Source organism: Photobacterium panuliri (assembly GCF_059920555.1).
On record NZ_CP197193.1, the window covers coordinates 518,365 to 633,707 of the forward strand.

Annotated in this window: 98 protein-coding genes and 1 pseudogene (1 of these 99 running past the window's edge); 48 read left to right on the forward strand and 51 right to left on the reverse strand. The window is 46.3% G+C overall.

Annotation, left to right across the window (positions count from 1 at the left end; genetic code table 11):
• Positions 1-93 precede the first annotated feature (93 nt).
• A complete protein-coding gene (locus ACSF8X_RS18555) occupies positions 94-1,215 on the reverse strand; it encodes a homogentisate 1,2-dioxygenase (RefSeq protein ID WP_500851953.1) in 1,122 nt (373 codons plus the stop codon).
• A gap of 375 nt (positions 1,216-1,590) precedes the next feature.
• Here ACSF8X_RS18555 and phhA point away from each other — a divergent pair, with 375 nt between their 5' ends.
• The 5 genes from phhA to ACSF8X_RS18580 all read left to right on the forward strand — a co-directional run bounded on the left by phhA (position 1,591) and on the right by ACSF8X_RS18580 (position 6,662).
• Positions 1,591-2,451 carry a phenylalanine 4-monooxygenase gene (gene phhA, locus ACSF8X_RS18560; RefSeq protein ID WP_500851954.1) on the forward strand — a complete coding sequence of 287 codons (861 nt, stop codon included), beginning with the start codon at positions 1,591-1,593 and terminating at the stop codon, positions 2,449-2,451.
• Positions 2,444-2,785, forward strand: coding sequence for a 4a-hydroxytetrahydrobiopterin dehydratase (locus tag ACSF8X_RS18565; RefSeq protein WP_500851955.1), 342 nt, complete (start codon positions 2,444-2,446; stop codon positions 2,783-2,785). Before phhA ends, ACSF8X_RS18565 begins: the two co-directional genes overlap by 8 nt.
• Positions 2,786-3,101: 316 nt before the next feature.
• Complete coding sequence (locus tag ACSF8X_RS18570; protein ID WP_500851956.1) at positions 3,102-4,427, forward strand: PqiA/YebS family transporter subunit; 1,326 nt, start codon at positions 3,102-3,104, stop codon at positions 4,425-4,427.
• Positions 4,420-6,066: an intermembrane transport protein PqiB gene (gene pqiB / locus ACSF8X_RS18575; RefSeq protein WP_047879135.1), complete on the forward strand. Its 1,647-nt coding sequence runs from the start codon at positions 4,420-4,422 to the stop codon at positions 6,064-6,066. The genes ACSF8X_RS18570 and pqiB overlap by 8 nt, the downstream gene beginning before the upstream one ends.
• The gene (locus ACSF8X_RS18580; protein ID WP_047879134.1) at positions 6,066-6,662 is read left to right on the forward strand and encodes a PqiC family protein; all 597 of its coding nucleotides are present in this window, start codon (positions 6,066-6,068) and stop codon (positions 6,660-6,662) included. The genes pqiB and ACSF8X_RS18580 overlap by 1 nt, the downstream gene beginning before the upstream one ends.
• Positions 6,663-6,735: 73 nt before the next feature.
• Here the strand turns inward: ACSF8X_RS18580 and ACSF8X_RS18585 are convergent, their stop codons facing one another.
• Positions 6,736-6,948, reverse strand: coding sequence for a hypothetical protein (locus ACSF8X_RS18585; protein WP_047879133.1), 213 nt, complete (start codon positions 6,946-6,948; stop codon positions 6,736-6,738).
• A 140-nt stretch (positions 6,949-7,088) separates the two neighbouring features.
• Here ACSF8X_RS18585 and ACSF8X_RS18590 point away from each other — a divergent pair, with 140 nt between their 5' ends.
• Together ACSF8X_RS18590 and ACSF8X_RS18595 are read left to right on the forward strand one after the other, a co-directional pair.
• The gene (locus ACSF8X_RS18590) at positions 7,089-8,015 is read left to right on the forward strand and encodes an ROK family protein (RefSeq protein WP_500851957.1); all 927 of its coding nucleotides are present in this window, start codon (positions 7,089-7,091) and stop codon (positions 8,013-8,015) included.
• Positions 8,016-8,439: 424 nt separating this feature from the next.
• Positions 8,440-9,633, forward strand: coding sequence for a NupC/NupG family nucleoside CNT transporter (locus tag ACSF8X_RS18595; protein ID WP_047879131.1), 1,194 nt, complete (start codon positions 8,440-8,442; stop codon positions 9,631-9,633).
• A gap of 79 nt (positions 9,634-9,712) precedes the next feature.
• Here the strand turns inward: ACSF8X_RS18595 and ACSF8X_RS18600 are convergent, their stop codons facing one another.
• Both ACSF8X_RS18600 and ACSF8X_RS18605 read right to left on the reverse strand, forming a co-directional pair.
• Positions 9,713-10,765, reverse strand: a complete 1,053-nt coding sequence (locus ACSF8X_RS18600; protein WP_500851958.1) for a porin — start codon at positions 10,763-10,765, stop codon at positions 9,713-9,715.
• 4 nt (positions 10,766-10,769) lie between these two features.
• Positions 10,770-11,258, reverse strand: coding sequence for a hypothetical protein (locus tag ACSF8X_RS18605; RefSeq protein ID WP_047879129.1), 489 nt, complete (start codon positions 11,256-11,258; stop codon positions 10,770-10,772).
• A gap of 98 nt (positions 11,259-11,356) precedes the next feature.
• Here ACSF8X_RS18605 and ACSF8X_RS18610 point away from each other — a divergent pair, with 98 nt between their 5' ends.
• Both ACSF8X_RS18610 and ACSF8X_RS18615 read left to right on the forward strand, forming a co-directional pair.
• A complete protein-coding gene (locus tag ACSF8X_RS18610) occupies positions 11,357-14,005 on the forward strand; it encodes a hybrid sensor histidine kinase/response regulator (RefSeq protein ID WP_500851959.1) in 2,649 nt (882 codons plus the stop codon).
• Positions 14,006-14,215: 210 nt separating this feature from the next.
• On the forward strand, positions 14,216-15,790 hold the full coding sequence (locus ACSF8X_RS18615) for a methyl-accepting chemotaxis protein (protein WP_157037838.1): 1,575 nt from the start codon (positions 14,216-14,218) through the stop codon (positions 15,788-15,790).
• 147 nt (positions 15,791-15,937) lie between these two features.
• Here ACSF8X_RS18615 and ACSF8X_RS18620 read toward each other — a convergent pair.
• A pseudogene (locus tag ACSF8X_RS18620) lies at positions 15,938-17,586 on the reverse strand (P-loop domain-containing protein).
• A 184-nt stretch (positions 17,587-17,770) separates the two neighbouring features.
• Here ACSF8X_RS18620 and ACSF8X_RS18625 point away from each other — a divergent pair.
• The gene (locus tag ACSF8X_RS18625; protein ID WP_053062467.1) at positions 17,771-18,010 is read left to right on the forward strand and encodes a hypothetical protein; all 240 of its coding nucleotides are present in this window, start codon (positions 17,771-17,773) and stop codon (positions 18,008-18,010) included.
• Positions 18,011-18,149: 139 nt separating this feature from the next.
• Here the strand turns inward: ACSF8X_RS18625 and ACSF8X_RS18630 are convergent, their stop codons facing one another.
• From ACSF8X_RS18630 to ACSF8X_RS18640, 3 genes are read right to left on the reverse strand one after another with little or no spacing between them, the layout of a single operon-like run.
• On the reverse strand, positions 18,150-19,487 hold the full coding sequence (locus ACSF8X_RS18630) for an ATP-binding protein (protein ID WP_500851960.1): 1,338 nt from the start codon (positions 19,485-19,487) through the stop codon (positions 18,150-18,152).
• Positions 19,477-20,136 (reverse strand): response regulator transcription factor, encoded by a 660-nt coding sequence (locus tag ACSF8X_RS18635; RefSeq protein ID WP_047879125.1) that lies wholly within the window; start codon positions 20,134-20,136, stop codon positions 19,477-19,479. Before ACSF8X_RS18635 ends, ACSF8X_RS18630 begins: the two co-directional genes overlap by 11 nt.
• Positions 20,133-20,477: a PepSY domain-containing protein gene (locus tag ACSF8X_RS18640; protein ID WP_047879124.1), complete on the reverse strand. Its 345-nt coding sequence runs from the start codon at positions 20,475-20,477 to the stop codon at positions 20,133-20,135. Before ACSF8X_RS18640 ends, ACSF8X_RS18635 begins: the two co-directional genes overlap by 4 nt.
• A gap of 155 nt (positions 20,478-20,632) precedes the next feature.
• On the opposite strand from ACSF8X_RS18640, the gene ACSF8X_RS18645 reads away from it, so the two are divergent.
• Positions 20,633-22,519, forward strand: a complete 1,887-nt coding sequence (locus ACSF8X_RS18645) for a methyl-accepting chemotaxis protein (RefSeq protein ID WP_500851961.1) — start codon at positions 20,633-20,635, stop codon at positions 22,517-22,519.
• A 326-nt stretch (positions 22,520-22,845) separates the two neighbouring features.
• Positions 22,846-23,115, forward strand: coding sequence for a hypothetical protein (locus tag ACSF8X_RS18650; RefSeq protein WP_500851962.1), 270 nt, complete (start codon positions 22,846-22,848; stop codon positions 23,113-23,115).
• An 88-nt stretch (positions 23,116-23,203) separates the two neighbouring features.
• Here ACSF8X_RS18650 and ACSF8X_RS18655 read toward each other — a convergent pair whose 3' ends face one another.
• Both ACSF8X_RS18655 and ACSF8X_RS18660 read right to left on the reverse strand, forming a co-directional pair.
• A complete protein-coding gene (locus ACSF8X_RS18655) occupies positions 23,204-23,968 on the reverse strand; it encodes a DNA ligase (RefSeq protein WP_169753906.1) in 765 nt (254 codons plus the stop codon).
• 353 nt (positions 23,969-24,321) lie between these two features.
• Complete coding sequence (locus tag ACSF8X_RS18660) at positions 24,322-25,089, reverse strand: MaoC family dehydratase (protein WP_047879121.1); 768 nt, start codon at positions 25,087-25,089, stop codon at positions 24,322-24,324.
• Between the two features lie 522 nt (positions 25,090-25,611).
• Between ACSF8X_RS18660 and ACSF8X_RS18665 the strand changes: the two genes are divergently transcribed.
• Together ACSF8X_RS18665 and ACSF8X_RS18670 are read left to right on the forward strand one after the other, a co-directional pair.
• Positions 25,612-26,733 carry a serine hydrolase domain-containing protein gene (locus ACSF8X_RS18665; RefSeq protein ID WP_500851963.1) on the forward strand — a complete coding sequence of 374 codons (1,122 nt, stop codon included), beginning with the start codon at positions 25,612-25,614 and terminating at the stop codon, positions 26,731-26,733.
• Positions 26,734-26,806: 73 nt separating this feature from the next.
• On the forward strand, positions 26,807-26,992 hold the full coding sequence (locus tag ACSF8X_RS18670; protein WP_500852120.1) for an alternative ribosome-rescue factor A: 186 nt from the start codon (positions 26,807-26,809) through the stop codon (positions 26,990-26,992).
• Positions 26,993-27,040: 48 nt separating this feature from the next.
• Here ACSF8X_RS18670 and ACSF8X_RS18675 read toward each other — a convergent pair whose 3' ends face one another.
• From ACSF8X_RS18675 to msrP, 7 genes are all read right to left on the reverse strand, one after another.
• Entirely contained in the window at positions 27,041-27,484 is a 444-nt protein-coding gene (locus ACSF8X_RS18675; RefSeq protein ID WP_047879120.1) for a DUF2753 family protein, read from the reverse strand.
• A gap of 19 nt (positions 27,485-27,503) precedes the next feature.
• Positions 27,504-28,118, reverse strand: coding sequence for a superoxide dismutase (locus ACSF8X_RS18680; RefSeq protein WP_047879119.1), 615 nt, complete (start codon positions 28,116-28,118; stop codon positions 27,504-27,506).
• Positions 28,119-28,256: 138 nt separating this feature from the next.
• Positions 28,257-29,663 (reverse strand): amidohydrolase, encoded by a 1,407-nt coding sequence (locus ACSF8X_RS18685; protein ID WP_500851964.1) that lies wholly within the window; start codon positions 29,661-29,663, stop codon positions 28,257-28,259.
• Positions 29,664-29,866: 203 nt separating this feature from the next.
• On the reverse strand, positions 29,867-31,279 hold the full coding sequence (locus tag ACSF8X_RS18690; protein ID WP_500851965.1) for an MATE family efflux transporter: 1,413 nt from the start codon (positions 31,277-31,279) through the stop codon (positions 29,867-29,869).
• A 10-nt stretch (positions 31,280-31,289) separates the two neighbouring features.
• On the reverse strand, positions 31,290-31,931 hold the full coding sequence (locus ACSF8X_RS18695; protein WP_500851966.1) for a hypothetical protein: 642 nt from the start codon (positions 31,929-31,931) through the stop codon (positions 31,290-31,292).
• A 144-nt stretch (positions 31,932-32,075) separates the two neighbouring features.
• Positions 32,076-32,762: a protein-methionine-sulfoxide reductase heme-binding subunit MsrQ gene (msrQ, locus tag ACSF8X_RS18700; protein WP_500851967.1), complete on the reverse strand. Its 687-nt coding sequence runs from the start codon at positions 32,760-32,762 to the stop codon at positions 32,076-32,078.
• Positions 32,762-33,772 carry a protein-methionine-sulfoxide reductase catalytic subunit MsrP gene (gene msrP / locus ACSF8X_RS18705; protein WP_500851968.1) on the reverse strand — a complete coding sequence of 337 codons (1,011 nt, stop codon included), beginning with the start codon at positions 33,770-33,772 and terminating at the stop codon, positions 32,762-32,764. Before msrP ends, msrQ begins: the two co-directional genes overlap by 1 nt.
• Positions 33,773-33,973: 201 nt before the next feature.
• On the opposite strand from msrP, the gene ACSF8X_RS18710 reads away from it, so the two are divergent.
• The 4 genes from ACSF8X_RS18710 (at position 33,974) to ACSF8X_RS18725 (ending at position 38,120) form a co-directional block, all read left to right on the forward strand.
• Complete coding sequence (locus tag ACSF8X_RS18710) at positions 33,974-34,495, forward strand: hypothetical protein (RefSeq protein WP_500851969.1); 522 nt, start codon at positions 33,974-33,976, stop codon at positions 34,493-34,495.
• A 119-nt stretch (positions 34,496-34,614) separates the two neighbouring features.
• Entirely contained in the window at positions 34,615-35,127 is a 513-nt protein-coding gene (locus tag ACSF8X_RS18715; RefSeq protein ID WP_500851971.1) for a hypothetical protein, read from the forward strand.
• A 138-nt stretch (positions 35,128-35,265) separates the two neighbouring features.
• Positions 35,266-36,102: a patatin-like phospholipase family protein gene (locus tag ACSF8X_RS18720; protein WP_500851972.1), complete on the forward strand. Its 837-nt coding sequence runs from the start codon at positions 35,266-35,268 to the stop codon at positions 36,100-36,102.
• A 443-nt stretch (positions 36,103-36,545) separates the two neighbouring features.
• The gene (locus tag ACSF8X_RS18725) at positions 36,546-38,120 is read left to right on the forward strand and encodes a BCCT family transporter (RefSeq protein ID WP_047879114.1); all 1,575 of its coding nucleotides are present in this window, start codon (positions 36,546-36,548) and stop codon (positions 38,118-38,120) included.
• Positions 38,121-38,202: 82 nt separating this feature from the next.
• Here ACSF8X_RS18725 and ACSF8X_RS18730 read toward each other — a convergent pair whose 3' ends face one another.
• The 3 genes from ACSF8X_RS18730 to ACSF8X_RS18740 all read right to left on the reverse strand — a co-directional run bounded on the left by ACSF8X_RS18730 (position 38,203) and on the right by ACSF8X_RS18740 (position 43,160).
• Positions 38,203-39,867 (reverse strand): BCCT family transporter, encoded by a 1,665-nt coding sequence (locus ACSF8X_RS18730; RefSeq protein ID WP_047879113.1) that lies wholly within the window; start codon positions 39,865-39,867, stop codon positions 38,203-38,205.
• 672 nt (positions 39,868-40,539) lie between these two features.
• Positions 40,540-41,286 carry a 3'-5' exonuclease gene (locus ACSF8X_RS18735; protein ID WP_205626077.1) on the reverse strand — a complete coding sequence of 249 codons (747 nt, stop codon included), beginning with the start codon at positions 41,284-41,286 and terminating at the stop codon, positions 40,540-40,542.
• A complete protein-coding gene (locus ACSF8X_RS18740) occupies positions 41,283-43,160 on the reverse strand; it encodes a DUF294 nucleotidyltransferase-like domain-containing protein (protein WP_047879112.1) in 1,878 nt (625 codons plus the stop codon). Before ACSF8X_RS18740 ends, ACSF8X_RS18735 begins: the two co-directional genes overlap by 4 nt.
• A 431-nt stretch (positions 43,161-43,591) precedes the next feature.
• On the opposite strand from ACSF8X_RS18740, the gene ACSF8X_RS18745 reads away from it, so the two are divergent.
• Positions 43,592-44,350, forward strand: coding sequence for a metal-dependent hydrolase (locus tag ACSF8X_RS18745; protein ID WP_047879111.1), 759 nt, complete (start codon positions 43,592-43,594; stop codon positions 44,348-44,350).
• A 182-nt stretch (positions 44,351-44,532) separates the two neighbouring features.
• Here the strand turns inward: ACSF8X_RS18745 and ACSF8X_RS18750 are convergent, their stop codons facing one another.
• On the reverse strand, positions 44,533-44,709 hold the full coding sequence (locus tag ACSF8X_RS18750) for a hypothetical protein (protein WP_157037835.1): 177 nt from the start codon (positions 44,707-44,709) through the stop codon (positions 44,533-44,535).
• 163 nt (positions 44,710-44,872) lie between these two features.
• Complete coding sequence (locus ACSF8X_RS18755; RefSeq protein ID WP_500851973.1) at positions 44,873-45,991, reverse strand: hypothetical protein; 1,119 nt, start codon at positions 45,989-45,991, stop codon at positions 44,873-44,875.
• A gap of 315 nt (positions 45,992-46,306) precedes the next feature.
• Between ACSF8X_RS18755 and ACSF8X_RS18760 the strand changes: the two genes are divergently transcribed.
• Positions 46,307-46,579 (forward strand): hypothetical protein, encoded by a 273-nt coding sequence (locus ACSF8X_RS18760; RefSeq protein ID WP_047879109.1) that lies wholly within the window; start codon positions 46,307-46,309, stop codon positions 46,577-46,579.
• A 1-nt stretch (position 46,580) separates the two neighbouring features.
• Here the strand turns inward: ACSF8X_RS18760 and ACSF8X_RS18765 are convergent, their stop codons facing one another.
• Genes ACSF8X_RS18765 through ACSF8X_RS18785 form a run of 5 tightly spaced genes read right to left on the reverse strand, consistent with a single transcriptional unit; the run spans position 46,581 to position 51,579 of the window.
• The gene (locus ACSF8X_RS18765; protein ID WP_500851974.1) at positions 46,581-47,522 is read right to left on the reverse strand and encodes a hydroxymethylglutaryl-CoA lyase; all 942 of its coding nucleotides are present in this window, start codon (positions 47,520-47,522) and stop codon (positions 46,581-46,583) included.
• Positions 47,519-48,352 carry an enoyl-CoA hydratase-related protein gene (locus ACSF8X_RS18770; protein WP_500851975.1) on the reverse strand — a complete coding sequence of 278 codons (834 nt, stop codon included), beginning with the start codon at positions 48,350-48,352 and terminating at the stop codon, positions 47,519-47,521. Before ACSF8X_RS18770 ends, ACSF8X_RS18765 begins: the two co-directional genes overlap by 4 nt.
• A gap of 12 nt (positions 48,353-48,364) precedes the next feature.
• Entirely contained in the window at positions 48,365-49,969 is a 1,605-nt protein-coding gene (locus tag ACSF8X_RS18775) for a carboxyl transferase domain-containing protein (RefSeq protein WP_500851976.1), read from the reverse strand.
• 10 nt (positions 49,970-49,979) lie between these two features.
• Positions 49,980-51,152 carry an isovaleryl-CoA dehydrogenase gene (locus ACSF8X_RS18780; RefSeq protein ID WP_500851977.1) on the reverse strand — a complete coding sequence of 391 codons (1,173 nt, stop codon included), beginning with the start codon at positions 51,150-51,152 and terminating at the stop codon, positions 49,980-49,982.
• 46 nt (positions 51,153-51,198) lie between these two features.
• Positions 51,199-51,579: a MerR family transcriptional regulator gene (locus ACSF8X_RS18785; RefSeq protein ID WP_047879104.1), complete on the reverse strand. Its 381-nt coding sequence runs from the start codon at positions 51,577-51,579 to the stop codon at positions 51,199-51,201.
• A 155-nt stretch (positions 51,580-51,734) separates the two neighbouring features.
• On the opposite strand from ACSF8X_RS18785, the gene ACSF8X_RS18790 reads away from it, so the two are divergent.
• The 7 genes from ACSF8X_RS18790 to ACSF8X_RS18820 are packed head-to-tail and all read left to right on the forward strand — an operon-like array spanning position 51,735 to position 59,455.
• Positions 51,735-52,925 (forward strand): thiolase family protein, encoded by a 1,191-nt coding sequence (locus ACSF8X_RS18790; RefSeq protein WP_500851978.1) that lies wholly within the window; start codon positions 51,735-51,737, stop codon positions 52,923-52,925.
• A 35-nt stretch (positions 52,926-52,960) separates the two neighbouring features.
• The gene (locus tag ACSF8X_RS18795) at positions 52,961-54,469 is read left to right on the forward strand and encodes a CoA-acylating methylmalonate-semialdehyde dehydrogenase (protein WP_500851979.1); all 1,509 of its coding nucleotides are present in this window, start codon (positions 52,961-52,963) and stop codon (positions 54,467-54,469) included.
• 54 nt (positions 54,470-54,523) lie between these two features.
• On the forward strand, positions 54,524-55,678 hold the full coding sequence (locus tag ACSF8X_RS18800; protein ID WP_500851980.1) for an acyl-CoA dehydrogenase family protein: 1,155 nt from the start codon (positions 54,524-54,526) through the stop codon (positions 55,676-55,678).
• Between the two features lie 26 nt (positions 55,679-55,704).
• On the forward strand, positions 55,705-56,487 hold the full coding sequence (locus ACSF8X_RS18805) for an enoyl-CoA hydratase (RefSeq protein ID WP_500851981.1): 783 nt from the start codon (positions 55,705-55,707) through the stop codon (positions 56,485-56,487).
• A gap of 28 nt (positions 56,488-56,515) precedes the next feature.
• On the forward strand, positions 56,516-57,721 hold the full coding sequence (locus tag ACSF8X_RS18810; RefSeq protein ID WP_500851982.1) for an enoyl-CoA hydratase/isomerase family protein: 1,206 nt from the start codon (positions 56,516-56,518) through the stop codon (positions 57,719-57,721).
• 30 nt (positions 57,722-57,751) lie between these two features.
• On the forward strand, positions 57,752-58,669 hold the full coding sequence (mmsB, locus tag ACSF8X_RS18815; protein ID WP_500852121.1) for a 3-hydroxyisobutyrate dehydrogenase: 918 nt from the start codon (positions 57,752-57,754) through the stop codon (positions 58,667-58,669).
• 27 nt (positions 58,670-58,696) lie between these two features.
• Complete coding sequence (locus tag ACSF8X_RS18820) at positions 58,697-59,455, forward strand: SDR family oxidoreductase (RefSeq protein WP_500851983.1); 759 nt, start codon at positions 58,697-58,699, stop codon at positions 59,453-59,455.
• A gap of 56 nt (positions 59,456-59,511) precedes the next feature.
• On the opposite strand, the gene ACSF8X_RS18825 is transcribed toward ACSF8X_RS18820, so the two are convergent.
• The 3 genes from ACSF8X_RS18825 to ACSF8X_RS18835 all read right to left on the reverse strand — a co-directional run bounded on the left by ACSF8X_RS18825 (position 59,512) and on the right by ACSF8X_RS18835 (position 61,300).
• Entirely contained in the window at positions 59,512-59,619 is a 108-nt protein-coding gene (locus tag ACSF8X_RS18825) for a hypothetical protein (RefSeq protein ID WP_047879096.1), read from the reverse strand.
• A 38-nt stretch (positions 59,620-59,657) separates the two neighbouring features.
• Positions 59,658-60,173, reverse strand: coding sequence for an NUDIX hydrolase (locus tag ACSF8X_RS18830; RefSeq protein ID WP_047879095.1), 516 nt, complete (start codon positions 60,171-60,173; stop codon positions 59,658-59,660).
• Between the two features lie 77 nt (positions 60,174-60,250).
• Positions 60,251-61,300 carry a GGDEF domain-containing protein gene (locus ACSF8X_RS18835; RefSeq protein ID WP_047879162.1) on the reverse strand — a complete coding sequence of 350 codons (1,050 nt, stop codon included), beginning with the start codon at positions 61,298-61,300 and terminating at the stop codon, positions 60,251-60,253.
• 307 nt (positions 61,301-61,607) lie between these two features.
• Between ACSF8X_RS18835 and galE the strand changes: the two genes are divergently transcribed.
• Positions 61,608-62,624 carry a UDP-glucose 4-epimerase GalE gene (gene galE / locus ACSF8X_RS18840; protein WP_500851984.1) on the forward strand — a complete coding sequence of 339 codons (1,017 nt, stop codon included), beginning with the start codon at positions 61,608-61,610 and terminating at the stop codon, positions 62,622-62,624.
• A 61-nt stretch (positions 62,625-62,685) separates the two neighbouring features.
• Here galE and ACSF8X_RS18845 read toward each other — a convergent pair whose 3' ends face one another.
• Both ACSF8X_RS18845 and ACSF8X_RS18850 read right to left on the reverse strand, forming a co-directional pair.
• Entirely contained in the window at positions 62,686-63,297 is a 612-nt protein-coding gene (locus tag ACSF8X_RS18845) for a PH domain-containing protein (RefSeq protein WP_500851985.1), read from the reverse strand.
• Positions 63,298-63,544: 247 nt separating this feature from the next.
• A complete protein-coding gene (locus tag ACSF8X_RS18850) occupies positions 63,545-64,150 on the reverse strand; it encodes a DUF2238 domain-containing protein (protein ID WP_500851986.1) in 606 nt (201 codons plus the stop codon).
• 384 nt (positions 64,151-64,534) lie between these two features.
• Here ACSF8X_RS18850 and ACSF8X_RS18855 point away from each other — a divergent pair, with 384 nt between their 5' ends.
• Positions 64,535-65,878 (forward strand): DEAD/DEAH box helicase, encoded by a 1,344-nt coding sequence (locus ACSF8X_RS18855; RefSeq protein ID WP_500852122.1) that lies wholly within the window; start codon positions 64,535-64,537, stop codon positions 65,876-65,878.
• 90 nt (positions 65,879-65,968) lie between these two features.
• Here the strand turns inward: ACSF8X_RS18855 and ACSF8X_RS18860 are convergent, their stop codons facing one another.
• The 3 genes from ACSF8X_RS18860 to pdhA are packed head-to-tail and all read right to left on the reverse strand — an operon-like array spanning position 65,969 to position 69,196.
• Positions 65,969-67,135, reverse strand: coding sequence for a dihydrolipoamide acetyltransferase family protein (locus tag ACSF8X_RS18860; protein WP_500851987.1), 1,167 nt, complete (start codon positions 67,133-67,135; stop codon positions 65,969-65,971).
• A complete protein-coding gene (locus ACSF8X_RS18865; RefSeq protein ID WP_047879090.1) occupies positions 67,132-68,115 on the reverse strand; it encodes an alpha-ketoacid dehydrogenase subunit beta in 984 nt (327 codons plus the stop codon). Before ACSF8X_RS18865 ends, ACSF8X_RS18860 begins: the two co-directional genes overlap by 4 nt.
• On the reverse strand, positions 68,108-69,196 hold the full coding sequence (gene pdhA, locus ACSF8X_RS18870) for a pyruvate dehydrogenase (acetyl-transferring) E1 component subunit alpha (RefSeq protein WP_500851988.1): 1,089 nt from the start codon (positions 69,194-69,196) through the stop codon (positions 68,108-68,110). The genes ACSF8X_RS18865 and pdhA overlap by 8 nt, the downstream gene beginning before the upstream one ends.
• Before the next feature lie 340 nt (positions 69,197-69,536).
• Between pdhA and ACSF8X_RS18875 the strand changes: the two genes are divergently transcribed.
• The 5 genes from ACSF8X_RS18875 (at position 69,537) to yidD (ending at position 72,961) form a co-directional block, all read left to right on the forward strand.
• The gene (locus tag ACSF8X_RS18875; RefSeq protein WP_047879088.1) at positions 69,537-69,995 is read left to right on the forward strand and encodes a hypothetical protein; all 459 of its coding nucleotides are present in this window, start codon (positions 69,537-69,539) and stop codon (positions 69,993-69,995) included.
• A 138-nt stretch (positions 69,996-70,133) separates the two neighbouring features.
• Complete coding sequence (locus tag ACSF8X_RS18880) at positions 70,134-70,571, forward strand: DUF6568 family protein (RefSeq protein WP_047879087.1); 438 nt, start codon at positions 70,134-70,136, stop codon at positions 70,569-70,571.
• Between the two features lie 163 nt (positions 70,572-70,734).
• A complete protein-coding gene (locus ACSF8X_RS18885; RefSeq protein WP_047879086.1) occupies positions 70,735-71,649 on the forward strand; it encodes a cation diffusion facilitator family transporter in 915 nt (304 codons plus the stop codon).
• 377 nt (positions 71,650-72,026) lie between these two features.
• The gene (locus tag ACSF8X_RS18890; protein ID WP_500851989.1) at positions 72,027-72,512 is read left to right on the forward strand and encodes a metal-dependent hydrolase; all 486 of its coding nucleotides are present in this window, start codon (positions 72,027-72,029) and stop codon (positions 72,510-72,512) included.
• A gap of 71 nt (positions 72,513-72,583) precedes the next feature.
• On the forward strand, positions 72,584-72,961 hold the full coding sequence (yidD, locus tag ACSF8X_RS18895) for a membrane protein insertion efficiency factor YidD (protein ID WP_084722232.1): 378 nt from the start codon (positions 72,584-72,586) through the stop codon (positions 72,959-72,961).
• Positions 72,962-73,019: 58 nt separating this feature from the next.
• Here yidD and ACSF8X_RS18900 read toward each other — a convergent pair whose 3' ends face one another.
• Positions 73,020-73,712, reverse strand: a complete 693-nt coding sequence (locus ACSF8X_RS18900) for a tRNA (adenine(22)-N(1))-methyltransferase (protein ID WP_500851990.1) — start codon at positions 73,710-73,712, stop codon at positions 73,020-73,022.
• A 174-nt stretch (positions 73,713-73,886) separates the two neighbouring features.
• Between ACSF8X_RS18900 and ACSF8X_RS18905 the strand changes: the two genes are divergently transcribed.
• Complete coding sequence (locus tag ACSF8X_RS18905; protein WP_500851991.1) at positions 73,887-74,291, forward strand: VOC family protein; 405 nt, start codon at positions 73,887-73,889, stop codon at positions 74,289-74,291.
• Between the two features lie 780 nt (positions 74,292-75,071).
• The gene (locus tag ACSF8X_RS18910) at positions 75,072-76,667 is read left to right on the forward strand and encodes an EAL domain-containing protein (protein ID WP_500851992.1); all 1,596 of its coding nucleotides are present in this window, start codon (positions 75,072-75,074) and stop codon (positions 76,665-76,667) included.
• Between the two features lie 37 nt (positions 76,668-76,704).
• On the opposite strand, the gene ACSF8X_RS18915 is transcribed toward ACSF8X_RS18910, so the two are convergent.
• A complete protein-coding gene (locus tag ACSF8X_RS18915) occupies positions 76,705-78,240 on the reverse strand; it encodes a GNAT family N-acetyltransferase (protein ID WP_500851993.1) in 1,536 nt (511 codons plus the stop codon).
• A gap of 196 nt (positions 78,241-78,436) precedes the next feature.
• A complete protein-coding gene (gene nagZ, locus ACSF8X_RS18920) occupies positions 78,437-79,441 on the reverse strand; it encodes a beta-N-acetylhexosaminidase (RefSeq protein ID WP_047879081.1) in 1,005 nt (334 codons plus the stop codon).
• Between the two features lie 291 nt (positions 79,442-79,732).
• Here nagZ and ACSF8X_RS18925 point away from each other — a divergent pair, with 291 nt between their 5' ends.
• The gene (locus tag ACSF8X_RS18925; RefSeq protein ID WP_047879080.1) at positions 79,733-80,212 is read left to right on the forward strand and encodes a DUF1097 domain-containing protein; all 480 of its coding nucleotides are present in this window, start codon (positions 79,733-79,735) and stop codon (positions 80,210-80,212) included.
• Between the two features lie 57 nt (positions 80,213-80,269).
• Here ACSF8X_RS18925 and ACSF8X_RS18930 read toward each other — a convergent pair whose 3' ends face one another.
• Positions 80,270-81,220, reverse strand: a complete 951-nt coding sequence (locus tag ACSF8X_RS18930; protein ID WP_500851994.1) for a precorrin-2 dehydrogenase/sirohydrochlorin ferrochelatase family protein — start codon at positions 81,218-81,220, stop codon at positions 80,270-80,272.
• 309 nt (positions 81,221-81,529) lie between these two features.
• Here ACSF8X_RS18930 and ACSF8X_RS18935 point away from each other — a divergent pair, with 309 nt between their 5' ends.
• Both ACSF8X_RS18935 and ACSF8X_RS18940 read left to right on the forward strand, forming a co-directional pair.
• Complete coding sequence (locus ACSF8X_RS18935; protein WP_500851995.1) at positions 81,530-82,651, forward strand: efflux RND transporter periplasmic adaptor subunit; 1,122 nt, start codon at positions 81,530-81,532, stop codon at positions 82,649-82,651.
• Positions 82,652-82,653: 2 nt separating this feature from the next.
• A complete protein-coding gene (locus ACSF8X_RS18940) occupies positions 82,654-85,830 on the forward strand; it encodes an efflux RND transporter permease subunit (RefSeq protein WP_500851996.1) in 3,177 nt (1,058 codons plus the stop codon).
• 64 nt (positions 85,831-85,894) lie between these two features.
• On the opposite strand, the gene ACSF8X_RS18945 is transcribed toward ACSF8X_RS18940, so the two are convergent.
• Positions 85,895-86,971, reverse strand: coding sequence for a S1 family peptidase (locus ACSF8X_RS18945; RefSeq protein ID WP_500851997.1), 1,077 nt, complete (start codon positions 86,969-86,971; stop codon positions 85,895-85,897).
• A 325-nt stretch (positions 86,972-87,296) separates the two neighbouring features.
• Here ACSF8X_RS18945 and ACSF8X_RS18950 point away from each other — a divergent pair, with 325 nt between their 5' ends.
• The gene (locus ACSF8X_RS18950) at positions 87,297-88,121 is read left to right on the forward strand and encodes a DUF5718 family protein (protein WP_500851998.1); all 825 of its coding nucleotides are present in this window, start codon (positions 87,297-87,299) and stop codon (positions 88,119-88,121) included.
• Between the two features lie 42 nt (positions 88,122-88,163).
• On the opposite strand, the gene ACSF8X_RS18955 is transcribed toward ACSF8X_RS18950, so the two are convergent.
• Complete coding sequence (locus ACSF8X_RS18955) at positions 88,164-89,156, reverse strand: lipid A deacylase LpxR family protein (protein ID WP_047879075.1); 993 nt, start codon at positions 89,154-89,156, stop codon at positions 88,164-88,166.
• A gap of 125 nt (positions 89,157-89,281) precedes the next feature.
• On the opposite strand from ACSF8X_RS18955, the gene ACSF8X_RS18960 reads away from it, so the two are divergent.
• Positions 89,282-90,130 (forward strand): sulfurtransferase, encoded by an 849-nt coding sequence (locus ACSF8X_RS18960; RefSeq protein ID WP_500851999.1) that lies wholly within the window; start codon positions 89,282-89,284, stop codon positions 90,128-90,130.
• A 69-nt stretch (positions 90,131-90,199) separates the two neighbouring features.
• Here ACSF8X_RS18960 and ACSF8X_RS18965 read toward each other — a convergent pair whose 3' ends face one another.
• On the reverse strand, positions 90,200-91,066 hold the full coding sequence (locus ACSF8X_RS18965; RefSeq protein WP_047879073.1) for a GGDEF domain-containing protein: 867 nt from the start codon (positions 91,064-91,066) through the stop codon (positions 90,200-90,202).
• A gap of 522 nt (positions 91,067-91,588) precedes the next feature.
• On the opposite strand from ACSF8X_RS18965, the gene ACSF8X_RS18970 reads away from it, so the two are divergent.
• Both ACSF8X_RS18970 and viaA read left to right on the forward strand, forming a co-directional pair.
• Entirely contained in the window at positions 91,589-93,244 is a 1,656-nt protein-coding gene (locus ACSF8X_RS18970; protein ID WP_500852000.1) for an ATPase RavA domain-containing protein, read from the forward strand.
• A 13-nt stretch (positions 93,245-93,257) separates the two neighbouring features.
• Complete coding sequence (viaA, locus tag ACSF8X_RS18975; RefSeq protein ID WP_047879071.1) at positions 93,258-94,706, forward strand: ATPase RavA stimulator ViaA; 1,449 nt, start codon at positions 93,258-93,260, stop codon at positions 94,704-94,706.
• 146 nt (positions 94,707-94,852) lie between these two features.
• Here the strand turns inward: viaA and ACSF8X_RS18980 are convergent, their stop codons facing one another.
• The gene (locus ACSF8X_RS18980; protein ID WP_500852001.1) at positions 94,853-95,983 is read right to left on the reverse strand and encodes a transporter substrate-binding domain-containing protein; all 1,131 of its coding nucleotides are present in this window, start codon (positions 95,981-95,983) and stop codon (positions 94,853-94,855) included.
• Positions 95,984-96,268: 285 nt separating this feature from the next.
• Here ACSF8X_RS18980 and ACSF8X_RS18985 point away from each other — a divergent pair, with 285 nt between their 5' ends.
• Positions 96,269-97,693, forward strand: a complete 1,425-nt coding sequence (locus ACSF8X_RS18985; RefSeq protein ID WP_500852002.1) for an NfeD family protein — start codon at positions 96,269-96,271, stop codon at positions 97,691-97,693.
• A 4-nt stretch (positions 97,694-97,697) separates the two neighbouring features.
• A complete protein-coding gene (locus ACSF8X_RS18990) occupies positions 97,698-98,495 on the forward strand; it encodes a slipin family protein (RefSeq protein WP_500852003.1) in 798 nt (265 codons plus the stop codon).
• A 105-nt stretch (positions 98,496-98,600) separates the two neighbouring features.
• On the opposite strand, the gene pelG is transcribed toward ACSF8X_RS18990, so the two are convergent.
• The 7 genes from pelG to ACSF8X_RS19025 are packed head-to-tail and all read right to left on the reverse strand — an operon-like array spanning position 98,601 to position 110,664.
• A complete protein-coding gene (gene pelG, locus ACSF8X_RS18995) occupies positions 98,601-99,974 on the reverse strand; it encodes an exopolysaccharide Pel transporter PelG (protein ID WP_500852004.1) in 1,374 nt (457 codons plus the stop codon).
• A complete protein-coding gene (pelF, locus tag ACSF8X_RS19000; RefSeq protein WP_500852005.1) occupies positions 99,955-101,535 on the reverse strand; it encodes a GT4 family glycosyltransferase PelF in 1,581 nt (526 codons plus the stop codon). The genes pelG and pelF overlap by 20 nt, the downstream gene beginning before the upstream one ends.
• Entirely contained in the window at positions 101,532-102,500 is a 969-nt protein-coding gene (locus ACSF8X_RS19005; RefSeq protein WP_053062462.1) for a HEAT repeat domain-containing protein, read from the reverse strand. The genes pelF and ACSF8X_RS19005 overlap by 4 nt, the downstream gene beginning before the upstream one ends.
• Positions 102,463-103,809: a PelD GGDEF domain-containing protein gene (locus tag ACSF8X_RS19010; protein WP_047879067.1), complete on the reverse strand. Its 1,347-nt coding sequence runs from the start codon at positions 103,807-103,809 to the stop codon at positions 102,463-102,465. Before ACSF8X_RS19010 ends, ACSF8X_RS19005 begins: the two co-directional genes overlap by 38 nt.
• A gap of 32 nt (positions 103,810-103,841) precedes the next feature.
• The gene (locus ACSF8X_RS19015; protein ID WP_500852006.1) at positions 103,842-104,366 is read right to left on the reverse strand and encodes a hypothetical protein; all 525 of its coding nucleotides are present in this window, start codon (positions 104,364-104,366) and stop codon (positions 103,842-103,844) included.
• Between the two features lie 14 nt (positions 104,367-104,380).
• Positions 104,381-107,899 carry a tetratricopeptide repeat protein gene (locus tag ACSF8X_RS19020; protein ID WP_500852007.1) on the reverse strand — a complete coding sequence of 1,173 codons (3,519 nt, stop codon included), beginning with the start codon at positions 107,897-107,899 and terminating at the stop codon, positions 104,381-104,383.
• A gap of 20 nt (positions 107,900-107,919) precedes the next feature.
• Positions 107,920-110,664 (reverse strand): endo alpha-1,4 polygalactosaminidase, encoded by a 2,745-nt coding sequence (locus ACSF8X_RS19025; RefSeq protein WP_500852008.1) that lies wholly within the window; start codon positions 110,662-110,664, stop codon positions 107,920-107,922.
• A gap of 370 nt (positions 110,665-111,034) precedes the next feature.
• Here ACSF8X_RS19025 and rlmF point away from each other — a divergent pair, with 370 nt between their 5' ends.
• A complete protein-coding gene (rlmF, locus tag ACSF8X_RS19030; RefSeq protein WP_500852010.1) occupies positions 111,035-112,090 on the forward strand; it encodes a 23S rRNA (adenine(1618)-N(6))-methyltransferase RlmF in 1,056 nt (351 codons plus the stop codon).
• Positions 112,091-112,147: 57 nt separating this feature from the next.
• Here rlmF and ACSF8X_RS19035 read toward each other — a convergent pair whose 3' ends face one another.
• Positions 112,148-113,806: an electron transfer flavoprotein-ubiquinone oxidoreductase gene (locus tag ACSF8X_RS19035; RefSeq protein WP_500852011.1), complete on the reverse strand. Its 1,659-nt coding sequence runs from the start codon at positions 113,804-113,806 to the stop codon at positions 112,148-112,150.
• 125 nt (positions 113,807-113,931) lie between these two features.
• Between ACSF8X_RS19035 and ACSF8X_RS19040 the strand changes: the two genes are divergently transcribed.
• Positions 113,932-114,681: an electron transfer flavoprotein subunit beta/FixA family protein gene (locus tag ACSF8X_RS19040; protein WP_500852012.1), complete on the forward strand. Its 750-nt coding sequence runs from the start codon at positions 113,932-113,934 to the stop codon at positions 114,679-114,681.
• Positions 114,681-115,343, forward strand: the 5' portion of a protein-coding gene (locus ACSF8X_RS19045) for an electron transfer flavoprotein subunit alpha/FixB family protein (protein ID WP_500852013.1). 291 nt of this gene lie beyond the right edge of the window; 663 of the gene's 954 nt are visible here — the first part of the coding sequence; its start codon is at positions 114,681-114,683; the stop codon falls past the right edge of the window. Before ACSF8X_RS19040 ends, ACSF8X_RS19045 begins: the two co-directional genes overlap by 1 nt.

A 115,343-nucleotide genomic window follows, 5' to 3' on the forward strand; every position in this document is an offset into this window, starting at 1 on the left:
ATTCGACTCCTTGTTTACATTGTAAATTCAAGGCAAGAACCTAACGTAGTGAGCGGCGGATTTATTCAGCTTGCGTTGCTGCCAAGTACACTGTTATTTCCAAGAATAGACATAGTCGGTATTTTCTGCCCCGTCGGGTAGTGAGGCGACTTCCAATGGCCAGCGGGTATCTATCATGACGGCTACCTCATCGGTTTCTGTTTTCGGCTTGCTTTGGCTGGTTGCCAGTGCTTTGGGGTGTGGGCCGTGAGAAAAGCCGCACGGGTGATGGGTGATCATGCCGGCTTCGATGTTATCGCGACTGAAAAAATTGCCTCGGTGGTAGAACAGAACTTCGTCATAGTCATCATTGTTGTGAAAGAAAGGGACTTTGAGTGCACCGGGATCCGATTCGATGGGGCGGGGGACAAAGGTGCAAATAATAAATCCATCGGCAACAAAAGTCGTATGGGCCGAAGGCGGAAGATGGCAACGGTGGCTCATCAGGGGGCGGATATCTCGCCAGTTGAGTTTGAAGGCGGTTAGGTGCCCCTTCCAGCCCTGTGCGCCAAGGGGATTGAAAGGGTAGGTGATGGTGTTGATATGGTGGCGAGCCTTTAGCTTGACTTGCCAATGCTGGCTATCGTTTTGTTGCTCGAGGAAAGCGTCATTGATTCGCGCATACTCAAGTACCCCCGTATCGTATACCGCGTGCTGGCCTACGATGCCGCGTTTGGCCATCTGGTAACTACTGTTAGTGGCTTCGATACACAGCAAAGTAACGGGGCTTGTGGGAGTGATTCGCCAGCTTGTGGCTCGGGGAATCACCAGATAATCGCCGTCAGTAAAGTGCAAATGGCCGTAGTCACAAAATAGATCGCCGCTTCCTTGGTGCACAAAAAGTATTTCGTCGCCGTCACCATTGCGGGCAAGGTGGCTCATGGGTTGTGTGCAGTGCCAGATCCGCAATTTTATATTGTTGTTGTACAGAATTAGCGGACCATCCCACGGGGAATGACCAGTGTCAGTAATTTTGTTGGTATCAATGGCTCTTGGCCGAAGTGGGCCTTCCCATGATATCCAGCCTGTTGGCGGGTGGCTGTGGTACATGTGGCTGGCCGGGCCAAAAAATCCCTCTTTACCGCATTCTCTCTCATAGGTTCCTTCTGGGAGATCGCAGTGAGCTTGCCGAGACGTAATCCCTTCTTGAATCGGAAATTGAAACCATTGGCGCATGGTTATCCCTCCGTATCTTTTTTCAGTGAGCCATGCTTTTGTCGCAAACATGTCCTTGGATGTTACTGGTGTATTGATAACTCTGGTTGAGGGCAGGGATCCCAGCAACTTTTTGGGGTTGGATAATCAATGCTTATTGTGCGTATTTCTTTACATGAGAAAAGTTGTTGGGTGCGAGCATTCTCAATATGGGGTCATGGTTGCACTGAATGTATGTAAAATAAATGTTACATTGTTGGCGATTCTTATCCGTAATAATGCCATGCCAACCCAAGCGAATAACTAATAATTAAATGACAGGGCTTTGCCCGAAGGATCAAAACAATAGTGTAGTTAGAGGGCCAGGGTGAGGCAGAACAGAGTGGAAGTCATATTATGGGTAAGCAAAAGTATGTGTCTAAGAAGCCCGATCCGCAGGGGCATATCATTTGGGAGAGTGAAGAAGATGGCATCTGGCGTGATTTGGTGACTCGGCAGTTGGCATGTATTCAGGGGCGAGCGTGTCAGGCTTATATTGATGGTTTGGCAATGCTAACGTTGCCTACGCAGCGGGTTCCCCAGTTGCATGAGATTAATCAGGTACTGAAAAAGGCGACGGGCTGGGAGTGCGTAGCGGTGCCGGCCCTGATCAATTTTGACCGTTTTTTCTCACTGCTTTCCCGTAAGCAGTTTCCGGTGGCGACGTTTTTGCGTACCCGGGCTGAGTTTGATTATTTACAGGAGCCGGATTTCTTCCATGAGGTCTTTGGGCATTGCGCGATGCTGACTAACCCGGCTTTTGCTGCCTTTACCCAGAAATACGGCCAATTGGGCTATCAGGCTAGCGCGTCGGAAAGGGTCTATTTGGCTCGTCTGTACTGGTTCAGCGTTGAATTTGGTTTGCTTAAGCAACCTGATGGGTTGAGGATTTATGGCGGCGGTATTTTGTCCTCACCGGGGGAGACGCTGTATGCGCTCGGGGGGCGGTCGTTATTGTCTGGTGATACGGCGGAAAGTATTTTGTTGTCTGGCTCGCCGAGGTATAAGCCGTTCGATCCAGTGGATATGATGCGAACGCCTTACCGTATTGATGTTATGCAGCCGGTCTATTTTATTCTTGATGATATCTCCCAACTCTATGAGTTGGCACAGCAAGATATGATGAGCATGGTAAGCAAGGCGCGAGCGGCAGGTTTGCATGTTCCGCTCCACCCACCTAGAAATAAGGATCAACAACAAGCGGGGAACTATGTCTGATTTACATCAACTTAAATGTGAAGCATGCCAGGTTGGCGCACCTGCAGTAACCAGCAGCGAAGCTGAGGTGTTGCTTGCTGATTTACCTCTTTGGCAAATGGAACGCAGGGACGGAATCGATCAGCTGGAGAAATGTTACCGATTCAAAAATTTCAAGCAGGCATGGGCGTTTGCCGATCAGGTTGCAGAATTGGCCGAGGCTGAATTTCACCATCCTACTATTACGTTGGAATGGGGCAAGGTGACGGTTTGCTGGTGGACCCATGCGATTGGAGGCTTGCATCGAAATGACTTTATCTGTGCAGCTAAAACCGAAAAATTGCTATCTGACTGATAGTAGAGCTAAATAATAGGTTTGTTATATGCGAACTTGTACCACGGTTATCATTTTTGACGCTAACTTAGTCCTATAATCTAATGTTAGTTAGTTGTTTTTGACGTAAACGCCTCTCAAAAATGAGGCGTTTTTGTTGTGTTTTTATTATGTTGATAAATAAATTTTATGGTTAGGCGTTAATTAATGCGGTATTTTGCACGGTGTTCGAGGTTTGAGTCAGCTTCAACCCATTGAGAAGTATTTATTTCTATACTAGTAGATGGATACAGTTAAGTACTCAGTGGTGACAAGATAGAGAGTGTTAAGGTTATTCATGGCAGAACAGCAAAAAAGTACCGCATTGGTTGGCTGCGAGGAGTGTGGCCTTGTTGTAGACCTACCTGCGTTGGATGAGGGGAAAAAAGCAACGTGCCCTCGCTGTGGGCATACCTTGTTACAGCACATTGCCCAGCCTTATCAGCGTCCAATGTCTTATGGTCTAGCCTGCTTGGTTATGTTGGTTGCCAGTGTTAGTTTCCCGTTTATGTCATTCAGCGTACAGGGGATCACTCAAGAGATCACCTTGATGCATGCTGCGGTGATGCTAGAGGTGTTTGAATATACGGCGCTGGCGTTGCTGTTATTATTGACGGTCATTATTTTGCCTGCTGGCTACCTGAGTATGGTTTTGTATTTGTATTACCGTGCCGGGCAGCATTTGCGACATAGTGACAGCATACCTATTCGGCCTTTTGAAAAACGGTTATGCCGCCTTATGGTTCGTATTGAGCCATGGTTGATGGTCGATGTGTTTTTGATAGGAGTCTTAGTCAGCTTGATCAAGATTGCTTCGCTTGCCGATATTGGTTTGGGAATGTCTTTCTGGGCGTTTTGTGTCTATACCTTGTTGCTGGTGAAGTGTGTATCAATGGCTGATCGTACTTGGCTGTGGTTACAGTTTTTACCATTTGTGCCAGTCACTGGCGTGAAACCTGGTGATTCACACTTAACCCACAACCATGTCAGTTGTCATATTTGCGCCCAGCTTAATCCGCCCGAAAACGATACAGGGCGTTGTATCCGTTGTCATGGCAAGCTCCATAGTTATCATCCTAGACAGATGCTGCAGAGGTCGTGGGCACTGCTGCTTGCTGCTGCCATCTTTTTCTTGCCAGCCAATTTGTACCCAATGATGTATACCGTGAGTTTGGGAAGTAAAGAAGGCTCGACGATTTTGGAAGGTGTTGTACTGCTGTGGCAACTAAAGTCTTATCCGATTGCGGCGGTGATTTTCTTTGCGAGCATTGTCATCCCGCTAGCTAAGATATTTGCCCTGACTTGGCTCTACTTCTACGCCCAGAAGGAGACATTTGAGGATGAGCGCAAAGCAATACAGCGCTTGAAAATATACCGAATTACCGAATTTATCGGCCGCTGGTCGATGATCGATATTTTTGTGGTGGCTATTTTGGTTGCGCTGGTTCAGTTGCACAATTTGATGGCTATTTATCCGGGACCGGCAGCATTGTCGTTTGCTGCTGTTGTGTTGTTGACCATGCTGTCCGCGATGGCGTTTGACCCTCGCGTTTTTTGGCCCAAGGAGGCATTGGTAGCTGTGGCAGAACCCAATAAGCATAAAGAGAATAACGTTTATGACTGAAAAACCTTCAACTAGTGCGAAAACCCAAGCGATCAAGCAGGTTTCGTCAATTTGGCTCGTGCCTTTAATTGCTGTGGGGATAGGAATATGGATGCTGTTCCAGTATATGACAGCGCAAGGGCCACAGATCACACTTAAGATGGAGACTGCCGAGGGGATTGAGGTCGGAAAGACCGAGATTAAAGCCCTGAATGTGAAAGTGGGAGTCGTTACCAAGGTTGTCTTGAACGAAGATTACAGCTCGATCGAAGTCACGGCACAAATGAACAAAGATGCCGCTCGGATGTTAAAAGACGACACGCTTTTCTGGGTGGTGAAACCGCGTATCGGTAAGTCGGGGGTATCCGGGCTCGATACCTTGCTTTCGGGGGCCTATATCCAATTGCAGCCAGGACGCTCTGATGTAGCGAAATTTGATTTTGAGGTGCTGGATGTACCGCCAGTGGCCCCGCCTGATGCTAAGGGGCTTCGCTTGATTCTGACGCATAACGAAGCGGGTAAGCTAGGGGTCGGTGATCCCGTTCTCTATGAAGGTTTCACTGTTGGCCGCGTTGAAAAAACGACATTTGATACGGCAACCAAGAAGGCTCATTATCAGCTGTTTATTTTTGAACCTTACGATAGCCTTATCCGTAAACGTACCCGTTTCTGGTTGACGTCAGGCGTGGATTTGCAGATGTCTGCTGAAGGCTTCAACCTTAAAATTGGTTCGATTGAATCGTTGATCACCGGTGGTGTGAGCTTCCGTGTACCGAAAGGGCGTGATCCTGGTGAGTTGATCACGAAGGATTATTCTAAGTTCCGTCTGTATAACAACCTTAAACTGGTGCGTGAGCGTTTCTTTGACGAGTACCTTGAATACGTGATGATGTTCGAGGAGTCAGTGCGAGGCTTACAGCCTGGTGCGCCGGTAGAATATAAGGGTATTCGCATTGGTACGGTACAGAAAGTGCCGCTGAAACTTCCTTCTTATGGCCATGGCTTTACCAATAAGCATATTCCTGTATTGGTTCGTATTGAGCTTGGTCGGGTTTGGGACCATTCGGATAACATTACGCTTGAGGCGCTAAAGGCGAGTATGACCAGTGAGTTCCAGCATGGTTTGCGGGCTACATTGAAAACAGGCAACTTGCTAACTGGTGCTCTGCTGGTGGATTTGGATGTTTATCCAGAAGAAAAAATGCCGAAGCAGAAGGAGTTTGATGGTTATGCGGTATTCCCAACCAAAGCCGGCGGTTTTGCACAGATTCAGCGTGATATTACATCTATCTTGAAGAAAATTAATAATTTACCGGTTGAGGATACGCTAGAAACGTTGAATACAACCTTGCAGACATCGCAGCAAACGTTGCGTGCTGCCGAGTCTGTAGCGAAAGAGCTTAAGGGATTGTTAGCAGCAAAGGATACTCAGGCGATACCTGGTGAGGTACGGGAAAGTCTGCAGAAAATCCAAGACACACTGGATGGTTATGGGCCAAATGCTGCACCTTACCAGAATCTTGAACAGGCTCTTGCTGAGTTTGAGCAGGTGATGGTTGAGTTACAACCTGTTCTGCGTCAGTTAAATACCAAGCCAAACTCGTTGATTTTCACTAGCGAGAAGGCTGCAGATCCAATCCCAGCGGGAGGTCAGAAATAATGAACAAAATAATGCCAGTTGCACTGGTTTTGACGACATTGCTTATGGGATGCAGCTCGACAGAATCAGTACCGAAAACCTATCTGCTGCCGCTACCGGACACAGCGATGACAGCGACAATGGTTAATAACTCTCAGCCGGTGGTGGTTGTGCGTCCTGTTGCTGTAGCCGAACACCTTGCCGGTACGGGGTTGGTTTATCAAATTAGCGATACTGAAGTTGTTCAAGCCCAGCAGAACTTGTGGGCAGAAGGGCTTTCTCAGCAATTGACCCGCTTGGTGACGAACGAGTTACGCCATAAGCAATCGCGATATTGGTTCAACGAACTATCGCCGTTGCTGCGTGCCGGACAACTTCCTCAGCTTGAGCTAAAGGTAAGTCAATTTAATGGGCACTATAATGGCTTGGCGTATGTCAGTGGCCAGTGGACGCTAACCGACGCGGCTGGAAATGTGGTTCGGCGTGAGCCATTTTCCATTCGGGTACCGTTGGCTGAGTCTGGGTATGATGCGCAGGTAAGGGCACTGGCTGAAGGGGTGTCACGTTTGACAACGCAGATCAGCCAATCAGTTGCAGCGGTGGATCTATCTGCATAGCTTAAGGTGTAGCTTAAGCCTGTTATTTTTGTTTTGGGTATAAAAGCCGGCACTGTAGGAAGTGCCGGCTTTTTTAATTGCCGTGACGGTAATATCCGTTTATCCAACATTCGGGCAGCTCTTCCCCTGACGGGAAGGCGAGTTGTTGTTTGTCGATGGCAACGGGGTCAGCAAGGTCTTCTCCCGATTGGTACTGCACGGTGACATGAGTTGAGAAGGGGTTGATCAGTGAAGACATGTCTATGACATCCACTAAATCGCCGGTGCGTGATTCTTTCAAAAACATGGGATTATCTCCGAAATTGACAGGCAACAATACAGTGACAGAGCCAAAAGATTTATCATTTATCCTATCAGTTTGGTTTTAAGTATGGCTGATTTTGCCGTTTTCGTGATCGTGGCGCTGATAAGAGAAAGGGAGTAATGATGAGTAAGTATTATTGGGGTGTTGATATTGGTGGCACCAAAATTGAGTGTGCGGTGCTGGCATACCATGATGATAGCTGTGTGTTGCGTAAGCGTATTGCAACCGAGCAGGAAAAGGGATACCAGAGTGTACTGCAGCGAATCAAACAGTTGATTGATGAATGTGCTCAAGAAGTTGGCGAGTATCCCTGTGCCATTGGGTTTGGAACGCCGGGCACGCTTGACCCTGCCACAGGCGTGATGAAGAACTGTAACTCGACGTATCTTAATGGGCAGGCTTTTGACCGTGATCTTGCTTCAGTACTGGGTGTTAAGGTTGCTCTTGCCAATGATGCTAATTGCTTTGCATTGGCTGAAACGCGTTTAGGGGCTGTTCATGATGTAAAGCCAGACGCCGAGATTGTGTTCGGAATCATTATGGGTACCGGTGTGGGTTCCGGGATTGTGGTGAATGGTAAGGCGCTGTATGGCTGTCATGGTATTGCTGGTGAGTGGGGACACAATGTGCTGTTGCCGGGAGGGGATGAGTGCTATTGCGGCAAGCAGGGTTGTGTAGAGACGGTGCTCTCAGGTAAGGGGCTTGAGCGCTATTATCGGTCACTGGTTGAGGAGCTAGGCGACCATCATGGTGACAATGTCACGTTGAAAGAGATTGTCCAGCGAGCAGAGCAGGGGGAGAAGGCAGCTCTTGTTACATTAGAGCGCCTGTATTCCTATTTTGGTCAGGCCGTTGCGCAGGTTATCAATGTGATTGACCCCGATGTCATTGTTATCGGAGGCGGGGTCGGCAATATTGATGGAATTTATAACCATGGTAAAGATGCAATTTTACCGCATCTGTTTAATCCAGTGCTGAATACGCAGTTGGTGAAGCCCAAACTAGGGGACAGTGCGGGTGTGTTTGGTGCAGCCTTTCTGGTGAAATGACAACAGTTGTATATTGCCTTGGGGTACATTTTTCGTCTCGAAACGAATAACTGAGATAGGCAACGTTATTTGATAGGAATTTTAAGATGACTGTTCGCGTGATACAGGTCAAAGTTTTGATTTTGGATGCTTAAGAACGGTCATTTTTAACTTAAATCATTTTCATTTCTTACGTTGCGTTTTATGAGAGTGAGATTGCAATTTTAGTGGTTGCAATCCCATATTTGCGCAATCTGCGCTCTTGCTGGTTGTAACTTGTCCTGATTTGTTGCTTTTAAGGTATATGAATATTATTTTCCGGTTTTATTCTGGTGGCTAATAAATATACCAATAGGGCAAATGAGATCCATATCACTTTAATGATGAAATAAATATTGGAACATGCACGAATAAATTGAGTTGAATCACCTATGAGTTCGTTTACATGTCTTACCTACATTTTATTCTCGGCCTAGTTGTTGTGGCTGCATTGGCTTTGATTGTCAGCAAAGACAGAAAGAGCATAAAAATTCGCTATATTATTCAATTGCTTGCGATTGAAATGGGTATTGCTTACTTTCTTCTTGGTTCATCAGTCGGTACAGGTATCGTCAAAAACTTCTCTGATGCTTTTGCAAGTTTGATGGCATTTGCTGCGGAAGGGACTAACTTTGTGTTCGGTGGCCTAGTTAACGTCGGCCAGTTTGACTTCTTTATGCAGGTATTGATGCCGATCGTCTTCATCTCTGCGTTGATCGGTATCTTGCAACACATCAAAGTGCTGCCAGTTGTTATCCAGTTTATTGGTTTCGTGCTATCTAAAGTCAATGGTATGGGTAAATTGGAGTCCTTTAATGCGATTAGTGCATTGATGGTTGGCCAGTCTGAGAACTTTATTACCTATAAAGATATTCTGGGTAAGATGTCAGAGCGCCGCATGTACACCTTGGCAGCTACAGCAATGTCGACGGTTTCTATGTCGATTGTTGGTTCATATATGCAGCTTATCGAGCCTAAATACGTTGTAGCAGCGCTATTCCTGAATATGTTTAGTACCTTCATCATCCTGTCGATCATTAACCCTTATGATTATGATGCTGAAATGGACTTTGACGATCTCGTTAAAAGCGGCGGTGAAGAGAAACTAACGTTTTTTGAAATGCTAGGTGAGTACATCCTGACAGGCTTTAAAGTTGCGGTTATCGTTGCAGCTATGCTAGTTGGTTTTATCTCTTTGATTGCCATGATTAACCAAGCGTTTGTATCTGCATTCGGTATTAGTTTCCAAGATACAATTGGTTACCTGTTCTACCCTGTGGCATGGCTAATGGGCGTACCAGCCAGCGAAGCTCTTCAAGCCGGCAGCATTATGGCAACTAAACTGGTATCTAACGAGTTTGTAGCAATGATGGCGATGCAGGATAAGATGGCAACACTGTCGACAGAGACTATCGGTACACTGTCTATCTTCTTGGTTTCTTTCGCAAACTTTAGCTCTATCGGTATTATTGCCGGTGCGGTTAAAGGTGTTAACGAAGAGAAAGGTAACATGGTTGCACGTTTCGGCTTGCGTTTGCTGTATGGCTCAACGCTAGTTAGCATCCTATCTGCTATGATTGCGAATATTATGATCCAGTAAACTGGATGTGAGTGAGACAACACGGCCCTGAGGATAACCTCGGGGCCGTGTTTTTGCATATATTAAGAACTCGAACGCTCTAGAAGACAAAGTTAAGCATCAATGTGAAGACTTGGACATCTTTGTCTTCGCCAAGCGCTTTGGGGGGCATCACAAATTGCCCCGTTTGGAATTTATCGTAGTCGCTTTGTGACATATAGATACCTTGCCATTCTGCATTCAGCGAGATCTTGTAGGTGAGGTCATAGCGAATGCCGGCGGTTACACTGCTGCTTTTACGGCGATGATGACTTTCGCCATAAACGAGATAAGGCGTAAAGTCATTCCAGTGGTAGGCGGCACTGGCATTCCAGTTGGTTTGGATTTCGTCTGTTTGTACTTCAGCGAAAAATTGCCAGTTGTTCCAGGAATATTCACTACCAAGACTAAAAATGTTAAGTTCTTGGTCTTCATCTGGGGTGCTACTGCTCATGGTATAGCGAGTATTAATATAAGCTGCATGAATGCGGTAGTTAAAGCCACTGATTTCCGCAGAAATACCAGTAATGTAGTCAGAGTCGATAGTGATCTGCTCATTACCGTAGTAAGTCGTGTTACTAATGCCAAATCCGTAAAATGGATTGAGGCTCAGAACGGCTTCATCTCCCATGTCCGTTTGCCAGGTGATACTGGCTCCATCGTAATAGTTGAATCCCAACAAGCTGTCATAGACTTCCTGTGGTGGGCGGGCGAATGTATAAGCCTGCCCAACGTAATAGTATTCCGATAGAAGAAATAGCGGGATTCTGACACGGCCAGCCTTAAAGTTAAGGGTATCGGCATCATAACCCACATAAGCCCATTCCAGCTCTGGGCTGGACCAGTGATCTTGAGGGCGTTTTACAACCTGTACAGACGCATTGAGGGTTTCTGTTATATCCCAGTCGGCCTGAAGGCCAAATAGGGTATCGCAGTCATAGCAGGTGTGGTCGGTAATTTCTCGGTGGACAAATAGTTCGGTGCTGTTGTCAGACTTGGTTACAGAGGTTGAACCAAACCCGCTAATCGAAAATGAATCAGTAAGATCGATGGCACTGTATCCAGACAAGGGGTAAACGAGCAGCGGTAATGAAAGTAAGGTTAGTTTTCTCATACTGCTACTCTCCTTGTAATACAGTAATTAGAATATTGGCATTTTCTGGCACGGCACTGATTGGTGCATAAGCAATACCGTTAGGGTTCTTGTTGAGCCATTCAATGATTTCTTTGATGTCGTCGCTGCTGAGTTCTTCGGGTGGTTTCCCTTTGCCGGAAAAGGACTGGCTAGCCCAGTAACCGTTCATTTGAGTCACCGACTTGCCAAGCAGCATGTTATAAAATTCTTCGCGGTGAATAGAGTGCTCTGGTAAATCCACCAAGACAATCTTTACGCTGCCATTAAGCTTTTTAGTTTTCCCTTTGTAGAGCATTCGCGCTTTGCTTTTGCTTAGCGACGGGAGAGCTTCGTTAAATGAAAAGACGGCAAATTCAACCTCTTTGTTATTGTCTTTCTCAGAGCCAAATGCCGTGACGGGTAATATAAGAGCAAGACATAAAGAGAGTATGGGGAATGATAAAAAGTATTTATATCTCAATCCATTGACCATGAAAAACCCATTGCTGCTTGTTAATCCTGCTATAAATACTAGTAGACAATAATGTTACTACAACTGGACAAATCATAAACTTTGATCAAGGAGCGATAATGGGGATTTTAAATCGATTCTCCATCAAGATGAGATTGATGTTGCTCGTGGTGCTGCCATTGGCTTTTTCGGCAGTTTTTGTTGGGATGGAGCTGTCACATCTATATAGCAAGGTGAATACACTGAGCACCTTGAATAGCAGGATTGAGCTTCTCAAAGCCAATTCAAATTTTGCGATGTCGGTACATACACTCAAGGAGAGCGTACTGGCCGGAGAGCAAACCAGCGCAGCAGTCGTATCGGCTGGCGCAATAACACGTTTCTCTGAATCACTGAATAGCGCATTCTCACAACAATCGCAGAACCCGCTGGTGGGCGTGACCGATGAGATGAATGAGCTTATTGGTGATGTTGGTGCGATGGGGCCTGCTGATATCAATGATTGGTCCGATTGGGGGTATGACATAATTAGCCAGAATTTGATCGCGTTGGAGCGGGCGAGGCAGTCAATTTCTGATCCGGAAATTGAGCAGAAAGTTTCGATTTTGTACCAGTTGCAATGGCTTCAATTATGGGCTCAACAGGAGAACTGGTATATACAGCTAATCAGCCATTTCCCTGAACTGGTTGAAGAATATCAGGATCAACTGGATACTCTCATTGGTAACCAGCAACTGATCATCGAACGTTACCTCACCATTGATGCCACTCCCGCTCAGATTGAATTGCTCAGCGAGACATTTTCCAATCCGGTATTTACTGCCAGTTACCAATATAGAGAAGCTATTTTTGCTGGTGATATGGATAGAATGGCCGATCCGAATATGATCACAACACTTAATGAGCGGTTTGTTCTGTTACAGAGTGTTGTCAATGAGATCAGCCGCCAACTCGCAAGTGATATTACGGAGTCCTCACAGGCTGCGACAACATTGATTTGGTTCTATCTGTCGGTGATTGTGGCTTCATTAGTTGTGATCTTGTGCCTTGGTACCAATGTTATTCAACGTATTGGTTCGTATCTTGATCGCGTGCTGAAGGCGATGGGGCGCTTGAAAGACAGCGCAGAAGAGGACGCCAAGGTTCTTGTTGACGGTAATGATGAATTTACTCAGTTTAGCCGCAAGCTTAATCATTTGATCGATGAGCGCATTCAAAGCCAGGCTAACCTGATTGCGGCAAAAGATGAGGCAGAAAAAGCCAACATAGCCAAAAGTTCGTTTTTAGCCAATATGTCACATGAAATCCGTACCCCGCTAAATGGGATTATTGGGATGTCGGGGATTTTGGCAGAAACAGATTTAACCCCATCACAAGCGGAATATCTTCAAACGATAGAGACTTCATCACAAACCTTGTTATTGCTGATTAATGATATTTTGGATTTATCAAAGATCGAATCCGGGAATCTGGTATTGGCCCCTAATGAGTGTAATGTTGCTGAAATTGCCTATGACACCATGACGATTGTTTTGGCCAAAGCTGCGACCAGTGGGTTGGACTTGCAGGTGAACCTATCGCCTTCTGTGCCGTATTTGGTTATGCAGGATGAATATCGCTTACGGCAGGTATTGATGAATCTTATTTCCAATGCGGTGAAGTTCACCCAGCGAGGGGCGGTATCTATAGAGGTTGATTATCAATCTCTTGATAATGGGCAGGCCCGGTTGACTTTAGCCGTTGTTGATACCGGGATCGGTATTGCCAAGGATAAACAGAGTCAGGTGTTTGCGCCATTTACTCAAGAGGATGGCTCGATAACCCGTCAATTTGGCGGTACAGGATTAGGGCTGGCGATTTGCCGTCAATTGGTGGAGTTGATGGGCGGGGAAATCAAGCTTCAATCTGAGAAGGGGATAGGCAGCCGATTTTATTTCACAATTGATGTTGATGTAGTTACTCCGGTTAAGCCTGTTGTTGAGAATTTCACACAGCGTAAAGTGTTGCTCCTTGATGAAAGTGGCCACTATGGGGCGGTGATCAAAGACGAGTGCGAACAGTGGGGGCTTGGGTATAGTCAAGGTTCTATGGAGACTTTATCACAAAGAAATCCATCTGATATTGATGTGGTTGTTTATTGCCAGCGGGCGCTAGGGAAAACATTGGACCATATCAAAGTGATTGAAAAAATACTCCCTGACGTGCCTGTGGTGCTCGTGGTTAGCCATCGGGATGAGCAATATGACTTTGGTAATAATGTTGATGGTATTTTAACTTATCCATTAATGGGCAAGCGCTTTGTTAAGGCGATGACTAAGGCTCTTGCCAAACGTGACAGCAGTAAAGTGGTTTCTATTCCGGCGACGGTTGATGTAAAGGCAAGTAGCAAAGATCGGGTATTGATTGTCGAAGATAATGCGGTTAATCAGAAAGTCGCTTCGCTATTTTTGAAAAAGGCCGGCTTCACTTTCGATATTGCTAACAATGGGCAAGAGGCGGTTGACCTGTTCAAGCAAAACAAAAACTACAGCGCTATATTGATGGATTGCATGATGCCTGTCATGGACGGTTTTACAGCAACAGAGCAGATCCGGGCATTTGAGGCAGAGAATGACTGCCCGTCAACGCCTATTATTGCTTTGACAGCCAGTGTTTTGGACGCTGATATCAATAAATGCTATGAGGTGGGAATGGATGATTACGTAGCAAAACCGTTCAAAAAAGAGGTGTTACTCGATAAGTTAGAGGCATATGCACAACCGGCTTGATGTATATAAATTTGGCTAAATCAGCTCAAAAAGGAATCAAACGTTGATGTTGATTCCTTTTTTACTATTAAAAATCAATAAATAAGTTGTTTTCCCTGTCATAATGGCTATTGGCATAAAACACTGCTACGGAATGTTGTATTAGGTATATACCGTTGACTTGATGCACTTTGCAGTAGTGTAAAAATACAAAAAAATAAAGTGGCTATTATGACCAAAATTTCAAAACAGCTAAATTCAAGCCAAGGACAGGAGAGGGATTATCCTGATTCTTACAACCTTATATCGACAACGGATCCCCATAGCCATGTGACCTATGCAAATGAGTCATTTTGTGAAGTGGCGGGCTATGATGCAGAAGAACTCATTGGGCATCCACATAATATTGTTCGCCATCCAGATATGCCGAAGAAGGCATTTGGCCAGCTATGGCAATATATCAAGTCAGGCAAGAGCTGGATGGGACTGGTTAAAAACCGTTGCAAAGATGGCGGTTATTATTGGGTTTCTGCCTTTGTCACGCCAATAACAGATGGTAAAGGTCAGGTCATCGAATATCAGTCTGTACGTAGTCGACCGGAAAAGGCGACGGTTGAAAGGGCTGAACAAGCTTATCGTCAAATGGACAGCCAAACCTCTATTCGTTGGCGTTGGTCTCAAGGACGTGTTCTGCTGGGCTTGATTGGTGCCGGTCTGGTTGGCGTGGTCGCTGGTGGTCTTACACAAGGTTTCGATTGGCCAACAGGTTTGGGCGTCGTAGCATTGGGGGGTGCGCTGGCTCTGCAAATTCATGCCCAGCAGCGGATGAGTCAGCTCCGTTTATTGGCACAAGATGCTTACCATAACCCGACCATGGAGCCCATCTATACCGGTAAATATGACGATTATTCGCCTGTGGAACTGGCTTTGAAAATGCGCCAATCAGAATTGCGAGCAATTGTCGGTCGAGCCAGTGAGACTGCGGGTGATATTTTGCTTTCGGCTGAGGATCAATTTGCCCAATCGCAAAATGTGAAGTCAAACCTGCATCATCAAACATTGGCGACAGAAGAAGTCAGCGTTGCGATTGGCCAGATGGCCGCCTCAGTCAAAGAGGTGGCAGAGAGTGCCGCCAGTACCTCGGCGATGACCAGTCATGCCCAACAACTGGCTGCAGATGGACAAAGTCGAGTAGATGAAACGATTGACTCGGTGAATCGCCTGTATCAGGAGCTAGATGCATCCAAGGAAGTTATCAATGCACTGTCGGATAGTAGCCGTCAAATTGAAGGTATTCTGGATGTGATCGGTTCTATAGCCGATCAAACTAACTTGCTGGCACTCAATGCGGCGATTGAAGCCGCGCGAGCAGGTGAAGCCGGACGTGGGTTTGCGGTGGTTGCAGACGAGGTGCGCTCGTTGGCGCAGAAGACGCAAGCATCAACCGGTGAAATCCAGACGATGATCGCCCGTCTTCAACAAATTGCAGGGCAGGCCGTGGCAGCTGTTGAGCGCGGTGGTGAGCAATCGAACCATTGCCGCAATCAGGCGGAAATGATGGGCGAGCAGCTTGAGGCGATCAATCGGGTTCTTGATCAGGTGACCGACAATAGCCATCAGATTGCTGCTGCTGTAGAAGAGCAAGTGGGGGTGAGTATGGATATTTCTCGTAATGTCGATGCGATTAATGCCTTGGCGGCCGATAATGCGCACACCAGTGACCAGTCGGTTGAAAGTACCCGTTTGTTGGTGGAACGTTTGGAAGGGCTAAAACGTTTGATGATTCAGTTTCAGCGAAAGTCGTAATCAGGAATACCAATTGTTGTAAATAATGAATCATTCTAGTTTGTTCAACCATTATTTATGACTAGTTACTTACGGTGATTGGTATTATATTTCCTGTTTACGAGCCAATAAAAAAGAGCACGCATTGCGTGCTCTTTTTTGTATCGTTTATTTGAACTCAGCGCATCGCATACGGTTAAGAACCGCCATGACTTCGAGAACACGAGGTTTAGCGATATCGCCGTAGTTTGGCATAGAGCGGAACCATTCATCGTTGCACAGCATACGGGAGAAGGTTTTGCTTGGTGCCTTTTCCCAGCCTTTTGTTGTGCAAGTTGGAACCATAGCCAACCAATTGCGTGTAGTTGGCTAGAATCGGCAACTTGCTCAAGGGCTTGTAGATCGATAAACTCACGGCCAAAACGCAGAGAAGATTTGTCTTTTACCTGAATACGGAATTTGCCGTCTTCAAGCATGGCTTTCAATCCTGCGCAGTTGAGTTTGCGGGTACGTGGCTGCTCAATGGCGCTACTGCCTTCAAGTTGACGGCGGGTAGGGTGAGATTCAACAACCTGCTTCGCTTTTTCTGTTACATCGATGGCTTCGTAGTTATGCATTTGGATAACAGTATCGGCAACGTCCAAGTAGTCACCAGAACCGCCCATAACAAGCAGAATTGAAATACCAAGCTGATCACGTAGCAGTGAGATACGGTCAACAAGCGGTGTGATTGGCTCATCATCTTTGGCAATTAGAGCCTGCATGCGCTCGTCGCGGATCATAAAGTTGGTTGCAGAGGTGTCTTCATCAATTAACAGGGCTTTAGCGCCTGCTTCGATTGACTCCTGCAGCCATGACGCCTGTGACGTTGAACCTGATGCATTTTGAGTGGAGAACATGTTGGTGTCCTTACCCATCGGCAAATTGCTGATATACGGGGAAAGGTCAACATTGTGTACACAACGGCCATCTTCGGCACGGATCTTAGCGGCATTCTCATCGGTAACGATATATTCACGGCCATCACCAGGGATATGGTCGTAAACCGAACTTTCGATCGCGTTGAGCAGGGTCGACTTACCGTGGAAGCCACCACCAACAATCATTGTGATACCTGTTGGTACACCCATACCGCGAATGGTACCGCGATGTGGTGCTTGAAGCTCTACAGCGAGATTGTCTGGGCTGGTAAACGGTAGTGCTTCCGGAAGAGGAAGATCGCTATTACCAGCAAGACGCGGCAGGATACTGCCGTCTGCGATAAATGCCATAAGCCCTTTATCGGCAAGTTGCTTACGCAGGGATACTTGGTCTTCAATGGCTTCACAGTGACGCTTCAGTTCGTCAATAGGTAGCTCGCGCGCGATGGTTGCACGACGAATAACCTTAGGCATGGTATGTACGAACAGGTTGGCTGTTTTCTTTGCAATGATCGTACGGCCGTCAGACGGCAAGTTGATGCGAAAACGCAGCTCGATAGCATCGTCATCAAAAACAACGGCGGTACGGTCAAGAACGGTTTGGCCTGGACGATCAATTTGAATTTCATTGATTTGCTGCGCCAATTCATTGAAGTAGCGAGCAATAAAATCTCGGGCTGCACGTTGATAGTCGGCAGACTGGTCTTTTAACCATTCGAGGTCAGTGAGAGACCACTTGCGACGGGCACGAACGCGCGACGCTGGGGCATAGGGATCGGACTGTGTGATGTCGATGAAGAAATCGAAGTCAACGAAGTGGTATTCACCGCGCAGGCTCGAATAGCTGCGATAGTTATGACGGTCAATTTTTTGTAGTTTTGCTTCGAGTAATTGCATGTCGCCTCGATACCTTCGTGAGATTTTTCCGGGGGCGGGATTCTACACCAAACACATTGAATAAGCACACAGATTGCTTGATTCAGCCGTATTTTTTCACCTACCTAAGTCTAATATACCCGTGCCGCGTCGTGATGATAGATTAAATATTTTGCGGTACTTCAAGATATAGGGAGGACACGCCGTGTTGCAGATTGGCTTGATGGTGACGGAGTATGTGTTGGTGGCAGTCGGTTTGTCTATGTTGGGTCGTGGGATCTATCTTTACGGTCACCGTACCCGTGATTGGTCTGGTATTGCCAAGATGTTCTACCAGCGGGTTGGGATGTTGGCCGGTGAATATAGGTGGTATCAGCTTGGCGTTAGTGTTTTTGTTCTGGGAGTGGTAGTTAGAATAGTCAACTTGATGTTATGGCCTTCTTGAGAGCCTCCAAGCTGGTTAAGCTGCGAGAGTATATATCAACCTTGTTTGTCGTTATTTGTTTAGGTGAGAAGATCCAATACAGATGGAGGCTGTTGTGGCAGCTTTCCTCGCGGATATCGGTCGATATCCGCGCGAAAGACTATTGACGAGGCTTAGGTAAAGTTAAAGTGACTTTTAATCCACCAAGGGCGCTCTTGCCCAGAGTCAATTTACCTCTGTAGCTGTGTGCCAATTCGCTGGCGATATTTAGCCCTAGGCCAGTACCTGGCGTTGTTTCATCAAGCCGTACGCCCCGTTTTAGTACAGAATCAAAATTATCGACAGGAATTCCAGGACCATCATCTTCCACGATGATAGCGAGGGTACGGGGGGTCTCATCGGCCAAATGTACGCGGATTAGGCTATTTGACCATTTGTATCCATTCTCGATCACGTTGCCGATGATCTCATCGAGATCCCGCTTTTCTACAGCTACTGCCAAATCGCTGTCTAGTTCGTTAACTAAAATGACTTCTCTGCTGGCATAGACTTTATCCATCGCCATAGAAATGGCATCTACACGCGCAGAAGGCGTTGTTTTGGCTGCGAGGATATTGGCTGCCCCAGCCATTCTTGCTCGGCCTAAGTGATAATCAATATGCTGTTGCAATTGCTGCAATAGCGGAGAGAGTTTTTGTTGTTGCGACTCGGGTAAATTTGCGACTTCGTTGTTGAGTATCGCGATTGGGGTCTTTAGCGCATGCGACAAGTTACCCGCGTGATTTCTGGCACGATCAAGCAGTTCTTGATAATGAAATAATAAGGCGTTGAGATCATCTACGACCGGGCGAATCTCAGCAGGGTAGTTGCCAGTTAGCTCAGTGGCATTGCCCTCACGGACATCTTTGAGACGGGCTTGTAGTTTCTTGAGCGGCCAAAGCGACCAAGAGACTTGAGCCCAAATCAGTAACAGGATACCTCCAACCATAGTCGCAAGCATTAACCACAAGCCGTGGGTTAGTTTGGTGATGGTATGCAATAAATGATCTTGGTTAGCAGCAATGCTTAATTGAACCGGTTCGTCGATCTCAGGAAGGTAAAACTGACGAGATATCACTAGCAAAGATTGGTTATTCGGGCCATGAAAGCCTTTTTTCTCGTTACCGGTAATGCGGGTATCCCATAATGAACGAGATCTCAGCTCTTGATCGGTGACTTTTAGCGTCCAGTATAATCCGCTATAGGGTTGCTGAAAGCGGGGATTTGAGAGAATGCGGGGCTGAATTAGCTTACCGTTGTTATCAACTTCGGTTTGAGCGGTTAGTTCATCCATATAGATATAAAGCTGTTGCTTTTCTTGGTCGACAAGATAGCTTTTGATGAACTGGGGAACAAGATACCCTGCTGCGAGAGCAATAGCCAAAAGCCAAACAGCCGCGGCAATAAGCAAGCGGCTGCGAAGGCTTGGAAGTGGTTTTGCCGGTGACTTAATCGCCATTGATACGATACCCTAGACCCCGAACGGTTTTGATAACGTTAGTACCAATTTTTCGACGGATGCGGCCAATGAAGACCTCAATGGTATTTGAATCGCGGTCAAAGTCTTGTTTGTAGATATGCTCGACTAATTCTGTACGCGAAATCACTTTTTCGGCATTGTGCATCATATATGACAATACTTTGAATTCGAGCGCGGTAAGATCAACCGGCGTGCCGTTGTAACTCACATTTGACGAGCGGGTGTCGAGGCTAAGACCACCTACCTGAATGATAGGGGATGCGTTGCCTGTTGAACGGCGTACTTGCGCGCGAAGTCGGGCTACGAGTTCAACCATCTGAAACGGTTTTGTTAAGTAGTCATCAGCCCCGGCATTCAGGCCTTCTACCCGTTGGGTCAGTTCTGTACGTGCGCTGAGTATAATGACAGGACAGGCGACTTTTTCATCACGTATGCCACGAAGCACGGTAAGGCCATCTAGTTTTGGTAGGCCCAGATCAAGCACGATGGCATCCCATGATTCAGAAGTGGCACGATACAGTGCATCGATGCCATCGCAGGATAGCTCTGCTACCCAGCCGCTTTGTTCTAGTCCGGCAACAATCTGGTTGCCTAATGTCATTTCGTCTTCGACGACGAGCACTTTCATTGTTCTACCTTTATGATGTTTTCTAAACCGCGGCCTTTAATCTCAATCATAGAGAGCGATTTGGCTTCGTACTCAACACGGATAATACGGTTATCAGGTGCGAGCAATTTGAGTTCATAGACCCAAATGCCGTCATCTTCCTCCAGCTCAACTTTGATGATGCGTCCATGCAATTGTCGCGCGACGGTTTCCTGCAGTGAAGAGTAAGGCTGGATTAGACCTTGCTCTACGGCATGCATAACGTCGTCATGATCTTCCTCTATTTCTAGCTCGACAGCGGCGAAACTTAGTGAGGAAAACAATAGCAACAGGGCTGTGATGATAATCTGATTCCTATTCATGTTACCTAGTCTAATCAGTCGAAGATGAACCGAGAGTGAATAAATGGAGGCTTAACTCGGAAAATCAATTATTGATAACACTGTAAATTATAGCTATTTGTCTGTATTTGAATTACGTATAATCTTTTTACTCGTTTTTTGAGCAAGGGAAGATTATGCAATTCACATTAAAATTAAAACTATTGTTGTCGAGTTTTGCTGCGATTTCTATAACCGTAGTCGCATTGGGCGCTTTTTCTTATTTATCGATGAAAGATCAGCTTTGGAAAGCGATTGAAAGTGAGTCGACAAATACTTCTGTTGCGGTGACGAAGGGGATTGGTGATTGGCTTAATGCAAAGCGTGATGCTGTAACGGCCACGGTCAATACGATAACAGAAAAGAATACGCAAAATGTTGTTACTCACCTAAAGCAGACTTTGGTATCAGGTAATTTCAGTTTGGCATTTTACGGTAATGCGCAAGGTGAAATGTATCGTCATGATCCGTCATTGAACCGTGCTGGTTATGATCCTCGTACCCGGGGTTGGTATCAGTCTGCGCAGCAGGCTAGACGTGACATTGTCACTGCTCCATATATGAGTCATACCATGCAAACATTGGTAGTGACCCTCGCTGAGCCTGTGATGAGTAATGGGGCTGTGCGCGGGGTTGTCGGTGTTGATTTGGCTCTGGGGGATCTGATGAAGGATGTGCTGACCATTCCGGTACAGGGAGATGGTTATGCGGTGTTGGTAGATTTGGATAATCAGGTCATTGTTGCGCATCCAAACGAAAAAATGGAGCTCAAGCCAATTAGCGATCTGGGTTTGTCGATGGGTCAATTACAACAGGCGATTAGCGGAAAAGGCTTTTTCTTCTCTCAGTTTGATGGCCGCGAACGTGCTGTAGAGATACAGGCAGTTCCCGATTCTGGCTGGGCGCTGTTAATGGTGATGGACAAGTCTGTGCTGGAAGCGCCATTAGCTGACGTGGTATTTGATATTACTTTGATTGGGTTGATGATCCTTGCTGTTGCCTGCGTATTTGTTGGTTGGTTGGTTAACCGGCAGCTTCGCGAGCTTAACCATGTATCTGATGCATTGGCGGATATTGCCAATGGTGAGGGTGATTTGACCGTACGCATTGAAACGAAAACACAAGATGAAGTCGGTAAGTTGGCTGCGAATTTTAATCAGTTTGTTGAGCGCCAACATGCGATGGCGAGCAAGTTGCGGGACATTGCCGTTGAGTTGAATAAAAGTGCAGAAGTTGCAGCGGAGGCAACGGTTCAACGGACTCACAATATTCGCCAACAACAAGATGAAATTACGATGGTTGCCACAGCCGTGACCGAGATGGCAAGTGCTACGCAGGAAATTGCCGGTAATGCGGAAAATACGGCAAAGACAGCAGAAGAAGCCGTATCGATGGCAGGAGAGGGGCATCGTCAAGCTAGTCAGAGCCAAAATTCGATTGGTAATCTTGCTAACGAAGTCAATAGTGCATCGGGGATCATTGGTGAACTCAAAGAGCATGCTCTTAAAATTAGTACGATTCTATCAACGATCCGGGACATCGCCGAGCAAACAAACTTATTAGCGTTGAATGCTGCCATTGAAGCTGCGCGAGCCGGTGAGCAAGGCCGGGGTTTTGCAGTCGTTGCTGATGAGGTACGTGTGTTGTCACAGCGAACGCATGTCTCAACTGAAGAGATTCAAGCGATGATTGAAACGCTGCAATCCACAACTCAGCAAGCTGTATCAGCAATGGGTGAGAGCCACAGGTTGGCACAAACCAGCGTGACGGATGTAGATGCGGCAGGAAGTAGTATTACGTCTATTGCCGAGCAGATTAATGTGATCAGTGATATGGCAACGCAAATCGCGTCTGCTGCCGAAGAGCAGTCCAGTGTAACGGCTGAAATTAGTCGCAATACTGAAGGGGTACAAGAGGTCGCAAATCAAATGGCAGATGAAGCCATTGCCGCGGCACAGCAGGCAGAAACGTTAAAAGTGTTGGCCAATCAATTAGAGGTCGAGGTACATCGATACAAGTTGTAATGGTTTAACTCTGCTGAATTCAAATGTAGCCGCCTAATTGATTAGGCGGCTTTTTTATAGGTAAAGAAAATTTTATTGTTTATTTCAATGCCAGTAATGTTTTAAGGCGAAAGCTGTTGTTATGTTTCATTGCTATTTGATTTTTTATGAAACATCTCGAAAAATGGCAAAAATATATCGTTAATAACTGAATGGAAACCATCAGTCTTGTATTTTAAATACCTGTTCCATTAAGGCGAAGGATACTTTGTTTGTAGAATGTTCGATGAAAACAGAGCTTTGCCTTTGAGTGAGAGTATATTGACAGGATACGTTTTGAGGAATGCATGAAATATAAGCTATTGTTGTTAGGTTTGTTATTGTCAGTGTCTGGCCAAAGTGATGCCATTGATAATAAGAAGAGTGTCGATATCGAGTATGAGAAAATAGAAAAAGAAATGGCACTCGTGGAGTTGGAATGGGAAAGGCTATTTGCATTGGAAGAACAAGGTATCATTATTGATCAAAAGGAATATGATGCGTTGACAGAGAAGCAACAAACGCTAACCAGAAAAAAACTGCTTAGACAGGCAGGAAAGAATACCTCAAGAAAGTAATAATAGCGCTACAGTGAGTATTGATGGGTGTGTTTTATATCCTTTTGGCTGTGAGTGGTGATAAATAATGTTTAGGCGTGAGTTGTATTTAGCTATCAGGGCTAGGCCGCAATCGTACATATCGGGCAAATCTAGGTATGCCGCTGTTAGTGAACCCGTTATGACGGTATTGGATAAAACTACCGAGCGGAGGCGGGTTTTGCCGATCGTCGTCTGAAAATCCAGTGCCAATCTTAAATTTGATATTGTCGCTAGTGATTACCCAAATTGCCCCCATCATACCTTTGTATTTTCCATTGCCAGGCTCATAGCCGATAACAATGGCTTCGTTATCGTTATGGTGTTTAAACTTCATTAATGCGGGGCTTTTACCTGCTGTATAGAAATTGTTTTTGTTATGCAGCATTAGTCCTTCCCCACCTAGAGCGATCACATTTTTATGCCATCTCTCTAATTCGGTTATACTGCCAAGTTCACGTTGGGTGGCTACTTCAATGAAAGGTTGGTTTAATGTCTTCGCATGTTCTTTTAATAAAGAAAGACGATGGGAAAAAGGCCCTTGAACATTTGGCATATCAAATAACATGAATTTGATGTTGAGCCATTGGTTTGAATTTGGATATTTGTCTAATACGGTTCGTGTGACTTGTTGAAACTGTCCTCGTCCTGCCCATAATTCACCTTCTAGCATAATATCTTTTGGGAGTGCGGCAATAAACCAGTCTGGTGCCGAGATTGTATTGCCTTGGCGGGTGACGAGTGAGGTGCCTGTCCAAATAGCCCGAATACCGTCAAGTTTTTCGCTGACATAGAATTCTTTGATGCTCGGTGAATGCTCTAAAAATCGTGCCATTTTGTGTTGATCCATGCCTGTAGCATGCATCAAGTTAATACCAGAAATTGTCTTGCTGTGGGCGGAGCTAAATGGGCTAAGTGCTAGAGTTACAAGTGCAGCTATTTGACTAATAGTGAGAGAGCGTATTCGTTGGGATGGCATTGTATAGAGAACCGACAAAGAGTACATGGCCTAAAAACTAGGGCTTATCTTTGAAGGTGCAAAATATTATTATATTTTTCGCCTGTAAAATACGAGACAGTTTCAGTAAATATGTAATTTGGTGGAGCAGTATGATGGGAAATGTGAACTACAGCGTCATGGTAGTGATTGGCCACTCTTTAGAGAGCGGCCAATGATATCACGACGGATTAGAAGTGTAATTGAATAACCGATTCTGCTACACAGCCTGGGCGGCGTACGCCTTCGATTTCAACCCTAAGTTCTTGAACAATTTCTAGACCACGTTTAACAGGGGTTACCGCTAGAATACTGGTGGTCGCGCGAATACGATTTCCTGATTTAACAGGGTATGGGAAACGAATTTTGTTAAACCCCATATTCACGGTCATTTTAGCTGTCGGGAATTTTTGCTTTGATGGGTCAACACTGTCAGTAAGTACAGATAGCAGTGATAGAGTCAAAAAACCGTGTGCTACTGTCGTTTTAAACGGGGACTCTTCAGCGGCTCTATTTGGATCAGTATGGATCCATTGATGGTCTTCTGTGACATCAGCAAACTGATTGATGCGCCCTTGATCGACAAGCAGCCAATCGCCGGTGTGAATGATTTGGCCCAGCGTGTCGGTGAGTTCTTGGTAGAGTACTTCAGCTTCTGGCTTCATGGCAGCGACTGCAGCCGGAGTCTGTACTGGTGTATTTTGAATTTCTGCAGTATTCACTTGTTTTTCTTTATTTATAGCCGCTAAATGGCTGGTTGTTTCGGAGGTCTGCACAACAGCGTCATCGTTGGATGCAGTAGCGTGACTGCCAGCAAGCTGTACGATTTTTGATTTGTTTGTTTTTGTAACAAAATCAAGCCAGTGTTCACGTAAAGAAGGAGATAGTAGCTCCTTTAAATCAAAGGAATGCCGGGAAAATTCTTCACGTCTTTGCTTAATAAAATCGACAACTTTCATGCTGGTGACCTTCTTAAAAAAACGCTGTAAGCGATATCAAGGCGATATATTGTAACGTTTAATTTTAAATTGAAAAGACAAAATGTGTTCCAGATCTCGTTGTGACAGTGGTCAGATGAGTGATTGTCTTTTTATATCAGTTGGTTAGTGTTGTTGCTGGATTAGTGCAAAAAATCTAGCTCTGATTGTTGAAGGGTTCTTTTTAGGAGTAGAAATTGTCGATGATTAATAGTTTTAGCTTACAGTTGTGCTCTGGAATATTTCTCAATAGCAATTCAGCGTACATATGTACTATTAATTAGCTCAATGTTCAAAAGCTAAAAAATAGTATTTTATTGAAGGATGCAAAAAATCCACAGTATAAATGCCAGCATAATATCGTGATGAAATAGATGTAATTCATAACGCTAAGATATTGAGTCTACAGCGAGGTTGTTAGGGGGATCGTCTCACTAAAGAGCCAAAGCTCCAAGCGGAAAGAGCTAGGCTTATCCTGTTGCACTTAGTGAGGTGGTAGTCAACATGAGTGGCTGGCTTGTCGGTTGTATGGCTATATTGCTCTGTGTGTCAGCAGCTGTAGCCGCGCCTAACGATGACATTGCTATAGAGCTAGATCAATATGTAAAACAAGCCGTAAAGCTCGGGTTACCCGGTGCATCCTTGGCTGTTGTCATTAATGGCGAGATTCGGTTGCTGCGTGGTTATGGTGTCCGGAAGCGGGGGGGGACGGAGAGGGTCAACTCGGCGACGGTTTTTCCATTGGCTTCAATATCGAAGACATTTGCTTCTGGGGCGGTGTCGATTTTGGTCAACGACAAGTTGATTGAATGGGATACCCATGTTGTCCCTTATCTGGATGATATTGTGTTTAGCGAGCCAGAGTTAGGGAAGGATGTTACTCTTCGGCATGTCTTGTCGCATACAACAGGTTTAGTTCCTCAGGCATATTCTGATTTGTTGGAGGACAATGTCAGCTACAGCCGGATACTGGCAATGCTTGATAGGGTCAATTTCGTCTGTTCGCCGGGCCAGTGTTATGGTTACCAGAACATTGTTTACAATTTTTCTGCTGATATGTTGGCTCTGGCATCGGGTAAAGATTATCCCACGTTTGTCAAAGAGCATATTTTTGTTCCGTTGAAAATGGATCAGGCCTCTTTTGGCATCGAGGGGTATAAGGAGGCGGAGAATCGGGCCTCGCCACATGTCAGGGTTAAAGATGGTTGTGCTGAAGTGAAACCAGCTCCTTATTATTACCGTGTCCCCGCCGCCGCGGGTGTCAATGCGAGTGCGCAAGATCTAGCAAAGTGGATGCTCGCCCAGTTTGGTTATTACCCGAGTGTACTGCGGCCCGATTTGCTCGAGATTATGCATAAGCCTCATATAAGGGCTAATCAGTATCGTTATCGCGCTAAGTTGAGCAATGTGTACTATGCATTAGGCTGGCGAACTTTTGAATATGCCAATCAGCCCGGGTTTGTTCATCACGGTGGTTGGGTGCGAGGGTTTCGTACCGAAATGGTATTTAATCGCTATACAAAGACCGGTATCGTATTGCTAGCTAATTGTGAAACAAAATTTGCTCGTGAATTTGTTCTTTACTTTCTAGACCTTTATCGTCAGCATTATGGTCGAGATGGTTAAATATAAATCAAAAAGGTTGGATTATATGGCTAAGAAACGTAAGCAATATGCGCAAACAGATGATGACGGAAAGATGTTGTCATCAACTCCGGTGATAGAGACAGAAACGGGCCGCGGTACAGTGAGAGACAATGCTTTGAAAGCAGTTGTAACCAGTTCGCTCTTTAGAACACGAGTTGTAAAATCTAAAAAAGGTAAGGGGAGTTTTGTAAGAAAAGACAAACATAAAGGACGAGAGTCCTATTCAATGGCGGCTTAAGAGCATTCATTGTATAGGACTTTTTTCCTCTATATCTGCGTACCACGTTCAATGCAATTTAAATTTGGCAATGAGCTCGCATTGATTAGTGAGACTCATATTTTCAACCTGTTTGGCCACTATCGGGTTTGGGTGCCGTTTTAAAAAAGCGATCAATGCTGACTTGCAACAGCCCAGTGATGACATGAAACTCTCGCAATGTGCTCTAGGGCATTGGGGGATCAGTGTCATAATTTGCTCAGATGCCAATTGTAGGTATTTGAGTTCGTATTCGACATCGCCTTGTTGTTGCCAAAAATTCGCTAGATTGTGGCATGACATGACTTTTATAGTGAGTAAATCTTCCAGCTCTTCTGTTTGGAAACTTAGCGGTTCAAGCTGCTGAGATTCAGCTAGAGCAAGTTGGTAATGCACAACCGCCATTAGAAAGTCGTTACTTTTAACGGCATTATCAGCCAGTAAGGTATGTTGCTCCCACCGTGATGTGTTCATCGCGTTTTCTTCTCCGTAGTCATTGGGTATGAAGGCTGTCGATATAGTGTTGTTCGACTTGCTGCCAATCCACCACATTCCACCATGCCGCAATGTAGTCTGGGCGTTTATTTTGGTAGTTGATGTAATAGGCATGTTCCCAGACATCGAGAGCTAGAATGGGGATACCTTGTTTGTCGGCAACGTCCATGAGCGGGTTGTCTTGGTTACTGGTGGTCGTTATTTCAAGCCGGCCTTCAGTAACGATTAGCCAGATGAACCCTGATCCAAAATGGTTGGCAGCGGCTTCGCTGAACTGGTGTTTGAAGTCCTCAAAGCTGCCGAAGTGGCAGTGGATGGATTCTGCCAGAAGCCCTCCCGGGAATGGACTGCCATTGGGTGACATGCATGCCCAGTAAAGGTTGTGATTGTAGAAGCCACCGCCGTGGTTGCGAATTGCAGTAGGTAATTTTGATACGTTGGCAAACAGTGCTTCTAAGCTTTCATTTGCGTAGTCACTGTTTTCGATGGCTTCAGAGAATTTATTAAAATAGGTTCGATGATGACGGTCGTAATGGATTTCCATTGTTTTCGCATCAATGTAGGGCTCGAGGGCGTCGTAGGCATAGGGGAGGGCTGGAAATGAAAATGACATAGATATTCTCCTGATTTTGTATATTCCAATCATCAGGATAATAATGAGAATCAATATCGTTATCAACCATGTCTTTTGTATGCCAATAAAAAACAGCAGCCAAATAGGCTGCTGTTTTTGAGCATGGTTTAGCAGTAGTTATTGAACAATTTCACCGCTTTCTACGACTGTTTTTCGTACAGTATCGGCAAATTTAAGAGCCTCGTTGCGAATGGCCGTTTCGTCTACAGTTAGCATATTACGGTCTTGCATCAGCACTTTGCCGTCAACAATCGTATGTTTCACGTTGGCCGCATAGGCTGAATACACAAGTGCCGAATATGGGTTGTAGACCGGAACCATGTTAGGCGCTTTGGTATCTACGACGATGATATCAGCCAGTTTACCGGTTTCTAGTGAGCCGATTTTGTCTTCCATATGTAGCGCACGTGCCGCACCCATGGTTGCCATTTCGATGACTTTAATCGGTGGCATTGCCGCTCGGTCTTTGTTGACCAGTTTGTGAACCTTTGCAACTTGATTGAATTCATCAATGGTTGAAATGGTGTTGCCTGACATCGGGCCGTCGGTACCCAAGCCGATACGTAAGCCATCATCAAACATCTTTAGTGCTGGTGATACACCTTTGGCTGATTTGATATTGGCACTCATATTGTGTGCGATACCGACATCATGTTTTTTCAACAGCTCGATATCGCTGTCACTGACGTTGATAACGTGTGCACCGACAAGGTTCGGTGTCAGAGCGCCGATCTGCGCCATATATTCGACAGGGCTCTTGCCACCACTGCGCTCTGCGATTACTTGGTTTTCACGCTCCGATTCTGCCAGGTGAATCATTACCGGCACATCGTATTGCAGTGATAGCTTGGTGATGGTCTGCAGTGTTTCAGTGGTGTTGGTGTAGGGGGCGTGCGGGGCAAATGCCGGTGTGATACGAGGATGGTTTTTGTATTCTTCAATGAAGTTGACGGCATACATAATACCTTCTTCGGCATTGGCAGCATCGGCAACCGGGAATTTGATGACGGTTTCACCCAGTACGGCACGCATCCCAATTTGATCAACCGTTTTAGCGACTTCATCTTCGAAGTAGTACATATCGGCGTAGGTCGTTACCCCGCCTTTGACCATCTCAACGTTACCCAGTTGTGCGCCGATACGCACCATATCACGAGATACCAGTTTCTTTTCTAGCGGGAAGATGTAGCGATGCAGGCGATCGGGCACATCATCAGCCATTGAGCGGAATACAGTCATAGAGACATGGGTATGGGTGTTGATCAAACCTGGCATGACGATATCGCCATCAGCATCGATGGTTTGTTTAGCCTTGTATTCGGCCAGATCAGAACCATCGGTGACAGCGAAGATTTTATTGTCCCTAACTGCCACTAGACCATTGTCGTATACGGTCTTGTCTTGGTCCATTGTAAGAACCGTGGCATTTTTGATCAGAAGGTCAACTTTTTCAGCCGCCAGGGAGGAAGCACTTGCTAGGCAAGTTGCAGTCATAGACACAGCAAGCAAGGTTTTTTTGAACATGAATATCACCGCTCTTTGTAGAAACTGAGCGGATAATACCTGATGCGTTTGTATTGAAAATTAGTATTGTAAACTTGGGTTTAGTTATGTGATAAAAATCACGCAAAGGTTTGCTTTTAGGGCGTTACATTATAATTTTGCTATCCAGAATCATGACGTAATGTTTGTGATGGCCGCATTTTTTGATCATTACGTTATCTCCGTCACTTTTTGCGCAGGCGATGAAACATCCATAAGGTTAGGGCACTGCTGCATATAGGTAGCGCCAGCCAAACCCCTTGGATACCAAAGAAATGTGCCAAGGAGAAGATAAACAGGGTGATAAGCACGAGTTTGCCGCCAGAGAGCATCGCAGCCTCTTTGCCTCGATTGACTGATTGGAAATAGGTCGCCCCGACAAGCAGTAACCCTTCCATTGGCAGTCCCCAGAAATATAACTGGGCTCCTTGTACCGTGACCGGCTCTAGTGCTGGGTTATGCCCGGTAAAAAGATAGACCATCCACTCTGGGAAACTGTAAATCATGCTGACCCCCAAAAGAGCGATGAGCAAGGTTACCGCAAAGGCTAAATTTCGGGTTTGTCGCACTCGGTGATATTCACCAGCTCCGGTGTTGTAACTGGTAATGGGCTGAATACCCAAAGCGATACCTTCAAAGATCAGGTAGAAGAAAGCCTCGGTGTAGCTCACTATGCTGTAGGCTGCAACGTGGATGGCGTTGCCGACCCACAGGAACGCCTTGTTGTGCAACGTCAGAACAACAGAAAGGTAGAGATACATCAGCAGGCTGGAAAAGCCGAGTTTGCATATTTGACAAACAGTATCCCAATGCAATGCCATACTTTGCCGAGTAATGCGTAATTCGGTTTTTGCCGAGAAAAAATGTTGTAGGCACAGTAGGGCGGTGACGAGTTGCGAGAGCATGGTTGCAATGGCCGCCCCGGTGAGTGCCCAAGGTAATACCACGATAAACAGCCAGTCGAGGACAATATTGAGTATCCCGCCGAAAATCATAATGGCTGTGACGCGGTTAGGTTGGCCGTCGTTTCTGAGGAGTGAAGAAAAGGCCAGTGAGATAATGGCAAAGGTGCCTAATGCAAAATACCAAAAGAGGTAGTCTCTACCCATTTCGAGTATTTTCCCCTTGGCACCGAGCCATATAAGGATCGACTCGCTGAATGCCATTCCCAGTATACTGGTTATCAATGAGATGATTAGGCAGAGCGAAAAGGCATTGCCGACAATGCGTTTTGCCTGCTGGGTTTTATTTTCTCCCAGTTTGATTGAGACAAGCGCAGACGCCCCCATGCCTATGAGCGCCCCTAGGGCGTACAGCACTGAACCTACGGGATAGCCAAGCATGATCCCGGCAAGGCCGTCTTCGCCAATATAGTGGCCTATGAACATGCCATCGATGGCAACATAGATACCGGTGATGAGCATGGCGGCAATGGTTGGTAAGGTATAGCGAATGAACAGGCGGATGAGGGAGTCATTTTTCAATGACAAATGCGCAGCATGTTGCTCGTTGGAGGTATCGGCAGCCCCTGTGTGACCGATAAATTCATGTTCGGTGGATTCCAATACTGGATCGGGATAAGGCTGCGGAGAACTCATGATATCGTTATCACTGCTGAGGAAACTCAAAGAAGGCCGAGAGTAAAATGTATTTGTGAATCGTTCTACTGCCGTCTTTCTTGAGTGGATGATATGTTTTATAGCTACCGTTCAGAGGATAGCCTAATGCCTCGAATTGTTGCTGGATACCGTGTTCTGGCATCAGTAGACGGACACCATCGCGGTTGTATGGCTCGATATTGTCCGGCAGGCAACCTAACCACCAGCCAAGAATTTCTTTACTGGCTTTGCTTCGGTCAAACCAATGGTCAGCTACCACAACCAGATAATTGGGTTGCTGGGCATCCATTTTTTGACAGGTATCGATAATGGTTTGAACAAATGCTTTGCGACGCGCAAGGTTGGCACTGAGCAGGCGCTGGGCAATAATCCAAATGGTTAGTTCATTGTTATGGATTCTGAAAATAGGCTGGGGCAATTGCTCATCTGACTGGCATTGTTCGAATAACGCAGGGATCCCTTTGTCATTGAGGGTGGCAATAATGCGTCGACTAAGGGCTTTTCCCAAATGATTTTCACGCATACCTCGGTTGTGAACCGTTGGGTAATGCTGTTCGCATAGCTGCAGGCAATCTAATTGAAATCGCTCAATGCTGCTGAAAATATAATCGCCAACCAAAAGTTGCCCCATCAAAGATCACTGCAGGCTTCAACGTCTCTCGTTGGAGCCTGTATATACCGCCGCCGAAAGTTATATCGTACCAGAAAAAGTCTTAACTTCTACGATATTTCAGCTGGTTAGGGGGCTTAGGCCATCTAAAATACAAGCTGTGTTTTATGAGCGCGAATGTGCGGTCGCAAACTGTGCAAACCAGCGACGAAATGTGTGATATCGCATCGCTAAAAGAGCAAGGGAAATAACTAAGTAAATGACAGGTTCAATAAGCCCTGACTTGACTGACCATAGGTAGTGAATAGGAGCCAGAATGAGAGCCAAATAGACCCAGTTGTGGAGCTGCTGCCAGTACCTTCCCATTGTTCGTTGGATTTTATGGCTGGATGTTATGGCCAAAGCAAATAGAACCAGCCAGCAAACAGCCCCTAAGGATAAGTAGGGGCGAGAGACGATTTCATCGGCAATGAGTGTCCATTGAAAATTGAGGTCTAGGGCAATGTAGACGGCCAGATGTAAGACGGCCCAAGCAAAGCTGTACAGGCCCAAGACTCTTCGTACTTTGACAAGCTGTCCTTGTTTTAACCAACGAGCAAATGGTGATACCGCCAGTGTGATAAACAATGTGTTAAGGGCTGCTAAACCCGTAAAGTGGCTTAAGCCTTGTATTGGATCGGCGCCGAAGTTGCCTTCCAGCGTATTCCAGATGAGTAAGGCGGCAAACCATAATGAGACAAGGTGGATTAATACCTTTATAGCCCGAATATGAATAGGCTTGAGTGTCAATATGCGACGTTTGGGATGAGGCCGAGAAACATGGCCCGTCTTGTTTGTATTGATATCGTGCATCAGTAATTCCTTGTCAGATCCATACTGCGATAAAGACCGGCGACTTGTGCTTCATAGCCGTTGAACATTTTGGTTGGTTGGCGACGGCTGCTGAAAAGGTTTCCCTCACCGATAAATCGTTCGCTTGCTTGGCTCCAGCGAGGATGGTCAACCTTCGGGTTGACGTTGGCATAGAATCCATATTCTTGTGGGGCCAGAATGTTCCATGTGGTTGGCGGCATTTTGTCCGTTAGGGTGATTTTTACAATTGATTTGATGCTCTTGAAACCATATTTCCACGGGACAACAAGGCGAATGGGGGCGCCGTTTTGAGGAGCAAGCGTCTTGCCGTAAAGACCAACTGACAGCAACGTAAGTGGGTGCATCGCCTCATCAAGGCGAAGTCCTTCTACGTACGGGTAGTCGATGCCGCCACCTAGTCGCCGCGACGCCTGCCCGGGCATTTGGTCGGGGTCATAGAGTGTCTCGAAGGCGACGTATTTTGCTGAGCTAGTAGGGCTGGCGGCCTTGATTAGAGCCGCGAGGGGAAACCCCAGCCATGGAATATTCATTGACCAAGCCTCGACGCAACGTAACCGATAGATCCGTTCTTCAATGGTGAAACGCTTGAAGAGATCTTCATAGCCCAGCGTGAACGGATTACGTACTAATCCTTTGATTTCAATATTCCAAGGGTTGGTTTTGAAGTTCTGCGCTCGAGCTGCGGGATCGGACTTGTCGGTGCCAAATTCATAGAAGTTGTTATATTTTAGAATTTTGTCTTCAGGAGTCAGCGAAAGCTGTGGGTTTGAATAGGATGAAGATTTTCCCGCTAGGGTGCGCCGTCGATCCGGGGTTTCAGCGTTCTTTCCGAAGCTGTCGAACAAACCGGCATTAACTTGCCCTGCGAGAGGGAGTGCAGCCAATGTTATTCCGAGCTTTTTGAGAATATCACGTCGTTGGTGGTAGACAGATTCAGGGGTTGCATCGCTTTCGGCTAGTTGCCACTTGGCCTTTTTCTTTATGATCATAGGTATTCCTGCAATTTGGTCATTTGAGTTAATAGACCTAAGAAGATACGTTTAAATTTCAAGAGAGTTTGTTTTGAGTAATAAGAGAGTCCTGTATTGTTGGTTCTTTGCCCAAGCTGCGACGAAGGCACTGGATTGAATTGATCTCTTGTTAAGTGCTGAGTAATCTCTCGGAAATTGAACGATAAAACGGAGAGTATAGTGGGCTATCAAGGTGACAACTCGCAGTCAGCCGAATATGCATTTCATGCGGGTATTGAGTTACAGCATATCTATTTGGAAGTTTATGCGGAACGCTTCCATTCTTTGCGGCAGTATTTTGAGGCCTATTACTGTTATCAACATGGCTTGGTAACGCGCCATAATAAACCCGATTGGCGACAGATTTTTTCTTATGCGCCTTGTTCAGTTGCTGTATCCAAATTGAGTGCGGTTTCAAAGAAAGAGCCGTTGAAGCATCTTGTTCGCGAGCTTTATTTGCCGTTAGGGGTTATTGAGGGTCAACTCAAGGCTCTGGTGCGAGACGATCGATTAACTGTTGAGAGAATTGGTGAAATATTGGACAGGGCGCTGTCATATGTCGTGATAACTCGTGATGAGTGGCAGTGTCTTAAGTCGAAAGGGCTAGATAGTGTGATGCCTCGAGAATACTACAAAGCGGATAATGAGCAATATCAGAATCCCCAGTACCGTTTTGAATCGTGCGGCATAGTGTTTGAATAATACCGAAAATGAATTTTCTTATGATAGTGAAATTGTTTTAACTGATAGAGTTATTCGTTCATAATTAAACCCAATATAACAGTAGGCAATAGATCAGTATAAGAATGAATGTTAATTATATGCTAGTTGCAGCCGTGCTTTTTTCTACCTCTACATCGGGCTATGCTGCAGAGCCAAATCCCCATCATTACAATTTTCATAAAGATGGGTACGCACAAGACACAAAGCATTACGGGAATGATACGACAACCCTGAATGTGAAAATCGGAACGACACCATTTGGTCAGCGAAACCTTATTTTTACTCAGACGGATACATCTGGCGGTAAAATGGTAAACTCTTGCAATGCAAGTACAATGACTTTCGCCCCGCAGTTGGATAGCCACGTAAGAACCGTTCCTTATCGGGTAAACGGTAAAATAGTATATATGGAAGAGTTTTGTAAATCATATAAATACTCTAGTAAAAAGTATATTGCAGCCTATTCTCGTGAGCGTCGTGATCAGGATTACATTATTAATCAGTTCATCACGAGTAATACTGTAAAAGTTGAGAATTTATCACTGAATGAATTTACTTTGTCTGCGCGTGGGTTCACGAAAAAGTGGAGGCAATCAAATAAGAAAAAATAGTGTTTACTGAGCGCCCAGTAGGGCGCTATTCAAAAGAGTAACAATGGCTTGAAATAATATGACTGTTACCTATAGCTGACTCGTTTGTGGTCTGATAGTTTATATGACTAGAGATGACCGAAAACAGAGGGAGCAAACGTGAGTACAGAGAAACAGAAATCAGCATTGGTTGTTGAAGGCGGTGCAATGCGCGGGATTTTTTCTGCAGGGGTACTTGATAGCTACCTTGCTCAGGGCTATCAACCGTTTGATTTTTGTCTTGGTGTCTCGGCGGGTTCAACTAGTCTTGCTTCATGGTTGTCTCGGCAGCCTAAGCGGACATACAAGGTCATTACAGATTATTCCTGTCGACCTGAGTTCATTGATTTTATCCGCTACATGAAAGGCGGCCACTGGATAGATCTGGACTGGTTGTGGGAGATCACGTTACGCGAACTGCCTTACGATATCTCGTCTTTTCAGTCCCAGCCAACCCCGCTTTATGTCGTTACGACGGATATCAATACCGGAGAGCCCATTTATACTCGGGCAACACCTGATAACCTCAATGACTTATTAAAGGCATCGTGTTCTGTCCCTTTGGCCTACCGGGGGTATCCTCAAATAAATGGTCAGAGTATGACTGATGGGGGAGTTGCGGACTCGATCCCTGTTATCAAAGCCTATGAGATGGGGGCGAGGGAAATCACGGTGATTTTATCTCGCCCTGAAGGCTATCGAAAACCTGAGTACCGTAGTGCTTGGGTCGTAAATAAATTATTCAAAGACCATCCCGTTTTGGCTAATGCGATGCTAAAACGAGCGGAAATTTATAATCAGGCAATGGCTTTTATTGAAAATCCGCCAGTTGATTGCAAGGTGACAGTCATTGTGCCGCCAAAAACGTTTGCAGTTGGACGGTTGACCACGGATTTCGCGAAGCTAGAACATGGCTATCAGCAAGGTTATGCCGCAGGTAAAAGTCACATTAGATAGGCTTTGTTAATACTCATCTTTTATCCCCCATCATTCCTCCTATTTGAGATAACGTAACAAACTAAAACGTGCCATATTTTCTTATCGCTGCCTGTATGGGATGGGAGCGATAAGTAGGTGTCACCGATGCCAGCGAGTGATGGTTATCTCAAACAAAATGTTTTGTGTCCGAAGTAATTGGTGTGATTGAAATATCCACGTATTCACCTGGATTAACCTCTTTGCGGTACAAAAAATAGACATTATGTGTTGATTTTCAAGTAAACTTGACAGAAGTGAGCAGGAAATGGTTTGATCTGTACATTGATTTAATGATTACAGGGCTAAGTATTCTTGTTGCGAGCCATGTCGAGTCATTATCTGGCCGTTCGAAATGAAAGGTAGATTTCGCTCTGTCAGATAATGTTTTTGCATGGCATTCGTCTATCAAGAAGGATGAGAAGATGAGTGGTATAGATAAGTACAGTATTGATAATACGGACTACACAGTAGGCCAGGATAATATTCAGAAGTGGGGGTTTGATGTTCATAACCCGGTGTTTGGTACCAGTGCCGGCCTGATACTGCTGTTTTTGATTGCTGCGTTGGTGAGTGACCCTGTCACGGCTAAGACGGCGTTAGATGGCATTAAGAATAGTATTATCAATAGTTTTGATTCGCTGTTTATTTGGTCTGGCAACATTTTTGTGGTGTTTTGCCTGGCTTTGATTGTTTCACCGTTTGGTAAGATCCGTATCGGCGGTAAGGACGCTGAAGCGGATTACTCCAGAATGTCTTGGTTGGCGATGTTGTTTGCCGCTGGTATGGGCATTGGCCTGATGTTTTGGAGTGTTGCCGAGCCTGTCGCATATTATACCGGATGGTATGAAACGCCTCTGAATGTCACTCCTTTTACGCCAGAAGCGCGTGAGTTGGCATTAGGTGCAACCATGTACCATTGGGGCTTGCACCCTTGGGCGATTTACGGTGTGGTTGCTCTGTCCCTTGCTTTTTTTGCTTACAATAAAGGCTTGCCGCTTTCTATCCGTTCAATATTTTACCCAATGCTCGGCGATCGTGTCTGGGGTTGGCCGGGCCATGTTATCGATATATTTGCCGTGTTGGCAACGCTATTCGGTCTTGCGACCTCGTTGGGGTTAGGTGCTCAGCAGGCTGCAAGCGGTATCGAGCATGTCTTCGGTATTTCTGGCGGTATTGGGTTGCAGGTTGGGGTGATCGTTTTTGTTACCTTATTGGCGATTATTTCGGTAGCGCGAGGCATTGATGGTGGTGTTAAGCTACTGAGTAATCTCAATATGCTGGTGGCTCTGGCGTTGTTAGTCTTTGTTGCCGGAGTGGGTTTTGCCGTTTCTATGGGGACAATTCCAACAACCGTGGCAGGTTATGCGAAAAACTTTTTTGCATTGAGTAACCCTCATGGCCGTGAAGATCAGGCATGGTTGCATGGTTGGACGGTATTCTACTGGGCATGGTGGGTGTCATGGTCACCATTTGTAGGTATGTTTATCGCCCGTGTCTCGAAAGGGCGTACCGTACGTGAGTTTTTGATTGCTGTGTTGATTGTTCCGACAATTATTACCACAATCTGGATGTCTGTTTTTGGCGGTCAGGCAATAGATCAGGTGATTCACAAAGTGGGTGTGCTGGGCCAAGATGGTTTGACTTCAGTGCCACTTGCGATGTTCGAAATGTTTGAATCTTTGCCTATGAGTGCCACTCTTTCGGTTATTGCCATTGTGCTGGTAATGGTTTTCTTTATTACCTCATCAGATTCAGGCTCCTTGGTGATCGATAATATTACCGCTGGCGGTAAGATTGATTCACCAATGCCTCAGCGAGTATTTTGGGCAACGATTGAAGGGGCTGTTGCGGCAGTACTACTGTATGTCGGCGGCACCGAGGCAATTGAAGCATTGCAGGCTGGGGCAATTTCAACGGCTTTACCATTCGTGTTTATTCTTTTGTTAATGTGTGTCAGCTTGATTCTGGGCTTTAGCACAGAGAAGTATCGCGAGTAGAGTCTGAACTAGAGAGATAAAAAAACCACTGCCAGCTGGCAGTGGTTTTTTGTATGTGCTTGTAGCAAAAGTCGTTAGAACCTTATTGCGGAGCACGCTTTAGTGAAGACTTCTTAGGGCGCGGTTCGCTCATCAAGCCTTTGATCAGTGAGACCGTTGCGACTAGGAGTACCACTGTGAATGGCAGACCTGTGGTAACAGCCATTGCCTGTGCCGCGGCCAAACCACCACCTAGCATTAGGGCAATAGCCACTAGGCCTTCAAAGGTACACCAGAAAACACGTTGTGGTGTTGGTGCATCGACTTTACCGCCGGCTGCAATAGTATCGATAACCAGTGAGCCGGAATCAGCAGAAGTAATGAAGAAAACAACAACAAGGAAGATACCAATGACAGATGTAATCTGTGCCAGTGGTAATACATCAAGCATTGCGAATAGTTTGAGCGGTAGGTCAGCATCAAAGACTGCTTGGTAACCATCGTTTACATACTGACTGATCGCAGTGCCACCGAAGGCCGTCATCCAAAATACACATACGGTAGATGGGATCAGAATAACGCAGATGATGAATTCACGAACAGTACGGCCACGAGAGACACGGGCGATAAACATACCTACAAATGGCGACCATGAAATCCACCACGCCCAGTAAAATGCAGTCCATCCCTGAGAGTAATTAACATCTTCACGACCAAATGGTACAGAAAGTGCTGGAATATTGACTACATAAGCATAGATGTTTTCGAAAAAGCCAGTGAAAATGGCAAGGGTCGGGCCAACAACGATAACGAAAAGCAACAGCAGTGCTGCCAAGCCCATATTGATTTCAGACAGGCGTTTAACACCACCATCAAGACCCGCAACGACAGAAAGCAGTGCTAGAGCGGTAATCACAATGATCAGAACAACTTGAGTTGTTGTGGTCATTGGAATGCCGAACAGGAAGTTCAGCCCTGTCGCGGCTTGAGATGCGCCATAACCTAGCGAGGTTGCCAGACCAAAAACAGTTGCAACAATAGCAAGAATATCGATGACATGGCCAATCCAACCCCAGATACGTTCGCCGAAAAGGGGATAGAAGATAGAGCGCATTGTCAAAGGAAGGCCTTTGTTAAACGAGAAAATAGCCAGTCCCAATGCAAGCAAGGCGTAGATAGACCAAGGGTGGAGTGCCCAATGGTAAATGGTTGCTGCCATACCTAGCGCAGAGGAAGCATCGATATCACCTTGAGCGCCACCAAGCGGTGCCCAGTCGGTACGTACGCCGTTCTCTACGGTTACGCCGTTTAAAGAGGCGCTGAAGTGGGACATTGGCTCAGACACACCGAAGAACACAAGACCGATACCCATGCCAGCTGCGAATAGCATGGCTAGCCATCCTGCGTAGGTGTAATCTGGTTGGGCTTCTGTACCACCGATACGTACTCGCCCTAGTGGTGTAACAATGAGTGTGAGGCAGACGATAACAAAAATGTTACCTGCAGAGAGGAAGAACCAATCCATATTAGAAGCGAGCCAGTTACGCAGGTTGGCAAAGAAGGGCTCGACTTGTTCACGGAAGGTGAGAGTGAGGATAACAAAGAGGATGATTGTTAACCCTGAGATGGCAAAAACGCGGTTGTGGATATCTAAACCAAATGGACCAACTTTCAGGGCGATATTGTCTTGGCCAATTTGATAGTCGGTATCAATAGGCCTGACTTTGCCGTCAGGTCTTTGGATACCACCATTGTTGTCATTGCTCACGAATTATCTCCTTAAGAACGTGAAAATGAGAAGAAAAGGGTTTTAGAGCTACTGATGACTGTGTGTGACAGGTGCAAGTTTGTCGTCGAAGTGACGTCTAATTTAGCAAACATAATGGGGTCTGCTCATGCCGTAGCGCAAAGAAGTTGTGAATATTATATCTAAAATTATGATTGTAAATATATTAATGGATTTTATCTTTTAAAATAAAAATCCATAAAACACGAATGATTTGTGCTGTAATTATTGTGTTGTGTTTTACTTGACTCAAAATAAACTGAAGAGTGTGAAATGAGGCATGTTGTTTCTTATTGCCCTGTTCCAAAAATAAAAAATCAAATATTCACTATATGAATATAGGCATGGTTTGGTGCGGAGTATGTTGCTGTGTTGGTTTGAACTGCCTGTATCTAAGTCAAATGCTGCTTGTTTGCTGAAAATCCGTACTGAGTTTGTGAGCAGTGGCAAGGTGAGTGTTATTTTAGATTTTTGTGATGGCTGTATTTTGCTTTTATGTGCTTTATTTTATAAATAATTTAATGTGTTTAGTGTGCTAACCACTGGTGGTTTGATTGTATCGGTCAAAATAACCTCGATATATACGAGGCAAAACATATCCTAAGCTACCTTGACTGTTTGTATCTAAGGTAGCTTAGGAAGGGAATAGAGGCGTTATAGCCAAATTTCAGAGATTGGTGTTTCAGGTGAGTAATGATAGGCAATTTGTGCCTGTAGTAGCTCTGCTGTTGCGAGTGCATCGGTCAGTGCGTGGTGTGGTTGGTAGGCCGGCAGGTTGTAGCGTTCACGCGCTCGCCCTAGGCGTACAGAACCCGGTTTTTTTCCTTTGAGTCGATTGAAGAAGCCTCCGAACATTTTTTGCTGTACCCCCGCTTCAATTGCGAGTGTATCGACGACAGGAAATTGGATGCCTTCGCCCAGTCGAGTCAGCAGCGCCTGATTCATGAACTCCCGTTCGATATTTCGATAGTGTACGACGACGATTTTTCCGGCCAATGCGGCAAGTACCTGTTCTATTACTTTCAGTAATTCCGGTGCCTTTTCGACATCGGAATCAGTTATGCCATGAATAATTACAGATTCTTCATTAAGTGGCCGGTTAGGGTTTACAACCCAGTGCGCAGAGCCCCGGCAATGAATACGCGATAAGCTAAAGGGTACCAATCCGATACTAATGATTTCATCCGAATGTGGATCTAATCCGGTTGTTTCAAAATCAAGGGCAACGAATGGGACATCTTTTAATGGCGTGTCAGGTAATACGCTGGCTGTTGCGTAAAATGACTTGAGACGCTCATCACTGGCCTCTTCCCCCAATGTCGCCAAGCGCTGGGGCCAGTTGGGTGTATGGCTGGTGTCGATAAGTGAATTCGACGTTTTGTGGAGTAACGTCATCATCATCGGTTTCCTTGATAGCGGAATTTAATGAAGTTTTGTGCGTTGCTGAGAATTTGGAATGCTGCTTTTAGATTTCGGCGTTCGAAATCAGACATATTCTCGGGCTCAATACTGTTATCGGCTTCGATACCGGCTTCAATGTCTAGGGCTTGGTGACGGATCCTAACCGTGTAGATTAATTCCATCGCATCACGTAAATCTTGACCGCGGCCTTTAGGGAGAATGCCGGCGTCAATAATGTCATCAAGGCGTTCAAATGAGTTTTGTGACCGTGAACCGACAGCAAGCGCATGAACTCGGATTAAGTCCGCCAGTGGTGCGGTTCCGCGTCGTTTAAGGTTGATCGAGTTGTTGTGACGGCCATCTTTTTCCATCACGAAGTCTTTGAAGAAGCCAAGTGGTGGCGTGCGATTAATGGCATTGCGAGCAAGACAGGCGAGAAAACGGTTGTTTTTCCGGGCCCGTCGTACGATGAAGCTATTGAGTTGCTCTGCCCATTTTTGGCGGCCATAGACACCATCGAGATCGAAGAAGATCGAGCTATTAAGAAGTCGCTGCGGGTTGGGGTCATCAATCCAATCGGCAAAGCACTCTTCCCAATCAGCACGAGTTTTACGCCATTGAGGGTTAGTCGCCATGATTTCACCATCACAGTAGCTATAGCCACAGGCCGCGAGCCCATCACTGACAAATGTGGCGAATTTTGAGAAGTATTCGCCGTGGCGCTCTTCGTCGTAACTATTGTCTAAAATGAGGGCATTATCTTGATCAGTCACGATTAGTTGCTCATCGCGAGCCATAGAACCCATGGCAACGAGGCAGTAGGGGATTGGTGCTGGCCCAAGTTCCTCTTCGGCAAGCTCTGCGAGTCGTTGTTTGAAGCTACGGCCAATCACTGACATGGCGCTACCAATCATATGGGCATTGGCATCTTCGTTAACCATACGCACAAAACAGTCTTTGACATTCTCAGAGAGTGATTTGAGCTCTTCAACCGTTTGTTGTTGGAAGATCGAACTGACCAGCAACAAGCTGTTTTGAGACTCGTAACGAACGATATCTGTCAGGCCAATAATTCCGATCGGGATTTTATTTTTTAAGATAGGCAGGTGGTGTACGTTATAGCGCAGCATGGTTAGCATGGCTTCGAAGACATAGGCGTTATAATCGAGCGAAATGACATCGGAGCTCATCACGTCGGAGACCAGCAAGTTGGTATCAATACCCAGAGCCAAGACTCGGGTGCAGAGATCCCTGTCGGTCAGGATGCCGACAAGCCTGTCATTATCATCGTCATTCTCGTCGTATTCAGGGTTGATGATGAGCAGGGCAGAGACATTTTCCTCGGTCATTAAGGTAGCCGCTTGCTGAATAGTCGCTGTGGATTCTAACGTGACAGGATCGCGTGTGAGGATATGACGCGCTTTGGATGTTGTCAGGTCATTTTCTTCAGAGTGAGTAGAGATCGCGTTGCGAAGTCTCGCACTTTCTTCAACTTCCATAAAGTCAGCAAAACTGTCAAATTCATCACATAGCATTGTGAATATGCTTTCAGGGATGCAGTAAACGAGAGTGTCTTCAATCGCTTTTGCGGGCATACGAACTTTGTTGTTCATAAGCAGGCCCATCTGACCAAAAAGATTGCCTTTGTCTATTCGGTTATAAAGTTCGCCTTTACGGCGATAGATTTCAACAATGCCGCTTCTTATCATGAATAGATCATGTATAGCATCGCCAAAATTCAAAATTGTCGTATCGGCTCGGTAGTACGCCACTTCAGTATTTAGTGCGACTTCTTTTAGCTTTTCGTCAGGCAAGTCGTCAAAAGGAGGATATTGACTGATGAAGTTTAAGATTTCGAGTTGTTCGGCTTCCATGGCGTTTTCCGCGTTAACAGGGCTATATAATGCTATAAGTCTAACGCAAATTGATGATATTAATACTTATAATTTTCCAGTTTGGGGTGCGGATAGGCTGGCTTAATAGCCGGTAGTGTTATAGCCCTTACGACTATTTTTTTCTTTGACGTTGTTTGGGGATGTTGAATTGCCCATAGGATGTGTTGTCAGGGAATCCTTTCTATTTTGCAGCTAATACCGAGTATGAGGTTGGTGCAAATATTATCGAAGCTTAAAATGTGCCTAAATAATAATCGATTGAATAGCCGTAACGCCGTGAAAATGGGATTTTATTGAAGTTCATTATATTTCATACATAATACTGGTTATATATCCAGTTTTGAGAACTTAGTGAAGGCAGTAATACCATATAGTAAAGGTAAGCTCTTCACTGAGGTAGAGATGTTGATGTGGCTAATTTTAAAACCCATCTAGGAACTGCCGCTCTTACCAGTAGTATAGCGGCAACCGCGTTATTGTCGGCGGGACATGTCGTTCCGGTTACTGCGTTATGGCTCATATTGTTGGGTACGATTGGTGGTTTATTGCCAGATGTTGATTCGGATAATTCAACATCAATGGCGACACTATTTCGATTGCTTGGCGGAATGCTCACGTTTAGTTTTGTTGGGCATATATACAAATTGGTGTCGATGCTGGAGTTGATTGTGTACAGCATCTTTTGTTATCTGACCATCCGTTATAATTTCAAGTCGGTTCTGGAGAAAATTACGGTACATAGGGGATGCTGCCATTCATTAACATTCATTGCGTTAGCAGGACTGTTAGTGGTTTGGGTGATCTCGTTATTGGGCTATAGCGATACGACTTCTTGGCTGTCAGGTTTATTTCTGTTTGCTGGTGGCTTGGTCCATTTGCTGTTAGATGAACTGTACAGTGTTGACTTGGCCAATCGACGAATTAAGAAATCCTTTGGTACGGCTATGAAAGTGTTTTCGCCGCGAAATCCGTTTATCAGTGCGATTAAGTGTGGTCTGATTGTTCTACTTTATCTGCATACACCACCATTGCATTCGACATGGGAGCGTTTAGAGCATTGGCAGCACTTTCGGTTTAAGCCTGATTGGCTAAACAGAGATGATGTAGGTGACTTTTTTGACCAGTTATTGGTTTCAACAAAGCAGGCTATGAGTAGAGAAAAGCCGTGATTGGAAGGACTTGGAGTATATGCTTGTAGCGAAGACTTATTAAGCGAAATGTTGCTCTTCTGCATAGCTCTTCAATAAGCCGAAGATACTATTCGACATCACTTGCACTTTGTTATTGCTATGGGGTATTAGCCCGTGGTGAGAAAGGCAAATGCTCGTGATGCCGAGTAGAGTATCGTGCATTATTCTTCAAAAGATTCAAAGTCTAGCTGGGCTTTTTCTAGCTCGTTAAGTTGGTAGTTTAAGAGCGTGAAATTGCCGTCCCTTATGCTATCTCTTACTTCTTCAATGCAGCGTTCCAAGTGGTTTCTGGACTCTTGACGAGCAAAAAAATGACGTAGTGTGTCTGCTTGGTCCATAGTGTCCCCGTTTCCTTTAATGTTAATCATCATTCCAATTGATGCAACCTGAAGCATATACTAAGTTTAGATAATTATCGACAATATGCATATTAATATTGTGTGATCCAACTCGTGTTTCTAAATTAAGGGATGTGCATAAGGAATACTCTGTCGTGAGTAATTAATCAGGAGTGGGGATTTTTCTTGCGAGTCGATCAATGCCGCCTTGAGCCATAAAAAATAGCTCTAGTTCAAACATAATTCCGGGGTTGATGCGGTAATTGAATTTGTCTTGAAAGTTGAGTTCCGGGCTGACGGCAATATAGAGCCAATCTTTGTAAAGCCGGTTTCGCCATGTCATAGAGGCCCAGGCATTGGTAATCGAATAGTTAGGGCGAGAATCGGCACTGACCCCGAGGGTATATTGCATGAGGTTTCTATCGTCAATTCGATCAAAGAGTTCCGTTTGGTAAACGAATTCCCAGTTGTTGTCGGTATCTAGGAATTGAGCACTGCTGCTGAGCTTGAGTATGGTTGAAGGGTCTGTGTGTTGTGCAAAGTAAAAATCCAGTTCGGTTAATGTGCCGGGACCTTTCTCATGGTAGTAAAATATTTCTTGTTTGATCCTACTGGTCCAATTGCTGCTTAGGCGATCAACCCGTCTTAGATCTGCTCGTACGAAAGGGTCGAGCGGCAATCTAATTTTTATACCGGCATCAAAGTTGGTTTTCCACCGTCCTAGTTTGCGTCCTTGTAAGCGAACGCCTCCCACAGTACCGCTAAGGCTACTATCGCTGCTTGCACTTATTCCACGTTGTTTGTCTTCCAAGCGGTCGAAATCATCAGGATCAGTATCAAAAATGAGCTTCCAATTGCGTTCGGTATGGGGAAGGTCGATTTTGAGCTTGATGCTCGCGTCACCGTCAAAGTATTCACGATGGCTGTAACGGGGCTTAAACTTGATTTTTAAATAACTACCATTGCGCATAGGTTGTTCATCGTCTTCTTTACCAAGGTAATGATCAACTTCTGTACTGTAATCATGAATGGTGTCGGAGATAGATTCTTGGGTTACATCTATCCATTCAATAATTTCGAATTCCTCATCATTGGGGTCGAGAGAATGAATGATTTGCTCATTTTCTTCAGTTGCCTGAGGGGCTTTTTCAGTTAGTGGTGCCTCGCTGTTTGCTTGGGTGGTGGGTATATAGGCAATAACGCCGTAAATTAAGCTAAGGCTGTAATATCTGAATGCAGCAAGATTTCGCCAGTGACGATAGCAAGGCAACGCGGTTACCATATTATTATTGCCTCCAGATGTGCTTATTTTGTGTCTTTGCGAAATAGTAGTCCAATTACCCGATTAAGGATTAAGTTCAATTGTCATTATCAAGTAACCTGAATCTAAGTATAGCCATCGGTAAATAAACGGAAAAAATGACAGCAATAAGTTCTAATTTAAGATTCAAATCCTAATTGAGCGACGAAAGTGCTATAGGGTGAATAAGTTTTTTCTAGTCATTATCAAAAATGATACAAATACTTTGCATTTTTGAGTTACCGCATTGTGAGTGAGCTAGGCTGATCAGGATGCTAACATCAAAGGAGAAAAGTGATGGGAAACGGGGATATTGATGGTATTAAACGGGACCTGTCTGGCAAAGTGTCCGATATCTTTGACGCGTTTGAAGATGATAATAGTTGCTTGCCGACAATTGAAGAGTTCCGAACACTCTTTAATTGCCATGCAGAAAGTTATATTGGGCCGATGGATCAGCTGAGCGTCGAGGGCGGTAAAAGTAATTTGGATCGAGCGCTCGAGCGTGAACAGAAAATGTGGTTGGCGGTGAGTGAGTTAGAAGCAGAGCAACGTGAGAGTCGCTCGTAACTTAATTTTGGCTGCGAAGTGCTAAAGAAACGTTTGAGCGTGGTGATATTCCCAGAGCATCACATATCATCCAACCAGCACTTGCGGCCTTTTGTAAATCCACGCCAGTCTCAACCCCCATCTGTTCACACAAATAAATAACATCTTCAGTTGCTACGTTGCCACTTGCCCCAGGGGCGTAAGGGCACCCCCCCAAACCGGCAATGCTACTATCGATGGTTGTTATTCCCATTAGAAGGGCTTGATAGATGTTAGGTAACGCCTGTCCCCAAGTATTATGAAAATGAACTGCAAGCTTAGCTGGATCGACCTCTTTTGATACATCGTCGAGTAGGCGGGCTACTTGAAGAGGTGTTCCCCGGCCAATCGTATCTCCCAGTGATATTTCGTAGCACCCCATATCCAGTAAAGAGCGGGCAAGATTCGTCACGTTTTGTGGTGAGGTAGAACCATCGAAAGGGCACTCCAAGACACAGGACACATAGCCCCTAACGGGTAATCCATGCAATTTGGCCAAGGCGAGGACGGATTCAAACCGTTTTAGGCTTTCATTGACCGAGCAATGAATGTTGTTTTGGCAAAACCCTTCTGATGCAGAGGTAAATACGGCCACTTCACAGGCCTTGGCTGCCAGAGCGATTTCAAAGCCCTGTATGTTTGGGGTCAGGGCGGAATAAATGACATTAGGGTGACGCTCAATGGCATGGAAAACGGATAGTGAATCTGCCATTTGTGGCACCCGCTTCGCAGAGACAAAAGCGCCGGTTTCAATGTGCTTTAAACCGCTATCTGATAGGCGGTTAATTAACGCCAGTTTGACCTCGGTTGCAACATTCTGCTCGTTTTGCAAGCCATCGCGAGGGCCAACCTCAACGATTTTTACTTGTGTTGGTAGCTTGCCGGGCAGATGTCCGTGGTATATACGTTCACAGGGGGGCGTCATTGGGCTCTCCAATTTGGGTCTCGTTGCTCCAGAAAGGCGGCAAGTCCTTCTTGCCCTTCTGGCGAGGTACGAATTTGTGCGATGAGATCACTGGTATGCTGCCTGAGAGAATCGTCGAGTGGGTGAGCATAGTTATAGGCACAGAGTTGTTTAACGGCACGCAGTGCTTGTGGACTGTTTTTCATTAATTGTTGTTTAAGCGAGGCTAGCGAATTCTCTCGTTCTTCTGGCGTTGCTGTTATTTGGTGGAAGAGCCCCAATTCCTCGGCCTTTTTCGCCGAGATCCATTCAGCCGTTAAGCTGTAGCGTCGAGTCTGCCTTTGGCCGAGCGTTCGGTTTACGTAAGGCATGATAGTGGCGGGGATCAAACCGACTTTTACTTCGCTAAGTGCCAGTCGGCAGCTTTCATCACCAAGGGCAATATCGCAGCAACAGATAATACCGACCGCTCCTCCTATGGCGAAACCTTGCACGGTGATAATCGTAGGTACGGGAAAGGTATCCAATTGATGCATGAGTTCGGCAAGTTGCCGCGCGTCATCGAGGTTTTCTGAGTAACTATTATCAGCCATGCTTCTCATCCAGTTGAGATCAGCGCCAGCAGAGAAGTGGTTGCCCTGAGCTTTGAATATTAATAGACGTAGCTCATCATAGGATGCGAATATCTTAAGGTAATGTTGCATTCCCGCGATCATCTCCGCATCGAAGGCATTGCGCTTTTCCGGGCGGTTAAGGATCAGTGTGGCAACCCCGTGAGGGTCTAGGTATGCCAGTACGGGGGCATCTTCAGTAGGATGAAAGTGAGTCAGTGTCGATGGTAGCGCGGGCATAAAAAACTCCATTTACATGCGAAAAATACCAAATGTGCTGTCGGGGATGGGGATCTGCAAGCTGGCAAAAAGGGCTTGGCCTACGACATCTCGGGTGGCTCTTGGATCGATAATACCGTCGTCCCAAAGGCGGGCGCTGGCAAAATAGGGTGAGCCTTGAGCTTCGTATAAGTCTCGGATCGGTTGTTTGAATTGTTCTTCGTCGGCAGCTGGCCAGTCGACCCCTTGTTGCTTGAGGTTCTCGCGGTTTACCTGTGCTAATACGCTGGCTGCCTGTTCACCGCCCATAACGGATATGCGTGCATTGGGCCACATCCACATCATCGTTGGGCTATAGGCGCGACCGCACATACCGTAATTGCCCGCACCGTATGAGCCCCCTATGATCACCGTGAATTTCGGTACATCAGCGCAGGCGACGGCCATGACCATTTTGGCCCCGTGTTTGGCGATGCCTTCTGCTTCGAATTTCTTGCCTACCATAAAGCCGGTAATGTTCTGCAAAAAAAGCAGCGGGATTTTCCGTTTGCAACATAATTCAATGAAGTGGCAGCCTTTTTGGGCTGATTCAGAAAAAAGGATGCCGTTGTTGGCAACGATGCCTATCGTTTGGCCAAAGAGTGTTGCAAAACCACACACAAGTGATGTGCCATACAGTGATTTGAATTCATCAAAATCGGAATCGTCGACAATGCGGGCGATCACTTCACGGATGCTGATGGGCTTGCGCAGGTCAGTGCCAGCAATGCCAAAGAGATCATCAAGAGGATAGCGGGGAGGGAGGCTGTTTGTATCTGGGGTGAGGCTCTTGGGAAGCGCGCAGCTTTTTAGTGCCTGACGGGTTAGTTGCAGAGCATGCTGTTCGTCGTTGGCATAGTAGTCGGCTACACCGGATGTTTTGCAGTGAACGTAAGCTCCGCCAAGATCCTCCGCGGTGACCTGCTCGCCTGTGGCGGCCTTAACGAGGGGAGGACCTGCAAGAAAAATGGTGCCTTGTTCCTTGATGATGATTGAAACATCGGCCATTGCGGGGACATATGCGCCACCAGCGGTGCACGAGCCCATCACGACGGCGAGCTGCGGGATGCCAATTGCCGACATTCGGGCTTGGTTATAGAAAATACGGCCGAAATGATCTCGGTCGGGGAATACATCGGCTTGGTGGGGAAGGTTGGCCCCGCCTGAGTCGACGAGATAAATACATGGGAGGTGGCAACGCTGGGCAATTTCTTGGGCCCTCAGGTGTTTTTTTACCGTGAGCGGGAAATATGTTCCTCCTTTTACCGCAGGATCATTGGCGATGATCATGCAGTTGACCCCCTCTACTTGGCCGATACCTGCCACCACGCCCGCACAAACAATGTCTTCATCATAAACTTGCCAGGCGGCAAACTGACCGATTTCAAGCAGTGAGCAACCATCATCAAGCAGGAGTTCAATGCGTTCTCGAACTGGCAATTTTCCTTTAGCGCGTTGTTTTTCTATTGCAGAAGCTCCGCCGCCTTGCTTGATGCTCTCGATATGGGTATGGAGTTCATCGACAAGGTGTGAAAGTTGCTGATAGTTATCTTGGAAAAATTTGTCGTCCCTGTTAACGCTCGTTTGAATTATTGTCATATGGCCAGTCCTATCGTGATGATTCTTCGAAGAGTTCGCGACCGATTAGCATCCGGCGAATTTCTGAAGTGCCAGCCCCTATTTCGTATAGTTTTGCGTCGCGAAGTAGGCGTCCGGCCGGATAGTCATTAATGTAGCCATTGCCCCCGAGGATTTGGATGGTCTCCAGCGCGACCTGAGTGGCGAGTTCGGCGGCATAGAGAATGGCGCCAGCGGCGTCTTTACGGGTTTGGTCACCACGGTCACAGGCTGCTGCAACGGTGTAGACATAGGCGCGTGCAGCATTGCTTCGGGTATACATATCTGCCAGTTTCGCCTGAATTAGCTGGAATTCACCGATAGGTTGGCCGAACTGCTTACGTTCGTGAACATAGGGGATGACAATGTCCATGCAGGCGCGCATGATCCCAAGAGGGCCTGCCGCGAGTACCACTCTTTCATAATCAAGACCACTCATCAGTACTTGAATGCCTTGATTTAGCTCTCCCAGTAGATTGGATCTCGGAACGAGGCATTGGTCGAACACTAATTCGCAGGTATTTGAACCGCGCATCCCTAGCTTGTCGAGCTTTTGGGCGTGGCTGAATCCTGCGAAATGACGTTCAATAATAAATGCCGAAATTCCGTGCGATCCTTGGGTTGGATCCGTTTTCGCATAGACAATCAGGGTATCGGCGTCCGGTCCGTTGGTTATCCACATTTTGTTGCCATTTAGGACAAACCCTTCTGAGGATTGTTCCGCCCGTAATTGCATACTCACGACATCCGAGCCGGCATTGGGCTCACTCATTGCAAGTGCACCAACATGCTCCCCGCTAATCAATGCTGGTAGGTATTTTGTTTTTTGTTCTTCGGTGCCGTGGCGGAAGATCTGATTGACACAGAGGTTGGAGTGGGCCCCGTAACTCAGTCCGACAGAGGCGGATGCGCGGCTTATTTCTTCCATGGCTATAACGTGGGCAAGATATCCCATGCCTGCGCCACCATATTGTTCGGTTACCGTGACGCCGAGGAGTCCCATTTCTCCCAGTTTGGGCCATAACTGACGGGGAAATTCATTACTTTGGTCAATAGCGTTGGCAACGGGGGCAATAGTCTGACTGGCAAAGCTGCTAATTTGCTCCCTGAGTATTTCTAACGTGCTATCAAGGCCGAAATTGAGTGGTTTGAAATGGTCAATCATGGCATCCCCCAAGCTGCGATATAGACTCGCTGTGTTTATTTAGCCTCTAGCCTAGCGGTGATTGAGTGTTCAGTGCCCGCTGGCATCGTTTCCGGGCCGTTTGAAGTTCGTGCATGACAATATTGATATCTTCCATTTGGCGGCGGAGTAGAGCTTCTTTATCGTCGATAATACTCAACATTTTACTCAGTTGGTGCTGGCTCTGTTGGGTATCGTACAGGTCAAATAACTCGCGGATTTCAGCCAATGAAAACCCAAGCCGCTTGCCTCGCAGGATCAACCTGAGCCGAACTTTATCGCGGCGTTGGTAAACCCGGGTATTTCCCTTGCGTTGTGGCTGAAGCAGGCCGACATCTTCGTAGAAGCGGATACTTCGTGTTGTGATATCAAATTCCTTGGCGAGCTCGCTGATCTTGAAGGTTTCCACTGCGTACCCCTTTGGATGTTGTCGCCTTGTTTCTTTACGTTAACGTAAATGTTAGTGCTATGCTTACGTAAACGTCAAGCTAGTGCAAGCAGCGTTGGATTAGCTATCGAATTACGGCTATTGATCCGGCAAAAAATGAGGATGGGGACAAGCTGATGAATAGAGAAGTCTGGATTGTTGCAGCCAAACGAACACCTATTGGTAGTTTTCAGGGCAACTTGGCCAGCCAGCCTGCCCCTCTGCTCGGTAGTATTGCCATTGCTGGGTGTCTTGCCGATATGGCGGATAGTCAGATTAATATCGATGAGGTCATTATGGGGCTTGTGCTCAGTGCCGGTTGCGGGCAGGCCCCGGCTCGGCAAGCAGCACTGGCTGCTGGGATTTCGGAATCAGTCGGGTGTAGCGTTGTCAATAAAGTGTGCGGATCTGGCATGAAAGCGGTGATGCAGGCGTACGACGGTGTACTGCTCGGGCGGCAATGTATTGTTGCTGGGGGCATGGAAAGCATGACCAATGCGCCGTACTTGCAACTTAATGCCCGGCATGGGTTGCGTTTGGGGCATAGTCAATTGCTCGATCACATGTTTTTGGATGGGTTGGAGGATGCCTATGATGGGCATTTGATGGGCGTTTACGCTCAGCAAATCGCGGATCGAGAGGGTATAAGCCGACATAGTATGGACAAATGGGCCGTGAAATCGACAGAGCGAGCCAAGCAGGCCCAAGAGATGGGGTGGTTCAGTGATGAAATTGTTCCGGTAACCGTCAGTGATCGTCATGGCGATAAGCAAATCATTGCTGATCAGCATCCTTCCAGCATCAATATCGAAAAAATCCCCCACTTAAAACCGGCTTTTTCCCCTAAAGGCTCCGTGACGGCGGCAAACTCAAGTGCGATTTCAGACGGTGCGGCAGCATTGGTGGTAATGGACTCAGAAGTGGCACAGGCCGCAGGCATTGCACCTTTGGCCGTGATTCGAGGTCATGCTACCCATGCTCAAGCGCCTGCAGAATTTATTACAGCCCCTGAATTCGCTATTCGTCGTTTATTGGAACAGCTCAATTGGCGGGAGGCGGAGATTGATAGTTGGGAAATTAACGAGGCATTTGCCGTTGTTACGTTGTTAGCCATCAAAGGGTTGGGGCTTGATCCTGAGCGGGTCAATCCTGATGGTGGCGCGTGTGCCTTGGGGCATCCTATCGGTGCGAGTGGTGCGCGCATTTTGGTTACCTTGCTCCATCGTTTGCGCAGGCAGCGGCATATTGATAACCGGCCTGTGCGGGGCGTTGCTGCATGCTGTATCGGTGGCGGAGAAGCAACCGCTATTGCTATTGAGATTCCCTAGTCTTTGAGCTGGGAGAGCACCCCAGAGGAGTCATCATGAACAAGCTTAAAAGCCTACCAAGCGTACCCTTGTATATCGATGGCGTGTTCAGATCTTCGTCGACTAGCCATTGGTTACCAGTTACTGATCCTGCAACCAATGTCGAGATAGCAAAAGTGCCGTTGGCGACTGAGCAGGAAGTGGCCTTGGCAATCACCAGTGCCGGTGAGGCATTTCAATCATGGCGTGAAGTGCCGGTTCCGGAAAGAGCCCGCTTGATGTTGAGTTATCAGCATCTTCTCAAGCAACATCATGATGAATTGGCGCAGTTGCTTTCCAGCGAAACCGGCAAGAACGCTGCCGATGCTAAAGGCGATGTATGGCGTGGGATAGAAGTGGTTGAACAGGCTGCCAATATCGCTAGCTTAATGATGGGAGAGACGGTTGAGAATGTTGCCCCTGATATTGATACCTATTCATTAATTCAGCCATTGGGAGTGTGTTGCGGGATCACGCCGTTCAACTTTCCAGCCATGATTCCGCTTTGGATGTTTCCGATGGCGATAGCCGCAGGTAATACTTTTGTTCTGAAACCTTCCGAGCAAGTGCCTTTGACTGCGATACGCCTTGCCGAGTTGTTTGAGTTGGCCGGAGCACCTAAGGGCGTGCTGCAAATTGTGCACGGGGGCAAAGAGCAAGTCGATATGATGCTTGTCGCTCCTGACATTCGTACTGTGTCGTTTGTCGGCTCTGCTCCCGTTGCTCGCTATATTTACCAGACTGGTACCGGTAGCGGCAAGCGAGTACAGGCATTTGCAGGGGCAAAGAACCACATGGTTGTGATGCCCGATGCCAATATGGAGCAAGTTGTCAGTCACCTTGTCGGGGCGGCGGTGGGGGCGGCGGGACAGCGGTGCATGGCGATCTCCGTGGTGGTATTGGTCGGTAGTGCAAAGACGGTGCTTCCAGCATTAAGGGCGGAGATGTCACATGTCCGCCCCGGAGCTTCGGATGATGAGCAGGCTGCTTATGGGCCGTTGATTAGTGCAGCGGCCAAGGCGCGGGTGCTTGCGTTAATTAAAGAGGGAATCGCCCAAGGGGCAATTTGTGAAATTGACGGAAGCCATTGTGCCGTTGATGGGTATCCCGATGGTCATTGGGTCGGACCAACCTTGTTTAGTGGTGTTGAATCCTCAATGTCTATTTATCAGGAGGAGATATTTGGCCCGGTATTGGTTTGTCTGGAAGTAGACAGTTTGACTGAGGCGATTGAGCTCATAAACCGCAATCCATATGGCAACGGAACATCTATATTTACCGGTAGCGGGGCAGCCGCACGTCAGTTCCAACATCAGGTTCAGGTTGGTCAGGTCGGAGTGAACGTGCCAATACCGGTACCGTTGCCGTTTTTCTCGTTTACCGGGTGGCGGGGCAGTTTTTATGGCGATCTCCATGCATACGGAAAGCAGGCGGTGCGCTTTTATACGGAAACTAAAACCGTCACGGCACGCTGGTTCGATCAGGATATACCGTCTGGCCCGAATATGACTATTCATCTGCGTTAACTACCAGTACGCCAGTGGCATGTATGGTTTGCAGGGTAAATATGGGGGCATGTGATGGATTTTGAATTGAACGAACAGCAGCGGGCTTTTATTGATGCTGCTCGACAATTTTCCGATGAGCATCTCGCACCACAGGCCGCAACGTGGGATGAATTGCAGGTTTTTCCCAAAGCGGTTCTGCGTAAGGCGGCTGAAATGGGATTCATGGGGCTTTATGTGCCTGAGGCTCAAGGGGGGCTTGGCTTAAGTCGGCTTGATTCATCCATTATTTTTGAACAGCTTGCGATGGGGTGTACATCAACTACAGCCTATATGACGATACATAACATGGTGAGTTGGATGATAGCCCGGTTTGGAAGCGATCAGGTAAAGGCTGAATATTGCGCCAAGTTAGTCAGCGGTGAATGGTTAGGCTCTTATTGCCTGACGGAAGCCAATGCAGGTTCGGATGCTGCCTCATTGTTGACGAGGGCTGATCATGATGGTGATGGATATGTAATTAATGGTGCCAAGGCATTTATTTCCGGGGCTGGTGAAACCGATGTATTGATTGTTATGGCTCGTACCCATAAAGGTGGTGCGAAAGGTATTTCAGCATTTGTTGTGCCGGCCCAAGCTGAAGGTATCAGCTATGGTCGAAAAGAGCCGAAAATGGGGTGGAATAGTCAACCGACCCGATCTATCTCGTTTGATCAGGTGCGTGTTCCCGACCATTGTCTGTTGGGTAATGAAGGCGATGGTTTTCGATTTGCAATGCAGGGATTGGATGGTGGCCGGATTAATATTGCCGCGTGTTCGTTAGGAACAGCACAACAGGCCCTAAATGAAGCTCGTCGCTATGTGGTGGAGCGCCATCAGTTCGGCCACCCTCTGGCACAATTTCAGTCAGTGCAGTTTAAGTTGGCCGATATGGTTACCGAGCTTGTGGCTGCACGCCAGTTGGTACGCTATGCCGCTTTCAAGTTAGACCACGCAGATCCCGAGATGACGGCATATTGTGCGATGGCGAAACGGATGGCGACGGATATCGGTTTTAAGGTTTGCGATCAGGCATTACAGCTCTTTGGTGGTTATGGCTATATCCGTGAATATCCCCTTGAGTGCCATTTTCGGGATGTCAGGGTTCATCAAATACTGGAAGGCACCAATGAGATAATGCGCTTGATCATTGCGCGTCGGGTGCTCGAAGACAGTGCTGATCTGCACTGAAATAACACACCCAATATGGGGGCTATATGAGTGGTTCGTCAATGATTCAGTGCGATATTGAAAAGCATCTAGCCATACTTACGATAGTCAATCCACCAGCCAATACCTGGACTGAAAGCAGCTTGATTGAATTGCGAGATAGTGTACGAAAATTGGATTCGGATCCGGATATTTATGCTTTGGTTTTGACCGGTCAGGGTGAGAAGTTTTTCTCCGCAGGGGCGGATTTGAAACTGTTTGCCGACGGAGACAAAGCAACGGCATTTAATATGGCAAAGTGTTTTGGCGAGGCTTTTGAAACTCTATCTGCATTTCGGGGGGTATCTATCGCGGCGGTGAACGGGTATGCGATGGGGGGCGGCCTGGAGGCTGCTATGGCCTGCGATATTCGGGTGGTTGAAGCTCACGCCGAGTTGGCGTTACCGGAAGCAAAAGTTGGCTTGCTGCCTTGCGCAGGGGGAACGCAAAACCTAACTCGGCTTGTCGGTGAGGGGTGGGCAAAGCGGATGATACTGTGTGGTGAAAGAGTGACAGCGTCACAGGCTGTGGATATTGGCCTTGCTGAAGAAGTCGTAGCCTGCGGTCAGAGTTTGGATGTCGCGCTATCTATGGCCCGCTCTGTTGCAAATCAGTCACCAAGCTCGATTGCAGCATGCAAACAGTTGATTCAGTACACGCGAACGGCGCCGATGTGCCATGCATTGGTCAAGGAACGTGAACTGTTTATGCATTTGTTCGATACCGTAGATCAAAGCGAAGGCGTTAATGCTTTTCTCGAAAAACGTCCACCAGTTTGGAAAAATCAATAATATTCACGATTACCGTTTAGGAGTCATTATGGAAGGGGCTGGGAAGGTCAATATTTCAGAGTTGGTTTGCCGCGACGGTTGCAAGATAGGAATGGCAGAGCTGGATAACCCATCGTCGTTGAATGCATTAAGCTATCCGATGCTAAAGCAACTCTACGAGGCTTTGGTGCACTGGCAGTATGATGAAAGTATTGCATGCGTGTTTCTCCATAGCTCAGGTAGTAAGGCTTTCTGCGCAGGAGGTGACGTACGGAGCATGTACCGGGTGATGGATTCGGTGCAAGATGATGTGACAACGTCACATGGTGCGCCGTTGCTCGGTTGTCAGGCAACAGGCTTTTTAACGGATTATTTCTCGCTTGAATATACCACTGACTATCTGATTCATACCTATCCAAAGCCTATCATTGTTTGGGGTGACGGTATTGTGATGGGCGGCGGAATGGGGCTTTACATCGGAGCTAGCCATCGAGTGATGACGCCGCAAAGCCAATTAGCCATGCCGGAAATCAATATTGGCTTATATCCCGATGTAGGGGGGACGTGGTTTTTGAATCAATTACCCCAGGGGGTCGGTCTGTTTCTCGGGCTCACCGGTGCGACGCTAAATGCCAGTGATGCACTTGCGATCGGTATGGCAGATCATGTTGTCGCGTCAAAGGACAAGCTAAGGTTCATTTCTTGTTTGCAGCAAGCTGACTGGTTAGGTGCCGAGCCAGAAGTGTTGGTTGATCAAGTGCTGGCTAGTTTGGGGCATCAGACGTTGGTTGAACACCCCTGTAGTCAGCTATTGCCTTATCTTACCGAGATCCAGCAAGTGTGCCAGTACGGGAGTCTGGCTGAGGTTTGTCAGGGAATTGCTTCACTTGGTACAAAGCCAAATGTGGATCCCTCATGGTTGCAACGTGCCCAGTCGGCCCTGTCATCAGGGAGCCCGATTTCGGCCCATATCTGTTATCGTCAGATTAGGCAATATCGCCATGAAACAATGGCGGATTGTTTTAGATTGGAGCTGACCATATCGGTGCGTTGCGGTTTACTTGGTGAGTTTCACCAAGGGGTCAAAGCTCGGCTTATCGAGAAGACAGGTCAGCCTCAATGGAAGTTTGCAACCGTTGAACAAGTCGATGAATCTTTGATTGATCGCTTATTTACGCCTTTATGGGCAGACAATGAACATCCGCTTCAACATCTCGAGGCTATCCATACTCCCGGAATACTCAGCGCGTATTAAGCCGAGTATTTAGGGGCGTAAAGGAGGTTAATCATGAAAATTGGGTTTATCGGGGTGGGTAATATGGGCCACCCTATGGCATTGAATCTGCTACGAGCCGGATGTCAGGTCAAGGTTTATGATGTCGTTGCCGATGCCGCATCGGATCTTGCTGACAAAGGGGCTGAGGTTGTTGGTACGTTGCAACAAGTCGTATCAGGCGTCGATACTGTGATTACCATGTTACCGGCCGGCGAACAGGTCAGAGCGGTGTATTTGGGGGATCATGATGGTGGACTTGGTATATTGAATATGGCCGATAGCGGTACGCTTTTTATTGATTCATCCACAATCGACCCTGCTTCGGCTCGGCTGGTGGTAATTCAAGCGGCGAGTAAGGGCGTTGATTTTGTCGATGCACCGGTATCTGGCGGTGTGGCGGGAGCGAAAGCCGGTACATTGACGTTTATCGTCGGGGGAAGTGATGCCAATTTCCAGCGCGCAGGGCTTGTTCTCAAATTGATCGGTAAATCAATACTGCATGCAGGCAAAGCGGGAGATGGCCAGATGGCCAAAATTTGCAACAATCTTATGCTTGGCATTCAGATGGCAGGAGCTTGCGAAGCATTGAGCCTTGCTATTGATAATGGGTTGGATCCGCAGGTTGTGTCTGAAATCATGCAGCAGAGTTCGGGGCAAAATTGGGTACTTGACCGTTATAATCCTTGTCCTGGGGTGATGGCGAATGTGCCTGCGTCACAGCAATATCAACCGGGGTTTATGGCGAAATTGATGTTAAAAGATTTGGGGTTGGGACTCGATGCTGCTGTTGAAAGCCAGTCCCCGATCCCTATGGGGACATTGGCGCGAAATTTGTATGCCTTTCATAATGCAGCCGGTAACGAGTTGTTGGACTTTTCGAGCTTGTTTGAGTTCTATCGACGCCGGAGTGATAACTCGAAGCAGTAAGCCGCAGTGATGATGGGGGAATGACGGATGGATATTAGGCAGTCAACCATAGCAATAACCGGGGCAGGTCAAGGGTTGGGGCAAATGATAGCAATTTGTTTGGCGCGAGCCGGTGCTGACTTAGCCTTGCTTGATATCGATCCTGAAGGGTTGGCTGCAACCCAGCGTCAGTGCCATATGCTCAGTGCCAAAGCACTTATATATCAGGTAAACGTCACCGATGAGAATCAAGTGGAAGCAGTGTTCGAGCAGATCATGGGGGATTTCGGACGACTGAATGGCTTAATCAACAATGCAGGTATATTACATGATGGCATGTTGGTTAAAGCCAAGGGTGACGACATTGAAAAAATGCCGTTGAGTCAATTTCAGAATGTGATGGCAGTCAATTGTACAGGAACGTTTCTGTGCGGAAGAGAAGCGGCATTGCAGATGATCCAGGCTGATTGCGAGGGGGCGATTATTAATATTTCCAGTATTGCCCGAGCGGGTAATGCCGGACAGAGTAATTATGCCGCCTCCAAGGCAGCAGTTGCTACGATGGCGGTGTGTTGGGCAAAAGAATTGGCGCGTTACGGAATAAGAGCTGCGGCTATTGCCCCTGGTGTGATTGATACCTCAATGGCCAAACAGTTGAAGCCAGAAGCCATCGAGAGATTGCAGGCCATGATCCCATTAGGGCGAATAGGTAAACCGTCTGAGATAGCAGAAGCGGTGAAATTTATTTTAAAAAGCGACTACTTTACCGGACGGGTACTTGAAGTAGATGGAGGGATGCGAATGTAGCCGCTGTATCTCTCGTTGCAACGAGAGTAATGAGGTTTCCGTGGCTGAATATGATGCTAGGGGGCGAAGAAAAACACGAACAGTGCCATACCGCCACCGATGATAAACATCAGCATAGCCATAATAGCTGCGAATTTATTGAGATATGTAAATAGTTTATCCATCGAGCTGCCAGTTCAGTAAGTAATATTCATTCGTTTCGTTATAAATAACCTGACGCCTGCGCTTTTAGGAATGTTGCCAGCGTCTTTGCATCGTTGATTTTACCATCGGCGACGTTGCTTATGAAGGCTTGAGGGGTTAGCGTAACCACTTCTATGATTTCGTCTTCGTCTAATTCGCCATTTGCTGGTGACAATCCTCTGGCAAGGTAGACATGCTGCACTTCATCACAAAAACCTGGTACGGGAAATAAGTCGCCCATAGCTTGCCAGTCACGAGCTTGCAGTTGGGCTTCCTCTGCAAGTTCGCGTTGGGCACATGTCAGAATATCTTCATTTGGCTCGAGAGTCCCTGCCGGGAATTCAAGAATCCATTTGCCAATAGCGGGGCGGTACTGTTTTACCATGACAAGATCACCTTGATTGGTTATAGGTAAAACGATCACGGCTCCCGGGTGTTTAACGGTAGTGAATTCGATATGCCGTCCATCAGGAAGCTGATGCTCTGATTGTTCAACACTAAAGCATTTCCATTGGCATAATGTTCGCTGCGTCATTGTAGATCCTACACCTGAGCTAATTTGGAGATAGTTTGTTTTCGTAATATACCGGATTTTATTTAAGTATTATAAAGTTAGCTTATTGCTATCTGATCTCGTCCCCAATTTTTCGCCCGCTGTCGGGCTGAATCGACTTTGATGTAGTCTAAACTGAACATTTGGTATTCAACTTGGGTTAAGCCGATGCTTACCGTCACTGAAATTGTCTGCCCGTTATCAAGATGCAGTTGGCAAGCCGCTATGTGGGATTTTAAGTTGAGTGCATTTTGTTCGGCTTCATCCAACGAGGTTTCAGGTTGTAGTATGCAGAATTCACCACCTCCAACTCTTGCAAGGTAGTCACCTGTATTCGAGAGTTGCTTAAGGCGCTTCGCGACCATAATCAGAACATTATCGCCAGCTTCCAACCCGTATCTGTCGTTGATATTTTTGAGCCCGTCGATCTCAAGTGAGAGCATAGTGAGATCTTTTAAGTAGCGGTTACTGCGATAGGCCTGCTGTTGGTAGGCTGCTTCCATGCCCTGTCGATTAAGAAGACCGGTCAGAAAGTCAGTGGTTGATGCTTGCTGGACCTGTTTGATAGCGTCGTTGCGGTGTTGGGCAAGTAGATAGGCCATGACAACAACCATGATGTAGGCACTCAGATTTTGCAGCGTTTCTGTAATTTGGTGCTGTTTGCTCGCCATTTCGCTGGCACTCATTACGATATATACCAGTCCAAATAGTAGGCTATACCAGCATGCTAGTTGATGGCGAAGAGCGAAGAAGCACAAAAGAGGAATAGTCAGAGCAACGGTATGGGAAACTAAATTAGTTGATTGAATGTAGAAATCGTAAATGCAAGTAAAAGAGGTAAAAGCAATGAATACCCAAATTAACAGATAAGGATTTTTACGGCGAAGGTTTAGGTAGTGAAGTGTAATGGAAAGCCCAGTTCCGATCAGTGTAATAGCTGTTGGTGCAAGTGCGCTTTCGGTAACAAAAATAGCGAAGGCAATAATCAGGGTAACAACTGCAGAAATGGGAAATAGAGTTTGTAGTTGTTGCCTTAGTGTTTCTGCACCGAGTTCCATGTGGGCGAGGTTTTCAGAACGGAGTTGATCACTTCTAAAAATCACCGTCATAGTGTTTATCCCTTTCGTTTTATTCCATTTGTACGCAACTTCATGCATTTTGATGTGTAGCTTAAAGTAGAGGGTGGGCTATGTCTAATTTTTTCATGAAAAAAATGTAATGGACAGTTCTGTGATACATGGCGTTGTTCTACTGTCTGATTTTATTTTTCAATTGGTTAGAGTGTGTTTTATGTGGTTTGATAGTACGATGTTCCACATATGTTACATTATTTGATAATGGTTTTTCTCCCTGCCTAATTATATTCCTTGGGTATGCTATGTTTTGAGTATATTGGGTGTAGACAGGGAGAGACGTATGCATGTGTTAGTCACTGGTGGCACGGGATACATTGGCAGTCATACCTGTGTTCAAATGATTGAAGCGGGCATGACCCCGATTATTTTGGACAACCTTAGTAACAGTAAAAGATCTGTATTATCGCGTATCGAGATGCTAACGGGTGTAAGCCCTGTGTTTTATGAAGGCGATATACGCGATCGTATAGTCCTTGATAAAATATTTGCCGAAAACAAAATTGATGCCGTCATTCATTTTGCAGGTTTGAAAGCGGTGGGTGAGTCAGTTGAGAAGCCGCTGGAATATTATGATAACAATGTGCATGGCACGTTGGTACTGGTGGAGGCTATGCGCGCTGCTGGTGTAGGTAGCTTGATATTCAGCTCGTCAGCGACTGTCTATGGTGATCCTATCTCAGTCCCGATCAAGGAAGACTTTTCGACGAGTGCAACTAATCCGTATGGCCGCAGTAAGCTGATGGTGGAAGAGTGTCTGACGGACATCCAGTGTGCTTATCCGGAAATGAGCATTACTCTGCTGCGTTATTTTAATCCCGTTGGGTCACACCAGTCTGGTTTGATGGGAGAGGATCCGCAGGGCATACCTAATAATCTCGTACCATTTATTTCCCAAGTTGCAGTAGGGCGCCGTGAGTTTTTATCTGTTTTTGGCGATGATTATCCAACGGTAGATGGAACGGGTGTCCGAGACTATATTCATGTGTTGGATCTTGCTGATGGTCATTTAGCGGCGCTAACCCATAAAGGCAGCGAAGCGGGTCTGCATATCTATAATTTGGGTACCGGAAATGGTTTTAGTGTCTTACAGATGATTGATGCATTCTCAAAAGCTGCAGGGGTTGAGGTTGCCTATCAAGTTGTATCTCGCCGTCCAGGTGACATAGCTGAGTGTTGGGCTGATCCTGCAAAAGCGAAAGAAGAACTTCATTGGCAAGCGACACGAACTATTGATGATATGACAGCAGACACTTGGCGTTGGCAGTCATCAAATCCTGATGGTTATCCTGATTTATAGTACGCTATTTAAACAAAAAGCCCAGCCAGATGATGCTGGGCTCTATTTTTGAGATTATATTTTAATTGTTAATATATTTTTCGAATATCTCAGAAAAATCTTCGCGAATATACTTTTCTTTCGATGATTCCATATACTGTGCTGCGAAATGCGTTATTTTCTCAAATTCAGATGAAACCGTTGATTGTGATGTAATTCGCCCAACGGATTCAGACGCAATTTCAAGTGAACGGAATGAATCTTTTAAGCGATCTGAGTTAATGATCTGTAAGTGAGAAATTTCGAATAAGGCTTTATACAAATCCTTTAGTTGTTCAATCTGTTGCTTGTCAACATCGATCGAGAAATATGTCTCACCAACGTTAAACTTGATTTCGGCGTCAAGGTCGATAGTACCCGCTGTTTCTAGCAAGACAGAAGAAAACTGATTGAAAGCATATTCATAGCGTTTCAATACACGCTTTGAGCTTATTGCTAATTCGCCATCGACATGGATAAGAGCACGGTTGGTAAAGCAATATTCATCTTTTTTTGATTTGATCAAAAAGAAAATTTTTTCATTGTCTTCGTGGAAAATATAATCGTCTGCGTCTACTTTATCGTAATCGGCTGGCGATACAATGCGACCAATATCGCTCAGGCCCAGCGCTTCTGATGCAAGTCTTTTAAACATGATGGTACCGTTCTATTATTCATTATTTAAATGTGTTCCTGAATATGCGGGAAGGATAATTACCTGTCAATAGAACCCTTGTAATTAAATATTTTGGATTGTAAAGGGTCGTGTAATTAAAGCGAGCCAATGTATTTCAATCGAAGAACAGTACCTTTGGCAGGAATACTATCTGTTCGGTCTTTTTTATTGAATACATTGGACCCACTCTAAATTCTGCATTTTGAATATATAACTGTAAAATAAGTTACTCAGTCAAATGGTAAGGCTTGGTTATTGCGAAGAGACTTAAACTTGTGATGGCGCCGAGTGTATCAGCTAGCATGTCTTTTTGTGCATCCCAGATATCGCCTTGGCTACCAAGGAATTCAATACCGGCATCGCCACCTTCTAACACGGCATACCACCACTCAATAATTTCATACCCGGCAGCGACGGCCATGATGCTGGTCAAGCCGACAAAAGATGCTAAGACAGGGTTACAGTATCGTTTTCTGGTTAATAACTCCGCAATAGGGAAAGCATAGAACCCGATAGAATAATGGGCGACACGGTCGAAGTGGTTTCGGCCTGAATCGAAGAAACCATTGAACCAATCGAAGGGGACGTTAGCAAAGGTATAATGGGCTCCGATGGCATGCATGATCAGCCAGACAGACATTAGGCCATAAGCCATATTTGAAAAGCGAAATTTAGGGTAGGTAACAACCAATAGCAGGAAAATTGCTGCAACAGGTATGATTTCAGCGATCCAAACCGCCTGAAACGCTGGGTTGATGCCTGACCAGACAATGATAGCAGCAATAAATAACCCCAGAGTGCAAGGGAAGAGGTGGTTTGATGGTGTACGCATGGCAATATCCTTTTCGATCTTATTTGGCTCAATTTAGGATCAAGCCTATTGTGGCCAAAGCTATGTCGCTCATAAATTTAATGAACACTGTTTTATTATAATTTTCATCAATGATCAAGTAATTCGTCATAGGATGCAAAACCGGTCACAGACTTGTTATTGATTATAATTCAGTGCACTTTGGAGCCAGCATATTGAGGTGACCTGATAGAATCCGTAGGCTTGATGGTCAATATAGCGTGTCAGATTAAAGATTTATGGTATAATTCTCTGCTAAACAAATTTAGTGATGTGTGACTCAAATCACGGCAGGTTATGTTCGTGGTCACACTCAATCGAAAGTACGATACCCGCTCGCAAAGAGCATCTGACCGGAGCACGATTTTGCTATTTAACGATCTTGGATTAGACCAACGCCTGATCAAAAAACTTCACCATTTGGCGTTTGAGAAACCAACTGAAATTCAACAAACTGCGATTCCAGTAGGGATTCTGGGTAAAGACATATTGGCATCGTCGAAAACTGGCTCCGGTAAAACTTTGGCATTTTTGCTGCCAGCGATGCAGCGCATGTACCGCAGCAAACCATTTACTCGCCGCGACCCTCGCGTAGTGGTATTGACGCCTACTCGTGAACTGGCAAAGCAAGTTTTTGCCCAGCTACGTACATTGAATGCCGGCACGCCATATGACGGCACACTGATTGTAGGTGGTGAGAACTTTAACGATCAGGTTAAGGCACTACGCAATGACCCGATGTTTGTGATTGCAACCCCTGGCCGTCTTGCTGACCATTTGGAACACCGTAGTACAAGTCTTGATGGGCTTGAAATGCTGATTCTGGATGAAGCTGACCGTATGCTTGATCTTGGTTTTGAAGCTCAGTTGCGCCGTATTCATGAGGCAGCGTCTCATCGCCGCCGCCAGACTATGATGTTTTCGGCGACTCTGGATCATCAAGATGTCGTCAGCATCGCGTCTGATATGCTGAAGGAGCCTAAACGCATTTCGGTTGGCCATTCAGCAGAAGAGCATACAGATATTACCCAGCGTTTTATTCTGTGTGATCACCTAGATCACAAGCAGGCTCTGCTGGATAAGATTATCGAAACTGAAGAGTATGATCAGATGATTATCTTCACGGCTACCCGTGCTGATACTGATCGTCTGACCAACTTACTGAATGAGCGTAAGCTTAAGGCAGTGGCACTCAGTGGTGATATGAACCAGACTCAGCGTAACAATATCATGAGTCAGTTTGAGCGTGATTGTCATAAGATTCTGGTGACAACGGATATTGCTTCTCGCGGCTTGGATATCAGCAAGGTATCGCATGTAATTAACTTCGATATGCCGAAGCATGCTGAAGAATATGTACACCGTGTAGGCCGTACGGGTCGTGCCGGTAACAAGGGCGATGCATTCTCGCTTGTTGGTCCAAAAGACTGGAAGAGCTTCAAGAATGTGGAGGCTTTCTTGCAGCAGCAGATTAGTTTCACGACAATCGAAGGGCTGGAAGGTAAGTTCAAGGGGCTGAAACCTGCGCCTAAGAAGCAATTCCACAAGAAGAAGCCAACAACGAAGAAGCCTGCTGACAAGAAGCAGAAGCAAGGCGCAGACAAGCCGAAGAAGCGTATGGATAAGCGTTTCTACCAGAATATGGCAGTGGGCGACAATGTCTTTATGCCGAAGAAGAAAAAGCCTGTTGATCCAAGCGCCGACGATTAATGCTGTAGGGTTATGATCAATTAGCGAAAAAAATGCCAGTCGTAAGACTGGCATTTTTTTATTTGGTTATTGAGCGGTTACTTTCAATAATTAAAAATTGCCATCAGCTTGTTCGAGATGGCGGGCGAGGGTGGTGACGAAACGGGCGGCTTCTCCTCCCGTGCAGGCTCGATGATCAAACGTGATAGACAATGGCAGGACGTTGATGGCTTGCACTGTGCCGTGTCGCATTACCACCCTTTCAATAATTCTACCCGCGCCAATAATGGCGACCTGCGGTGGGCTAACGACAGGTGTGGCGAAAATTCCACCGATAGCCCCGAAGTTGGATAAGGTAATAGTGGCATGTTGAAGTTGTTCTCGCTCTATTTTGCGTTCTCTAATGCCGAGGATTGTCTTGTCGAGCCATTCGCGGATACTGCCGGAAGATTGCTGGTCAGCATGCCTAAGTACGGGTACATAGAGTCCGTGCTTGCTGTCGACGGCGATGCCTATATTTACTGTTGTATGGACGCAGCGGGTCAGGGTTTCCGCATCGAACCAAGCATTGAGGGCAGGTTCCTGCTGGCAGGCAGACACAACGGCTTGTATCAGCCGGCATGTGATGTCTTCATTATTGTGCCAGTTTTCTAAATACGCTTCTTCGGTGAGGGTGACGTTAGCGACTTGCTGGTGAGATGAGGACATGGTGTCCACCATACTGCGTCTGGCCCCTTTCAGAACTTCTGTACCGGGGGTCTGTTGGCTGCAGGCTTGGTAGATGTCTTGGTCGGTGATAACCCCGTCAGGCCCTGAGCCTTTTATGACTTCAAGTTTGATGCCGAGTTTTTTAGCTAGGATTCGAGCCGATGGCATGGCCGTGAGTTGAGGGTGATTCTCTGGTTTTTCTGCATGGTGACCGAGCCAGAATTCGTCGACGTTGATATCGTGGGTCTGGCTGGATACATTACCGACCACGGTTGCTGCATTGGGTGATGATTGTGTACTGCGCTCTGTCGTTGGTGGTGGGGTGTACGACGACTGATTTTCTTCGATTTCAAGCAGCAGGCTGCCGATGCCGATGATATCCCCTTCATTACCGTGACGATTGATAATGGTGCCACTGTAGGGAGCGGGTACTTCAACGGTGGCCTTGTCGGTTTCAAGGGTAACTACAACTTGGTCAGTTTCAACGACATCGCCAATATTGACATGCCATTTGACAATTTCTGATTCGGCGAGCCCTTCACCCAGGTCGGGTAGTAAAAAAGATTTCATTTCCATCCCTCCACAAGTTCACGGGCAGCTGCAACGATATCATCAGGTTGAATCATGAAATAGTCTTCGTTGCGGTAGTACGGCATGATGGTATCTGATCCGGTGACCCGTTTAGGCGGGGCTTTGAGTAAGCACATAGCTTGTTCGGATATTCGCGCAAGGATTTCAGCGCCAATACCACAGGTCTGGCAGGCTTCGTGTACCACCAGTATGCGTCCGGTTTTGTTGAGTGAATGAATAATACTTGCCATATCGATTGGCTTGATAGTCGCTAAGTCGATGACTTCCACTTCGATACCGTTCAAGGCAAGGGTTTCTGCGGCTTGTAATGATTCAACGACGCAAGCTCCCCATGTTACCAAGGTTAGGTCGCGTCCTTGGCGTAGGGTAAAACAACGATCGAGTGGCAAGGCACAGCCGTCATCGGTTACATCGGATTTGACTGTACGATAGATGCGCTTTGGCTCGAAAAACATGATTGGGTCATTACTTCGAATGGCGGCGAGAAGTAGCCCATAAGCACGGCGAGGTGAAGATGGAATGACGACTTTTATTCCTGGAATATGGGCAAATAACGCTTCAACACTCTCCGAGTGATGCTCTGGTGCATGAATTCCCCCGCCAAAAGGCGCGCGGAAGACAGCGGGGCAGGTCAGGCGGCCACGGGTTCGGTTGCGGATTCGGGCAGCGTGGCAAACCAAGTGCTCCATTGCAGGGAAGACGAACCCCTGAAATTGGAATTCAGCAACGGGGCGTAGTCCTTGCGATGCCATTCCGACTGCGATACCACCAATTAAGGCTTCTGCCAGGGGGGTATCAATAACTCGTTTGCAACCAAATTTTTCTTTTAACCCTGCCGTTGCACGAAATACACCACCGTTATCGCCTACATCCTCACCGAGAACGACAACGTTTGAGTCATGCTGCATCTCATGGTGTAGAGCAAGGTTCACAGCATCAAGCAAGGTTATATTAGCCATAGTGCTCTCCTTGCATCCGCATCGCTTTGTTGATAATCATGTCACGCTGACGTTGCAGATCATCATCCAGTGTTTCAAACAATGTGTCGAAGGCCGCTTCAGGCGGCTGGGGGGACATAGATTGATATTTGTCGACGGCGACTTGAATCTGCTGTTTACAATGCTCGTCCCATTCATTCTGTTCTTTGTCGCTCCATGCTGAGTGCTGGGTTAAGAACGTTCGCAGACGGGTGAGAGGCTCGTAATCCCATGCTTGTTTCAGCTCATCATCGCTTCGGTAGCGAGATGCATCATCGGCAGTCGTATGGTCGCTTAAGCGATAGCTTATGGCTTCGATCAGGGTGGCTCCTTTGCCAATACGTGCCTTGTGCAATTTGTCTTTGATCACATCGTACATCGCCACGACATCATTGCCGTCAACGGTGATGCCTTCGATACCGGCCCCTTTGGCTTTGTCGGAGAGCAGTTCAGCCCCGCACTGAAGAGAGCGGGGGACAGAGATGGCCCATTGGTTGTTGTTTATGACGAAAACCAGCGGAATGTTCCATGCACCGGCACAGTTGAGTGACTCGAGGAAGTCCCCTTTTGATGTCGCGCCGTCGCCACAGGTTACTAGTGCTGCTTGATGGTGCCCTTGTATTTTAAGCGCTGCTGCTACACCAACCGCATGGGTACACTGAGTGGCGATTGGAACGCAAAACGGTAAGTCCCGGCTTAGGCTACCGTTGGTAGAAAAATCACTACCACGTTCATCACCTCCCCAATATTGGAGGTTTTTTTCCATTCCGATTCCTCGCTTCCACATGGCTGGAAGATCCCGGTAATAGGGGATGAAGACGTCAGAGGCTAGCAGGGCGTGGCCAATTGATATACCAATAGCTTCAGAACCAAGGTGTGATGGGTAGGTTCCTAGTTTACCTGTTCGTTGTAAGGCGACGGCTTTAAGATCGTAGGCACGGGTTAGTACCATGTCGCGGTAAAAATCTCTTAAGGTAGCCAAGTCAGCCCAACTAGGTAGTGGCTGTACTAATGAACCTCGATGATCGATGAAGCGATGCATCGGCATGGCTTGTACATTCATCACTCGCTCCTTTTTTAGCTGCCTCAAATGAGGCGGACAGCAAATTGTCAGTAAACCGGCGAGAAATCGGGTTGTGAGAAGGGCGTTGCTGGATTACTTGATAGTTTTAATTGTAATCAGAATGTTAATGTTCGCCTGTGGTGGGTGTTGATTGGGGAGTAAACATTTCGGTACACCCTGCATCGTGGTCTTTCATCTCATAACATGTAGCGTTGTGTCAGGATTAAGAACCGTAGATGATAACGCGAAATTGTAGAGCGGGTTGCGCATACTTCTTAATACGGTCAGGCATGGTTTGGTATCTACCACTAAATCTATATAACAAAGTTTGGAATATGCCATGAAGTATTGCAGTGCTGTTGGTTTGTTATTTTTTGTTGCGGCTTGTACTTCGCAAGAGGAGGGAGCGGGGATAAGTAGTCAGCGCGATATTTATGTTGAGGACAAGTGCTATACGGGGTCAGGGGTAAAGTCATTGACGGCATCGTTTGATGAGTTTATGAGTGAACGACAAAAAGAGCTGGCGCTGCTTCGAACAGAGCTCAGTGCTGAAAATTACGAACAGCTTGAGTTTGCATTGCAGCACTTTACAACTTATTGGGGCAAGTTGGCCCAAGAGAGGGATCTGGCTTGTGAACAGTATGCGACATGCAGTTTTCTCCGTCTTAAGAGTCCGGAACTGCACAACCAGAGTAATTTCTGTGATGGGTCTGGTTTTGAGTACAGTGTAAGTCGCGCAAAAATGCTTAATTTTTATAGTGATATTGAGCGACTACAATTACAAAAGAACGCACCATGAGCGTTGAGGATCGCCGAGAGACAGAGCGGAAAAGCGATGATATACACTATTCGTTCATATTTGGTGATATAACGAGATTTGTTGATTGCTTTTACAAGGTGATTAGGTATATATTTTAGCCTTTCTAATGTGTGATTTATGTCTAATTTTATTCTTGTTTGCCCGCACTGTAATCAACGTAATTCGTTTACAGTCAATTCGTTATCAAACTCCCCATTATGCCCGTCTTGCCAAAAAATGGCGATTGATGGCACTGTCGTTGATGTAGACGCTCAAACGTTTCTTGCAATGACACAGTCACCTCGACCTGTTGTCGCCATATTTTGGTCAGACAATTGCGCACCTTGTAAAGCCTTCAAGCCAGTCGTGGAAAAAATGGCGAAGCAGCGTAGTGAAAAAATACGCTTTATTCGGATAAATGCGACCAAACATCAGCAACTGACACAGCGCTTTCGTTTGCGTGGGGTACCAAGTGTGCTTGCGTTCAAGAAAGGAAAGCAGCAATCGGCATTGCATTCAGGTTTGCAAGCCAGTGCTTTTTCGCGCTGGCTTGACGAAAATGTTCTGAAAAATTAGTCTGATCGATCAGCGTGATGACAGCCATGAACTTGTTCATCTTCGTGAGCTGTGATAGTAGTATATATGTAACGTATGTGTTGCATTATAGGTTTGCACTTGATGTGCAAGATGTAAATAACCGCAATTGAAATTGCAAATAGAGTAATAACAGGAGGAAATTATGGCTACTAGCCGTAAAATTAGTAAAGAGCGCATGGCCCTTAAGATGTCCCTTGCCGGTACGGTACTACTGACTAGCTTGGGCGTTGGCTACGGATTGTATGTCGGATCCGATGCGATTCTGCTTGACGGCATGTTTTCATTGTTGAGTATGGGTATGACTGGCTTGAGCCTGTATACCGCTTACCTCGTCTCAAAACCCGATGATGAATATTTCCAATTTGGATATGCGCACCTTGAACCGTTAATTAACGTGGTCAATGGCTTGCTCATCCTCATTACCTGTATCTTGGCGTTTATCAATGGTGTGCAAACCATTGTCAGCGGAGGTCATGAAATTGTGCTAGAGCACGCCATGATCTACGCGGTGCTATCGACCTTCTGTAGCTTTGCGATATATTTTACTGAAATTCATATTGCGAAAAGTGAGCAGTCTGAGCTTGTGAGAGTCGACTCTCAGGAGTGGTTGATCGATGGTATTCTGAGTGCAGCAATCCTGGTTGGTTTTGTTCTTGTCATGATCATGGATCAATTTGGTTATTCGCAGTGGAACCGCTATGTGGACCCAATTTTGGTTTCAACACTATCACTAGCAGCTGCTGTATTGCCGATTAGCGTGTTACGACGCAACTTGAAAGAAGTCTTGTTGGTGGCACCACAAGATGATGTTCAGGAAAATGTTGATCGTGTGATTGAAAAACTGTCGAAACAATATCATTTTGAGGATTATACCCATCATTTGGCGAAAACTGGTCGTCAGTATGATCTTGAGGTGAATATCTTAGTTAGAGATGATAATTTCTGGACGACTAAGCGTCAGGATCAGGTACGTCAAGTGCTTTGGGAATCTTTGTCTGAGCAACTTGGTGATGCTTGGCTATCGGTATCATTTACCGGCCAGGCACGTTGGTTGTAAGTTATATCGCTGCTTGAAAATAGGGGGAGAAGCATTGCTTCTCCCTTTTTTCATACTAGTAATGCCATCGTAGTAAATAATTAATCACTCTAGTTTGTTTAAATACTCGACAACGGAATTAGCATTTTTAAATGTAGAATAACCAGTTATATAAAATCTGCTAGTTGTTTATTATTATCCTATACTAATTTTAATCAATAGCTTACAGTGATAGGTATAAATTATATTTTAAAAAGTAGTTATCTAAGCTGTAAATTATGTATAAAGCTCATCTTAACTCTACATCACTCGCAAAATGAATAAGGTGGCAAGGTTAAGGACTTCTTTCTTGGTATTCTAGCGCACAATGAATTTCAGATGTGAACTAGGATGAGGTCATGCCGTTTACACCGTTACATATGGGACCAAGTCTGGTCATGAAAGCGGCACTAGGGCGAACATTTTCTGTGACTGTTTTCGGGTGGTCGCAAATTCTTATTGATATTCAGCCATTGCTGGTGATGCTTGGGTACAACGGTGAGTTGCATGGTACATCTCATTCTCTATTGGGGGCGGTAGTTATTGCTATCATTGCGGCAATAACAGGAAAACCCTTGGGAGAGTTAGGGTTAAGAATCATGCGCTGGGATTGCTATGTCCCCATATCTTGGAAAATTGCGTTCATCACTGCCTTTATTGGTACATTTAGTCATGTATTGATTGATAGTGTTATGCACGTTGATGTGAATTTGTTGTATCCATTTGGAACACTGAATTTTCTGCATGGTGTTGTGAGTATTTCGCAGCTCCATCAAATATGCATTGTGAGTGGTGTAATTGGTGGTGGACTTTTTTTATTGCGGGAATGGAGGCGACGTAAGTAAAGTTATGTCTTTTTATGATAGTATTTCCGCAAAATTTTTAGTAAGTATTGTCTTTAGATGAGGAATGACGGATGCGTCGTGCGGTAGTCGTATTAATTCGTTTTTATCAGCGCTATATATCGCCGTATAAAGGGTACCGATGTGCCCATGCATATTATCGTCAAGGGGATTCTTGTTCGGAAGCGATCCGTAAATTAGTCATTGAGCATGGTGTAGTGAAAAGCTTGCCTTTGGCTAGAAAGCGGTTTCAAGATTGTAGAACGGTTTATTTGATCGAGAGCCAGAATGATAGAAAAGAAAAAAGAAAGCGTCGTTGGCGTAATTGTTTAGAAACCTGTGATTGCTACTGCCAACCCGATGTCATAGATTGCATTCCAACAAACTATTGTGATTCACCAACGATACCTTGTGATTGCTCATTGCTTCCATATCGTGGTAGCAAGAAATAAAAGGGTCGCTTCTCCATTGGCCGCTGCATGGGCCGCGGCCTAATTTTACCTAGTTACTTCATGATACGGTTACTGCATTGTAAGCATCAATAATATGCTGTACGTCTACTTTCTTGCCTTGCTGGATTCGTTGATAATGAGCCAGTGTCTTTGTGAGGTATTTTTGTGCAATGGTATCTTGTTCTGGTATTGCGGACAGCCAGAATGATTCGCCTACAAGGCTGACAGCCGATAATTTATCAATATCCCGGTCTGTTCTAGGGGGAGATACCAACATTACTTCATAAAAACGTTGGTTGTCCTCGACCAATGCTTCTTGTTTGCAACTAAAACCCAATGAATTGAGCTTATTCCTTAACGTGAATTGATGATGAACAGGGCACAGTAAAAAGTCGACATCCACTTTTGGGTGGTGTAGATGCAAGTCCTCAATAAATTTTGTCATGAGATCCCCACCAACGCCGGCAATAATAATGAGTTGGCGGCCTTTGTAGCGGCTGAGTGGCAAAGTAGAAACATCCTGACACAGAGCTTCCCAACGTGTTTCAGAATCTTCATGAAAATGCTGTAGCTTGTTTTCAAGAGTCTCGATAAGTTCAGGGACGATATCAACAAAGTGAATATACTGAGCAGCGTTACGGGTAAGGAGGGCGGTACCTAGGTGGCCGTGATCGCAACAGCAATCCCAGATATGGCTATAGTCTGAAGTCACCATTGATTCGATTTGTTTTAGACGTTTACTGAGTTTCAATCTTTGTGCCTGCTGGTGCGGTGGATATAAAAGCGGTCAGCATTGTACTGGGTTTTATGTTGTCTGCACGATTTTTATCTCAATGCCCACGCTGTTTCCACCTTTGATAATTTGGGTATAAGTGAGATGAGCGACTAAATTTTAATGAGGAGTTTGTCTCTAGGTAGTTATCCAGTGATAGAAGCAACAGGTATTGATCATATTGTTCTACGCACAACCCGGCTCACTGAGATGCTTGAATTTTATGTTCAAGTGCTGGGTTGTCAGATAGAGCGCGAAACAGAGAAAGCATTAGGCTTGACACAACTGAGAGCAGGGAGCGCCTTGATCGACTTGGTTGATGTGGAGAGCGATTTGGGCAGGAAAGGTGGAGGAGCCCCCACTCATCAAGGTAACAATATGGATCATTTCTGTCTTCAAATAAAGCCATTGGAGGAAGCCGAGATTTGCCGATGTTTGGAGGCTGGTGGAATAGAAGTTGGAGAGTTTACCGTTAGGTATGGTGCTGGCGGTTTTGACCGTTCATTGTATATCAATGATCCAGAGGGAAATACTGTCGAGATCCGTTGTGCGGGTTAACGTTGTTAGTCTGTTAAATCTCGAGTATCTATCATAAGTTGTTGCCATGTTTCAGTGGTTATTGATGCGCTTGATAATTGATTGTTAAGTGAGATGAACGTTTTTGCAAAGAAGGGAACAGAGTCGGAAATCCTTGATATCACAAGTGGTGATTGACGGGGGATGGAGAGAAAGTAATACAATGTGACGGTTTTTCCGAGTTTACCTGATGATTTTATCGAATTATGGGAATGTCATTAATTATTCAGTAAATTTGTTCTGTTTTTCACAAAAAAATAACTCCAGCGTGCATTTTAGGGCAAATTACGGTATCTTAGCCCTGTCTAAAAATTGCTTCTAAGTGCCGTTTAGAGGCATTTTTTAGACCTTGGACAACCCCTTATTTTTAATTTTTCAAAGGTTTACTGTAATGATGGAAACGTTGCTAGTCATTGCTTTTATTATCGGTGGTGCTTACGTCGTTCTTCGTGAGAAGAAATGCTGTAAAGGTATTGATTATTCAAGCAAGTCTCTTTAAATGTGCTGAAAGGCATTTATTGCATGGTAGTAACCGATAATAATGTAATCGGTTACTACAGTTTACTATTCCGCATGTCTGTACGTTTGTTGTGATCTAGGTCAATAGTTTTAAATCAATACCAATATTGTTGAATATGCTTGTGGTCATTAGTGGTTTTTGCTGTTAATTTCTTAAGGTAATTCAACGGGATAGCAAGTTGCGCCCAAATGTTGGGGCAATAGCGAATCTTGTTAGCGTAGGATGCTGGGCTTGTTGGTAGTATGAGGCTGATTTTAGAACGACAAACATCAAATCACAATGGACTGGCTAAGCAGTGTCAGCCTAACGGTTATTTGTTTTTCGTAGTTGTTATTACGTTATGCGCATCGTTTGCGTTGATGTTCACGGGGATTGCTTCTCGTACTTACATTTCTACAATGTTAAAATACGATGCCCAAGAACTCTTGTCGACTTATTCCAATCGAGTAGAGCGGTACCCTGATTCTCTCTATGCTCTTAGTGAAAAGTTTCGGTTCGACTGCAGTGAAGACGATCAACATTACTTAGAACAAATAAGCTACAGTGATTATATGATTCGCCGCATATCACTACAGCTTAAAAATGGGGGCAAATGTTCTAGCTTTGATACTATTGAAAGCGATAGAGCGATGAAACCACTCGTTAATAACGTCAATAAAAATATATCACTTTGGGTAGTCAATGAATTAAATGATAAGCAGCAAATAATAGTTGCTGAATGGAAAAATCATTTAGGTTCAATGTTTGTATATCTTGAGCCATTGATTGTTGATAGTTTAAGAAATATATATTGTGATGATTGTGTTTTAACGAGACTCACGTCTACTGAAAATTCAAATATTTCATTTTTTCGTGGTGATGCGAATCTATTGGAGCAGGAACCATTATTGAGTTCAACTTATGATAATGGTTTGAGGGTGGATATATATGTAAGCCCAAGATTGATGAATCACTATGAGCAAGCTGCAATTCTGCCATTGTTATTATTAGGTGCAACATTTGGTATGATATTTGTGGCGACCTATAGGTTGTTTTTAACTCGACGCTTATCTCTTCATTCATTGGTTGAGCAGGGGTTGGCAAGAAAAGAGTTTATTCCTTATTACCAGCCGATAGTCAATGTCTCAAATAACTCACTCTATGGGTGTGAAATGCTTGCCCGTTGGCAGCGACCGGGCTGTGATATGATATCACCAATGGAATTTATACCCTATGTTGAAAAGAGCGGACAAATATTTCCTATTACTGAACAGTTGCTCTCGAGAGCTGCTCGTGAAATGGATAAATTAAATTGGCAAGAAACCAGACAGGTTATTAGTATCAATATTGTCCCTGATCAGTTGGAGCATCCCGATGTCATGAAGCGCGCGCTGGCATTACTTGAAGAAAGTAATATTTCGCCTGATCAGATTGCATTCGAAGTGACTGAGCGTAAGCGATTTACTGATTTGGCGATGGCCTCTAATGTGATTGAGCAACTACGAGATCAGGGCATTGACGTAAAACTTGATGATGCCGGTACAGGCTATGGTGGATTTAGCTATATACAACAATTGAATATCCGTAGCTTGAAGATAGACAAAATGTTTGTTGAAACTATCGGTACATCGGATATTAAATTATCGCTGCTTGATTCGATTATTGCTTTTGGTAAGGAAGCCGGAATGGAGATGATTGCGGAAGGTGTAGAAACGTGTGAGCAGTCTACATATCTTGCCAATCGTGGAGTAGTGTTACAACAAGGCTTTTATTTTGGTAAACCAATGGAATTTCGGGATTTCGCTTATTACTGTAAATCTATAGTTGCGTCATCACCTTGTGCTGTGGTGTTGGTATAAGGGCAAGATAACTTGCCCTTATACTTGATGTCTCTAGTTATTCTATTGCCGGTTTTGTGAATTGGCCATAGAGATCTAATCGTCGATGACGAAGATTTGTAACAGAACCTTCGGTGTTGAGGTATTTTAGTTTATCTAATTCGACATCTGCGAAAATAATCATTTCAGTATTAGGGCTGGCCTCAGCAATAATTGCATCATGGGGGAAATAGATATCAGCCGGTGAAAAGACAGCTGACTGCGCGTATTGAATATCAACATTATCTACTCTAGGCAGGTTGCCAACACTGCCGCCGATAGCAACATAACATTCGTTTTCAATGGCTCTGGCTTGGGCGCACAGCCTGACTCGGAGATATCCGTTTTTGGTATCAGTCCAAAAGGGAACAAAAATAATTTGGACGCCTTGTTCTGCCAACATTCTGCCGAGCTCGGGAAATTCAGCATCATAGCAAACAAGGATGCCGACACGACCTGCATCTGTTTCAAAGACTTGAACCTTTTCGCCGCCATCTATCACCCAGTCTCGTTTTTCGTGCGGTGTGATATGAAGTTTGTATTGTTCATCAATACTGCCATCACGGTGAAGCAAGTAAGAGACGTTATAGAGGTGTCCCTCTTCTAACAGCGGCATACTACCGGCAATAATATTTATATTGTAAGTGACGGCAAGCTGCGAAAAACGCTGTTTGATTTCATCGGTAAACTCGCTGAGGAAGCGAATAGCATCGACTGAGTTGTGATTTGGCTTCAAGCCCATGAGTGGGGCATTGAAAAATTCAGGTAGTAGGGCAAAGTCCGCCTGATAGTTGGAAAGTGATGATATGAAGAATTCGGCCTGATCGATTAAGTCGTCAACGGAGACCATCTTGCGCATTTGCCACTGAACAATCCCTAAGCGTACTTCTGTTTTATCAACATCCAGAATTGAAGGGGTTTCTTCTTCGTAAAAAACGTTGTTCCACTCCAGTAATGTTGCATAACCACATGATTTTTCATCTTCGGGTAGGTAATGCTGCATCAGTCGTTTTACATCAAAGTCGTTAGCAAGTTGAAAAGAGAGAATCGGATCATAGAGCTCTTTACGTTTGACCTTCTCTAAATATTCGATGACTGAATGCTCGTCGGCAACCTTGTGGTATTCCGGTATTCTTCCACCCGCCAATATTGCCTTCAGGTTCTTGCTGCGGCAAAGCTCTTTGCGGGCATCGTAAAGGCGTCGACCGAGCCGGAGGCCACGGTAATCGGGGTGGACGAAGACATCTAATCCATACAGCGCATCACCGTTAGCCTGATGCTGAATGATATTTTGTTCATTGATTATATCGGTATAGATATGTGGGAGTGAAAAGCGGTTGTATTCCACCTTGATGGTTAGGGCTGCACCTATGATTTTTCCGTTATCTTCAATACAGATCTGGCCATCAGGAAATTGGTGGATCAAGTCCATGATTGTCATTTGCGGCCATGCTCCCCCCACATCTTTGAATACAAGGTTCATCAGTGCAGCAAGTTCGTCATAGTCACGGGGCTTGATTGTGCGGATGTTCAGAAGCGGAGTATTAGTATCCATACTGACTCTCTTTATAGGTATGCAGCTTGTGTCTAAACTATATTGAGAGTTTCCTATGGAAATCAACGTCTTTTATTTATGCTTTATTGATATGTGAGTGAGGTTGCATTTGTTATGAGGGGCAGAGATAAGAGATGGGGATAAAAAAGGGCAGTACTGAGCTGCCCTGAACCGTTTGTATCCTAGAGGAGGAAAATTAGCTGTGCTTTTCTTTCCATTCTTGGCTTAGGCGGCCAATGCGCTCAGAGGTTTCTTGCCATTTTCGAGTGGCGATAAGATCACGATACTCACCGGTTGGCTTTTTAAGTAGTGTTTCGAGACGTTTTACTTGGGCTTGTGGTAAACCATCAAGAGCCTGAATAGCACCCTCACGGTTGTTACATAACAAAACCATATCGCATCCGGCTTGTTGGGCCGCAATCGCTCGTTCACTGTAGCTGCCGAGTACGTCAGCACCTTTCATGTTGAGATCGTCAGAGAAGATCACCCCATCAAAACCAAGTTCAGTCCGCAGCACGGTCTTTAACCAGTATTCAGAACCACTAGCGGGGGCACTGTCATAATGATTGAATACAACGTGGGCTGGCATCATCGCATCAAGCAAGTTTTGCTCTAGTAACGCTTTAAAGACAGTCATGTCGTGCTCTTTGATCATATCACGAGGATCATAAGGTGTTTCGAGATGAGAGTCTGCTATGACCCCACCATGACCTGGGAAATGTTTGCCTGTTACTGCCATTCCAGCAAGCTTCATACCCTTGATAAATTCCGCGGCATAGCGGGCAACCGTTGCTGGTTTATCTGAAAATGCGCGATCGCCAATTGCCTTACAGTCAAAACCAAGATCAAGAACCGGTGCAAAACTGAGGTCAATATCCATAGCCAGTAATTCAGCGGCCATTAGCCAACCGCCTTCCTGTGCCAATTCAAGGCCATTAAGGCTCTCGGCAAATGCCTGTGGGGGCGGAAGTAAGGTGAACTCGTCACGGAAGCGCTGTACTCGACCACCTTCCTGATCCACGGTGATAAGTAAAGGCCGCTTGGCGGTTTGGCGAATGTCCTTAGTTAATGCTCTAAGCTGTTTTCTATCATGATAGTTGCGGGCAAAGAAGATGATGCCACCAACCGTTGGATGTTCAATGATTTCGCGGTCTTCAGCTGTCAGCTCATAGCCTGCGATATCGAGCATTAATGGTCCCATGAAGTCTCCTTGGGGGGATGGGGAATACTCATAATATTATGCACTAAACGCTATTGACCAAGCTACAGCAAGATTATCTGAGATTGATTGTTTATTACTGTAAACGCTGGGTTTATTGTGAGGAACAGTATTAATTCTTTGTAGTTGATTGTATATGACTATTAGTGTGGTATTTATCACGTATTTGGTGTGTTGTTAGTATTTTTTTCATTAAAATGGTGATTTTGATCTATTTACTGCCGTTAATGATTCGATAAACTGTTTCCAATTTAAAGGTAATTGAGAACTGTCATGTCAGTGTTAGCAGCAATCGCGATCACAACGGGGATTCTATCTGGTGTATGGGGCTGGGTAGCCGTGTCTTTGGGCTTATTGTCTTGGGCGGGTTTTTTGGGGTGCACGAGTTACTTTGCATCGCCAAAAGACGGTCTGAAAGGCCTAGGGCTGAGTATTGCAACCAACCTTAGTGGCGTATTTTGGGCAATGGTGATTATTCACCTGTCTACGTGGGTTGGCATTGATATTGTTGGTTACGTTGTCACAGCTGTGGTGGCGTTCTTTATGTGCATTCAGGCCAAACATAATATTCTTAACTACATACCTGGTACTTTTATTGGTTCTTGTGCGACATTTGCCGCAGCTGGGGATTGGCAGTTAGTGGTTCCATCGCTGTTACTCGGCGGTGTGTTTGGCTTTGCAATGAAGGCAAGCGGGGTGTGGTTGCAAGAGACGCTCAACAAGCCGGATACCGAACTCTGCGAAGAGAACTAAGCGTTAACAACTTATAAAAAATGCCGCTTAAAGCGGCATTTTTTTTGCCTGTAAAGATTATTGGCAGCTGACGTGTTCAACATGAGTCTCAAGGGTGACGGTTTCTTCTATCGCGCTGATGACGGATGCTGTTTCTGCTTTGTCGATTAAGATACAGATTCGGTATTTTTCATCCAGTGATGTTTCCACTAGTTCGGCAACGTTATTGAGAGTATATGGCATACGCTCTGCGTCACGCCGGCATAAATCGACAAAAATATCATCGGCATCACCGGGGAAGAGCACCATTTCGGATTGTTGCATCAGTCGGAGTGCTTTTAGACTGAGGCGTTCAGGATCATGGTTGGTCTCAATCAGGTAGAGGGCAGCTCCGTTACTGATAGAGTCGGAGTCGAGCAACAGCTTAAACAGGGTTTCTAGTGTGGCTTCGTCTTTAACTGCCTCTACTTGTGGGTGGCGTAAAAAGTGTTCCCAAAATCGTCTTCTCTCATCAACGCTATTGTAAGTAAATTTTATCCTGTCACGCTGCTGTCCGGCATAATTGGCTATCATGCCTAAGTTTTGTGGGAGGGTTGTTTCGAATTTCTCCCGTAGATACCTCACTAGAACAGGGGATGCCCCTCCGCTTGATATGGCAACTTGAATCGGGCTGCGATCGATGATCGACGGGGTAATAAACTGGCATTTATCTTTGTCGTCTACCACGTTCACCCAGATGCCTCTGCGTGCTGCATCGTCACAAATTTGTTGATTCAGCGTGCTGTTGTCTGTGGTTGCCCATACCAGCCAGCTTCCCTCGAGTAAATCAGGTGTATAGATACTGTTAATCCAGTCAATTGCTCCGGTCTTAGCTAGTGTTGCTAAATAGGGATGAAGTGACGGGGAAATAATAGATATTTTCGCGCCTGCTTTTCGTAATAAATCAACTTTGCGGCACGCGACTTCTCCACCACCAATTACGCTTGTTTTCTTATCCTTAATTGCCAGGAAAACTGGGAAATAATCCATATAAATACCCTTTAGGAATAAATGCATCCATGTAACTGATTGAGTTGAAAGTTAATTCAATTTTCAGAAGAGAATGAGATAAACAAATACATCATTTGAAACATTTTGATACACAAGCCCAGTATATTGCTTTTATTACTGGGCATTGTTCAGCTTGTATTAAAGGCATAATGGTAATTTTTAGTCTACTAAAAAAAGCCAGTTGCGCCATATTTCTCTCAAGATAAATATTGGCGAAAGATAATGGTATTAGTTTGGGATTAACAAGAACAAATATTATTTGTTACATCATCTGATTTGGGTCGGCATATGAAGAAAAAACTGATAATCGCAACCATGGTAAGTTCAGTCTTGCTGACGGGGTGTGGGGATAAGGCATCTGGACCAGCTGCAGGAATGAGCCCGTTGGTTTCAGCGCAGCCTGTGACAGTTATTGATTACCAGCAAGGCAAGCAATTTGTCGGTAGAACTGAGGCGTACGAAGATGTCGCCATAACAGCACAAGTGTCAGGCTATCTGAAGTCTCGGTTATTCACCGAAGGAGATTGGGTTGAAAAAGGCCAGTTATTGTTTGAAATTGAGCCTGCTGCCTATGAGGCTCGCCTTGCTAGTGCCAATGCATCGATTTCACAGGCTGAGGCAACGCTTAAGCGGGCAAACTTGGATTGGGAACGCGGCAATAACTTGTTGCCAAAGGGCAGTATTAGCCAGTCCGAGTTTGACCGCCTAACCGCTGAAAAACTCAATGCCGAAGCGCAACTTAAGTTGGCTAAAGCGCAGGTGAAATCGGCTGAGGTCGATTTATCCTATACCCAAATAACCGCTCCGTTCTCTGGTCGTATCAGCGACAGTCAAGTCAGCATTGGTGACTTGGTTTCACCAAGCTCGGGCGTGCTCACAACCTTGGTTAGCCTAGACCCCATTCATGCAACATTTAACATGAGTGAACGCCAGCGATTGGACTTTGGGATTGATACGCTAGATGGTTCAGGCAAAGGACGCAACGAAGTCGAAGTTGTGATGACATTGACCAACGGCAAGCAGTATCCAGTACTTGGTGAAGTGGATTTTGTCGGTAACCGAATTGATTTGAACACCGGCACTATTGCCATGCGCGCAAGTTTTGCCAATCCCGATCAAGCCTTGTTGCCGGGCCAACATGTACAGGTTTTCTTACGTGAGAAGACTCCGGTTCAGCGTTTGGTTATTCCACGACGTGCTGTTCAAAGTGATTTGGAAGGTGATTTTGTGATGGTACTGCAAGATGAAAATGTTGCAGAGCGTCGCAACGTTATTCTTGGTCCACAGACTGAACACGGAGTGATTATCGCACAAGGCATTACTGCCGATGATCAAGTACTGACTAAAGGCCTCCAGCGTGTCCGTAACGGTATGACGGTTAAGCTGGAACAAAAAGAGGCACAAGGGTAATTATGTTAAGTCGCTTTTTTATCCAGCGTCCTAAATTTGCGCTGGTTATCTCGATCATACTTACTCTGGCCGGTGCCATTGCGCTGCTCAATCTGCCGGTGGCGGAGTATCCGAAAATTAGTCCGCCTTCGGTTGGTGTGACGGCATATTACTCGGGAGCGAGTGCCGAAGTTGTTGAAGAGGCGATTGCCGATCCAATTGAAGCATCGGTCAATGGCGTTGAAAACATGATCTATATGTCGTCAAAAAGTGCCAATGACGGTTCCTATAGTCTCAACGTGACGTTTGATATCGGTACTGATCCGGATATGGCACAGGTTAACGTGCAAAACCGTGTCGCCCAGATCGAATCCAAACTTCCAGCTGAAGTGCGGATGGTGGGCGTGACGGTGAAAAAACGCTCACCCGATCTATTGATGGTACTGAACTTCTATTCGCCAGATGGCAAGTATGATGACAAGTTCCTGATTAACTACATTAATCTGAATGTGAAAGATCAGCTGGCCCGTGTTACTGGGATCAGTGAGGTCAATGTTATCGGTGGCGGTGAATACGCGATGCGGGTTTGGTTGGATCCAGAGAAAATGGCCAATCTGGGGTTGACCACATCCGATATCAATGCAGCACTGTCAGAGCAGAACGTACAGGTAGCGGCTGGTAAGGTTGGTGCTCCACCGTATAACAATGCTCAAGAAGTGCAGTTCAACCTTGTGACCAAAGGACGCTTGGAAACGGTTGATGAGTTCGAGCATGTGGTACTGCGTGCCAATACCGATGGCTCGATGGTTTACCTCAAGGATGTGGCCCGTGTAGAGCTGGGTAAAAAGTTCTATGACGGTAATGGCTTATTCCGCAATCAGCCTGCATCAATCGTAGCTTTGAACCTACAATCTGATGCTAACGCATTAGAAAGTGGTCAGGCAGTCATGGATCTGCTTGAACGAATGAGTGCAGACTTTCCTGAAGGGATGAGTTACGAAACCAGCTACGATACAACGCTGTTTGTATCTGAGTCGATCAAAGGGGTGGTCAAAACCCTGATCGAAGCCATTTTGTTGGTTATTGCCGTGACCTATCTATTTTTGGGCAGTATGCGTTCAACCTTGATTCCGGTTGTTGCTATCCCGGTTTCTTTGATCGGTACATTTGCAATCATGCTGGCGACAGGTTTTACGATTAATACCGTGACCTTGTTTGGCCTGATCCTTGCCATTGGTATTGTGGTGGATGATGCGATTTTGGTTATCGAAAACGTCGATACCATTATGAAGCGTGATCCTAGCCTAACACCACGTAAAGCCACCTTGATGGCAATGAAAGAGGTGACCGGCCCGATCATTACATCGACCTTGGTGCTATTGGCCGTCTTTCTCCCTGTGGCCATGTTGCCGGGGATCACCGGTATCATGTACCGTCAGTTTGCGCTGACCATCTGTATTTCGGTGGTGATCTCATCAATCAATGCATTGACACTTTCACCGGCACTGTGTTCTTTGGTGCTGAAGCAAGGTGGGGACAATACATCGCGCTGGTTCTCTGTATTTAACCGTGGCTTGGAGAAAGTGACGCTTAAATACGGTGCTATTGCTGGCTTCATGGTCCGTAAGGTGACCTTGTTGATGGCGTTCTTTGCCTTGGCAGTCGGTGCCGTGACTTTCTTGTCGAAAACAACCTCGACGGCGTTTGTACCGACAGAAGATAAAGGTATTTTGCTGGTTAACGTTCAGTTGCCTGATTCGGCGTCGTTGTCCCGGACTGAGCAAACAACCAAGAAACTTCAGACGATTCTGGAAGGTGAGCCGGGAATTGACGGTATCACAGTCGCCAATGGTTATGCGTTCTTGACCGGTGCGGCTGCATCCAACGGTGCTTCATTGTTTATCAAACTCAAGGACTGGGATGTACGTAACGCGATGGATGGCGATCATTCATCGGCTGCTATCGCCAACCGTATTAACGGCCGCGCCGCCATGGAGTTGTCCGAGGCGATTGTCTTTGCAATGGGGGCGCCAGCTGTTCCGGGGATGGGGGCTGCATCGGGGTTCGAGTTTGTGCTTGAAGATACCCTAGGGCGCAGCCGGACTGATTTGGCCAACGTGATGGGAGAGGTGATCCAGAAGGCGAATCAGCAACCCGAAATCCAGTTTACCTTCAGTACATTCCGTGCCAACGTGCCGCATTTCTATATTGATGTTGACCGTGTCAAAGCCAAGCAACTGGGGATCCCACTCACTGAGATTTTCCAGACGCTACAGGGTAACCTCGGTTCTATGTACGTGAATGACTTCACGCTATATGGCAAGAATTTCAGGGTAACGGTACAGGCAGACAGCGATTACCGGGATAGCCTTGATACCTTGGAGCGCTTCCACGTACGTTCTAGCTCGGGAGAGATGATTCCACTGAGTACCCTAACGACGGTAGAGCAGGTGTTCGAACCGGATGTGGCATGGCGTTATAACATGTATCGCTCTGCGGTAATTCAGGGAAGTCCGGCACCGGGTTACTCAAGCGGAGATGCTATTGCCGCGATGGAACGTGTTGCCGCTGAAGTGCTGCCGCAAGGTTATCAGTTTGAATGGACTGGTATGGCCTATCAGGAAGTGAAGGCGGGCAATCAGGCTATTTACGCATTTGCCTTGGCATTGATCTTTATCTATCTGTTCATGGTTGCGCAGTATGAGAGCTGGAGTATACCGCTGGCAATCATATTGGTGGTGCCTGTGGCAACTTTGGGTTCGTTCCTTGCTTTGGCCATAACTGGAACGCCGCTCAATCTCTATGCCCAGATAGGCTTAGTGCTATTGATCGCGCTTGCCGCGAAGAATGCCATATTGATTGTGGAATTTGCCAAGTTAGAGCGTGAAGAGAAAGAGTTGGATATCGAAAAAGCGGCGGTGCGTGGTGGTAAATTGCGTTTCCGTGCGGTGAACATGACATCTTGGTCGTTCATTCTCGGTATTATGCCGTTGATTTTCGCCTCGGGCGCAGGCCATATCAGCCAGAACTCATTGGGGATATCGCTTACCGGCGGTCTACTGTGCGTGCTGTTGGCCGGTACTTTCCTTATCCCTGGTTTCTTCGCTTTGGTGCAGCGCAAGCGCGAGAAGTTTCATGGTGGATCAACGCGCTTGATTCCAATCGATGATGAAGATGACAGCGAACTAAACGCTAAATAGAAAAAAGCTCCCGTAAGGGAGCTTTTTGTTTTCAGGGTTATCCCATGCTGATTGATAAGGTTGCTTATTTTTTGCGGCGCAAAAGAGCCAAGCCAGCGAGCGCAGCCAGAGCCATCAGAGGAATGCTACCGCCGCCGGATGAGCCGGTGTTCTTTTTGGCCGCTGGCTTGGTGTCGGGTATGGCGATGAATGGGTCAGCATCGAATGAGGAGGCTGGAACTGCAGCAAGATCTAACCCTGTTTTTAGCTCAATCCATGGGTAATAGCTTGCCAGTTCGGTATATAGGCCATTGTATTGGGCCTGTGGCATACCGGCATTCTTCGGCTCACAGTAAGGGCCATTACTGGTTACGCCAATTACCCGCAGACCGAAATCGCTGTCGCTGGCATGGTTTGGATTTTGCCATACCAGTGGGCCGCCTGAGTCACCGCGGCAGACATCTTTTTTGATGTCAGGATTGTTGCTGTCCGCACAGACAAAATGTGAATTTGCATCAAGAGAGTAGGTTGGCTTGCAGCTATTGATGGGGATCCCCGCCAGCTTAACCACCATGAGTTCGTCCGGTTGAGTGAAATATGGTTGTGAGGCCCCCCAGCCGGATGCAATGAGATTCGCTTTGGAAAAGGCAGAAGGTGTCCAGGTATTGTCAAAAGCCTGATTGGCGAGGTGCTGCTCGTCAGCCGTCGCTACTTTGATTGGTTTGGCAACCTCCATCATTGACCGGTCAACCTGAAGCAACGCAATATCATCATTGGCGCTGATGCTCAAATCAAAATTAGGATGGACGATTTTCCGGATAATGTTGAACTTATATTTGCCGTCAATGTTGGCGGCATCGCCGTTGGCATTAGGAATGTGGTGGGTTCCAGCAATCAGGATGTCGGTCATAGCAGGAATGATACAGTGGGCAGCCGTGACAGCCCAAGTATCGCTGATGACTACAGCTCCGCATCCTGAACGAGTAGAAAAGTCAAATTCTGACTGCATGACCATCGCAGCCTGCCACGGAAGTAGATTGTTATTAATTTTACTAATTTCTGAACCGTTTAATACGCGAGGCTGAATCTCGGTAGAGGCTGTGACGTTAAGGCTAGTGCATGCTAAGGCAAGCACGATTGGGCTAAGTATGAGTTTTTTCATCCTGAATATCTTTTCGCTATTTATTGGTGGTTATATTTTTTAGTCTTGGTGCTGTTGAAATTACTGAACGTTGTTTTATTTCCATTTGGATCTTAATAAATTTCTTATATCGTTCCAATCAAAAAATTGCTTTATTGAGCAAAATACCGTGGTAAAGGTTATTTTTTCATCAGTGATGGGGTGCGGCCTTGTTATTGCGTATAAGTGAGAACCAAAAGTGATCTGCTGCAAAGAGTGAGTTGTTGCAGTTCGAATTTCGATAAGTAGCACGTTATACTGGCGGTTTATTTAAGTCATCTGTTTACATTACAAAGAGTTGCATTATATGGCGTATAAGCACGTTATCGGCTTTGGGGTTGCGGGAAATTTTGCCGGCCATCTTGAACAAGCCGGAGAAGACAAAGATTTTGTTGCAGTAGAAGTTAATGAGGCTGTTCAGCCAAAAGCTATTTTTCCGTTTTATGTTCCGGCTGAGCAAGCGGGATTTTTGGCCGCTTACCCACTGTCATCAGATACTATCGTGACGCCAAATGATGCCGATAACTTGCAGATTGAGCCTGAAGTCGCTCTGATCTGTGATATAGAGTATGCGGGCAGTGAAGTGGTCGCCTTGTATCCAAAACAATTTGCCGCTTATAACGATTGCTCAATTCGTAAACCGGGCGCAAAGAAGATTAGCGAAAAGAAAAACTGGGGTGCCTCGACAAAGGGGATCTCGGCTCAGGTGTTGCCACTTGACCACTTGCAACCCGGCGGAACATTGGATAGCTACCGTATTGCCAGCTTCCATAAGCGTGATGGGGTGATGGCTAAATACGGTGAGGATAGCCCAGTTGTTGGTTATAGCTATTTCCATCAAAAACTCTTGGATTGGATTGTCGACCGAATGAATAACCAACAGGATGTTGGTCCAACAGAACATATTGCAATGCACCTTGAGAATGCTGGCTATCCGCAGCAAGCGGTTATTAGTATTGGAGCGACTCGCTATACCGAATACGGTGAAACAACGTTCTTGAAACCAGATGATACAAGTATTGTGGTGGTTTATGATGGTGAGCGTTATAGCCCCGATCAAATCGCACTGATGGCTCAGTCAGAGCAATTTGAGCAAAGGGGCATATCAGCTCTGGTACAGGTTGTCGCTTAATTATCTATCCCCAAGTTTGATCAAACTTGGGGATTTTTCTAGTTAGAATCGCCAGAATAGTTCGAGAGAGCCTGTTGTACTTATACTGTGTTTGTCTTCTTCGAATTCAGGCGTGCTAGAAGCAAGGCTAAGACTTACCCCCCATGAGGGTTGATAGTAAACGGCCCCAATAATGGCTGTTGCCTGCCAATTTTCGACATGTGTTTCTGGTGCTGTTGTCGGCCTGTCGCCATCAATAGTGATATCGTTGAAGCGGTAGCGTCCTTCTATCCCTGTAAACACAAAATAGCCGCTTGGACTGTTGGCTAGCACGCTACTGTCGACGTATTTTCCCGGCGTAAAGCCAGTTGTACCGAAATTATTGGCGAGTTGTGTCCCCCAGCGTATTACCCCGCCGACAGCTAACTCACTTTGGTAATTACCCGCATTGATTCGGGCTATTCCGCTGAGATCATACTCGTCCATTGCCCAGGCTTTGTCTCGAGTTAATAGACGGTGCCCTTCGTAGCCAAGGTTGAAGACGAGTTGATTGTCGATTTGGGTGTCCCAGCCCATCGGATCGTCGGAGCCGATAATACTGTGGATGAATTTTTGGGTATCTTCGGCAAAGGCATTGGGACCGACAGTGCCAATCATAAGGTTATATTTATCGACAGAGAGTGGTGAGAATTGTCGGATACCGCCTTCGAGGAAAAGGAGGCCGGCATAGGGACGCTCACCGTCAGGGGGGCTATTGGCCTCGATATCCTCAGGGGTCCACATTTGCTGACCGAGTCGTAGGTTCCAGTTTTTAGACCTATTTTCATCCAGTGGAAGCCAGTTTGCGATGTAAGCAAAGGGGATTGGTGCATCATTTTCTAGTGATAATGTTGATGCAGAGTTGTATTCGAAAAATACACCATTGGTATAATTCTGGTCAGTACCTACGATACCGTCGTTGTCGATGGAAAATGCGAAGCTACCTGCATTAAATGCAGAAACGCAGGGTACGAAAAGCACAGAGCCCGCGGCCAATGCTAATGTAAGTGGGTTCATGAACAATCCTTTGATGTAACTATTATCGCAATGATAACTGAATCAGTATTTTCTAGAGGGTTGTTAAGAGGGAAATGTGAAGCAAAGGCAAAATATAAATTTTTACTGTAAGTAAGGATGTCGAAATGTCACTTGTATTAAACTCACCATTGGTATCAGTTTCATGGTTAAGCGAACATCTCGCCGAGCCCGATCTTGTGGTGTTGGATGCTAGCTGGTTTATGCCAGGGGCTGAACGCGACGGGGAACAAGAATGGAAAATAAAACGAATACCCGGTGCTCGGTATTTTGATTTTGATAAGAAGATTGCCCAGCCTGATTCGCCTTGGCCCCATATGCTGCCTTCTGAAATATTGTTTGCCACGGAAGTTGCCAAATTAGGTATTAGCAACAGCAGTACGATTATTGTTTATGATAGCCAAGGGGTCTTTTCCGCTCCTCGAGTGTGGTGGATGTTTCGGGCTATGGGACATTCAGCTGTGGCGGTACTTGACGGTGGGTTACCGGCATGGGAAGCCGCAGGGGAGGTAATTGAAACAGGTGAGTCTACATTACCATCACCAGGATTATTTACCGCTGCCTTGCAAGCCAAGTGGGTGATTGGGGGCGATGAGCTACAGTTACGGTTGGCTGATCATCATACGCAGATATTTGACGCTCGCCCGGCAGCTCGCTTTTATGGCTTGCAACCAGAACCGCGAGCCGGTGTTCGAAGTGGTCATATGCCACAGGCAAAAAGTTTGCCATCCAGCCAGTTACTCAAAGATGGCTATTTCTTACCGGTAGTACAGATCAAACAGCGATTTGATGCGTTGAGTGATCCACAGCAACAGTTGATTTTTAGTTGTGGCTCAGGTGTAACAGCTTGCATTTTGGCGTTGGCTGCAGAGTTGTCCGGTCGCGATAATCTTACCGTTTATGATGGTTCATGGACGGAATGGGGAAGTACTTATCGTTACCCGGTTGTTAGCTAGTTTGTGTCTACCAGCGCACTCCAATCATGTTCGTTATCATTGCGGTGAGTGCGCTGGGTATATTGGCTATTATGGGGTCAGTTGTTTATTTAGCTTTTCTTGATACATCGCTCGGTCAGCTTTGGCTAAAATCGCATCGGGGTCGCTGAGATTACCCGGGTAATACGGTGAGAGGCCGACGCTCAAATCAATTCGGTATTCTGTACGCAGTGGGTCTGAAATCTCATATAACTGGTTAATCCATATCTGACACGGGTGTGGATCTTCGCTTGGCAGCAGAACGACAAACTCATCACCGCCTATCCGGTAGATCTTACTGCCCGTGGGGGCTGTGTGCAGAAGAAGTTTGGCGATTTCACAGAGAATTTCGTCGCCGTTTCTGTGGCCAAAATAATCGTTAACATGCTTAAAGTTATCGATATCGATATATGCCAATATCCCGCGTTGTTGGTTGATGGCCATTTTGTCAAATTGACGAAACAAAGCGCGTCGATTAAATAGGCCTGTGAGGTGATCTTCATAGGCTTGTCGGCTCAGTTTACTTTCTAGCTTTCTGGCGAGAGTAATTTGACTGTGTAATTTACCGATGAGATCTCGCCGCTGGTGGATCAGCTTAATAAAGCAGAAGCAAATCAAAAACACACCGATGTGCATAAAAATGTCATCGGTAGAATCGACAAGCCAGTGGTTATTGAGCTCTGGTATCTCGTCAATAATATCAGCCAACACCCCAATAGCATAAGTGCCTAAAGCCAGCATCATCCAGCTGCGCATCTCTTGCCCGAAATCTTCCCGTAGAAGCATCACAATTAAAACGAGAGTAAGGAGTGAAACAATAATATCAAGCTGGCCATTTGATGGGACAAGGGCTGATAACAAAATGCCGATACAAACGATGATCGTCAGTCGGGTTGGAAGCTGTGACAGTGAGTTCATAGCAACATCTAATGCTTATAAGGTGTATGTCATAATGACAAAAAGAGGTGAAGGTATACAAGGTGTTTACAAAACGAGAAGGTGAAGTCTAATTTCGGTCATTTCTTTATAGGTAATAGGGTGGGTGAATGTGGTTTTATTGACTCATAATTGAATAGTGACGTATTACTTTTGTTGGCTGTGCGAGGTTTGTTAGTAGTGGACCTAGTTTCATTAAAGTTCAAATTAAAGCGCTCTTTTACTCAGTGCAAGGTAGTAAAAACATGCACTAAACATCATGATTTAGCAAAAGTATCCATAAAGCCAAGATTATAGAGGACAAGTATTTCTGATACAAAAGGTTATGTGTGATGAGGTCATTATTGGAATCATAGATTTCTATCTAGAGCCTGCGAGTTCTCTTTGATATATAAGAGATGTTACAAATTATTTCAGGTAACATCGTTGTAACACGTTATAGTTTGTGTCTATCCTGAATTAAGTGCTTTGGCACAGGGATATGGCAATTGAAGAGGTCGGATTATGCTGACAATGGCAAGAAGCGCACAACCTAATAAAGCACTGGTTTCTGAACGGATCCAGAAACTGATCAAAGCGCTTTCGAACGGCGTTTATGAGCGCGAAGAAACGATCAAATTATGCTTGCTAGCCGCATTGGCAGGTGAAAGTGTGTTCCTGCTTGGTCCGCCCGGTATCGCAAAAAGTTTGATTGCGAAGCGCTTGATCCAAGCGTTCGATAATAGCCGTTTTTTCGATTACTTGATGACTCGCTTTTCAACACCGGAAGAGGTGTTCGGCCCACTTTCTATTCAAGAATTGAAAGACAATGGTAAGTATGTTCGTTTAGTTGACGGTTATCTGCCAACGGCGCAGGTGGTTTTCCTCGACGAGATTTGGAAAGCGGGTCCGGCGATCCTCAACACGCTGCTTACTGTAGTGAATGAGCGCACCTTCAAAAATGGTCAGGATGTGTTACCTGTACCTATGCGGTTGTTAATTACCGCGTCGAATGAATTACCTGAAGAAGATAGCGGTCTAGAGGCCCTCTATGACCGGATGCTAGTTCGAGTATTCGTTAACCGTATTCAGGAAAAGCAAAACTTCAAGTCTATGCTGATGGGGGAAGGGCCGACGATCCAAGAGCTGGAACCGGGCCTTGCCATTACCGATGAAGAATACAACAACTGGCAGCAACACATCGACGATGTCAAATTGTCGGAAGAGATTTTTGAAAAAATCTATACGCTCAAGCAAATGATAGAGACTCGCTCCGGAGAGGTGGAGTCTCAAGACGCGCATGAGAGTGAATTGTATATCTCGGATCGCCGTTGGAAAAAGTCAGTACGTTTGCTCAAGGCAAGCGCATTCTACAATGGGCGAGATGAAATTAATCCGCTGGATTTGATGTTGCTGCAAGATTGTATGTGGCATAGCCCTGAATCTCGGCATGTTATCCGTGACATCATCAATGAGTTTGCCCTGCAAAAAGCGTTCAACCAAGAGCAGTCCCAACATTGCGCTACTGAAGCCCAGACCATTCTTGATGAGTTGAATGACGATATTGCCAATAATTTGTGCGTAACATTCAGCCGTGAAAGCATGATGCGCAAAGAATGGTACAAGTATGATTTCAGCGGGGCTCGACGTTACAACGTTAATCATAATCCTCGAATGATCAAGTTGGTTATGCTTCAGCAGAATCCATCAGTATCAGAACAGGAGAAAGGCGATAGTCGCTGGGTGTATGTAGATGGTGACGAATTCGAGAAGAAAATCAAAACGGGCCAATGTGATATCTATGGTTTCGTCAACAAAAATACCCATTTATGCCGATTGCAGTTTGAAGTTGATGCCAAGTTACGTCTTGTTATTAAAGATATAGCTAATCGGGCCGTACTGGTCGGGATCGCTGGTGATAAGGGGATTAGTCCTGCTCAGCAGCAAATCTGGGCGTCTCGTGCTGAATTGGCATCTGACAAAATCGTTGATGCCGAACACAATATTAAAATATCTCGTAGCAGTTTTCATGGAGCGTTGCCGCATACCTTTGTTGATGAGAGCATTCCAAGTGCGATTGAGCATAGCTTGTCATTGGCAAATGATACGGTCAATGAGCTTAAGCTCGACATGGACAAGAGCCTGTTCAGGATTAATCACTTGTCAGAATACTTTGTGTAATTAGGAGCTGCTCATGCCTGTATCTGAAAGCATGAATCTAGCAATGATGCTGGCCGAATCGGGCATCATTGATAATGCGGTACACGAGCTCATGCTACGACCGCAGTTGATCATGGCTGCTGAATCCAACCCAGGGATCAAAAATGCGATGAAGGATCAGATTATGAAATGGCGGGGTCAGGTTCAGCAGCGTATAACCAAGGTCAGTATTGAAGAGCGGTTTCAGCAGGAAATCGAACTATATCAAGAAGCCAGTCATTGGGACGCTGACCATTTTGTTCAGCATATCCACACTGTGGTGAAACAGCTTGAGGGGCATTCTGCGTTTTACTTTAAAGCGAAAAGTTTGCTTGAAAAAGATCACCAAAAGCATAACCCGATGTTCCAGAGCTACTTTTGCAATCAATGGTACCAATATCTAGCCCAAGCCTTGAACGACGCCCAACGCAATGAATTGGAACAGCATAAAGAGCAGTTGTTGGCCGATTTGTACCAGCGTATTGAAACTATGCGCCAGATGGAAGGCGTGACCGAGGCGGGTGATGAGAAACGAGCGGGGCGCTTGTGGGATATGGCACAAGCTTCATTGACCAAATCAGATGTTACGACCCTAAAGACAATTGCGGCCTTTTTGAAAAAGAACAATGGCCTGCAGGAGATTGCTGAAAAGTTGGGCCGGATGGCCAATGAGGTAGATGATCCGAACCGGGAACGTGTACGCGCAGAAGAGCTCAAGTTGGTTGAAGAGCGAAGTGACAATGTCACTGATGATATCGTTGGGATCCATGAAAGTGATGATCTCTCCAAGCTCTTGCCTAATGAGGCAATGTTCTTGGCTTATCCTGAATTGGAAGTGGTGTTTTATAAGCACCTTGTGGATAAGCGTCTGATGAATTATCGGGTTCAGGGCTCGCAACGCAAGCTGCGCCGGGTCAAGGCTTACAAGCGGCAGACCAAGCAGGTTGAGCAGGATAAAGGGCCATTTATCGTCTGTATTGATGCATCGGGGTCGATGAATGGTTTTCCCGAACAGTGTGCTAAGGCGCTGGCCTACGGGTTGATGCAAATCGCCTTGGCCGAAGATCGTGATTGCTACGTTATTTTGTTTTCAACGCAGCAAATTACCTATGAGTTGACCAAGCAAGACGGCCTGAGCGAAGTGCTTAATTTCCTCTCTTATTCTTTTCATGGAGGGACAGATTTGGGGCCAGTATTGGATCAATCCATCGAGCTGATGTTAAGCGAGAAGTATAAAAATGCCGACTTGGTGGTATTGTCTGACTTTATTGCGCCATCTCAGCCTGATGAGATGATGAAGCGGATCAACAAGCTGAAAGAAAACCGCAACCGCTTCCATGCTGTGAACCTGTCCAAATACGGTAACCCTGAGCTGATGGCGATTTTTGACCATTGTTGGTCATACCATCCATCACGTCTTGGACGGTTGCTGAAATGGCGCTGATATTCTGATTTTGTTTTGTCTTTTGCGGTCGCCTGTGGCCGCTTTTTTATGTCTGTTTTTAAAGATCAGCACATTAGTTTCAGTGAGCTATCTTCTATCTCATGTACCGTTCAGCGTGATCATTCGGTCGGTGTTGGGCATCAGTGTTATTTTTCGGCAAAATAGTTCTGCAAGGCTTGGCGCCACTCAGGGCTTTGCCTTATTTTGAGAAGGGCTCGGTTAAGCTTTTCTCGGTGTGGGCTGTTGTTTTCGAGCACTAACCCGTAGTTTTGCTTTTCAAATTGATAGGGAAGTACCGTGAGTTGTTCGTAGCGGCCTTGTTCCTTGGATTTCTTAATGAGGTATTTGAGAACGGCATCATCGGCAACGATGGCATCGACTTCATCCCGATCTAGAGCGTCCAGCATATCTTCGATATCGGGATATGCCCGATGGACTATGCTGTGGTTGGTCAGGAAGGTGGAAGACGTCGAGGTTTCTTTGGCCCCCACATTGAGGTTGGCGAGATCGTTAGGCCCCCTAATGTCGCTGCTTAGTAATCCCAAGGTAAAAGTGCTGGCCAAAACGGCTGTTACACTGGCAATAAAAAAGGTCGTAAACACAGCGAGAAGGACGGTTAATATTCTGCCGGTCAGGGTTCTAAATTCATAATAGTTGAACGGGCCTTTTGTAATGAATAGTAATCCGAGGAGGAAGCCCTCCACCCAACGTGCTTTGCGTGATTCCATAGAGTAGAGCTTGTCATTGATTTTATGTTCCAGCAGATAGTAAATCCCCCCAACGAGAGATGCGGCCAGAAAAGCAATACCGATCACGAGCAGGAGTTTGGTATTGGTGAAAATACTGATTAGGGTGTCGAGATGGCTTTGTTGCTTTATGGCTATAGCAAGGTGAGTTTCGTAAAATGAATGGGAAAAATCCAGCCGCTCTTCTCGTTCAGGGGTAATGGAAATACACGATACCCCAATATGCATTTTTCCTTTTGCGACATCATCAAGAAGTTCACCCAAACCATGATTGGTGATTTCGTAGCTCACATCGAGCTCATGGGCAATTTTCTCCCACAGTAATACGCTCAGCCCGCTGTAGGTTTTTTCTTCGCTCTCGATCACGAATGGTGGGCAATTATAGCTGCCGACCTTGACTATTGGCTTATTGGTTGGCGCGGCTTCAGCGAAGCTTTGGGATGCCATTATGACGCTGAACATTAGGTAGGCAACTATCCTTCCAATGAACCAGAGTTGTCGTTTAGAGTTTGGTTTATTGTTTTTCTTCATTCCACATCCCCATCTATCTGTCCAAGGCTCGGCGATGTAGCCATTTATTCAGTATAACCGTCATTAATTGTTCATTTGTTTGTCATATCGCTAAGTATCAGTTTTGTTATGAGTATCGTCTTTATGGGGAGTCGCTAACAGATTTACAGCCCAAGGTGTTGAGAATGCAAGACAGAGACATAAGGGAAAGGATTAATGAACTATCATTATTAATTAGGATGTTAATGATAAAAGCCTTGTTGCACATGTATTGTGATGAACAAGGAGTGCATGCTAGGGGGTGATATGAGAGTCTCCGCTTTTTGCTCCGCTCTGTGTTTATGGCTAATGAGTTTTTTTTCTTTTGCTGATGATGTTTGGATTATCGGTATTGAAGGAGGGATAGGTCCAGCAACTAGTGATTATGTCTCGCGTGAAATTGAGCGAGCTTACGAACAGAAGGCAGCATTCATAGTCCTTCAGGTAGATACGCCGGGAGGTCTAGACACATCGATGCGCGATATTATTCGTGCGATTACAACCTCTCCAATTCCCGTGGCTACTTGGGTCGGACCTGCTGGAGCAAGGGCCGCAAGTGCAGGGACTTATATCTTACTTGCCAGCCATGTTGCATCAATGGCTCCGGGGACAAACCTTGGGGCGGCAACGCCCGTTTCTTTGACGTCTCCCGGAGGTGGTGGGGATGATGATTCCAGTTCCAATCCGTTTGCTCCCCAAAAGCGTGAAAAAGAAAAAGAGTCAGAATCGTCAGCGGATAACCCCGCCTCTGAGCCTGAAGTGCAGAGTGATGAGGTCAAGGCAAATACCGCGATGGAGAAGAAGGTAATTAACGATGCCAAAGCATATATTCGAGGTTTGGCTAAACTTCATGGCCGTAATGAAGAGTGGGCAGAAAAAGCGGTATCGGAAGCGGCCAGTCTTGATGCTGAACGCGCCCTTGAACAGAACGTTATTGATTTTTTGGCACCGGATGTCGACAGCCTTGTAAAGCAAGCCAATGGGCGAACAGTGGTGATCAATGGCTTGGAGAGCAAGATTGAGTTGGCGAATGTGGCTTATATCGAGCGAGAGCAAGACTGGCGTTTTGAATTGCTATCTGTGATCACCAATCCCAATGTCGCGTATATATTGATGTTGATCGGCATTTATGGCCTGTTACTGGAGTTCTATAACCCCGGTGTTGGTTTGCCCGGCGTATTGGGTGGGATTTGTCTGTTGCTGGCAATGTACTCGCTGCAAATGCTACCGGTCAGTTATGCAGGATTGGGCTTGCTGCTGCTGGGTATTGCATTAATGATTGCCGAGGCATTCAGTCCAAGTTTTGGTATTTTCGGCCTTGGTGGGATTGTGTCCTTTGCCTTGGGGTCGGTGATGTTGATGGATACCGAGACCCCGGGTTATCAGATAGCTCTGCCGTTGATTATTGGCCTGACGGTGGTATCAGCGCTCTTTACCTTTGTGATATTGACGATGCTGCTCCGAACGCGGCGTAAGCCAGTAACAACAGGTGTTGAGGTGTTATTGGGCCAGCAGGCGGTGGTTGTCAGTGGTTTTCCCGGTATGGGACGCGTGCTGGTGGAAGGGGAAGTTTGGCAGGCCTACTGTGAAGGAGCGCTGGATAAGGGGCAATTGGTACGGGTAACCCAAGTCAATGGACTGAGTCTGGATGTTGTCCTCGACACGACAGGTAAACGTAAGAATAAGGAATAACGCGATGATTACGTATTCTCTTGCAACAATAATCGTATTGGTGGTGGCGCTGGTCGTCAGTATGTTCAAGGTGCTGCGCGAATACGAGCGTGCAGTGGTGTTCTTGCTGGGACGGTTTTATGAAGTAAAGGGGCCGGGGCTGATCATTATCGTGCCGGTGATCCAACAAATGGTGCGTGTTGATTTGCGTACAATTGTACTGGATGTACCGACACAGGATTTGATCACTCGGGATAATGTCTCGGTGAAAGTCAATGCGGTTGTGTATTTCCGGGTTGTTGATCCTAAAATGGCCATCAATAATGTCGAGAATTACCTTGAGGCCACCAGCCAGTTGGCTCAGACAACATTGCGTTCTGTATTGGGGCAACACGAATTGGATGAGCTGTTGTCCGAGCGAGAAGAGCTTAATCGTGATTTGCAAGGCATACTGGATCAGCACACCGACAATTGGGGGATCAAAGTTGCCAATGTGGAAATCAAGCATGTAGATCTGGATGACAGTATGGTGAGGGCACTGGCCCGTCAGGCTGAAGCAGAGCGTTCGCGACGAGCCAAGGTTATTCATGCGACGGGTGAGTTGGAAGCGTCGGCAAAGCTGCGAGAAGCTGCTGAAGTTCTGAATCAATCACCTAACGCGGTACAACTGCGTTATATGCAAACGCTAACCGAAATTTCCAATGAAAGAACGACGACAATTGTGTTCCCGATGCCAATTGACTTGGTTGATAAAATGGCATCGGTGATGTCGACGCCTACCGTTAAACCCAATGCTTCCGCAGGAGACAGCGAGACACAATAAGATGTATCACTAGATTACGGTTAAGAGATATATCTGAACGACACACCTGTTTATGATGCCACCAATCAGAACATCATCCCTTGATGAGCTGATTGGTGGTATCCGTTAAGAACGTTGCAGCATAAAAGTTTGATATTCAAGGTCGTCAAATTGGTTGTCTAGCATTATGAGGCCGACAATGGTTGTGACAAGCATTGTGATAGAAAAACCATAGCCATAGAACACAGGGCCAAGGTCAATGCTGACATGAGCCAGTATCAGGTTGCCCGCTGCCATCAGCACAGTCAGAGCCAGCGCAGAGTACCGTTTGTCCAAGTAGTACATCACATTCAGAATCGACATGACTAGAACTTGCAGGCTAACCCCCACTAAATCCACGTAGAGCAAATGTAAGTAGGATAGATCGATATTCAAGAAGGTAAGAATATCTTCGGCCCAGAGGATAAGTAAGGCGAGAGTCAATCCTTGTACTTTGAAAATTTCATAGACACTTTGCTGACAGGCCAGCACCATTTTGTCCTTTAGCAGAAAAATAGATTCCAGCGTCGCTCCTTCTCGCACCGCATCGTAGAATTTCAGGCAGGCATCTGCAAAATCGGTTTCCATCCGGAGCATAAATACCGCCATGCCGGGAACAATGGCAAGGTAGGCGATAAATATCGGCAAATCATAGATATAAGAGGCGCGAAAGACATCAACGACCTGATGCGATGTTTCATCCCGAAACCAGAACACAAACTTGTCCAGCCAGACTCCCAAGTTATAGAGAACGCCACACAAAATGAGTGAGAAGAAGGTCTTTTTAAAGTTAAGGAACTCAAAACTAACTAGGCGCTCTGCTGGGAAATCTCGGATGATGTGGAAAAGGAAGGCGAAAGTCATCAAAGCCTGACACGAGGTGAAAATCAGCATAAGGCCGAGAAGGCCAAACGGTGGAAGGAAGATACTTAGGATGACCATAAGCCCATAGCTGAGCATCATGGTGAAGAATATTCGATAGTATTCTTTCATACCGCTGAGGAAGATGATGATTAGCCATTGGTTACAGAGCAGAACAAAGGAGGCGAAAATGGCAATTTTCACTTCGGGATCAATTGAATCGCAGTATGACAAGACCGCGATCCCCAAAAGAGCGGCTAAACTACTGGTCACCAGCATCGAACCCAGCAGGTTGGGGACAATGCGGTGATCCTCTTTGGCAAATAACAGATCGGAAATGAAACGTGTCAGCAAGAGCTGGAACAGACCGCTGAGGATAAGAGAACCAGCCATCATGTAGGTAATGATGACCAAAAATTGGACGATCACATAGGTTGGGAAGACTACCCCGATACTGATCAGGCCGATAGCCAGCAAGGCGAGAATGGATAAAACCCAAGGGCCAGAACTGATAAGCCCAGCGAGACCATAGGCTTCCAGCATCGAGAGTAATGAGTTTTTTTTCAGTATTTTCCGTAATTCAAACCCGATCCCGGCCATGGACTGCCTCCTTGTAGAGTTTACGGTAAGCCTCGTACATCATTGGCTCATCATAATAACGATTGACTCTCACCCGGCCGATATCTCCGGTCGTTTTCCAGGCCTCTGCATCCCCCAGTACTTTGATGATAGCCTTGCTCCCTTCGGTTGGGCTAGCAATGGGGATGATTTCGCCGCATGAGCCCAGAGCCGCATCTTCACCTGCGGCCCCGTCAATTATTTCCCGGCATGCGCCGACTTCGGTGGCAATACATGGAATACCTGCCGCCATGGCTTCCAAAAGAACCAGAGGTTGAGCTTCACTGATTGATGTGAGCATCATCACCCCAAGTTCTGGCATGATTTCGGCTACATTCTTGCTGCCAACCATTTTGACACTCTCTTGCAAGCCAAGGCTTTCGATCAGCAATTGGCACTCATGAACGTAATTCGGGTCTTCTTCGGTAGGGCCGATGATCCAACCTTCAAGTTCTGGGAGGCACTCAATTGCTCCTCGAATAGTACGAATAAAGGTTTTGATGTCTTTAATGGGCACTACACGGCCCACTAGACCAACAACCATGGGCGGGGTCTCAGGCCGTAGCTCATAAGCCTTTTCAAACCGCTGGCAGTTTATGCCGTTGACGATAACCTGAGTGCGATCCGAAGGGGCGCCATCAGTGTGCTGTCGCTGTCGGTTGCCCTCGAACAACGCAATAATCTCATCCGCCTGATGATAGGCGGAGAGGCCCATTTGCTCGAAAAATCGGATCCATGTTTGGCGTGTTGTCCCCATGCCTTTGTGCATGGAGATATCAATAGTGTTATGGCTGTCTTTGATCCACGTCGCCTGCGAGAGGTCGATTTTTCGTTCTTTGGTATAGATACCATGTTCGGTTAGCAAGAAGGGTTTTTTCGTCCTCTGTTTGCAAAGGGCGCCCAAGAATCCAGCGTAGCCGGTGGAGACACTGTGAAAGGCTTTGGCTGGCGGTAAGTTTTGTGAAATTTGTGCCAGTATGAACAGAGGTTGGTAGATATTCCGGTAGGTCCAGAAATAATCAACAAATGACTGTTTATTTGCTGTTTCGCGATAGCGTTCAATTAGAACCTTCCACGAGGCGCGGCTATATAGAAAGTCTCCCAGAGAGAGTTGCTTTTCCTTGCCTAAATAGTCAGAAACTCGCAGCAGTAACTCGCCGGGGATGGGATGTTCATTTTGTTGGAAATAGGAGAGAAAGTCACCCCAGTCATCGAACCGATCTTCATCGCCGGAACGAGAGGATGGTTTCAAGTGACCATGATCAGACAACATATAATGCATTTCGAAACCGACGATATTTTCCGGAAAATCGTAAGCGGGTTTATCGTAAAAATCGGGGTGTCCGCCCAAGAAAATAATATGAAAATTAAATTCGGGTAATCCACTAATAATTTGATGTACCCAGCTCGATACGCCGCCTCGAACATAGGGATAGGTCCCTTCAAGCAGCAAACAGATATCGACCTCTTTTTCATGTTGCCGAGGGGGGATGGGGTTTGTGCTAAATCTTTTTTTCAAAAAAGCTGGCAACAGGGAAGTCATTTCCAATACTCCTTGATTTGGCTGAGTCGTCCACCTTTCTGGGTTGGGAAGTAATCGATGTAGTGGCGTGCCAATGTGTAGTCGTCACTAAGGTAAGCGGCCTCGGCAAGATAGGGAGCGACTTGTTTCAACAGCAAGCCTCCATCCATTGCAACCTTTAGGACGGGAACGGCATCTTCAGGCCGCTCTTGGGATAAAAGCACTCGGCCGAGTAATAAATTTGCCGATGCCGTGACTTTAATGTCATTGGCTTCATTCAAATAGTATTCGGCTTGTTTTAAATAGTGGGTTTTCAATATGCCTTCGGCAATGCCTAAATAGCACAACTCCCAATATTGTTGAGCAATTTCATAGGCTTTGACTTGGGTTGCTTTGTGCTCGAATTGTTTTTTTAACAGTGCAATGGTTTCGTTGATCTGAGTTTCTATTGCTTCGAGCGAAGCATAGGCCAGCAGCCGTACATCATCGGTGAGATCTTTGAGTGCCAGTTGTAACAATGGCACGGCATGTTGACGGGGGAGGTTTCGCACCGCGGCTACGGCCAGCAATCTGCGGTCAGGTTCGCTGTTGTGCAGAAGGATTTCCCTTAGTGCTCCTGCGCCGAATTTTTCACCGACACCATCACCGGGATGTTGTGGCAGAGGTGATTTTTCGCATTCCTGCCAAGTCACATTGGATTGTTCTCGAGGGAGGTAAAGGGCGATGAGCAATGAGCAGGATGTTCCGATCATTCCAATCAGTGGTAAAAATAAATTGAAGAAAAACAAGAAGCTCAAAGAGCCTATAATAGGAGATTTGTATTTTCTTGGCAGTAGGAGCCAGCACAGCGCGGTAAAACTGCCGCAGGCAATGGCATGGTTTGCAATAAATACCAGCCAGATACCTTGAGTTTCTGGCTGTTCAAAGACGAAATAGAAGCTTATGGCTTCAAACGTCAGGGTTTGAAGTATCAACCAAACTTTCATCGTAGGCTCCTAGCTCATCCATTAGCGTGCGAATTTCGGCCTTGTCCTGAGACATGGACAGCGGGCCGATAATATCGATGGCGTGCTGTTCATCGCCGATTTGCGCGTTAAGCAGTTCTTGTAGGCGATTAATATAGAGTTGGGCATCATAGACCGATGTCAGTGGCAGCAATACCGCCAGTGCCGGTTGATTATTGCGGGTTCGACATGACCAGTAGACGTCAGCACCTCGACGGTAACCGATAGCGTTATCAAGCGCGTGCTTGTGGGTACCATCACTGTCAATACAGACCACAACTGAACTGTCTGCGCCGTAATGGCGTTTGTTGTAACTGGCCCGCTTGAGGTAACTCATAAACAAATCGTTTTGGTGGGGTTGCAGAATTGGCGTAACAATTTGATTACTCAGTAAGTCAGCAGCATGGTTGGCAACGAGCGACAGTAAAGCGACATTGGCCGGAGTCAGCATAAAAAATTTGGCGCTTTCGGCAACAATTGCGGCTTGCAGTGTGCCGTGAGTATCAAGCAGAGGGATGCATAGCTGATAGCGTGATTTGTGTATTTGATCGGCCTTTAGCTTGGCTGGTGATAGCAAATGTTTGCTATGGAGCATGTCTTGTAGCATGGGGTCATCTTTCACCAGTTGATGTCGATCCCCGAGAACCGCATAGGCCATGCTGTCTATTTTATCGTCAGTGATCTTGTAGATACCCGCAACCTCAATACCACCAATTTCAGCCAATAGGTTCAAAAAGGGTTGGCCGAGGTGTTCAATTCGGTGTTCTGCGTGTTGCGAGGCTAGCTTATGCAAGGCATGAATACTGGATCGTAGGCTGACGGTTTGGCCTGCTGTACGCTGTTCTAACTGGTCATGTGAAACTTTGAGCAGATGGTAGTTCTGGGTAAAGCTCTCTAGCTTTTGGCTCATGTATTGATGGTCAAGCTGGTGGCGTCGGTTGATATTGTGCCAGTAGTCTTGAAATTCCCCGGCAATCATCGCCACCATGATTGTCCCAATGGCAAGGGACAGGGGATAGTATTCTATATAGCCAGTAATATTCATGACTGTGGCGAGACCGGCTGTCGTAAACAGCGAACAGGTAAAGCCCTTAGCAAAACCATAACGGAGCGAAATCAGTAGAGGTCCGAAGAGCGGCCAGAAAAAATTGTGCTCGGTAGAAGTGTGAGCCAGTGAATCAGACTGAGTCCAGATATAAATGGATAGTACCGCGACAATGACGGTTTCTAGCCATGCTAACCCGGCTCTTTTGAAGCCGGTAAATGTTTTGGCGTTGAGCAATCGTTTCATATATCACCGCAATTTGAATCTCTGGGATGTCGTTAGTCGGCATTTGGAGTAACATTGAGGCCATCAAGCAGCTCTTCAATGACAATGTGACCGGTTCCACTGACGCTCTCACGTCCCCAGCCTCCGCGACTTCCTGATGCTTGCCAATAAGTTTGGCCACTTTTTGCCGATTTTACCTCTAGGGTTATACCGACAGCTGGTTCACCATCGAGACCGCTTTTGTAATGCCATTCTTCTACCGAGCCGGTGATCACATAATCAATGGGTTGGCTGGCAAGCCAAGCCTGGGCTTTTTTCTGCTTGGCGGTGCTATCGAGGATAGTTTGTAAGTCATTGGCTGGTATTGCGGGGTATCTGACGGCATTAATTCCCTTAGCATAGAGCTGGGCTCGGAGGATCTGTTCTACTTTTTCTGCCGCAAGCGGTGTGCTTGAATGGTTCTCCATCGGCATGACCGCCCAAGTTTTACCCGTCGAAAAATTTGGGCTATCGGGAACCTGGTAGCTACTGCAGGCTGCAAGGGTGATGGCACTGATTAGTAGGAAGGGCTTTTTCATGGTCGTTATCCTTGTTAGAAACTGTAGTAATAACCAACGCTAAAACGGAGTGACTCTTCCCCGTTACGGTCTTGGCTTTGCCAGTCTGTTGTGATGTATAGCTCATCGTTGCCGACGATCCGCCATCCTAAGCCGGCACTGAGAGTGACGTCGGCTCGAGAATTGGTGATGTTGTAACCTAGCGAGCTGTCAAACCAGTAGCGAGGGGATGGAACGGTTGCGCCAGGTTGTCCTGGCTCTCCGTGCGATACCCGCTGGCCGATAGCGACGCGTTGATATTTGCTTTCGATAAAGTCTTGGCTTGTTAATGGTAGTGGTCCTTGCTGCCATTGGTTGAAACCCGATAGGGGGGCATCATCATGGGTAATATTTTGCAGCGTTGCATCGGCGTAGAGCTGCCATTCAGGATCTGCGAAGAAGAGGCGTTCTGTTGCCCGTATGTTAATATCGAAGCCGTGGCCGATATCATCGCCGAACCGTGTGCTTAACCAGTGGTAGTTCAGTTGCATCGTCAGGGCTTCGCGGGCGGTTGGCTGATAGGTTGTGTTGAACCCCAAACGGGTATCTTGTCCGGCAATAGCCAGTAGCTGGCTGGCTTCTATGTGGTTGTTTAGCCCGAATTCAATGCCAGCCTGCCAATAGTCATCCAAAGCCGTTTGGTAAGCAGCATTGAATCCTAGCCGTTGGTCGCCGACGCCGTTAGCCAGATCAATGCCGATATTCCAAAATCCTTCGCTGAGTTGATAGTGGTATTTGCCCCGCAGGCGATATTCATCGTCAATATCTGTACCGCGGATAAGATCAGGTGTATCCGCTTGTTGCCAGTCGGTACCTAGCCGCCAGTAACCATCGTAGTGTGGACGGTAGTAATCTAGACTATAGCGGGTGATATCCCACTGGGTGATATCGGCGCGCTGTGCTCGAACGCTGTGAGTTTTGTTGGGGTGCTGTAAGACATGGACCCTGCGAAGTTGGTTCTCTGCCGTCTTGTCTGCCATTGTTCCGATCAGTTCTTGCCCTTGCTGCCAGGCTTCTTGGTGGCGACCTGTAAATTGCAGGGCTACATTCTCGTCGGCTTCGGGCAAGTTGAGGGATTGGGATAGGATCGCTTCGACTTTGTGTTTGTCCTTCTGCTGCAACGCCAAAGATAACCGCTGCCAGTCTGGCAATTGATATTGGCGAAGTGCGGTTTGTTGCTGCCAGAATAGAAGCTGTTCAGCCTGGTTGTCTGCGAGCAAGTAACCGAACCATTCTGCAATGCGAGAGTCGGAAGGGGCCGCTAAGGTCGCACTCGTGCTCATGGCTTTAGCGGTCTTGTCATCAACAAACAAGGCGATGAGCGAGCGGTAGCTGGTGTCACCTCCGGGCAATGTGAGTAGTGTTTTTGCTTGTTGGGTCAAAACATAGCGTCGTAGTTGGTAGGCTTTTTCAGCTTGGCCTTGCTGTTCGAGTAAGGAAGCGTAGTTCAAGATAATGGCCGGATCATTGCTTTCTTGTTGCAAGACTTTTTCATACCAAGTCGACGCTTCGTGGCCCCGTCCTAATTGTTGGCTTGCACTGGCGAAGGCCAGCCATAAATCACTGTTCCCGCTCAATGGGGCTTTGTAACTGTTGTATAGGCGGGCGAGTGAATCTTTGTCATTGTGTTTAAGCGCCAGCCAAATCAGGTTACTGACAGCAGAGGCATTGCTTGGGTCAATTTTCAATATTTGATTGAAAAGTGCTTCGGCTTGCGGATCCTTGTTGTCGAGCAAAGCCAACTGGGCCCGGAACCCCAGTATTTCAAGGTGCTCATCAAGCTCTGGGTGCTCTTTGGCCAAAAGTAGCAGCGATATTAGTCGGTCTTTGTATTCGGGTTTTGTACTTGCCCGCATAGCGGCAAGGAGTAATTCAGTATTCCCCGTTTTTTGATAGAGCTTGGTTAGCTTTTCGACCCCGCTATCATCCAGCGGTGAAAGTAAGTTGATATACCGATAGGTATCTAAATTATCGCTGGCCAAAGTGGCAAGTTGGTTCTGGCTTTGCTCTGAAAGTGGTCGGTTACCGGTTTCCCAAGCGAGGGATGAAACGGCTTCAAGGTAATCTTCATCGGCGTCAATCCAGTCATTGGGGGCGGTTAGCGTATTCAGCGCCAATTTGGGCTCGTTGAGCATGATGTAGGCGTTGGCAAAACGCTCGGCCTCATTGAGAGTGGGTCGGCGCAATGGGCGAAGTTTTTGCCATTGGCGTGCAACGGCTGAGTGATTGTCGAGATAGCTATATAAGCGGGCAATATGGCTGATTAATGCCGAGTCGCGTGGGCGCATGTTTGCCAGACGTTTTATTGATGCCAAGGCCTTGTCAGTACCCTCGGCTTTTTCTATTGCGTTCATCCATGCATTATATTCAGCGGGTTGGATGAGGTTGCTAAGAGCCAGTTGATTATAAAAGATACCTTCATGGTAAATGTCCCCCAAAGCTCTGGATTCATCTATACCATCTCGAATTTGTTTTTCTGTTGGTTGGCGTGCGAGAAGTTTGATGCTTATAGCTAGGGCTTTGTCGACATCTCCTTGCCAGCGGTAGATATCGTGAAGCAGCACGTATTCAGATGTGCGTGGTTCTATGGCGATGGCTTTTTGCAGGAACAGCGCGGCGGCAGAAATATTCCCAATAGATATGGCATCTTGGGCAGCGCGTGCGTAACGGTCGATTGAGGGGGCAATAGCCAGTAATCGTTCAGACTGAATTAAAGTCACATCCCAGTTACCGATTCGGCGCGAATGATCGATAGAGGCTTGCAGGAAAGACGGATCATCGTGCAATTTACCATGATAGGCCAGAATAATATTGCGGCTGAGTTCAGGTTGCGCTGTTGCGATTAACATGTCGAATAGGGCGGTGGCCTGTTCGATATTGTCGAATTCACGGAAGGCGTCCAATTGGTATTTCAGTGAAGCTGTGTAGTCTTCACTTTGCAGTGCAAGGTTGATAAGTTCCTGATAGCTTGTCTGCCCGCTATGAATATGGGGGGAAAGCAAATCCATACCTTTTAGAGGCTGGGAAAAAGCAATGGCAGTATTGGCGTATATCCGCGCTAACTCTGGATCAGGAATATAGTCAATTTGTGCCAGCAGGGCCAAGATTTGCTCGGTTGCTTGTTGTTTTTTTATGGGGTCATCAGTGTAGCTTTGCTCCAGTAGCAAGTTAAGGTAGGTTTTCAGTGCCGCCCAGTCCCTTTCGCCATCACTGTTATAGAGGATGGACTCGATTAGCTCGCTGGCATGTTCTAGATCCCCCATTGCACGGTAATTGGCGACCAGTTGTTTCACGATATCGCGGTTTTGAGGATCACTGGCATAGAGTTGTTGTAAAAAGGCCAGCGATACTTCAGGAGACGACGAGCGGGCGATAAGCTGAATAAGCATCGATTTGGTAGGCGCGACCAACCATAGCGCCCATAGTGAGGTCGCAGTCAATACGACCAACGTCAATTTATTGATCAGGCGTGCTCTGGGTTTTTGGTTAGCCTTGTTTTTGTTCTTTCTAGCCATGCTTATCCCTATCCCCTCATTCAAACACCGTTCTGGCAACGAAGTGTGCCGGAAAAATGCCCAGATTTATTGGTGCGTAAAGTAACCAGCCCTTTGTTCGTTGTCATAGAGACGTGATCCCCAGAAACGAGTTGACAACGTTTTGCATAAAGCGTGGCCTTGAGAGGGACGTGTGAATTGATTGCCCACTGGATCTGCCCGTTACTGTTTTGCCATTTTTTTACTTGCCCATTGGTGCTCTTTAATTGGACCGAATAGTTTGGCTGTTCGGTAGTTGCAAGTTCTAATCTAGGTTGACTCAGGATCAAATAGTGTCCATCGGGTCCTTTGTTCCATCCGGCAATTTGCTGGCTGGATGGGTAGCCCAATGATGTCGGCACTCGGATGCTCTTTATACCCGTTGATGTAATTTGCCAATTCCCATTGAGTGTTTTGGCTATGCCTGTTTCGTAAAGGGCTCGGGCTCTGGTGGCGTACTCACTGAGAAACAGCGGTGTTGCTGGTTGGCGGATAGCCCAATCATAGACGTCCAATAGGCCTTTGAGCGAAGCTGGATAGGCCCCCGAGTACATATGGTAATAGATGCCGATTGTCTTAAGGCGGCGAGGGCTTCCGAGAATATTGAATGTTTCAATGGCGCGGTTATAACCATCGTGATGTTCCGTCCACAGGTTGGTATAGAGGTTTTCATTCAGGATTGGAGCATAGACCTGCACGGCGGATGGATACCAAACGATAGTTGATGACACCTGAGTAAAGCTGCGGTTTCCTTTTACGACATAAGTATTCCCACCGTTAACGTTGAGCAGGCCGGCTTGGTCGGCAATATTGAGAATCTCTTCGGTTGGGTCGGCTTTCCCAGACCAGAGGATTAATTCTACCTTTTTGCCTTTCGGAGCCAGCTTGGTGTTGATGTAATCGGCTGTACCGATGATTTCGTTGTAGTAGTCGACGGTATAACCGGGGATCGGAAGGTTGTCGCCATACTGTTTTGTTTTGATTGTTTTTGAAAAGTCCCAGAAGAACGGGTGGCTGAAAGTGTGGGAAGCCACTTCGATATGAGGAAGTTTGAAGATATTGCGGGCAACGTTTTCCATCGCGTGGCTCTCTTGGGGATACAGTCCACGAGAACCGACTTCTCCTTCAATGACCGAGACGGTTTGCGGAATCCGATATTTTTTGAAGACGTGCTCCAACAACACTTCAGCGGTGTAAGGCTTGCCGGGGAACCATGCCTTTGACGGAAAACCGTCCCCATCTACATGGCTGGTCAGAATTCTAAGGCCACCTTCGGTAGTCGCATCAGCAGCAGGGATTGCGGGCAGTGAGAGTGTTTCATCGACTAGCCGAAAGGGGTCAATAATCCAAGTCTCGCTATCGTTGGCAAGGCTCATTACTGGGAATGGAGACAAAACAGCGCCTCCCCACGGTGCTTTGAACAGCGATGTTGTGCTTTTGCCTTGTTCATCGGTAAAGCGGATCAGGCTGCTGACCCCATGACCGTTAGGTTGCCATGCTTGGTGCCGTTCAAATGGGCTATAGGCTGCTGGATAATAGCCTTTTGTCCAATCTTTCCCTTGGCTTTGGTGTACTTGTCCTTGTAAATCGCCATTTGACTTGATGCCGAGTTGGGATAGAAGGGTTTCGTCTACGGGCAGGCTATTCACAAATAGGAGTGGCTTCGTACCTAACAATTCTGCCAGCCAGCGGTTGATCGCCGGATAACGCTGGTAACTGGCTTCCTCAAGCCACATAAAGACAGCGGCATAGGCGCTTAGATCATGATTGGTGAAATTGTAGTTTTGGATATCACGGCATTCAGGGACATACCCATAATACTCGATGGGCATCGCCATCATCCGGTGGCAAGCCGAAGTCGTCATCTTCCCGTATTGGCCGTCGTAAAAGCCTAATACGCGTTTTGCGACGGGAACAATGGTACTGACCCCATATTGATAGAGCATCCCGTCACTAATGTAAGGGGTATACCCTTCGTCAATAAGACGCTGTGCCGCTTGTTTTTGTTTTTCTCTGTTATCTGCGGGCAGATAGTCAATGACAATGGTTTCTATACCCCGGGTTTTGACTTCGTTGAGGCGGTTTGTTAGCCATGTGGTATCTTGTTTCGGGACGGATTGATAGCTGTTGTCCAGAGGATGGTAGCTATGATAGAGCGATTCGGCGACTACCGCGTAGGGTTTGAAAGGCAATTGCTCGATGACTTCGAAGCCACGGTTGAGCATCAGCAATGGGCGGCTGGATAACTGGTTAAATTGGTTGAGAATATTGGTTAGAGCCAGTTGCTGTTGTTGCTTTTGCGCGGCCTGCTTGGCAAAAAGGGTATAGCTGTCAAGGGTATCAAGGAACAAGCCGTCAAAGCCTCGGGCCATGAGTTTTTGGGCTTCGTGGTTCAAATATTCTTGCCAAGGCTGCGCACTGAGATCCATGACATGGCTAGCCCAGTTCTGGTTGAAGGTCGGTGAATGTTGTTTAAGTGTCGCGGGGAGTATCTCTCCGTCATATTCTCCTACGCTGAGGTAGGCGAAAACCTTCGTTCCTGCTTTGTGTAGGGTGGCTATTTGCTTGTCGGAAATAAGCGCAGGGGTGACAACAACCCGTTTGTAGTTGATGAGTTCGCGTACGGAATCAATATCGTTATAGTAAAAGGCAACAGAGGCAGGGAGGGTTTGCTGGGCAAACGCATTACCCCCAGAAACGGTGAGGATGAACAGTAGTAAGTAAGATATTTTCTTTAGTAAGCTCATGGGCGGTTCATCCTTAAACAGCTGTTCAAACAAGCTATAACGATAGGTGGCAATACCTATAAGTAAAGTTAAGATAATGAATATGTATAGTGTATTGTCTCCAAAATGTTATCTAAGTACCTATTTTATTACAAAATATTCCATGATGAAATAGTGTTCTATATGTAATAAAAGCAAACAGCATTATTGAAGTGCTCTTGGTTAAAAATAGAGCGAAACCAATGTAATAATCAGTGTGATCGTGTGATGCCGGGCAATTTGATGGTTTTCTCAACTGAGAATGGCTTTTAGCTGCTGACGTACAGGGTTGGCTAGAGTAAGATACGGCACTTTCGCCATTGGCACAGTCACAGCGTCTATGATTAAGGCTATGAATAAAAAGACTCCCGTTAAGGCCCAGAGCAAAGGGCTGCATCCTCGAAATCCTCACCGTGACCGGTACGACTTCCCAGCCTTGATCAAAAGCTGTCCTGCTTTAGCACCATTTGTTGCTGAAAATGCCTACGGGGATTTGTCCGTTAATTTTTCTGATCCGCAGGCCGTGAAGACACTGAACCGTGCTTTGCTAAGTCATTTCTATCAGGTTGATTTTTGGGATATTCCCGAGGGTTACCTTTGTCCTCCTATTCCCGGACGAGCTGATTATCTGCACTATATTGCCGACTTACTGGCAGACTCAAATGGCGGCGTTATTCCCAAAGGGAAACATATTCGCGGGCTTGATGTAGGCACCGGGGCTAACTGTGTATACCCAATTGTCGGCCGTAGCGTTTATGGTTGGCGTTTCGTTGCCGCAGATATTGACTCGGTTTCGGTGAAAACTGCCAAGTTTATTGCTGATTCCAATCCGGTACTGAGTGGTCAAATCCAATGTCGCTTGCAGAAGAATCCTGATCATATCTTCACAGGTATGATCAACGATGATGATGTGTTCGACTTTACCCTGTGTAACCCGCCGTTTCATGCATCATTGGAAGAGGCTGAGGCCGGCAGTCAGCGCAAGGTGAAAAATCTAGCTGCTAATGCTAAGAAAAAAGAGATGCAGGCATTTGGTAAACCAGAAAATATGCGTGCTAAGGGTAAGCCTGCTGATTTTCAATCGATGCGCGGTAAAGCAAATAGCAAAGCGGTACTTAATTTTGGTGGTCAAAAGGCAGAGCTGTGGTGCCCTGGCGGTGAAGCGGCATTCATTCAGCGCATGATTACTCAAAGCCGAGAAAAAGCCGGCCAGTGCTTCTGGTTTACGACCTTGGTTTCGAAAAAAGAGAACCTGAAAGGGATTTACCAACAATTGCAGAAAGCCGGAGCGGTTGAAGTAAAAACCATTGATATGGCTCAAGGGCAAAAGCTGACCCGTTTTGTAGCTTGGACATTTCTCTCTGCAGAAGATCAAGCGGTATGGCGCGAGGCGCGCTGGGCACGCTAAGCGAATATAATCGAGATATGAAGGCACTACCGGAGACGGCAGTGCCTTTTTTATGCGTTACATGTTGGGGTAGTTGGGGCCGCATCCACCTTCCGGTGTTACCCAATTGATATTTTGAGAGGGATCTTTGATGTCGCAGGTTTTGCAGTGGATGCAGTTTGCTGCATTGATTTGAAATGTGGGTTTCCAGTTGTGCTCTAGGATTTCGTAGACACCTGCTGGACAGTAACGCACGCTCGGTTCCCCATTTAGTGGCAAGTGTTGTTTGAGAGGAATGGCGGGATTATTTAATACAAGGTGACACGGTTGGTTTTCTTCGTGCTGGACGTTGGCAAGATAGAGCGACGAAGCTTTGTCGAAACTTAGTTTGCCGTCAGGTTTCGGGTATTCAATGGGTTTGTGCTTGGCAAGTGGCTCAAGGGCTAGGTGATCAGGCTGGTTATCTGTTAGTGATAATGACATTCGGTTTTTGAGCCATGTTTGCTCTAGGGTCGCCAGTGCCCCGCCAAGCAGTGGCCCGAATTTGTGAATGCCAGCGGTTATATTACGTGCTTCGTACAGTTCATCGTATAACCAAGAATTGCGAAAGCGGATATCGTACCCCGGTGTTGTATGCTGCAGTCCTTGGCGCAATTCATCAAACACCGCTTCTGCGGCCAGCATGCCGGATTTCATCGCACAATGGCTGCCTTTTATTTTTGCCATATTCAACGTACCCGCATCACAACCGATTAATAGCGCTCCCGGCATTTGCTGGCGGGGCAATGAGGCGAGGCCGCCTTTTGTAATGGCTCTTGCGCCGTAGGCGATACGTGTACCTCCGGCGAGATATTGACTGAACAAAGGGTGCTGTTTCATTTGCTGGAATTCATCGAACGGGCTGAGATAGGGATTGCGGTAGTTGAGATCGACAATTAGCCCGACACTAACGAGATTGCCGTCGAGGTGATAAAGGAAGCTGCCGCCATCGGTGTGAGTGTTGCTAAGAGGCCAGCCCATCCCGTGGATGACCAATCCTGGATGATGCTGGTGGCTGGGAATCTCCCATAATTCTTTGAATCCCAAAGCATAGTGCTGAGGCTGTCTGTCGTGATCTAGCTGATATTTTTCAATTAGCTGCTTTCCTAGGTGCCCACGAGCCCCTTCGGCAAACAGGGTGTATTTGGCATGGAGTTCAATGCCTGATTCAAAGTTGGGCTTGGGATGACCGTGCTTGTCTCGTCCCATGTCTTGGGTTGCCACGCCGCATACCGCACCCTGCGGGTTATAGAGAATTTCGCTTGCAGGGAAGCCAGGGAAAATTTGGACCCCCAGTTTTTCGGCTTGTTGGGCTAACCAGCGGCAAAGGCTGCCAAGGCTGATAGCAAAATTACCGTCATTGGCCATACTGGCAGGGATGTAACTCGGGTCAATATTGAGGTAGTTAAAACGGTTGGTGAGATAGCAAAACTTATCATGATTTACGGCCGTGTGTAATGGAGCTCCAAGCCGCTCCCAGTCAGGGAAGAGCTCATCAAGCGCTCGATGTTCGAAAAGGGCCCCTGAAAGAATATGTGCTCCAACTTCGGCCCCTTTCTCAACCACGCAAACCGAGAGTGGGTAACTGGCCTCATTGGCCATTTGCATGATATAGCAGGCCGCTGATAGTCCCGCCGGGCCTGCTCCGACAATGACTACGTCAAACGCTATGCTTTCTCGGGAACTTTCTGTCGGCATAATTGTGCTCGCTCTGGATCTTGCGCAAGAAGGGAATGGGATATAGCTAAAATATAGTCCAGTTGACGTAAACGTAAACTCGGCTAGGCTCAAAGAATCATGGGCTTCATTCAAAGGAAGGACGTGTGAAAGTATTGGTGGCGATTAAGCGTGTAGTTGATCCTTATGTGAAAATCAGAGTCAAAAGCGATGGTTCAGGTATTGATAATGCCAATGTGAAAATGACCATGAACCCCTTTTGTGAAATAGCGGTTGAGGAGGCTGTCAGGCTAAAGCAGCAAGGCGCGGTGACGGAGATTATCGTTGTGTCCATCGGTGACGGCGCTTGCCAAGAGCAATTACGTACGGCACTGGCTTTAGGGGCGGATCGTGCCATTCATGTTGATGCAGAACCGGATTTGGAGCCTTTGAGCGTTGCCAAGTTGCTCCATGCCCTTATCGAACAGGAGAAGCCGCAGCTGATATTGCTGGGCAAGCAGTCAATAGATACCGATAACAACCAAGTTGCTCAGATGCTGGCAGCGTTGGCACGGTTACCACAAGGGACATTTGCCTCGAAGGTTGTTGTGGAAAGTGACATTGTCACGGTAACTCGAGAGGTTGATGGCGGGTTGGAAACATTAGCCTTGACTCTGCCTGCTGTGATCAGTACGGATTTGAGATTGAATGAACCGAGGTACGCATCGCTTCCTAATATTATGAAAGCAAAGTCGAAACCCTTAACAACGGTGACCCCGCAAGTGCTTGGTGTTGAGTTACACCGTCACCAAAAGGTGATTGAGGTAATACCGCCACCAGCAAGACAAGGTGGGATCACTGTAGCCTCAGTAGGTGAGCTGATAGACAGGCTTAAAAATGATGATAAGGTGATCTGATGGCGGTATTAGTCATAGCTGAGCATGATAATCATGCATTGTCTGTTGAGACCCTGAAAGCGATTACGGCGGCAAAGTCTGTGGCCGAGACGGTAGATATTCTGGTGGCCGGTTTACATTGCTATTCTGTGGCTTGGCAGGCAGGGGGGATAGATGGTGTCAATAGCGTTTTGCTGGCTGACGATGAAAGTTATTCTGAGCCGTTCGCAGAGAGTCTCGCCGGGCTAATCGCCGAGGTTGGGAGTGTTTATAGTCACATATTGGCGGCAGCTACCACGACGGGAAAAAATATATTGCCAAGAGCGGCGGCCTTGTTGAATGTCGGTATGCTGGCAGATGTAGTAAGCATAGAGTCAGAGGATACGGTTATTAGGCCGATATATGCAGGTAATGCATTAGCGAAGGTACAATCTCTTGATTCGATTAAGGTAATGACGATCCGCAGTTCGGCATTTGATCCGGTGGAAGCACCAGACGTGGATGCAACTAAGATGTGTGAACCGCTTGCTAAAATAGCCGAGTTGGATGTTGTGATCGCCAATACGGTATCTCGATTAGTTGGTCGACAAGAAGTCGTCAGTGAACGCCCTGAGCTGCCAGTTGCCCGGGTAGTCGTGTCGGGTGGCCGAGGACTTGGCAGCAAAGAAAATTTTGCCTTGATA

What these genes read in the sequence shown, in the direction of transcription:
- ACSF8X_RS18935 (WP_500851995.1), top strand. Translation starts at nt 81,530, where the DNA reads ATGAAGAAAAAACTGATAATCGCAACCATGGTAAGTTCAGTCTTGCTG.
- ACSF8X_RS18595 (WP_047879131.1), top strand. Translation starts at nt 8,440, where the DNA reads ATGTCTTACCTACATTTTATTCTCGGCCTAGTTGTTGTGGCTGCATTG.
- ACSF8X_RS18775 (WP_500851976.1), bottom strand. Translation starts at nt 49,969, where the DNA reads ATGACAATAATTCAAACGAGCGTTAACAGGGACGACAAATTTTTCCAA.
- ACSF8X_RS18990 (WP_500852003.1), top strand. Translation starts at nt 97,698, where the DNA reads ATGATTACGTATTCTCTTGCAACAATAATCGTATTGGTGGTGGCGCTG.
- ACSF8X_RS18810 (WP_500851982.1), top strand. Translation starts at nt 56,516, where the DNA reads ATGGAAGGGGCTGGGAAGGTCAATATTTCAGAGTTGGTTTGCCGCGAC.
- ACSF8X_RS18555 (WP_500851953.1), bottom strand. Translation starts at nt 1,215, where the DNA reads ATGCGCCAATGGTTTCAATTTCCGATTCAAGAAGGGATTACGTCTCGG.
- ACSF8X_RS18800 (WP_500851980.1), top strand. Translation starts at nt 54,524, where the DNA reads ATGGATTTTGAATTGAACGAACAGCAGCGGGCTTTTATTGATGCTGCT.
- ACSF8X_RS18765 (WP_500851974.1), bottom strand. Translation starts at nt 47,522, where the DNA reads ATGACGCCCCCCTGTGAACGTATATACCACGGACATCTGCCCGGCAAG.
- ACSF8X_RS18820 (WP_500851983.1), top strand. Translation starts at nt 58,697, where the DNA reads ATGGATATTAGGCAGTCAACCATAGCAATAACCGGGGCAGGTCAAGGG.
- ACSF8X_RS19015 (WP_500852006.1), bottom strand. Translation starts at nt 104,366, where the DNA reads ATGAAAAAGCCCTTCCTACTAATCAGTGCCATCACCCTTGCAGCCTGC.
- ACSF8X_RS18565 (WP_500851955.1), top strand. Translation starts at nt 2,444, where the DNA reads ATGTCTGATTTACATCAACTTAAATGTGAAGCATGCCAGGTTGGCGCA.
- ACSF8X_RS18605 (WP_047879129.1), bottom strand. Translation starts at nt 11,258, where the DNA reads ATGGTCAATGGATTGAGATATAAATACTTTTTATCATTCCCCATACTC.
- ACSF8X_RS19005 (WP_053062462.1), bottom strand. Translation starts at nt 102,500, where the DNA reads ATGAAAGTTTGGTTGATACTTCAAACCCTGACGTTTGAAGCCATAAGC.
- ACSF8X_RS18910 (WP_500851992.1), top strand. Translation starts at nt 75,072, where the DNA reads ATGAGGCTGATTTTAGAACGACAAACATCAAATCACAATGGACTGGCT.
- ACSF8X_RS18780 (WP_500851977.1), bottom strand. Translation starts at nt 51,152, where the DNA reads ATGATTGACCATTTCAAACCACTCAATTTCGGCCTTGATAGCACGTTA.
- ACSF8X_RS18645 (WP_500851961.1), top strand. Translation starts at nt 20,633, where the DNA reads ATGCAATTCACATTAAAATTAAAACTATTGTTGTCGAGTTTTGCTGCG.
- pelF (WP_500852005.1), bottom strand. Translation starts at nt 101,535, where the DNA reads ATGACTTCCCTGTTGCCAGCTTTTTTGAAAAAAAGATTTAGCACAAAC.
- ACSF8X_RS18715 (WP_500851971.1), top strand. Translation starts at nt 34,615, where the DNA reads ATGCTAGTTGCAGCCGTGCTTTTTTCTACCTCTACATCGGGCTATGCT.
- ACSF8X_RS18875 (WP_047879088.1), top strand. Translation starts at nt 69,537, where the DNA reads ATGAAGTATTGCAGTGCTGTTGGTTTGTTATTTTTTGTTGCGGCTTGT.
- ACSF8X_RS18615 (WP_157037838.1), top strand. Translation starts at nt 14,216, where the DNA reads ATGACCAAAATTTCAAAACAGCTAAATTCAAGCCAAGGACAGGAGAGG.
- ACSF8X_RS18925 (WP_047879080.1), top strand. Translation starts at nt 79,733, where the DNA reads ATGTCAGTGTTAGCAGCAATCGCGATCACAACGGGGATTCTATCTGGT.
- ACSF8X_RS19025 (WP_500852008.1), bottom strand. Translation starts at nt 110,664, where the DNA reads ATGAGCTTACTAAAGAAAATATCTTACTTACTACTGTTCATCCTCACC.
- ACSF8X_RS18725 (WP_047879114.1), top strand. Translation starts at nt 36,546, where the DNA reads ATGAGTGGTATAGATAAGTACAGTATTGATAATACGGACTACACAGTA.
- ACSF8X_RS18985 (WP_500852002.1), top strand. Translation starts at nt 96,269, where the DNA reads ATGAGAGTCTCCGCTTTTTGCTCCGCTCTGTGTTTATGGCTAATGAGT.
- ACSF8X_RS18740 (WP_047879112.1), bottom strand. Translation starts at nt 43,160, where the DNA reads ATGGAAGCCGAACAACTCGAAATCTTAAACTTCATCAGTCAATATCCT.
- ACSF8X_RS18865 (WP_047879090.1), bottom strand. Translation starts at nt 68,115, where the DNA reads ATGGCTAATATAACCTTGCTTGATGCTGTGAACCTTGCTCTACACCAT.
- ACSF8X_RS18590 (WP_500851957.1), top strand. Translation starts at nt 7,089, where the DNA reads ATGAGTAAGTATTATTGGGGTGTTGATATTGGTGGCACCAAAATTGAG.
- ACSF8X_RS18570 (WP_500851956.1), top strand. Translation starts at nt 3,102, where the DNA reads ATGGCAGAACAGCAAAAAAGTACCGCATTGGTTGGCTGCGAGGAGTGT.
- ACSF8X_RS18580 (WP_047879134.1), top strand. Translation starts at nt 6,066, where the DNA reads ATGAACAAAATAATGCCAGTTGCACTGGTTTTGACGACATTGCTTATG.
- ACSF8X_RS18770 (WP_500851975.1), bottom strand. Translation starts at nt 48,352, where the DNA reads ATGCCCGCGCTACCATCGACACTGACTCACTTTCATCCTACTGAAGAT.
- pelG (WP_500852004.1), bottom strand. Translation starts at nt 99,974, where the DNA reads ATGGCCGGGATCGGGTTTGAATTACGGAAAATACTGAAAAAAAACTCA.
- msrP (WP_500851968.1), bottom strand. Translation starts at nt 33,772, where the DNA reads ATGATCATAAAGAAAAAGGCCAAGTGGCAACTAGCCGAAAGCGATGCA.
- ACSF8X_RS18790 (WP_500851978.1), top strand. Translation starts at nt 51,735, where the DNA reads ATGAATAGAGAAGTCTGGATTGTTGCAGCCAAACGAACACCTATTGGT.
- ACSF8X_RS19010 (WP_047879067.1), bottom strand. Translation starts at nt 103,809, where the DNA reads ATGAAACGATTGCTCAACGCCAAAACATTTACCGGCTTCAAAAGAGCC.
- ACSF8X_RS19020 (WP_500852007.1), bottom strand. Translation starts at nt 107,899, where the DNA reads ATGGCTAGAAAGAACAAAAACAAGGCTAACCAAAAACCCAGAGCACGC.
- ACSF8X_RS18930 (WP_500851994.1), bottom strand. Translation starts at nt 81,220, where the DNA reads ATGGATTATTTCCCAGTTTTCCTGGCAATTAAGGATAAGAAAACAAGC.
- msrQ (WP_500851967.1), bottom strand. Translation starts at nt 32,762, where the DNA reads ATGCACGATATCAATACAAACAAGACGGGCCATGTTTCTCGGCCTCAT.
- ACSF8X_RS18950 (WP_500851998.1), top strand. Translation starts at nt 87,297, where the DNA reads ATGGCGTATAAGCACGTTATCGGCTTTGGGGTTGCGGGAAATTTTGCC.
- pqiB (WP_047879135.1), top strand. Translation starts at nt 4,420, where the DNA reads ATGACTGAAAAACCTTCAACTAGTGCGAAAACCCAAGCGATCAAGCAG.
- yidD (WP_084722232.1), top strand. Translation starts at nt 72,584, where the DNA reads ATGCGTCGTGCGGTAGTCGTATTAATTCGTTTTTATCAGCGCTATATA.
- ACSF8X_RS18635 (WP_047879125.1), bottom strand. Translation starts at nt 20,136, where the DNA reads ATGAAAGTGCTCGTCGTCGAAGACGAAATGACATTAGGCAACCAGATT.
- rlmF (WP_500852010.1), top strand. Translation starts at nt 111,035, where the DNA reads ATGAATAAAAAGACTCCCGTTAAGGCCCAGAGCAAAGGGCTGCATCCT.
- ACSF8X_RS18690 (WP_500851965.1), bottom strand. Translation starts at nt 31,279, where the DNA reads ATGAGTTCTCCGCAGCCTTATCCCGATCCAGTATTGGAATCCACCGAA.
- ACSF8X_RS18750 (WP_157037835.1), bottom strand. Translation starts at nt 44,709, where the DNA reads ATGGACCAAGCAGACACACTACGTCATTTTTTTGCTCGTCAAGAGTCC.
- ACSF8X_RS18805 (WP_500851981.1), top strand. Translation starts at nt 55,705, where the DNA reads ATGAGTGGTTCGTCAATGATTCAGTGCGATATTGAAAAGCATCTAGCC.
- ACSF8X_RS18655 (WP_169753906.1), bottom strand. Translation starts at nt 23,968, where the DNA reads ATGGCACGATTTTTAGAGCATTCACCGAGCATCAAAGAATTCTATGTC.
- ACSF8X_RS18845 (WP_500851985.1), bottom strand. Translation starts at nt 63,297, where the DNA reads ATGTTTAAAAGACTTGCATCAGAAGCGCTGGGCCTGAGCGATATTGGT.
- ACSF8X_RS18675 (WP_047879120.1), bottom strand. Translation starts at nt 27,484, where the DNA reads ATGAACACATCACGGTGGGAGCAACATACCTTACTGGCTGATAATGCC.
- ACSF8X_RS18665 (WP_500851963.1), top strand. Translation starts at nt 25,612, where the DNA reads ATGAGTGGCTGGCTTGTCGGTTGTATGGCTATATTGCTCTGTGTGTCA.
- ACSF8X_RS18610 (WP_500851959.1), top strand. Translation starts at nt 11,357, where the DNA reads ATGGGGATTTTAAATCGATTCTCCATCAAGATGAGATTGATGTTGCTC.
- ACSF8X_RS18890 (WP_500851989.1), top strand. Translation starts at nt 72,027, where the DNA reads ATGCCGTTTACACCGTTACATATGGGACCAAGTCTGGTCATGAAAGCG.
- ACSF8X_RS18755 (WP_500851973.1), bottom strand. Translation starts at nt 45,991, where the DNA reads ATGGTAACCGCGTTGCCTTGCTATCGTCACTGGCGAAATCTTGCTGCA.
- viaA (WP_047879071.1), top strand. Translation starts at nt 93,258, where the DNA reads ATGCCTGTATCTGAAAGCATGAATCTAGCAATGATGCTGGCCGAATCG.
- ACSF8X_RS18830 (WP_047879095.1), bottom strand. Translation starts at nt 60,173, where the DNA reads ATGACGCAGCGAACATTATGCCAATGGAAATGCTTTAGTGTTGAACAA.
- ACSF8X_RS18955 (WP_047879075.1), bottom strand. Translation starts at nt 89,156, where the DNA reads ATGAACCCACTTACATTAGCATTGGCCGCGGGCTCTGTGCTTTTCGTA.
- nagZ (WP_047879081.1), bottom strand. Translation starts at nt 79,441, where the DNA reads ATGGGACCATTAATGCTCGATATCGCAGGCTATGAGCTGACAGCTGAA.
- ACSF8X_RS18835 (WP_047879162.1), bottom strand. Translation starts at nt 61,300, where the DNA reads ATGACGGTGATTTTTAGAAGTGATCAACTCCGTTCTGAAAACCTCGCC.
- ACSF8X_RS18735 (WP_205626077.1), bottom strand. Translation starts at nt 41,286, where the DNA reads ATGATGATGACGTTACTCCACAAAACGTCGAATTCACTTATCGACACC.
- ACSF8X_RS18660 (WP_047879121.1), bottom strand. Translation starts at nt 25,089, where the DNA reads ATGAAAGTTGTCGATTTTATTAAGCAAAGACGTGAAGAATTTTCCCGG.
- ACSF8X_RS18760 (WP_047879109.1), top strand. Translation starts at nt 46,307, where the DNA reads ATGGGAAACGGGGATATTGATGGTATTAAACGGGACCTGTCTGGCAAA.
- ACSF8X_RS18960 (WP_500851999.1), top strand. Translation starts at nt 89,282, where the DNA reads ATGTCACTTGTATTAAACTCACCATTGGTATCAGTTTCATGGTTAAGC.
- ACSF8X_RS18860 (WP_500851987.1), bottom strand. Translation starts at nt 67,135, where the DNA reads ATGAAATCTTTTTTACTACCCGACCTGGGTGAAGGGCTCGCCGAATCA.
- ACSF8X_RS18825 (WP_047879096.1), bottom strand. Translation starts at nt 59,619, where the DNA reads ATGGATAAACTATTTACATATCTCAATAAATTCGCAGCTATTATGGCT.
- ACSF8X_RS18630 (WP_500851960.1), bottom strand. Translation starts at nt 19,487, where the DNA reads ATGGCGATTAAGTCACCGGCAAAACCACTTCCAAGCCTTCGCAGCCGC.
- ACSF8X_RS18680 (WP_047879119.1), bottom strand. Translation starts at nt 28,118, where the DNA reads ATGTCATTTTCATTTCCAGCCCTCCCCTATGCCTACGACGCCCTCGAG.
- ACSF8X_RS18945 (WP_500851997.1), bottom strand. Translation starts at nt 86,971, where the DNA reads ATGAAAAAACTCATACTTAGCCCAATCGTGCTTGCCTTAGCATGCACT.
- ACSF8X_RS18600 (WP_500851958.1), bottom strand. Translation starts at nt 10,765, where the DNA reads ATGAGAAAACTAACCTTACTTTCATTACCGCTGCTCGTTTACCCCTTG.
- ACSF8X_RS18880 (WP_047879087.1), top strand. Translation starts at nt 70,134, where the DNA reads ATGTCTAATTTTATTCTTGTTTGCCCGCACTGTAATCAACGTAATTCG.
- ACSF8X_RS18640 (WP_047879124.1), bottom strand. Translation starts at nt 20,477, where the DNA reads ATGAATAGGAATCAGATTATCATCACAGCCCTGTTGCTATTGTTTTCC.
- ACSF8X_RS18685 (WP_500851964.1), bottom strand. Translation starts at nt 29,663, where the DNA reads ATGTTCAAAAAAACCTTGCTTGCTGTGTCTATGACTGCAACTTGCCTA.
- ACSF8X_RS18915 (WP_500851993.1), bottom strand. Translation starts at nt 78,240, where the DNA reads ATGGATACTAATACTCCGCTTCTGAACATCCGCACAATCAAGCCCCGT.
- galE (WP_500851984.1), top strand. Translation starts at nt 61,608, where the DNA reads ATGCATGTGTTAGTCACTGGTGGCACGGGATACATTGGCAGTCATACC.
- ACSF8X_RS18585 (WP_047879133.1), bottom strand. Translation starts at nt 6,948, where the DNA reads ATGTTTTTGAAAGAATCACGCACCGGCGATTTAGTGGATGTCATAGAC.
- pdhA (WP_500851988.1), bottom strand. Translation starts at nt 69,196, where the DNA reads ATGAATGTACAAGCCATGCCGATGCATCGCTTCATCGATCATCGAGGT.
- ACSF8X_RS18965 (WP_047879073.1), bottom strand. Translation starts at nt 91,066, where the DNA reads ATGAACTCACTGTCACAGCTTCCAACCCGACTGACGATCATCGTTTGT.
- ACSF8X_RS18695 (WP_500851966.1), bottom strand. Translation starts at nt 31,931, where the DNA reads ATGGGGCAACTTTTGGTTGGCGATTATATTTTCAGCAGCATTGAGCGA.
- ACSF8X_RS18885 (WP_047879086.1), top strand. Translation starts at nt 70,735, where the DNA reads ATGGCTACTAGCCGTAAAATTAGTAAAGAGCGCATGGCCCTTAAGATG.
- ACSF8X_RS18980 (WP_500852001.1), bottom strand. Translation starts at nt 95,983, where the DNA reads ATGAAGAAAAACAATAAACCAAACTCTAAACGACAACTCTGGTTCATT.
- phhA (WP_500851954.1), top strand. Translation starts at nt 1,591, where the DNA reads ATGGGTAAGCAAAAGTATGTGTCTAAGAAGCCCGATCCGCAGGGGCAT.
- ACSF8X_RS18970 (WP_500852000.1), top strand. Translation starts at nt 91,589, where the DNA reads ATGCTGACAATGGCAAGAAGCGCACAACCTAATAAAGCACTGGTTTCT.
- ACSF8X_RS19035 (WP_500852011.1), bottom strand. Translation starts at nt 113,806, where the DNA reads ATGCCGACAGAAAGTTCCCGAGAAAGCATAGCGTTTGACGTAGTCATT.
- ACSF8X_RS18940 (WP_500851996.1), top strand. Translation starts at nt 82,654, where the DNA reads ATGTTAAGTCGCTTTTTTATCCAGCGTCCTAAATTTGCGCTGGTTATC.
- ACSF8X_RS18850 (WP_500851986.1), bottom strand. Translation starts at nt 64,150, where the DNA reads ATGCGTACACCATCAAACCACCTCTTCCCTTGCACTCTGGGGTTATTT.
- ACSF8X_RS18650 (WP_500851962.1), top strand. Translation starts at nt 22,846, where the DNA reads ATGAAATATAAGCTATTGTTGTTAGGTTTGTTATTGTCAGTGTCTGGC.
- ACSF8X_RS18795 (WP_500851979.1), top strand. Translation starts at nt 52,961, where the DNA reads ATGAACAAGCTTAAAAGCCTACCAAGCGTACCCTTGTATATCGATGGC.
- ACSF8X_RS18670 (WP_500852120.1), top strand. Translation starts at nt 26,807, where the DNA reads ATGTTGTCATCAACTCCGGTGATAGAGACAGAAACGGGCCGCGGTACA.